The organism is Thiobacillus sp. SCUT-2 (genome assembly GCF_035621355.1).
Classification (GTDB): Bacteria; Pseudomonadota; Gammaproteobacteria; order Burkholderiales; family Thiobacillaceae; genus Thiobacillus; species Thiobacillus sedimenti.
The window spans coordinates 56,881-169,944 of sequence record NZ_CP141769.1; the positions used below are offsets into that span (position 1 = coordinate 56,881).

108 protein-coding genes, 1 tRNA gene and 1 other RNA gene (2 of these 110 cut by a window edge) are annotated in these 113,064 nt (G+C 68.6%); 68 read left to right on the plus strand and 42 right to left on the minus strand.

All coding sequences use genetic code 11. The features are described 5' to 3' along the window. Positions 1-1,065, minus strand: the beginning of a protein-coding gene (locus VA613_RS00260) for a phosphoketolase (RefSeq protein ID WP_324779864.1). 1,158 nt of this gene lie to the left of the window's left edge; the window shows 1,065 of its 2,223 coding nt (coding positions 1-1,065); its start codon is at positions 1,063-1,065; the stop codon falls past the left edge of the window. A gap of 107 nt (positions 1,066-1,172) precedes the next feature. Between VA613_RS00260 and VA613_RS00265 the strand changes: the two genes are divergently transcribed. The 4 genes from VA613_RS00265 (at position 1,173) to VA613_RS00280 (ending at position 4,042) form a co-directional block, all read left to right on the plus strand. Next, positions 1,173-1,937: an IclR family transcriptional regulator gene (locus VA613_RS00265; RefSeq protein WP_324779865.1), complete on the plus strand. Its 765-nt coding sequence runs from the start codon at positions 1,173-1,175 to the stop codon at positions 1,935-1,937. Positions 1,938-2,053: 116 nt separating this feature from the next. Continuing rightward, the gene (locus VA613_RS00270) at positions 2,054-3,079 is read left to right on the plus strand and encodes an AI-2E family transporter (RefSeq protein ID WP_324779866.1); all 1,026 of its coding nucleotides are present in this window, start codon (positions 2,054-2,056) and stop codon (positions 3,077-3,079) included. A 3-nt stretch (positions 3,080-3,082) separates the two neighbouring features. Continuing rightward, complete coding sequence (locus tag VA613_RS00275; protein ID WP_324779867.1) at positions 3,083-3,622, plus strand: glycine cleavage system protein R; 540 nt, start codon at positions 3,083-3,085, stop codon at positions 3,620-3,622. 60 nt (positions 3,623-3,682) lie between these two features. Further along, complete coding sequence (locus VA613_RS00280; protein WP_324779868.1) at positions 3,683-4,042, plus strand: sirohydrochlorin chelatase; 360 nt, start codon at positions 3,683-3,685, stop codon at positions 4,040-4,042. Here VA613_RS00280 and VA613_RS00285 read toward each other — a convergent pair whose 3' ends face one another. After that, entirely contained in the window at positions 4,043-5,008 is a 966-nt protein-coding gene (locus VA613_RS00285; RefSeq protein ID WP_324779869.1) for a hypothetical protein, read from the minus strand. 120 nt (positions 5,009-5,128) lie between these two features. On the opposite strand from VA613_RS00285, the gene VA613_RS00290 reads away from it, so the two are divergent. The 3 genes from VA613_RS00290 to VA613_RS00300 all read left to right on the plus strand — a co-directional run bounded on the left by VA613_RS00290 (position 5,129) and on the right by VA613_RS00300 (position 7,438). Further along, positions 5,129-5,707: a Tll0287-like domain-containing protein gene (locus VA613_RS00290; protein WP_324779870.1), complete on the plus strand. Its 579-nt coding sequence runs from the start codon at positions 5,129-5,131 to the stop codon at positions 5,705-5,707. 103 nt (positions 5,708-5,810) lie between these two features. Then, a complete protein-coding gene (locus VA613_RS00295) occupies positions 5,811-7,148 on the plus strand; it encodes an EAL and HDOD domain-containing protein (RefSeq protein ID WP_324779871.1) in 1,338 nt (445 codons plus the stop codon). Then, the gene (locus VA613_RS00300) at positions 7,118-7,438 is read left to right on the plus strand and encodes a GIY-YIG nuclease family protein (protein WP_324779872.1); all 321 of its coding nucleotides are present in this window, start codon (positions 7,118-7,120) and stop codon (positions 7,436-7,438) included. Before VA613_RS00295 ends, VA613_RS00300 begins: the two co-directional genes overlap by 31 nt. 3 nt (positions 7,439-7,441) lie before the next feature. Here the strand turns inward: VA613_RS00300 and rssA are convergent, their stop codons facing one another. After that, entirely contained in the window at positions 7,442-8,368 is a 927-nt protein-coding gene (gene rssA, locus VA613_RS00305; RefSeq protein ID WP_324779873.1) for a patatin-like phospholipase RssA, read from the minus strand. A gap of 7 nt (positions 8,369-8,375) precedes the next feature. Further along, positions 8,376-10,178, minus strand: a complete 1,803-nt coding sequence (locus VA613_RS00310; protein WP_324779874.1) for an adenosylcobalamin-dependent ribonucleoside-diphosphate reductase — start codon at positions 10,176-10,178, stop codon at positions 8,376-8,378. Positions 10,179-10,275: 97 nt separating this feature from the next. On the opposite strand from VA613_RS00310, the gene VA613_RS00315 reads away from it, so the two are divergent. The 5 genes from VA613_RS00315 to VA613_RS00335 are packed head-to-tail and all read left to right on the plus strand — an operon-like array spanning position 10,276 to position 15,190. Then, positions 10,276-11,250 carry a serine/threonine protein kinase gene (locus tag VA613_RS00315; protein ID WP_324779875.1) on the plus strand — a complete coding sequence of 325 codons (975 nt, stop codon included), beginning with the start codon at positions 10,276-10,278 and terminating at the stop codon, positions 11,248-11,250. 54 nt (positions 11,251-11,304) lie between these two features. Then, positions 11,305-13,071 carry an N-acetylglutaminylglutamine amidotransferase gene (locus tag VA613_RS00320; RefSeq protein ID WP_324779876.1) on the plus strand — a complete coding sequence of 589 codons (1,767 nt, stop codon included), beginning with the start codon at positions 11,305-11,307 and terminating at the stop codon, positions 13,069-13,071. Next, on the plus strand, positions 13,064-14,377 hold the full coding sequence (locus VA613_RS00325) for a lytic murein transglycosylase (protein WP_324779877.1): 1,314 nt from the start codon (positions 13,064-13,066) through the stop codon (positions 14,375-14,377). Before VA613_RS00320 ends, VA613_RS00325 begins: the two co-directional genes overlap by 8 nt. Positions 14,378-14,423: 46 nt before the next feature. Next, complete coding sequence (locus tag VA613_RS00330) at positions 14,424-14,825, plus strand: DUF2237 family protein (RefSeq protein ID WP_324779878.1); 402 nt, start codon at positions 14,424-14,426, stop codon at positions 14,823-14,825. After that, complete coding sequence (locus VA613_RS00335) at positions 14,822-15,190, plus strand: hypothetical protein (RefSeq protein WP_324779879.1); 369 nt, start codon at positions 14,822-14,824, stop codon at positions 15,188-15,190. Before VA613_RS00330 ends, VA613_RS00335 begins: the two co-directional genes overlap by 4 nt. Here VA613_RS00335 and VA613_RS00340 read toward each other — a convergent pair. From VA613_RS00340 to VA613_RS00350, 3 genes are all read right to left on the minus strand, one after another. Next, positions 15,180-16,070, minus strand: coding sequence for a DMT family transporter (locus VA613_RS00340; protein ID WP_324779880.1), 891 nt, complete (start codon positions 16,068-16,070; stop codon positions 15,180-15,182). The genes VA613_RS00335 and VA613_RS00340 overlap by 11 nt on opposite strands. Positions 16,071-16,082: 12 nt before the next feature. Then, complete coding sequence (rnk, locus tag VA613_RS00345) at positions 16,083-16,499, minus strand: nucleoside diphosphate kinase regulator (RefSeq protein ID WP_324779881.1); 417 nt, start codon at positions 16,497-16,499, stop codon at positions 16,083-16,085. A 106-nt stretch (positions 16,500-16,605) separates the two neighbouring features. Further along, the gene (locus tag VA613_RS00350; protein ID WP_324779882.1) at positions 16,606-17,244 is read right to left on the minus strand and encodes a HEAT repeat domain-containing protein; all 639 of its coding nucleotides are present in this window, start codon (positions 17,242-17,244) and stop codon (positions 16,606-16,608) included. A 30-nt stretch (positions 17,245-17,274) separates the two neighbouring features. Here VA613_RS00350 and VA613_RS00355 point away from each other — a divergent pair, with 30 nt between their 5' ends. Both VA613_RS00355 and VA613_RS00360 read left to right on the plus strand, forming a co-directional pair. After that, positions 17,275-17,925 (plus strand): MBL fold metallo-hydrolase, encoded by a 651-nt coding sequence (locus tag VA613_RS00355; protein ID WP_324779883.1) that lies wholly within the window; start codon positions 17,275-17,277, stop codon positions 17,923-17,925. A 25-nt stretch (positions 17,926-17,950) separates the two neighbouring features. Then, positions 17,951-18,430 (plus strand): rhodanese-like domain-containing protein, encoded by a 480-nt coding sequence (locus tag VA613_RS00360; RefSeq protein WP_324779884.1) that lies wholly within the window; start codon positions 17,951-17,953, stop codon positions 18,428-18,430. A gap of 11 nt (positions 18,431-18,441) precedes the next feature. Here the strand turns inward: VA613_RS00360 and VA613_RS00365 are convergent, their stop codons facing one another. From VA613_RS00365 to VA613_RS00390, 6 genes are all read right to left on the minus strand, one after another. Continuing rightward, a complete protein-coding gene (locus VA613_RS00365) occupies positions 18,442-19,335 on the minus strand; it encodes an arginase (protein WP_324779885.1) in 894 nt (297 codons plus the stop codon). Next, entirely contained in the window at positions 19,332-20,786 is a 1,455-nt protein-coding gene (locus VA613_RS00370; RefSeq protein WP_324779886.1) for an NAD-dependent succinate-semialdehyde dehydrogenase, read from the minus strand. Before VA613_RS00370 ends, VA613_RS00365 begins: the two co-directional genes overlap by 4 nt. 49 nt (positions 20,787-20,835) lie before the next feature. Beyond that, a complete protein-coding gene (locus VA613_RS00375; RefSeq protein ID WP_324779887.1) occupies positions 20,836-21,177 on the minus strand; it encodes a Rossmann-fold NAD(P)-binding domain-containing protein in 342 nt (113 codons plus the stop codon). Continuing rightward, positions 21,174-22,052 (minus strand): 2-hydroxy-3-oxopropionate reductase, encoded by an 879-nt coding sequence (locus VA613_RS00380; RefSeq protein ID WP_324779888.1) that lies wholly within the window; start codon positions 22,050-22,052, stop codon positions 21,174-21,176. The genes VA613_RS00375 and VA613_RS00380 overlap by 4 nt, the downstream gene beginning before the upstream one ends. Next, a complete protein-coding gene (locus VA613_RS00385; protein ID WP_324779889.1) occupies positions 22,049-23,005 on the minus strand; it encodes an AEC family transporter in 957 nt (318 codons plus the stop codon). The genes VA613_RS00380 and VA613_RS00385 overlap by 4 nt, the downstream gene beginning before the upstream one ends. An 82-nt stretch (positions 23,006-23,087) precedes the next feature. Further along, the gene (locus VA613_RS00390) at positions 23,088-24,059 is read right to left on the minus strand and encodes a D-alanyl-D-alanine carboxypeptidase family protein (protein WP_324779890.1); all 972 of its coding nucleotides are present in this window, start codon (positions 24,057-24,059) and stop codon (positions 23,088-23,090) included. Positions 24,060-24,334: 275 nt separating this feature from the next. On the opposite strand from VA613_RS00390, the gene VA613_RS00395 reads away from it, so the two are divergent. Further along, positions 24,335-26,215, plus strand: a complete 1,881-nt coding sequence (locus VA613_RS00395; protein ID WP_324779891.1) for a HAMP domain-containing sensor histidine kinase — start codon at positions 24,335-24,337, stop codon at positions 26,213-26,215. Positions 26,216-26,237: 22 nt separating this feature from the next. Then, on the plus strand, positions 26,238-28,445 hold the full coding sequence (locus VA613_RS00400) for an EAL domain-containing response regulator (protein WP_324779892.1): 2,208 nt from the start codon (positions 26,238-26,240) through the stop codon (positions 28,443-28,445). A 12-nt stretch (positions 28,446-28,457) separates the two neighbouring features. On the opposite strand, the gene VA613_RS00405 is transcribed toward VA613_RS00400, so the two are convergent. The 4 genes from VA613_RS00405 to VA613_RS00420 are packed head-to-tail and all read right to left on the minus strand — an operon-like array spanning position 28,458 to position 33,528. After that, positions 28,458-29,567: an ABC transporter permease gene (locus VA613_RS00405; RefSeq protein ID WP_324779893.1), complete on the minus strand. Its 1,110-nt coding sequence runs from the start codon at positions 29,565-29,567 to the stop codon at positions 28,458-28,460. Between the two features lie 13 nt (positions 29,568-29,580). Continuing rightward, positions 29,581-30,732 carry an ABC transporter permease gene (locus VA613_RS00410; protein ID WP_324779894.1) on the minus strand — a complete coding sequence of 384 codons (1,152 nt, stop codon included), beginning with the start codon at positions 30,730-30,732 and terminating at the stop codon, positions 29,581-29,583. Continuing rightward, on the minus strand, positions 30,729-32,489 hold the full coding sequence (locus tag VA613_RS00415) for an ATP-binding cassette domain-containing protein (RefSeq protein ID WP_324779895.1): 1,761 nt from the start codon (positions 32,487-32,489) through the stop codon (positions 30,729-30,731). The genes VA613_RS00410 and VA613_RS00415 overlap by 4 nt, the downstream gene beginning before the upstream one ends. A 7-nt stretch (positions 32,490-32,496) precedes the next feature. Further along, complete coding sequence (locus tag VA613_RS00420; protein ID WP_324779896.1) at positions 32,497-33,528, minus strand: efflux RND transporter periplasmic adaptor subunit; 1,032 nt, start codon at positions 33,526-33,528, stop codon at positions 32,497-32,499. 158 nt (positions 33,529-33,686) lie between these two features. Between VA613_RS00420 and VA613_RS00425 the strand changes: the two genes are divergently transcribed. From VA613_RS00425 to VA613_RS00495, 15 genes are all read left to right on the plus strand, one after another. Continuing rightward, on the plus strand, positions 33,687-34,679 hold the full coding sequence (locus tag VA613_RS00425) for an AAA family ATPase (RefSeq protein ID WP_324779897.1): 993 nt from the start codon (positions 33,687-33,689) through the stop codon (positions 34,677-34,679). After that, on the plus strand, positions 34,676-35,578 hold the full coding sequence (locus VA613_RS00430; RefSeq protein WP_324779898.1) for a DUF58 domain-containing protein: 903 nt from the start codon (positions 34,676-34,678) through the stop codon (positions 35,576-35,578). Before VA613_RS00425 ends, VA613_RS00430 begins: the two co-directional genes overlap by 4 nt. After that, the gene (locus VA613_RS00435) at positions 35,566-36,027 is read left to right on the plus strand and encodes a DUF4381 domain-containing protein (RefSeq protein WP_324779899.1); all 462 of its coding nucleotides are present in this window, start codon (positions 35,566-35,568) and stop codon (positions 36,025-36,027) included. Before VA613_RS00430 ends, VA613_RS00435 begins: the two co-directional genes overlap by 13 nt. Then, positions 36,024-36,995 (plus strand): VWA domain-containing protein, encoded by a 972-nt coding sequence (locus VA613_RS00440; RefSeq protein WP_324779900.1) that lies wholly within the window; start codon positions 36,024-36,026, stop codon positions 36,993-36,995. The genes VA613_RS00435 and VA613_RS00440 overlap by 4 nt, the downstream gene beginning before the upstream one ends. Then, positions 36,986-37,939, plus strand: coding sequence for a VWA domain-containing protein (locus VA613_RS00445; protein ID WP_324779901.1), 954 nt, complete (start codon positions 36,986-36,988; stop codon positions 37,937-37,939). Before VA613_RS00440 ends, VA613_RS00445 begins: the two co-directional genes overlap by 10 nt. Continuing rightward, positions 37,936-38,841, plus strand: a complete 906-nt coding sequence (locus tag VA613_RS00450; RefSeq protein WP_324779902.1) for a tetratricopeptide repeat protein — start codon at positions 37,936-37,938, stop codon at positions 38,839-38,841. Before VA613_RS00445 ends, VA613_RS00450 begins: the two co-directional genes overlap by 4 nt. Then, positions 38,838-40,604 carry a BatD family protein gene (locus tag VA613_RS00455; RefSeq protein WP_324779903.1) on the plus strand — a complete coding sequence of 589 codons (1,767 nt, stop codon included), beginning with the start codon at positions 38,838-38,840 and terminating at the stop codon, positions 40,602-40,604. Before VA613_RS00450 ends, VA613_RS00455 begins: the two co-directional genes overlap by 4 nt. 111 nt (positions 40,605-40,715) lie before the next feature. After that, positions 40,716-43,034 (plus strand): plasma-membrane proton-efflux P-type ATPase, encoded by a 2,319-nt coding sequence (locus VA613_RS00460; RefSeq protein ID WP_324779904.1) that lies wholly within the window; start codon positions 40,716-40,718, stop codon positions 43,032-43,034. A gap of 353 nt (positions 43,035-43,387) precedes the next feature. Then, positions 43,388-44,191, plus strand: coding sequence for a TIGR04255 family protein (locus VA613_RS00465; RefSeq protein ID WP_324779905.1), 804 nt, complete (start codon positions 43,388-43,390; stop codon positions 44,189-44,191). 128 nt (positions 44,192-44,319) lie between these two features. Further along, positions 44,320-44,652 (plus strand): hypothetical protein, encoded by a 333-nt coding sequence (locus tag VA613_RS00470; RefSeq protein ID WP_324779906.1) that lies wholly within the window; start codon positions 44,320-44,322, stop codon positions 44,650-44,652. A 160-nt stretch (positions 44,653-44,812) separates the two neighbouring features. Then, the gene (locus tag VA613_RS00475; protein ID WP_324779907.1) at positions 44,813-45,067 is read left to right on the plus strand and encodes a hypothetical protein; all 255 of its coding nucleotides are present in this window, start codon (positions 44,813-44,815) and stop codon (positions 45,065-45,067) included. 13 nt (positions 45,068-45,080) lie between these two features. Beyond that, entirely contained in the window at positions 45,081-45,785 is a 705-nt protein-coding gene (locus VA613_RS00480) for a hypothetical protein (RefSeq protein ID WP_324779908.1), read from the plus strand. Positions 45,786-45,927: 142 nt separating this feature from the next. Next, positions 45,928-47,247, plus strand: coding sequence for a replication initiation factor (locus VA613_RS00485; RefSeq protein WP_324779909.1), 1,320 nt, complete (start codon positions 45,928-45,930; stop codon positions 47,245-47,247). Beyond that, positions 47,247-47,597, plus strand: a complete 351-nt coding sequence (locus VA613_RS00490; RefSeq protein ID WP_324781266.1) for a hypothetical protein — start codon at positions 47,247-47,249, stop codon at positions 47,595-47,597. The genes VA613_RS00485 and VA613_RS00490 overlap by 1 nt, the downstream gene beginning before the upstream one ends. Further along, positions 47,516-48,517 carry a tyrosine-type recombinase/integrase gene (locus tag VA613_RS00495; protein ID WP_324781264.1) on the plus strand — a complete coding sequence of 334 codons (1,002 nt, stop codon included), beginning with the start codon at positions 47,516-47,518 and terminating at the stop codon, positions 48,515-48,517. The genes VA613_RS00490 and VA613_RS00495 overlap by 82 nt, the downstream gene beginning before the upstream one ends. Before the next feature lie 34 nt (positions 48,518-48,551). Here VA613_RS00495 and VA613_RS00500 read toward each other — a convergent pair. Further along, positions 48,552-48,627, minus strand: a tRNA-Phe gene (locus VA613_RS00500). A 168-nt stretch (positions 48,628-48,795) separates the two neighbouring features. Between VA613_RS00500 and VA613_RS00505 the strand changes: the two genes are divergently transcribed. The 3 genes from VA613_RS00505 (at position 48,796) to VA613_RS00515 (ending at position 53,180) form a co-directional block, all read left to right on the plus strand. Next, positions 48,796-50,688, plus strand: coding sequence for a DUF294 nucleotidyltransferase-like domain-containing protein (locus tag VA613_RS00505; RefSeq protein WP_324779910.1), 1,893 nt, complete (start codon positions 48,796-48,798; stop codon positions 50,686-50,688). A 147-nt stretch (positions 50,689-50,835) separates the two neighbouring features. Then, on the plus strand, positions 50,836-51,162 hold the full coding sequence (locus tag VA613_RS00510) for a DUF485 domain-containing protein (protein ID WP_324779911.1): 327 nt from the start codon (positions 50,836-50,838) through the stop codon (positions 51,160-51,162). After that, entirely contained in the window at positions 51,162-53,180 is a 2,019-nt protein-coding gene (locus tag VA613_RS00515; protein ID WP_324779912.1) for a solute symporter family protein, read from the plus strand. The genes VA613_RS00510 and VA613_RS00515 overlap by 1 nt, the downstream gene beginning before the upstream one ends. A gap of 75 nt (positions 53,181-53,255) precedes the next feature. On the opposite strand, the gene VA613_RS00520 is transcribed toward VA613_RS00515, so the two are convergent. Continuing rightward, entirely contained in the window at positions 53,256-53,945 is a 690-nt protein-coding gene (locus VA613_RS00520) for a 3'-5' exonuclease (RefSeq protein ID WP_324779913.1), read from the minus strand. A gap of 350 nt (positions 53,946-54,295) precedes the next feature. Between VA613_RS00520 and VA613_RS00525 the strand changes: the two genes are divergently transcribed. Then, positions 54,296-56,887: a PAS domain S-box protein gene (locus tag VA613_RS00525; protein ID WP_324779914.1), complete on the plus strand. Its 2,592-nt coding sequence runs from the start codon at positions 54,296-54,298 to the stop codon at positions 56,885-56,887. Positions 56,888-56,904: 17 nt separating this feature from the next. Here VA613_RS00525 and VA613_RS00530 read toward each other — a convergent pair whose 3' ends face one another. The 9 genes from VA613_RS00530 to groES all read right to left on the minus strand — a co-directional run bounded on the left by VA613_RS00530 (position 56,905) and on the right by groES (position 67,433). Further along, positions 56,905-58,122, minus strand: coding sequence for an MFS transporter (locus VA613_RS00530; RefSeq protein WP_324779915.1), 1,218 nt, complete (start codon positions 58,120-58,122; stop codon positions 56,905-56,907). Positions 58,123-58,257: 135 nt separating this feature from the next. Continuing rightward, a complete protein-coding gene (locus VA613_RS00535) occupies positions 58,258-58,479 on the minus strand; it encodes a GDCCVxC domain-containing (seleno)protein (protein ID WP_324779916.1) in 222 nt (73 codons plus the stop codon). 112 nt (positions 58,480-58,591) lie between these two features. Then, the gene (locus tag VA613_RS00540; protein WP_324779917.1) at positions 58,592-58,933 is read right to left on the minus strand and encodes a copper-binding protein; all 342 of its coding nucleotides are present in this window, start codon (positions 58,931-58,933) and stop codon (positions 58,592-58,594) included. Further along, positions 58,930-62,085 (minus strand): efflux RND transporter permease subunit, encoded by a 3,156-nt coding sequence (locus VA613_RS00545; protein WP_324779918.1) that lies wholly within the window; start codon positions 62,083-62,085, stop codon positions 58,930-58,932. Before VA613_RS00545 ends, VA613_RS00540 begins: the two co-directional genes overlap by 4 nt. After that, positions 62,082-63,569 carry an efflux RND transporter periplasmic adaptor subunit gene (locus tag VA613_RS00550; RefSeq protein ID WP_324779919.1) on the minus strand — a complete coding sequence of 496 codons (1,488 nt, stop codon included), beginning with the start codon at positions 63,567-63,569 and terminating at the stop codon, positions 62,082-62,084. Before VA613_RS00550 ends, VA613_RS00545 begins: the two co-directional genes overlap by 4 nt. Then, entirely contained in the window at positions 63,566-64,804 is a 1,239-nt protein-coding gene (locus VA613_RS00555; protein ID WP_324779920.1) for a TolC family protein, read from the minus strand. Before VA613_RS00555 ends, VA613_RS00550 begins: the two co-directional genes overlap by 4 nt. Before the next feature lie 102 nt (positions 64,805-64,906). Beyond that, positions 64,907-65,287, minus strand: coding sequence for a hypothetical protein (locus VA613_RS00560; protein ID WP_324779921.1), 381 nt, complete (start codon positions 65,285-65,287; stop codon positions 64,907-64,909). Positions 65,288-65,449: 162 nt separating this feature from the next. Further along, entirely contained in the window at positions 65,450-67,093 is a 1,644-nt protein-coding gene (gene groL, locus VA613_RS00565) for a chaperonin GroEL (protein ID WP_324779922.1), read from the minus strand. A 49-nt stretch (positions 67,094-67,142) separates the two neighbouring features. Beyond that, a complete protein-coding gene (groES, locus tag VA613_RS00570; protein ID WP_324779923.1) occupies positions 67,143-67,433 on the minus strand; it encodes a co-chaperone GroES in 291 nt (96 codons plus the stop codon). A gap of 395 nt (positions 67,434-67,828) precedes the next feature. Between groES and fic the strand changes: the two genes are divergently transcribed. The 5 genes from fic (at position 67,829) to VA613_RS00595 (ending at position 73,984) form a co-directional block, all read left to right on the plus strand. Beyond that, entirely contained in the window at positions 67,829-68,953 is a 1,125-nt protein-coding gene (gene fic, locus VA613_RS00575; protein ID WP_324779924.1) for a protein adenylyltransferase Fic, read from the plus strand. 601 nt (positions 68,954-69,554) lie between these two features. Further along, positions 69,555-70,901 (plus strand): adenosylmethionine--8-amino-7-oxononanoate transaminase, encoded by a 1,347-nt coding sequence (gene bioA / locus VA613_RS00580; RefSeq protein WP_324779925.1) that lies wholly within the window; start codon positions 69,555-69,557, stop codon positions 70,899-70,901. Positions 70,902-70,934: 33 nt separating this feature from the next. Beyond that, positions 70,935-71,414, plus strand: coding sequence for a hypothetical protein (locus VA613_RS00585; protein WP_324779926.1), 480 nt, complete (start codon positions 70,935-70,937; stop codon positions 71,412-71,414). Positions 71,415-71,486: 72 nt separating this feature from the next. Continuing rightward, on the plus strand, positions 71,487-72,923 hold the full coding sequence (locus VA613_RS00590) for an MBL fold metallo-hydrolase (RefSeq protein ID WP_324779927.1): 1,437 nt from the start codon (positions 71,487-71,489) through the stop codon (positions 72,921-72,923). A gap of 8 nt (positions 72,924-72,931) precedes the next feature. Further along, positions 72,932-73,984, plus strand: coding sequence for a phospholipase A (locus tag VA613_RS00595; RefSeq protein WP_324779928.1), 1,053 nt, complete (start codon positions 72,932-72,934; stop codon positions 73,982-73,984). A gap of 3 nt (positions 73,985-73,987) precedes the next feature. Here the strand turns inward: VA613_RS00595 and VA613_RS00600 are convergent, their stop codons facing one another. Beyond that, complete coding sequence (locus tag VA613_RS00600; RefSeq protein WP_324779929.1) at positions 73,988-74,800, minus strand: S1 family peptidase; 813 nt, start codon at positions 74,798-74,800, stop codon at positions 73,988-73,990. 98 nt (positions 74,801-74,898) lie between these two features. On the opposite strand from VA613_RS00600, the gene VA613_RS00605 reads away from it, so the two are divergent. Genes VA613_RS00605 through VA613_RS00625 form a run of 5 tightly spaced genes read left to right on the plus strand, consistent with a single transcriptional unit; the run spans position 74,899 to position 80,519 of the window. After that, positions 74,899-76,179: a nucleotide sugar dehydrogenase gene (locus VA613_RS00605; RefSeq protein ID WP_324779930.1), complete on the plus strand. Its 1,281-nt coding sequence runs from the start codon at positions 74,899-74,901 to the stop codon at positions 76,177-76,179. Next, positions 76,179-77,207 carry an SDR family oxidoreductase gene (locus VA613_RS00610; protein WP_324779931.1) on the plus strand — a complete coding sequence of 343 codons (1,029 nt, stop codon included), beginning with the start codon at positions 76,179-76,181 and terminating at the stop codon, positions 77,205-77,207. The genes VA613_RS00605 and VA613_RS00610 overlap by 1 nt, the downstream gene beginning before the upstream one ends. A gap of 12 nt (positions 77,208-77,219) precedes the next feature. After that, complete coding sequence (locus tag VA613_RS00615) at positions 77,220-78,836, plus strand: HDOD domain-containing protein (protein ID WP_324779932.1); 1,617 nt, start codon at positions 77,220-77,222, stop codon at positions 78,834-78,836. 41 nt (positions 78,837-78,877) lie between these two features. Next, positions 78,878-80,332, plus strand: a complete 1,455-nt coding sequence (gene dacB / locus VA613_RS00620; RefSeq protein WP_324779933.1) for a D-alanyl-D-alanine carboxypeptidase/D-alanyl-D-alanine endopeptidase — start codon at positions 78,878-78,880, stop codon at positions 80,330-80,332. After that, positions 80,319-80,519 (plus strand): hypothetical protein, encoded by a 201-nt coding sequence (locus VA613_RS00625; protein ID WP_324779934.1) that lies wholly within the window; start codon positions 80,319-80,321, stop codon positions 80,517-80,519. Before dacB ends, VA613_RS00625 begins: the two co-directional genes overlap by 14 nt. Before the next feature lie 15 nt (positions 80,520-80,534). Here the strand turns inward: VA613_RS00625 and VA613_RS00630 are convergent, their stop codons facing one another. From VA613_RS00630 to VA613_RS00660, 7 genes are all read right to left on the minus strand, one after another. Continuing rightward, positions 80,535-81,077 (minus strand): glycine zipper 2TM domain-containing protein, encoded by a 543-nt coding sequence (locus VA613_RS00630; RefSeq protein WP_324779935.1) that lies wholly within the window; start codon positions 81,075-81,077, stop codon positions 80,535-80,537. A gap of 85 nt (positions 81,078-81,162) precedes the next feature. Continuing rightward, complete coding sequence (locus tag VA613_RS00635) at positions 81,163-81,723, minus strand: bifunctional pyr operon transcriptional regulator/uracil phosphoribosyltransferase PyrR (protein ID WP_324779936.1); 561 nt, start codon at positions 81,721-81,723, stop codon at positions 81,163-81,165. A 7-nt stretch (positions 81,724-81,730) separates the two neighbouring features. Further along, positions 81,731-83,194, minus strand: a complete 1,464-nt coding sequence (gene ubiD, locus VA613_RS00640; protein WP_324779937.1) for a 4-hydroxy-3-polyprenylbenzoate decarboxylase — start codon at positions 83,192-83,194, stop codon at positions 81,731-81,733. A gap of 10 nt (positions 83,195-83,204) precedes the next feature. Continuing rightward, positions 83,205-83,684 carry a D-glycero-beta-D-manno-heptose 1-phosphate adenylyltransferase gene (rfaE2, locus tag VA613_RS00645; RefSeq protein ID WP_324779938.1) on the minus strand — a complete coding sequence of 160 codons (480 nt, stop codon included), beginning with the start codon at positions 83,682-83,684 and terminating at the stop codon, positions 83,205-83,207. Continuing rightward, on the minus strand, positions 83,684-84,256 hold the full coding sequence (locus tag VA613_RS00650; protein WP_324779939.1) for a BON domain-containing protein: 573 nt from the start codon (positions 84,254-84,256) through the stop codon (positions 83,684-83,686). Before VA613_RS00650 ends, rfaE2 begins: the two co-directional genes overlap by 1 nt. Then, a complete protein-coding gene (locus tag VA613_RS00655; RefSeq protein ID WP_324779940.1) occupies positions 84,253-84,846 on the minus strand; it encodes a phosphoheptose isomerase in 594 nt (197 codons plus the stop codon). The genes VA613_RS00650 and VA613_RS00655 overlap by 4 nt, the downstream gene beginning before the upstream one ends. 75 nt (positions 84,847-84,921) lie before the next feature. After that, positions 84,922-85,272, minus strand: coding sequence for a YraN family protein (locus VA613_RS00660; protein ID WP_324779941.1), 351 nt, complete (start codon positions 85,270-85,272; stop codon positions 84,922-84,924). A 16-nt stretch (positions 85,273-85,288) separates the two neighbouring features. Here VA613_RS00660 and rsmI point away from each other — a divergent pair, with 16 nt between their 5' ends. After that, entirely contained in the window at positions 85,289-86,146 is an 858-nt protein-coding gene (gene rsmI, locus VA613_RS00665) for a 16S rRNA (cytidine(1402)-2'-O)-methyltransferase (RefSeq protein WP_324779942.1), read from the plus strand. Next, positions 86,143-87,174, plus strand: coding sequence for a dihydroorotase (gene pyrC, locus VA613_RS00670; protein ID WP_324779943.1), 1,032 nt, complete (start codon positions 86,143-86,145; stop codon positions 87,172-87,174). The genes rsmI and pyrC overlap by 4 nt, the downstream gene beginning before the upstream one ends. A 96-nt stretch (positions 87,175-87,270) precedes the next feature. Here pyrC and VA613_RS00675 read toward each other — a convergent pair whose 3' ends face one another. Beyond that, positions 87,271-87,783: a DUF1269 domain-containing protein gene (locus VA613_RS00675; protein WP_324779944.1), complete on the minus strand. Its 513-nt coding sequence runs from the start codon at positions 87,781-87,783 to the stop codon at positions 87,271-87,273. Positions 87,784-87,878: 95 nt separating this feature from the next. Between VA613_RS00675 and rnpB the strand changes: the two genes are divergently transcribed. The 20 genes from rnpB (at position 87,879) to VA613_RS00775 (ending at position 107,601) form a co-directional block, all read left to right on the plus strand. Next, positions 87,879-88,167, plus strand: an RNA gene (gene rnpB / locus VA613_RS00680) — RNase P RNA component class A. Positions 88,168-88,421: 254 nt separating this feature from the next. Further along, positions 88,422-88,868 carry a division/cell wall cluster transcriptional repressor MraZ gene (gene mraZ / locus VA613_RS00685; protein WP_324779945.1) on the plus strand — a complete coding sequence of 149 codons (447 nt, stop codon included), beginning with the start codon at positions 88,422-88,424 and terminating at the stop codon, positions 88,866-88,868. Further along, positions 88,865-89,803 (plus strand): 16S rRNA (cytosine(1402)-N(4))-methyltransferase RsmH, encoded by a 939-nt coding sequence (gene rsmH / locus VA613_RS00690; RefSeq protein WP_324779946.1) that lies wholly within the window; start codon positions 88,865-88,867, stop codon positions 89,801-89,803. The genes mraZ and rsmH overlap by 4 nt, the downstream gene beginning before the upstream one ends. Continuing rightward, positions 89,800-90,078 carry a cell division protein FtsL gene (gene ftsL / locus VA613_RS00695; RefSeq protein ID WP_324779947.1) on the plus strand — a complete coding sequence of 93 codons (279 nt, stop codon included), beginning with the start codon at positions 89,800-89,802 and terminating at the stop codon, positions 90,076-90,078. The genes rsmH and ftsL overlap by 4 nt, the downstream gene beginning before the upstream one ends. Continuing rightward, positions 90,075-91,805 carry a peptidoglycan D,D-transpeptidase FtsI family protein gene (locus VA613_RS00700; RefSeq protein ID WP_324779948.1) on the plus strand — a complete coding sequence of 577 codons (1,731 nt, stop codon included), beginning with the start codon at positions 90,075-90,077 and terminating at the stop codon, positions 91,803-91,805. Before ftsL ends, VA613_RS00700 begins: the two co-directional genes overlap by 4 nt. Then, positions 91,805-93,313 carry a UDP-N-acetylmuramoyl-L-alanyl-D-glutamate--2,6-diaminopimelate ligase gene (locus tag VA613_RS00705; RefSeq protein WP_324779949.1) on the plus strand — a complete coding sequence of 503 codons (1,509 nt, stop codon included), beginning with the start codon at positions 91,805-91,807 and terminating at the stop codon, positions 93,311-93,313. The genes VA613_RS00700 and VA613_RS00705 overlap by 1 nt, the downstream gene beginning before the upstream one ends. An 8-nt stretch (positions 93,314-93,321) precedes the next feature. Further along, positions 93,322-94,701 carry a UDP-N-acetylmuramoyl-tripeptide--D-alanyl-D-alanine ligase gene (locus VA613_RS00710; RefSeq protein WP_407702873.1) on the plus strand — a complete coding sequence of 460 codons (1,380 nt, stop codon included), beginning with the start codon at positions 93,322-93,324 and terminating at the stop codon, positions 94,699-94,701. A 1-nt stretch (position 94,702) separates the two neighbouring features. After that, positions 94,703-95,788: a phospho-N-acetylmuramoyl-pentapeptide-transferase gene (gene mraY, locus VA613_RS00715; RefSeq protein ID WP_324779951.1), complete on the plus strand. Its 1,086-nt coding sequence runs from the start codon at positions 94,703-94,705 to the stop codon at positions 95,786-95,788. 8 nt (positions 95,789-95,796) lie between these two features. After that, complete coding sequence (locus VA613_RS00720) at positions 95,797-95,946, plus strand: hypothetical protein (protein ID WP_324779952.1); 150 nt, start codon at positions 95,797-95,799, stop codon at positions 95,944-95,946. Next, entirely contained in the window at positions 95,943-97,349 is a 1,407-nt protein-coding gene (gene murD, locus VA613_RS00725) for a UDP-N-acetylmuramoyl-L-alanine--D-glutamate ligase (protein WP_324779953.1), read from the plus strand. Before VA613_RS00720 ends, murD begins: the two co-directional genes overlap by 4 nt. After that, a complete protein-coding gene (gene ftsW / locus VA613_RS00730) occupies positions 97,349-98,506 on the plus strand; it encodes a putative lipid II flippase FtsW (RefSeq protein WP_324779954.1) in 1,158 nt (385 codons plus the stop codon). Before murD ends, ftsW begins: the two co-directional genes overlap by 1 nt. Before the next feature lie 223 nt (positions 98,507-98,729). Next, positions 98,730-99,806, plus strand: coding sequence for an undecaprenyldiphospho-muramoylpentapeptide beta-N-acetylglucosaminyltransferase (gene murG, locus VA613_RS00735; RefSeq protein WP_324779955.1), 1,077 nt, complete (start codon positions 98,730-98,732; stop codon positions 99,804-99,806). Continuing rightward, the gene (murC, locus tag VA613_RS00740; protein WP_324779956.1) at positions 99,803-101,221 is read left to right on the plus strand and encodes a UDP-N-acetylmuramate--L-alanine ligase; all 1,419 of its coding nucleotides are present in this window, start codon (positions 99,803-99,805) and stop codon (positions 101,219-101,221) included. Before murG ends, murC begins: the two co-directional genes overlap by 4 nt. Then, positions 101,211-102,185, plus strand: a complete 975-nt coding sequence (gene murB, locus VA613_RS00745) for a UDP-N-acetylmuramate dehydrogenase (protein WP_324779957.1) — start codon at positions 101,211-101,213, stop codon at positions 102,183-102,185. Before murC ends, murB begins: the two co-directional genes overlap by 11 nt. Beyond that, entirely contained in the window at positions 102,182-103,111 is a 930-nt protein-coding gene (locus VA613_RS00750; RefSeq protein WP_324779958.1) for a D-alanine--D-alanine ligase, read from the plus strand. Before murB ends, VA613_RS00750 begins: the two co-directional genes overlap by 4 nt. Further along, positions 103,108-103,872 carry a cell division protein FtsQ/DivIB gene (locus VA613_RS00755; RefSeq protein ID WP_324779959.1) on the plus strand — a complete coding sequence of 255 codons (765 nt, stop codon included), beginning with the start codon at positions 103,108-103,110 and terminating at the stop codon, positions 103,870-103,872. The genes VA613_RS00750 and VA613_RS00755 overlap by 4 nt, the downstream gene beginning before the upstream one ends. 12 nt (positions 103,873-103,884) lie before the next feature. Then, a complete protein-coding gene (gene ftsA / locus VA613_RS00760) occupies positions 103,885-105,120 on the plus strand; it encodes a cell division protein FtsA (RefSeq protein ID WP_324779960.1) in 1,236 nt (411 codons plus the stop codon). Between the two features lie 124 nt (positions 105,121-105,244). Continuing rightward, complete coding sequence (gene ftsZ / locus VA613_RS00765; protein ID WP_324779961.1) at positions 105,245-106,393, plus strand: cell division protein FtsZ; 1,149 nt, start codon at positions 105,245-105,247, stop codon at positions 106,391-106,393. Positions 106,394-106,507: 114 nt separating this feature from the next. Continuing rightward, positions 106,508-107,422 carry a UDP-3-O-acyl-N-acetylglucosamine deacetylase gene (lpxC, locus tag VA613_RS00770; RefSeq protein ID WP_324779962.1) on the plus strand — a complete coding sequence of 305 codons (915 nt, stop codon included), beginning with the start codon at positions 106,508-106,510 and terminating at the stop codon, positions 107,420-107,422. Next, positions 107,419-107,601: a hypothetical protein gene (locus tag VA613_RS00775; RefSeq protein ID WP_324779963.1), complete on the plus strand. Its 183-nt coding sequence runs from the start codon at positions 107,419-107,421 to the stop codon at positions 107,599-107,601. The genes lpxC and VA613_RS00775 overlap by 4 nt, the downstream gene beginning before the upstream one ends. Before the next feature lie 105 nt (positions 107,602-107,706). Here VA613_RS00775 and VA613_RS00780 read toward each other — a convergent pair whose 3' ends face one another. The 5 genes from VA613_RS00780 to VA613_RS00800 form a co-directional block, all read right to left on the minus strand. Further along, a complete protein-coding gene (locus VA613_RS00780; RefSeq protein ID WP_324779964.1) occupies positions 107,707-108,624 on the minus strand; it encodes a hypothetical protein in 918 nt (305 codons plus the stop codon). Between the two features lie 17 nt (positions 108,625-108,641). Beyond that, the gene (locus VA613_RS00785; protein WP_324779965.1) at positions 108,642-109,058 is read right to left on the minus strand and encodes a DUF3568 family protein; all 417 of its coding nucleotides are present in this window, start codon (positions 109,056-109,058) and stop codon (positions 108,642-108,644) included. Positions 109,059-109,291: 233 nt separating this feature from the next. Beyond that, on the minus strand, positions 109,292-110,254 hold the full coding sequence (locus tag VA613_RS00790) for a c-type cytochrome (RefSeq protein WP_324779966.1): 963 nt from the start codon (positions 110,252-110,254) through the stop codon (positions 109,292-109,294). After that, on the minus strand, positions 110,251-110,892 hold the full coding sequence (locus tag VA613_RS00795; protein WP_324779967.1) for a c-type cytochrome: 642 nt from the start codon (positions 110,890-110,892) through the stop codon (positions 110,251-110,253). Before VA613_RS00795 ends, VA613_RS00790 begins: the two co-directional genes overlap by 4 nt. A gap of 90 nt (positions 110,893-110,982) precedes the next feature. Next, complete coding sequence (locus tag VA613_RS00800; RefSeq protein WP_324779968.1) at positions 110,983-111,417, minus strand: DciA family protein; 435 nt, start codon at positions 111,415-111,417, stop codon at positions 110,983-110,985. Positions 111,418-111,541: 124 nt separating this feature from the next. Here VA613_RS00800 and secA point away from each other — a divergent pair, with 124 nt between their 5' ends. Further along, positions 111,542-113,064, plus strand: the 5' portion of a protein-coding gene (gene secA, locus VA613_RS00805; RefSeq protein WP_324779969.1) for a preprotein translocase subunit SecA. 1,195 nt of this gene lie beyond the right edge of the window; 1,523 of the gene's 2,718 nt are visible here — the first part of the coding sequence; its start codon is at positions 111,542-111,544; its stop codon lies off the right edge, out of view.

Below are 113,064 nucleotides of genomic sequence, written 5' to 3' on the forward strand. Positions count from 1 at the left end.
ATGGCGGAAGTTCTCGCGCACCAGGGTCCAGGCCTTGATCGGCAGCGCGCGGCGCACGAGGCCGCCTTTCACGTCGTCGGAGTCGAGCGTGTGGTGCGCGTAGAGGTTGTGCGACTTGGCGCCGGTGGCGTGCACGCCGGCACCCTTCAGCTGCTTGACGATCAGGCAGGCGCGGCGACCGGAGAGGGCGCTCCTGGCGGCGGCATCGGCGGCCGCGAGCACGGCGCCGGTGAAGGCCATGCGCGCTTTGAAGTCGAAGGTCGTGCTGTCCGCGTAGACCGGGGCGTCGGCACCGCCGAACTCGCGCGCGTCGATCAGGTGCACCTCGTCGAAGCCGTGGGCGCGCCAGTAGGCGACCATCTGCGCGTTGCTCCACAAGGACACCATGCTGTGGTGCTCCTGCGAATAGCCGTTCCACACCAGCACCGGCAGGTAGTTGGTGACGTCGGGGTACGCGGTCGCGAAGTGCTGGAACGCGCTCATGATGTAGGGCTCGCCGAGGCCGCCATCGCCGATGGTGACCGGGAACAGCTTGTCGCGATGCAAGTAAGCGCCCGCCAACGCGAAATGCTGGCCCTGGCCGAGCGGGCCGGCGGGCGCCAGCAGGCCGGGGATGGCACCGGAAAGGTGGCCCAAGAGGCCGTGGCGCTCGCGGAAGCGCGCGCGCATCTCGGCCACCGTGTGGATGCCCATGTCCTCGAGCGAGGTGTCGAGGAACATTGCCGAATAGAAGCCGGGCGCGTGGTGGCCGACTTCGGTCACCATGTTGCGGTGGCCCAGGAGATGCAGCGCGGCGACGGCGTCGGCGCTGGAGGCGAAGCCGCCCGGGTGGCCCGAGGACTTGCTGCCGGTGACCTGCAGCGTCAGGTAGCGCAGCGCGTCGGCGGCGAGCAGGGTCTGGTAGATCGATGCTTCGCCGCTCGCGTCGGGCAGCGCCGGCTGCCTGGGCCCGAGCAGCGGCGCCGCGCCGAGGCGGTCGATCTCGGGGAAGCTGTCGGCAAAATACTGGATGCCTTCGCAGAAGGCGGGCAGGGTCTCGGGAGTGGACTGCATCTGGGCGCTCATGGCGTGGCCTTTCACAATATGAAAATGTTTCACGTCATGTGAAACGATGAGCGCATTGAAGCAGTAAACTGCAAGCAATTTCACATTGCGCGATAAATTTTCATTCTATGAAAACCGTCAATTCCTCCATCCAGGTGCTCGACCGGGCGATGGCGCTCGTCGCCGTCATGGCGCGCTCGCCGGGCCCGGTGAGCCTGAGCCGGCTGGCCGGCGAAGCCGGGCTGCATACCGCCAGCGCGCACCGCATTCTCGGCGCGCTGATGGCGCATGGCCTGGTCGAGAAGACCGGCGCCGGGGCCTATGATCTGGGCGTGCGCTGGCTCGAAGTGGGCAATCGCTTGCGCGCGCGCCTGAACATCCGCCAGGTGGCGATGCCTTTCATGCAGCGCCTGGCCGAGCAAACGGGCGAGACGGTGAACCTCATCGTGCGTCGCGGCGACGAGGCCGTCTACGTCGAGCGCGTGACCGGCGGCCAGACGCTGATCCAGGTCGTCCAGGTGGTCGGCGCGCACGCCCCGCTGCACGTCACCGCGGTGGGCAAGATCTTTCTCGCCGAAGACAGCGCGAGCGGCGTGATGGGCTACGCCGAGCGCACCCGCCTGCCGGCGTACACCCCGAATACGCTGACCACGCTCGAGCGCCTCAACGCGGAACTCGCGACCATCCGCCGCGAGCAGCTTGCGTATGACCGCGAGGAGGCCGAACTGGGTGTCGCCTGCATCGGCGCCCCCGTCCGCGACGCCGAGGGCAAGCTCGTCGCCGGGCTGTCGATCTCGGCCCCGGCCGACCGCCACAAGCCGGGCTGGGCCGAGGCCCTGCGCGCGGCCGCCGACCAGACGGGTGCCGCCCTCGGCTACCCGGGCGGAACCTGAACGCGGGGTTGACGAGTCGCCGGGGGGGCCGGCCGAACCCCGGGAATCCTTGCCGCGTCGCCCCTGGCCGCGCCACGACGCTTGCGGAGCGGCGCGTTTATTGGCACTGTGCCGCCATGACGACTTCCCCCGGGCCCAGGGCCGCCACCCGCTACCAGATCGCCGCCTGGGTGATCATGGCGGCTGGCCTCCTGCTGGCCCTCGCCCTGCATCTCCTGCCCGCGCTGCTGGCGGGCCTGCTGGTGTCCCAACTGGTGCACCTGCTCGCCCCGCGCTTCGTCATCGGCCGCCTGGACCACGCCTGGGCCAAGATCCTCGTGGTCTCGCTCATCACGCTCATCGTCCTCGGCGCACTCAGCGGCTTCAGTGCCGCCATCATCCTTTACCTCCGCACCGAAGGCGGCCTGGCGGGCCTGCTGACCAAGATGGCGGAGATCGTCGAGAACTCGCGCGCCTTGCTGCCGTTGTGGGCCGCCGCGTGGCTGCCGCATGGGGACGTTTCGGCGACCCGCGACGTCCTCGTCGAGTGGCTGCGCACCCATGCCCTGGAGATCCGGCAGTTCAGCGGCGCCGCCGGAAAGGGCCTGCTTCATTTCATCATCGGCCTGATCATCGGCAGCTTCGTCGCCTTGCGCGAGGCCAGCGCGGGCGGCGCGCGCGCGCCCCTGGCCCAGGCCCTGGTCGAGCGGGCCAACCGCCTGGGCGACGCGTTTCGCCGCGTGGTCTTCGCGCAGGTGCGCATCTCCGCGCTCAACGCATTGCTGACGGCGGTCTACCTGATGGGCGTGCTGCAGGCCTTTGGCGTCCACCTGCCGTTCACCAAGACCATGATCGTCGTCACCTTCCTCGTCGGCCTGCTGCCCGTGCTGGGCAATCTCATTTCGAACACCATCATCGTCGTGATCTCGCTTTCGCAGTCGCTGGAGATCGCGTTCGCCTCGCTGGGCTTCCTGGTGCTCATCCACAAGCTCGAATATTTCGTGAATGCCCGTATCATCGGCGAGCAGATCCAGGCGCGCGCGTGGGAGCTGCTGATCGCCATGCTGGTCATGGAGGCGGCGTTCGGCGTGCCCGGCGTCATCGCCGCACCGATCTTCTACGCCTATATCAAGAAAGAATTGTCAGACCAGGAGCTCATCTAGAACATGTCGAACGACAGCGAATCCCTCGTCATCACCGCCAGCGGTGAAGACAAAATCGGCCTGGTGGAGGGCCTGACGCGCCGCATCGCGGACAGCGGCTGCAACATCGAGGAATCGCGCATGGCCGCCCTCGGCGGCCGCTTCGCGCTGCTGATGCGGGTGTCGGGCAGCTGGGACGCGCTGGCCAAGCTCGAGGCGCGCCTGCCGAGCGTCGGCGAGGAGCTGGGTCTGGCCATCATCCAGCAGCGCACCCGCCCGACGCGGGCCGCCAAGCCGCTGATTCCCTACATGGTCGACGTCACCGCACTCGATCAGCCGGGCATCGTCAACAGCCTGGCCAATTTCTTCGCGCGCCTGCACATCAACATCGAGGCGCTCGACACCGATACCTACCCGGCGCCCCATACCGGCGCGCCGATGTTTGCCGTCCACATGACGCTGGGCATCCCGGCGGACGCGCACATCGCCACGCTGCGCGGCGATTTTCTCGACTACTGCGACGACCAGAATCTCGACGCCACCTTCGAGCCGATGCGCAGCTGAAGAACCCTCATTTGCCCGCGCCGGCCGCCTCGTGCGGCGACCCGGCGAAAGGAATCCCGGATGCCCAGTCTGCTCATCATTGCCCACGGCAGCCGCCGCGCGGCCTCCAACGACGAAGTACGCGCCCTCGCCGACGCCGTGCGTGCCCAGCCTGGGCACGACTACGCGCACGTCGAAACGGCGTTTCTCGAGCTCGCCGAGCCGAGCATTCCGCAAGGCCTCGCGGCGCTGGCGCAGAACGGCGCGACCGAGATCGTCGCGTTTCCCTACTTCCTGGCGGCAGGAACCCATGTGGCGCAGGACATTCCCGAGGCCATCGCGGCGTTCACCGCCGCGCATCCCGGCGTCGCCGTGCGGCTCACCCCTCACCTGGGGGCGGCTGCAGCCCTGCCGCGCGCCATCCTCAGCGTCGCCGGCTGATCATTCGCCTTCGCTGACGCTGAGTTCGATGTAATACATCGGCACGACCTCGTCTTCCCGCCGCGCGGGAGGCTGGCTGCGCACCAGTGCCGCTTCGACGCGTGCGGCCTGCAGCGCGGGCCGGTCGATCACCGCCGGATAGAGGCGCCAATGCTTTTCGACCATTTCGGCCTGCTGGCACGCGCTCGCCTCCAGCGCGGCGCGCGTGCTCGCGTCGAGGTGCGGCAGCAGCAGCATCCAGGGTGCCTGCCAGGCGTGGTAGTCGTGCACCAGACGGGTGTGCGCCGCGTCCATGCCGGCGGTGGCGATGAACAGCGGCGGGAACGCCTCCGCCTCCAGCACCCGGCCGCGCAGGTGCTCGCCGCCCCGGAGCGTGTGCAGGCCCAGGCCGGAGCCGTCGTCGGAGCGGCGAAACCATTGCACGACGCCGCTGGCGAGACTGTTCACGTAGCGCGTGAGATAGAGGCCGGCAGACTCGGCCAGGCCGGTGATCGCCCCGCTCTGGAAACGTTCCTGCGCGGCGATGCCGGCGCGCCAGTCGAGCGGCGGCCGCGTGTCGGTTTCGCTGTCGTTGCGTACGCTGTGCAGGAGCGCCAGCGGCTGGTCGTCGCGGCCCAGCAGCCACAGTTCGAACGGATCACGAAAGCGGAAGGGCAGGTCGCGATGCACCCTGAGCAGATGCTCGTAGACGACCGCACCCATGTGTTCGAGCCGACGGAAGTCGTCCGACGGATAGAGCGGGCCGCGCTTGAGGCCCTTCTCGGCCGACCAGTGGCCATAGCGGATGTCCGATATCTGCGCGCGCTTGCCCGCGCGGCCGAGGCCGTCGAGCAGCGCGTCGTTGGCGACGTAGATGTCCCACTCGATGCCGTCGGTGGTGACGGCCTCGGCCGATTCGTATCGAATGACGTGCACCACGCCGCGGAACGGGTTGAGCAGGCGCTGGGCGTAACATTCGATCTGCATGTCATGCACTTTACATGACGCGCGATCCGATTCAAGGCAAGGCGCGGCGATCGGGCGGTGGCCACGCCTTCCGCGTTGGTGGCATAATTCGGACATTCGCATCTCTTTGGAGGAGCCACGATGAAAGCGACGGTCCTGTCCCTGTCCGCCCTGGCCCTGCTGGCCGGCTGCGCGAGCAGCCCCAGCGCCGAACAGCAGGCTGCGATGGCGGCCGATGCCCGCAAGGCAGCCGGCACCCTGATCCAGCAGCTGGGCGGCGAACTGAAGGCGGCGCTTGCCGAAAAAGGCCCCGACGGCGCGATCGGCGTCTGCAAGCTGCGCGCCCCCCGGATTGCAGCGGACGTTTCCAGGCAGTCGGGCTTCACGGTCAAGCGCGTCAGCCCGAAGAACCGCAATCCCGCGGGCGTGCCGGATGCCTGGGAAACTCAGGCGCAGGCCACCCTCGAGACGCGCCTGGCCGCGGGCGAGAAGCCCGAGACGCTGGAGACCTGGCAGGTCGTCCGCACCGCGACCGGCAAGCAGTTCCGCTACGCGAAGGCGCTTCCCGTCCAGCCGGTCTGCCTGACCTGCCATGGCGACCCGGCGAAGATGGCCGACGGGGTGAAGGCGCGCCTGGCGGCGGACTATCCGCTCGACAAGGCGACCGGCTACGCGCCGGGCATGCTGCGCGGCATCGTGTCGGTCAAGCGCGACCTGTAGGAATCCCTCCGACAAGAAATTCCCGGGCGGGCGGGCTTCAGACCCGCCCGATTCTGCCGTTTAATCACCCGAAGCGCCCAGGTATGTCGCGGAGGAATGAAGCGTGCTGAATCGTCTCGTCGGAATGTTCAACAAGGAGCAGGCTCCCGCGCCTGCCCCACGTGCCGCGGTGCCGGCCGAGCCGGTCTCCAGGCCGGCTGAAAAAGCCCCCTCGGTCATGCGCCGCGAGGCGATGCTGGGCCGCGACCAGAAGATCGCGGCCTACACCTTCATGCTGCGCCGCGCGACCGACGACGCGAGCGACGCGGGGCTGCCGGAAGTGCAGCGCCTCTACGACGACACCCTGCTCGGCAATCTTCAGCGCATGGACATTGCGCGTCTCCTCGGCCAGCGCCACGCCTTCGTGCCGATCGCACCCGCCAGCCTCGGGCACCCGTTGATCGACGGCTGGCCGGCCGCCGGCACGGTTTGGCTGCTCAGGCTCGACGCGCAGGCCCTCGCCGATGACGCCGTCCTGGCGCGCATGACCGAGCTGAAGGCGCGCGGCTTCCAGTTCGCCGTGCAGGCCGACGAAGTCATGCGGCCCGAGCGCCACCCGGTCCTGCAACTCGCCGACTACGTCGAAGTGGACGTGAGCAGCGAGGACATTCCCGCGGTCACCGCCCAGCTGGCCGCGGTTTCCAAGATCGCCGCAGGGAAGAAGTTTGTCGCGACCGACGTGCAGACGCTGGAAGCCTTCCACATGTGCCACAAGCTCCAGTTCGCCCTCTTCATGGGCCCCTTCATCACGCGCCACGAAACGCTCGCCAGTCCCACCATGGGCCCGTCGCGCGCCAAGGTGCTCGACTTGATGAACCGGGTGCGCACCGGCGCCGAGCAGCCTGAGCTCGCGGCGCAGTTCCGCCAGGACCCCGCCTTGTCGGTACGGCTGCTGCGCTACGTCAACTCGCCCGGCATGGGCCTGATGAACAAGATCGGCGGCATCGAGCAGGCGCTGATGGTGATGGGCCAGGACAAGCTGTACCGCTGGCTCACGCTGATCCTGTTCACCGGTGGCCAGGCGCAGGAGCTCGACCACGCATTGCTGGAGAACGCGCTGGTGCGCGGGCGCGTCGCCGAGCAGCTCGCAGGCCGAGCGCTGTTCGCCAAGGCGCGCGACGAGATTTTCGTCGCCGGCCTGTTCTCGCTGCTCGACGTGGTGATGCACATGCCGATGGAGCAGGTGCTGAAGCAGATCAGCCTGCCGGCCGAGATCACCGAGGCGCTCCTGCACCGACAGGGGCCGTACGCGCCCTACCTCGCGCTCGCGATCGCCTGCGAGCAGGACGACCAGAGCAGCATCGAGGCCCTGGCCAAGCAGATCGGCCGCGACGTGGCCGACATCAACGGCGTCCACATGGACGCGCTGCTGTGGGCGCAGCAGCTGTCGGGCGACGTCTGAACGGACCGCCTTCGGCCGGCCCGCCAGCCGGCTGGTGCGTCTACATCCTGCGCTGCGCCGACGGCACCCTCTATACCGGCATCACGACCGACGTCGCACGCCGCGTCGCCGAGCACAACGGTGACGGCGCGGGCGGCGCGCGCTACACGCGCGCGCGTCGCCCCGTCGAACTGGTCCATGTCGAAGCCGCCGCCGACCGCATCGCGGCCATGCGCCGCGAAGCGGCAATCAAGCGGCTCGACCGCGGCGCCAAGCTGGCGCTGTGCGGCATCGCGTCTCCCACGCGCTGAATCCTAGCGGCCGTTGTTGCCGTTCAGCCGCATCCGCAGCTGCGGCAGGGCGGCCGCGGCGGCGCGCCGGCCGGCCTCGATCGCCTGCGCGGCGCGGTGGAACTCCATCAGGCCGAGGTCGGCCAGCAGCGGCGTCACCAGCACGTCGGCCGGTTCGCCCGCCAGCCGGCTGCGGGTGATCAGCACCTGCATGATGTTGATGCTGGAGGCCAGCACGTCGAGCATGGCGGGCGGGCGCGGGCCGTGGTCCGGGGCGAAGCCGAGCTGCGACATGCCGTTCTGGATGCGCGTCATCACCGTCCCGGCGAGCGTGGCCGGCTCCGCGTCGGGCGGCGGGGACTTCGCCGGCTTCGGCTTGAGATGGCGCCCCAGCAGGTCGGCATTGAGGTCGACCGCGATCACGAGGTCGGCGCCCATCGCGCGGCACAGCGACACCGGCACCGGATTGACCAGCCCGCCGTCGACCAGCCAGCGGCCGTCGCGCTGCACCGGCGTGAACAGGCCCGGCAGCGCGATCGAGGCGCGCACGGCGTCGGTGACCTTGCCTTCGCGCAGCCATACCTCGCGCCCGCGCGCGAGATCGGTGGCGACGGCGCCGAAGGGCCGCGCCAGCGTCTCGATGTCGCGGTCGACGACATGTGCGCGGAAGAATTCGATCAGCTTTTCGCCCTTGATCAGGCCGCCGCCGAGCGAAAAATCGAGGAAGCCCATCACCGCCTGCAGCCTGAGGCTGCGCACCCATTGCTCCAGGCGGTCGAGTTCGCCGCCGACGCAGGCGGCGCCCACCAGCGCCCCGATCGAGGTCCCGCAGACGATGTCCGGCTCGACGCCGGCGTCGGCCAGCGCGCGGATCACGCCGATGTGGGCCCAGCCGCGCGCGGAGCCGCCGCCGAGGGCAAGTCCGATGCGCGGGCGGGGCGGCGCGCTCATCGAAGGCTCAGTCGGCCTCGCGCTCGATGCCGCAGCATTGCACGCGCTCGTCGGGCGGCGGTTCGCTGAGGATGGCGCCCGTGACCGGGTTGGGGCGGAATACCGTGCAGCCCTTCAGGCCAAGTGCATGGGCTTCGCGATAGAGTTCGGCGAAGCGCTCGAACGGCGTGTCGGCGGCGACGTTGATCGTCTTCGAGATCGCGTTGTCGACGCAGGGCTGCAGCGCGGCCTGCATCGCGAGGTGCGCGCGCGGATCGAGCGCACGCGCCTCGATGAAGGCGGGCGGCATGCCCTCGTGGCCCAGGGATTGCCACCGCAGCCAGGCGTAGTCGCGCACCGTGTGCGTGCGGTAGCGGCCGTCGGCCTGCAGCACGCGCCGCTCGGCTTCGGCGGCGAAGACGGGCTCGATGCCGCTCGAACAGTTGTTGGCCAGCAGGCTGATCGTGCCCGCCGGCGCGATCGCCAGCAGATGGCTGTTGCGGATGCCGTACGCGGCGATGGCGTCGCGGATGTTCGCCGGCAGGCGCGCGGCGAAGCCGCTGGCGAGGAAGGCGTCGCGCGCGAACGCGGGGAAGGCGCCCTTCTCGCGCGCCAGCTCGACCGATGCGAGGTAGGCGGCGTCGCGCACGGTCTGCATCGCGTCGGTCGCCAACGCGCGTGCGCCGGCGCTGTCGTAGGCGAGGCCGAGCAGCACCAGCGCGTCGGCCAGGCCCGTGATGCCCAGCCCGATCCGCCGCTTGCGGCGCGCTTCGTCGGCCTGCGCGGGCAGGGGGTAGCGTGACACGTCGATGACGTTGTCGAGGAAGCGCACCGCCAGCCGTGCCGCGTCGGCCAGCCCTTCGAGATCGAGGCGCGCGTCGGCGGCGAAGGGGGCGGTGACGAAGGCGGCGAGATTGAGCGAGCCGAGGTCGCAGGCGCCGTAGGGCGGCAGCGGAATCTCGCCGCAGGGGTTGGTCGCGGTCAGGTGCTCGACGTCGCCGAGCGTGTTGTCGCGGTTGATCGTGTCGACGAACAGCACGCCGGGCTCGGCGGTGTCGTAGGCCGCGCGCAGGATGCGCTGCCACAGCGCGCGGGCCTTCAGCGTGCGGACCACACGGCAGGGAACCGGCGCGCCGGTTCCGGTCCAGCGCCGCAGCACGGTGTCGGCGGCGGTTTCGCCGGCGTGCAGGGGAAACACCAGCGGCCACTCCGCGTCGTCCGCCACCGCCTGAATGAACGCGTCGCTGACCTGCACCGACAGGTTGAAGTGGCGCAGCACGGCCGGGTCGCGCTTGGCATCGACGAAGACCTCGATGTCGGGATGGTCGCAGCGCAGCGTCGCCATCATCGCGCCACGCCGCGCGCCGGTGGACAGCATGGTCGCGCACATCGCGTCCCAGATGTGCATGAACGACACCGGGCCGGAGGCGATGCTGCCGGTCGCCTGCGCCACGGTTCCCGCCGGCCGCAGCGTGGAGAAGTCATAGCCCACGCCGCCGCCGTGCTGCATCGTCAGCGCGCCTTCCTTCAGTGCCTCGAAGATGTGCTCGAGGTCGTCGGCGATCTCGCCCATGACGAAGCAGTTGAACAGCGTCACCCGGTGGCCGGTGCCGGCGCCGGCGAGGATGCGGCCGCCGGGCAGGAAGCGGAAGCCGTCGAGCAGCGCGGCGAAGCGCGCCACCCACGGCTCGCGATCGTTCGCTTCCGCCTGGGCGACCGCGTGCGCCACCCGCTGCCAGCTCGCCCGAATGTCGGCCTCGCCCGGCGCGCGGTAGCGCGTTTCCCAGATGTGGCGGGAGATGTCCATGCGGAAGGGGTCGGTCGTCGTCATGCCTGTGCGCGATGGGGCGAGGTTTGAGGCATTATCTCCCCCCTTGAGTGTTTGAGCACCTGAACCCTTCAGGGTAGCCGCCCCGCCTGTTTCGACCATGGATACGCCCCATCCCTATTCCGCGCTGACGCCGGACTGCGCGCTCGACGCGCTCGACAGCACCGGCCTCAGGGCCGACGGCCGCCTGCTGGCGCTCAACAGCTACGAGAATCGCGTCTACCAGATGGGCGTCGAGGACGCGGCGCCGGTCGTGGTCAAGTTCTACCGCCCCGGACGCTGGAGCGATGCGGCGATCCTCGAGGAACATGCCTTCACGGCGGAACTCGCCGAACGGGAGATTCCGGTCGTCGCGCCGCTCGCGCTGAACGGCGCCACGCTCCACCTGCACGCCGGCTACCGCTTCGCGGTCTACCCGAAGCAGGGCGGCCGCATGCCGGAGTTCGACCGCGCCGAGACGCTCGAGTGGATGGGCCGCTTCCTCGGGCGCATCCACGCGGTCGGTGCGATGGCGCGCTTCGCGCACCGGCCGACGCTCGATCTCGACAGCTTCGGCTATGCCTCGCGCGACGTCCTGCGCGACTGGCTGCCGGCGGACCTGAAGCCGGCGTGGGACAGCGTCGTCGACCACGCCCTGCAGAGCGTCGCGTACTGTTACGCACGTGCCGGCGCCGTGGCCGCGATCCGCCTGCACGGCGACTGCCACGCGGGCAACGTGCTGTGGACCGATGCCGGGCCGCACTTCGTCGATTTCGACGACGCCCGCATGGGACCTGCGGTGCAGGATCTGTGGATGCTGCTGTCCGGCGAGCGCGAGCAGCAGCAGGCACAACTGAACGAGATCCTCGCCGGCTACGAGGACTTCATGGAATTCGATCCGCGCGAACTCCATCTGGTCGAGGCGCTCAGAACCTTGAGGCTGATCCATCACGCGGCCTGGCTCGCGCGGCGCTGGGACGACCCGGCCTTCCCTGCCGCGTTTCCGTGGTTCAATACGCAGCAGTACTGGCAGGCGCGCATCCTCGAACTGCGCGAGCAGATCGCGCTGATGGACGAACCGCCGCTGGTGGCCTGAGACACAATTTCTTCCGGGGCGCGGCGAAGGCTCCGGCGAGCAAGGATCCGAGACATGTGCGGCATTGCAGGGGAATTCCGTTTCGACAACACGAGGCCGGACGCCGCGGCGATGGCGCGCATGCTGGCGAAGCTGGCGCGGCGCGGCCCCGACGCCGAAGGCCAGCACGCCGACGGCCCGGTGCGGCTGGGCCACCGGCGGCTGGCGATCATCGACCTGTCGCCGCGCTCGGCGCAGCCGATGGCCGACGCCGCGAGCGGCACCGCGCTGGTTTTCAACGGCACGATCTACAATTATCCGGAACTGCGCGCCGAGCTGATCGAGCGCGGCCACGTCTTCCACTCGGACGGCGACACCGAAGTCATCCTGCGCGCCTGGCTCGAATGGGGCGAGACCTGCGTCGAGCGCCTGCACGGCATGTTCGCGTTCGCCATCTGGGATCGCGAAAAGCTGTTCCTGGCGCGCGATCGCCTCGGGATCAAGCCGCTCTACTACAGCGAGACGCTCGGCTGCTTCCGCTTCGCCTCGACGCCGCAGGCGCTGATCGCGGCGGGCGGCGTCGACACCGGCATCGACGCCGTGGCGCTGCACCACCTGTTCACGCTGCATGCCGTGGTGCCGGCGCCGCGCACCATCCTCAACGGCATCCGCAAGCTCGCCCCCGGCACCACGCTGACGGTGAACGCGCGCGGCGAGCTCACGCACCGCAGGTACTGGTCGCTCAAGGCCCAGCGGCCGGCGGTCGCGAAGACCGAGGCCGAGTGGACCGAAGCGATCCACGCGAGTCTCCGCCAGGCGGTCAAGAAGCGCATCGAGATCGCCGACGTCAAGGTCGGCGTGCTGCTGTCCGGCGGCCTCGACTCGAGCCTGCTGGTCGCGCTGCTCGCCGAGCAGGGCGTGCCCGACCTGATGACCTTCACGGTCGGCTTCGAGGACCAGCCCGAGGAACGCGGCAACGAATTCGAGTATTCCGACCCGGTGGCGGCGATGTACCACACGCGCCACCACAAGTACCTGATCCCGAATGCCGAGGTCCTGCGGCGGCTGCCCGAGGCGGTCGACCAGATGAGCGAGCCGATGTTCGCGCAGGACGCGGTGGCCTTCTACCTGCTGTCGGAGCAGGTCAGCAAGACGGTCAAGGTGGTGCAGAGCGGCCAGGGCGCGGACGAGGTCTTCGGCGGCTATTTCTGGTACCCGCGCATGGCGGCGGAAACCGGGGGCAGCGCGCTGGAGCGCTTCCGCCGCCATTACTTCGACCGTGACCACGACGAGTTCCTGCAGCTGGCGACGCCGCCGTATCACGGCCCCGACTACACGGCGGAGACGGTCGCCGCCCATCTTGCGGAACCTTTCGCCGACGAATTCATCGATCAGGTATTGCGCATGGACACGACCATGCTGATCACCGACGATCCGGTGAAGCGCGTCGACAACATGACCATGGCGTGGGGACTGGAGGCGCGCGTGCCCTTCCTCGACCACCAGCTGGTCGAGCTGGCCGCGGCGATGCCGCCGGAACTGAAACTCGCATCGGAGGGCAAGCACGTGCTGAAGACCATCGCGCGCGGCCTGATTCCCGATGCGGTGATCGACCGCAAGAAGGGCTACTTTCCGATGCCGGCGCTCAAGTACGTTCGCGGAGACTTTCTCGATTTCATGCGGGACATCCTGAATTCGCAGGCCTGCCGCGCGCGCGGCGTCTACCAGCGCAGCTACGTCGACACGCTGCTCGATGCGCCCGAGCGGCATCACACCCGCATCCAGGGCAGCAAGCTGTGGCACCTGGCGCTGCTGGAGTACTGGCTGCAGAGGCATGCTTGATCGGTTTGGGCATCACGCTCGCCCCCTCCCCCTCTCGGGGAGCCTTGGGGAGAGGGCGGCCCGCCTCGTCGTCCTGCTGGCGGCACTGGCGGCGAGTCCCGCGCATGCGCAGGGCGACTTCGGCAGCTGGCTCGCCGGCTTCCGCCAGGAGGCCGCGGAACAGGGCATCTCGTCCGCCACGCTGGACGCCGCGCTCACCGGTGTGACGCCGGACGAGCGCGTGATCGCGCTGGACCGCCGCCAGCCCGAATTCCTGCAGACCTTTTCCGACTACCTGCGGCGGCGCGTCACCGACGCCTTCGTCGCGCAGGGGCAGGCGCTGCTGGCCGAGCACGCCGCGCTGCTGGATGCGGTCGAGCAGCAGTACGGCGTGCCGAAGACCGTGCTGGTGGCGTTCTGGGGGCTGGAAACGCGCTACGGCGCGGTACAGGGCGATCTCAACGTCCCGGCGAGCCTCGCCACGCTGGCCTGGGAAGGCCGCCGCAGCGGGTTCTTCCGCGGCGAGCTGCTCGACGCGCTGCGCATCATCGATGCCGGCCACGTCAGCGCACACGAGATGACCGGCTCGTGGGCCGGCGCGATGGGACAGATGCAGTTCATGCCGTCGACCTTCCGCGCCTATGCGGTCGATGGCGACGGCGACGGCCGCATCGACGTGTGGCATTCGCTGCCCGACGCGATGGATTCCGCGGCGCACTACCTTCAGCGTGCGGGCTGGCGCGCGCACGCGCCGGTGGCGATCGAGGTGCGGCTGCCGGAGGGGTTCGACTGGCGGCAGGCGCGGGTCTTTCATCGCCTGCAGGTTGCCGAGTGGACGGCGATGGGCGTGGCCGCCGCCGACGGGAGCGTCCTGCCGGAAGGGGCCGGGCGCGCCGGCATCGTGCTGCCACAGGGCTGGCAGGGGCCCGCCTTCATGGTGTTCGACAACTTCGACGTCGTGATGAAGTGGAACCGTTCGCAGAACTACGCGCTGACGGTCGCCCAGCTGGCGAGCCAGCTGGCAGGAGGCCACGCCGTGTTCGCGGGCGGGGGCGAGCCGGGCGCGCTCAGCGTCGCCGACTTCCGGTGGCTGCAGCAGGCGCTCGACGAGCTCGGCTACGATGCCGGCACGCCGGACGGCTTCCCCGGTCCGCGTACCCAGACCGCCGTTCGCCTCTACCAGGCGCTTCACCGGTTGCCGGTCGACGGCTACGCCGGGCCGAGCCTGCTGGCGCATGTCCGGCAGGCGCATGCCGAAGCGGCGGCGGCAGGCACGCTGGTTCTCGCGCCTCCGCCCACCTTCGCCGGCGAGGACGAGGCGCCCTGAGTCGGGTGTGCTATTTTTTCGGGGTTTCGAGACTGAGGAGGCAGGGGTGAGCGACGCGCGCAATGTTCTGGGCGGGCTGCTGCAGGTATGCAGCGTCGCGCCGCTGACCGGCTTCGTGCGCGACGGCCTCTGCCACACGGGGCCGCAGGACCTCGGCAGCCATACCGTCTGCGCGCAGATGACCGAGGCTTTCCTGGAGTATTCGCGGAGTCGCGGCAACGACCTCGTCACCCCCGTTCCCGAATATGGCTTTCCCGGCCTCAAGGCGGGCGACCGCTGGTGCGTGTGTGCCGCGCGCTGGCTCGAGGCTGCGGAGGACGGCGTCGCGCCGCCGGTGGTGCTGGACGCCACCCACGAGCGTGCCCTCAAGGTGATCGCGGTGGCCGATCTGGAATACCACGCCCTGCGTCATTCCGCTCATCCTGGCCCGGAAAGGCCCGAAGCATGAGCCTCGTCTGCTGGAAATGCGGCGCCAGCCTGGCGGGAATGCCGCTGCCGCTGTCGCGCCGCGACACCTGTCCCAGCTGCCGCGCCGACCTGCACGTCTGCAAGCTGTGCCGCCACTACGACGCGCATCGTGCCGGCCAGTGCCGCGAGCTCGCGGCCGACCGCGTCGCCGACAAGACGCGCGCCAACGACTGCGGCTGGTTCGTGCCGCGCCCCGAAGCCTATCGCGGCGGCGGTGCGGTGATGGCGCAGCCCGCCCGCAGCGCGCTCGACGCGCTGTTCTCGCAAGCGACCGGCGCCGAACCCGCCGAGGCGGACAAGCCCGCCAAGCCCCCGACGTCGCTCGACGACCTGTTCAGGAAGTAAGCGGCCGCCGCAGCTGCCGCAGCGCCTGCCACTCGTACAGCACCAGCCCCGCGCCGATCAGCGCGATGCCGGCCCAGCCGATCGCCGGGATGCGCTCGTGGTTCAGCGTCTGGCCGAGCAGCAGCGCCGACACCGGCGTGACCAGCATGATCAGCGCGATGCGCCCGGCGTCGAGGTGCTTGATGATGTAGTAATAGAGGGTGAAGCCCACCACCGAGCCGAGGATGCCGAGGTAGGCGATGGCCGCCATGGCGCGCAGCGTGGTGTCCGGCGGCAGCCGCGCGGCGTCGGCCAGCACCCAGGCCAGCACGAAGCATGGCACCGCCACGCCGAGCGAACCGGTGGTGATGGCGAGCGACGACACGCGCACGTTCAGCCGCTTGATCCACACCAGGCCGAGCGCCTGCAGCGCCATGCCGGCCACCGTCGCTAGCGTGCCGAGCGTGGCCTGGCGGTCGCCCGGCCACGGCTGGCCGAAGATCAGCCACAGCCCGGCCAGCGCCAGCACGAGGCCGCCGATCCGCAGCCGGTCGAGCGTGCGCTCGGCGAGCCACAAGGCGGCGAACACCCCGGTCACCAGCGGCGACAGGCCGAAGATCACCGAGATCAGGCCCGACGGGATGTGCAGCGCGCCCCAGTAGGTGAGCAGCATCGACGAGAACAGCGACAGCCCGCTGACCGCATACAGCCGGCGTGCCGCCGGGGTGAACGGGAAGGCGGTGCGGGTGGCGGCGAGCAGCGCGAGGCAGACCGCCAGCCCGATCAGCATGCGCGCCATCACCGCGAAGCTGAAACCGGCGCCCTGGGCGCTCCACTGGATGGCGAGCGGGGTGGTCGACCAGATCAGGATGACGCCGAGATAGGCGGCGGGGACGGACATCGCGGCAGCGGTTCAGAGCAGGGTGTCGCCGGCGCGCTCGGGCTGATAGGGAATGTCGACGATGCGCGCGCGCACCGTCTGGCCGTTCGGCGCCAGCCATTCGATCTGCTGGCCGACGGCGAGCCCCAGCACGGCGATGCCGGCCGGCGTCGTCACCGACAGCTGGCCGGGCGCGCCGGTCAAGTCGCGCGGATAGACCAGCGTGACCTCGACCTCGCGGCCGGCCGGCTCGACGACGAAGCGGACGCGCGAATTCATCGTCACCACGTCGGGCGGCATCGCCTCGGACAGCGCGACCTCGGCACGGTCGAGTTCGCCGCGCAGGGCGTCGAGTCCGGGCTGGTCGTCAGGCAGGCCGGCGAGCATGGCTTCGAGGCGCTCGAGGTCGCGCTCGGATACGGTGATGGCGGGTCGGGTCGTGATTTCCATGGCGGTCTCCTGCGGGAAGGCACACAAATGAAAACCGCCCGGGCCGAGGCCCGGGCGGTGTTGCCAAAGACTATAGCACCGAAGGCGGGGTGGGGCCAGCCCGGAGCTAGGCGGCGGACGCCAGGCTTTCCAGGCTCTCCGCCGCGATCTCGCGGACGTCGGCGTCTTCGTCGGCGAGACGTGCCTCCAGCCACGATTTCGCTGCGGCGTCGCCCGTGAGTCCGAGGTAGTGGCAGGCGTCGGCGCGCACCCGCGCGTCGGCGCGCTGCGACAGGTCGCCCAGGCGCGGCAGCAGCGCGCGCAGCGCGTCGCTGCCGGCGAAGGTTTCCAGCAGCACGCCCGCGCCGAGCCGTACATTGAGGCTGGCCTCGACGTTGTCGACGATCGGCAGCAGCGCGGCGAGCAGTGCCGGGTCGGCCTCGATCGCGGCCTGCGCGCGCGGCAGCTGGCCTTCCTTCAGGAGCAGGTGGAGCCAGTCGGCGATCCCTTCCTCGCTGTCGGCCTTGGCCGCCCAGTCGGCGAGCTCGGCCTTGCCGTGGACGCCGGCGAGCTCGATGCGGCCGAGCCGCAGCCAGGGCACCGAGCGCACGCCGAGCGCCTGCCCGACCTCCGGATGCTGTTCGAGGTTGACGGCTTCGAGGCGCCCGATCGTCCCCTGCTTCACCAGGTCGGCGAGCGTGGCGAGCATCGCCGGGCAGTGCGGGCAGTGGGTCGAGATCAGCAGGAGCGCATCGGGGGCGGACATGGGACGGCGGATTCGTCGGATAATCGGTGCATGGAATTTACCATCCTCCCCGTCACCCCGTATCAGCAGAACTGCTCGCTGGTGTGGGACGCGCACGGCCGTGCCGCGCTGATCGATCCGGGCGGCGAGGCCGAGCGCCTGCTGGCCGAGGTCGCGCGGCGCGGCCTCACGCTGGAAAAGCTCCTGCTGACCCACGGTCATCTCGACCACGTCGGCGCGGCGGCCGAACTGCGCGACGCGCTCCGCATTCCCATCATCGGGCCGCAGCGCGACGAGGCGTTCTGGCTCGACAGCCTGCCGCAGCAGGCCGAGCTGTTCGGCTTTCCGCCGGCGGAGGCGCTCGTGCCCGACCAGTGGCTGGAGGACGGCGACCGCGTCGACGTGGGCGCGATCCACTTCGACGTCCTGCACTGTCCGGGCCACACGCCCGGCCACGTCGTGTTCTATGCACCCGAGGCGCGGCTCGCCTTCGTCGGCGACGTGCTGTTCAAGGGCTCGATCGGCCGCACCGATTTTCCGCGCGGCAACCATGCGGCGCTGCTCGCCGCGATCCGCGAGAAGTTGTTACCGCTCGGCGACGACGTGCGTTTCGTGCCCGGGCACGGCGCGATGTCGACCTTCGGCCACGAGCGCCGCGCGAACCCTTTCGTCGGCATGGCGTCCGAAGAGGATTCCGCCTGAGTTTCCCTTCTGCAAGGAGCGCGCGATGAAGCCTTCCCGTCTGTCGCATACGCTGTTTTCCGTGCTGCTGCTGGCGGCCGCAGCGCAGGCGCAGGATCTTTCTGCGGTCGTCGTTCCGCCGCCGGGAGCCCCGCCGCTCACGCCGGCTGCGCGGGCACTGCTCGACGCCGCCAACGCGCGGGTGCCGCAACTCGACACCGCCGGCTTCCTCGCGCAATTGAAGGCGCATCCGGAAACCATAGTCATCGACGTGCGGACTCCGGCCGAGGTGGACGACTCCGGCCACATCGCGGCGCCGCACTTCCTCAACATCCCGCGCGGCCTGCTCGAGTTCAGGATCGAGACGGCCGTGCCGGACAAGCAGGCGCCCATCGTCGTGTACTGCGGGGTCAGCCAGCGCAGCGCGCTCGCCGCCGACACGCTGGCCCGCCTCGGCTATACGAACGTCCGCAATTACCGCGACGGCTTCGTCAACTGGAAGCGCGCCGGGCTGCCGATCGAGTAGCCGGGGGCCGCCTAGCTTCGCCGCGCAGGCGGCGCGATGGCGTCGAGCAGCGCGCCTGCGGCGTCGGCGGTGAGATGGCGGCGATCGCGGCGGGGGTTGTATTCGACGATCTCCATCGCGACGAAGGCCGCGTCGTTGCGCAAGCCAGCGAGCGCGGCGGCGAGTTCCGCGCGGCTGAGGCCGCCCGGAACCGGCGTGCCGACGCCCGGCTCCTCCGCCGGGTCGAGCGCGTCGAGATCGATGCTGACGCCGAAGCCCGCGGTGCCGCGCCGCACGATCGCGAGCGCCTCGGCGAATACTGTCGCGAGGCCACGCTCGCGCACTTCGTCCATGCCGAAGACGCGTACCCCGAGCCGGTGCAGCAGCGCCGCCTCGCCCGCCTCGAAGCTGCGCACGCCGATCAGGCACACGTGCTCGGGAAGCAGCTTGGCCTCGGCCCCCTCGATCGACGTGAGTGCCGCGTCGCCGTGGCCGAGCAGCGCGGCCAGCGGCATGCCGTGGATCTGCCCGCTCTCCGTGGTGGCGAAGGTGTGGCTGTCCATGTGCGCGTCGATCCACATCAGGCCGAGCGGTCCGCGCGTTGCGAGCATGCGGTGGACGCCGCTCCAGGTGCCGATCGCGCAGGAGTGGTCGCCGCCCACCACCAGCGGAAAGTGGCCGTCGCGCAGCGCCTGCTCGACGGCCGCGGCGAGCCGCGCGCCGAGCGCGGCGACCGCGTGCAGCGGCGTGTCTTCCGCTTCCCGCGGCACCCGCAGGATGGCGTCCCATTCGACGTGCTGCAGCGGCGTGTCGTGGAACACGCGGTAGCGGCGCAGCGCGTCAGGCCCCTCGGCGGTGGCCGGGTCGGGCGCGCCGGCGCCGCTGGCGGCGCCGATGACGACGATGTTGCGGGCAGCGCGGTTCACCCCAGCCCGCCGAGATTCACGTACTTCGTTTCCAGGTAGGCGTCGATGCCGCTGCGTCCCCCCTCGCGCCCGAGGCCAGACTGCTTCATGCCGCCGAAGGCCGCCTCGGCCGTCGAGATCAAGCTGGCGTTGATGCCGACCATGCCGTATTCGAGCCGCTCGGCGAGGCGCCAGGCGCGGCCGGCGTCGCGCGTGTAGGCGTAGGCGGCAAGCCCGTAGTCGGTGTCGTTGGCCTTGCGGATCGCGTCCGCCTCGTCGGCGAAGCGGATCAGCGGCGCGACCGGACCGAAGGTTTCGTCGCGGCACACCCGCATGCCGGTCGAGCAGCCGGCGAGCACCGTCGGCTGGAAGAATTGCCCGCCGAGTGTGTGGCGGGCGCCGCCGGCGAGCAGCGTCGCGCCGTGGGCGAGCGCGTCGGCGATGTGCGCCTCGACCTTTTCCAGAGCCGCCATGCTGATCAGCGGTCCGGTCTCGACGCCGGGCGTGAAGCCGTCTCCCACCTTCAGTCGCGACACGGCCGCGGCAAATCGCTCGGCGAAGGCATCGTGGATCGTGTCCTGCACGAACACCCGGTTGGCGCACACGCAGGTCTGCCCGCTGTTGCGGTACTTGCTCGCGAGCGCGCCCGCCACCGCGGCGTCGAGGTCGGCGTCGTCGAACACGATGAAGGGCGCGTTGCCGCCGAGTTCGAGCGCGACGCGCTTGAGCGTGCCGGCACTCTGCGCGAGCAGCTGCTTGCCCACTGCGGTCGAGCCGGTGAACGACACCTTGCGCACCTGCGGATGCGAAGTCAGCACGCCGCCGATCGTCGCGGCGTCGCCGGTGACGACGTTGAGCACGCCGGGCGGCAGGCCCGCGCGTTGTCCTAATTCAGCGAGCGCCAGCGCGGTGAACGGTGTCTGCGACGCGGGCTTGGCCACCACCGTGCAGCCGGCGGCGAGCGCGGCGCCGGCCTTGCGCGTCAGCATCGCGGCCGGGAAGTTCCACGGCGTGATCAGCGCCGCGACGCCGACGGGTTGCCTGAGCGTGAACATGCGCCGGTCCGCCCACGGCGACGGAATGATGTCGCCGTACACGCGGCGCGCCTCCTCGGCGAACCATTCGATGAAGCTCGCCGCATATTCGATCTCGCCGCGAGCTTCGGCGAGCGGCTTGCCCTGCTCGCTCACCATGATCACGGCGAGGTCGTCGCGGTGCGCGAGGATGAGGTCGAACCAGCGGCGCAGTGTCTGCGCACGGGCCTTCGCGGTCTGGTCGCGCCAGGCCGGGAAGGCGGCGTGGGCGGCTTCGACGGCGCGCTCGACATCGGCGACGGTGCAGCGCGGCGCATCGCCCAAAAGGGCGCTCGTCGCCGGGTTGTGGACGGCGAAGCGGGTGCCGTCGGAGGCGTTCCGCCAGCTGTCGTCGATCAGTGCCCGGGTCTTGAAGAGGGAAGGGTCGGCGAGCTTCATGGCGTGGACTGAACGGATCGTTCCCGCGCGGGCGCCCGGCCGGGCCGGGTCAGGCAACCAGCGTTTCGAGCAATGCGACCAGCGCGGATCCCGATGCGTTCCCCGGCGGCAAGGCGTACAGTGCGATCCCGCGTGTCCCGCACGCTTCCGCATCGATCGCCGCGGGCCCCGTCACCACGATCCGCTTCAGCTTGTGCAGCTGTCCGATCGCCGCGGCGTCGAGCGGACACGCATGCGTGATCGCGGTCGTCGCCCAGAACAGGCGCGGCACGACGTCGGCTGCCTCGGTCGCCGGATACTCGCTCCAGTTGTGGTCGAAGCACGGAATCGGCAGATCGTCCGCGCTGAAGGCGGCGCGGTCGAGGAAGACGACGCGTTCCTTCGCGCTCACTTGCCGTCGCCGGTCAGGCGTTCGAGCGCGCGCATGAGGGCGGACGAATCGAGCTCGCTGTCGCCGGCGCCCATCAGCGCGTTCATCTGCTGCGCGATCAGCGCCGCGCCGGGCAACGGGGTCGCGGTTTCCTGCGCGTTGTCCATGACGATGGCCATGTCCTTGTGGTGCAGCTTGACCTTGAAGCCGGGCTTGTAGTTGGAATCGAGCATGCGCTGGCCGTGCACCTCGAGGATGCGGCTGCCGGCGAAGCCGCCCATCAGCGCCTCGCGCATCTTCACCGGGTCGACGCCGTTGCGGCGCGCTAACAAAATTGCTTCTGCCACGCCCTCGAAGGTGAGGCCGACGACGATCTGGTTGCAGCACTTGACGACCTGGCCGGCGCCGTGGCCGCCGACGTGGACGATGTTCTTGCCGAGGATCTCGAACAGCGGGCGCACCTTCTCGTAGATCGGGGTCTCGCCGCCGACCATGATCGAGAGCGCGCCCTCGCGGGCGCCGGTTTCGCCGCCCGACACCGGCGCGTCGAGCATGTGGACGCCGCGCTCGGCGAGCGCGGCCGCGATGCGGCGGGTGGCGGCGGGCGAGACCGTGCTCATGTCGACGACGATGTGGCCGGGACGGGCCCCGTGCACCAGTCCGCGGTCGCCGAGGATGATCTGCTCGACGTCGGTGGTGTCGGAAACGACGGTGAAGGTGACGTCGGTTTCGGCGGCCACCTCGGCAGGCGTGCCCTTGCCGAGCGCGCCCATCACCAGCATCGGCTCGATGCGGTCGAAGCGGCGGCCGTAAACGGTGAGCTGATGGCCGGCCCGCAGCAGATTTTCCGCCATGGGACGACCCATGATGCCGCTGCCGATGAATCCGATCTTCATGATGCAAGTCCCTTCAACAACCAAAGCCAGAATGGCAGCGTAACCAATCCCGCCAGGGTTGACCAGCCCATGACCAGCCCCGCCAGGCGGGCGTCCAGGCCGAAGCGGTCGGCGAGCGCGATCACCATCACCATGGTCGGCATCGCGGCCTCCAGCACGCCGGCTTCGCCCAGCTCCGAAAGCGGGCCGGGCCATGCCAGCGCGACGCCGAGCCCCAGCAGGGGCATCAGCGCGAGCTTGATCGCGAGGGCGACGACCACGGCCTTTTGCGGGCGCAGATCGTGCCACGGAATCGTGAGGCCGAGCACGAACAGCATCAGCGGGATGGTCGGGCTGCCGGCCCAGCGCGCGGCCTCGACCAGCGGCGCCAGCGCCGCGCCGGAGAGGTTGACCGCGATGCCGGCGGCGAACCCCCACACCGGCGGCAGGCGCAGCCACATCCGCAGGAAGGAGGCGTGCTCGGTGTGGCGCCCGCAGTGGAAGGCGATCCAGACGCCGAGCGACCAGACCAGCGGCGTGGTCGCGAGCATGTCGGCGAAGAAGGGGTAGCGGCCGCCGCGTTCGCCGAACACCGTCGTGAGGAAGGGGTAGCCGAAGAACAGCACGTTGCCGAAACCCGATGCCAGCATGATGGCGCCGCGCTGAGGCCGCGACAGGCCGCGCCCGAGCGGCGTGGCGAACAGCGCCAGCGCGGCGAGACCGAGCCCTGCGAGGGTGGCGGTGCCGAGGATCAGCGGCAGCTGCAGCAGGTTGAAGTTGACGGTGGCCGACGCGCCGGCGGCGAAGAACAGCATGGGCGCGAAGAAGTTCAGCACCAGCCGGTTGATCTCGCCGCGCAGGCCGACGATCGAGATGCCGGACTGCCAGCGCGGCCAGATGCCGCCGGCGGCGATCAGCAGCGCCAGCGGCAGCAGCGTTTTAAGCAGCAGTTGCTGCGCGAGTTCGGACGACATGCGGGAGGCGGCGGACGGCAGGGGCGCCCATCATACCGCCGCATTGCCGCCGGCGCGCGAGGCGCCCCGGGGCGTCAGGGGGTCAGGTGCGGGATGCCGCGGTGTAGCGCGCGTCGTTGCCGCGCGGCGCGGGGGACTCTTCCAGCCAGTCCTTGATGCGCATGGCATCGCGCGCGCGGCTGTTGTTGCCGGTGGCGTCGAGCAGCACGATGATGACGTCGCGCTGGGCCACCTGGGCCTGCATCACCAGGCAGTGGCCGGCCTCGTTGATGAAGCCGGTCTTCGACAGCCCGATGTGCCAGCCGTCCATGCGCGTCAGGCGGTTCGTGTTGTTGAAGGCGACCGCGCGATAGAAGACCCGCGCCGGACGATGGTGCTTCTTCTTCAGCACCACCCGCTGCGTGCCCAGCGTGTACTGGCCGGTCGCGGTGATGTGGCGGATCTCCGGATAGTTCCTGTAGGCGTAGTTGGCGAGCCTGGCGAGATCGAGGGCGGTCGAGCGGTTGCTGCTGGACAGCCCCGTCGGCTCGACGTACACGGTGTCGCGCATGCCGAGCGCACGCGCGGTGCGGTTCATGGTGGCGACGAAGCGCTCGACGCCGCCGGGATAGGAACGGGCCAGCGCGTGGGCGGCGCGGTTGTCGGAGGCGATCAGCGCCAGGTGCAGCAGCTGCTCGCGGGTGTAGCGCGCGCCGATCGCCAGCCGCGAACCGGTTCCCTTGATGGTGTCGCGGTCGTCGCTGGTGATCGTGATGTGCTCGTCGAGCGGCAGGTCGGCGCTGATCACCAGCATGGCCGTCATCAGCTTGGTGATCGAGGCGATCGGCGTCTGCAGCGTGGCGTTCTTCTCGAGCAGCGGCTGGCCGCTCGCCTGGTCGAACACCAGCGCCGACTGCGCGCTGAGTTCGGGTAGCGGCGGCATGTCGCGCGCCCCATGCTCGGCGGGCTGCGACGGGGCGTTCTGGTCGCTCCAGCGCTCGGACGCCGAGCCGTCCAGCGCGGCCGCGCCGGTGTGCACGCACAGCAAGATCAATCCGGTCAGTACAGCTTTCATGTTCATTCGCGCCCTGCTCAAAAAATTACCGGGAATGCTAAAAAATAGCCGGGAATGTATCACCCTAGATGAAATACGGACACGCAGCGCAGAACTTGAAAACAACAGTTCGCGCGCGGCACCCGAATAATCTCCACCTCTGGATTGACGGTTTAACAGAATTAGTTATATATAGCAATGACATGGGAGAACTTTCAAATAATTTACTAAAGAAATCGGAGCTAACAGCGTGTGCCTGTGCCCCCGGGGTGGTGGCCGAAGCGCTGGAGCAGCTGATGCGTGGCGAGAGCGCCGAGGCGGAGCTTTCCGCCTGCCTGCGCCACGATCCCGTGCTCGCCCTGCGCGTGCGGCTGCTGGCCCCCGATTTCGCGGCCGAGCCGGAGCTGCTGCACGCCATGCTGATGGCGGTGCCGGTCGCGACGCAGCCTGGTTACCCGGCACGCTGGCGCCAGTCCGTCGCCGTCGCGTACCTGGCGCAGGCGCTGGCGGTGCGTTCCGGCGCGGCGGACGCCGAGGCGGCCTGGACCGCAGGCCTCTCCCACAATCTCGCGGAATACCTGGATGGCGGTGCCGGGCCGTCGGCGCAGGCCGCCGATTGGCTCGGTGCGCTCGACAGCGACGGCTGGCTCGCCGACGCGGTGCGCTATCACGCCGAGCCGCTGGCCCGCGGCCGCGCGGCGCATCCGCTGGTGCGCATCGTCCAGCTCGCCTACCAGTTGCTGACGCGGGCCGACGCGGTCGACAGCGTCGACGTACGCGCCGCCCTCGCGGCGCTGCAGCTGGGCGCGGGCGAAGCGGCGCAATTGCTGGCGGAAAGCCAGACGCAGGCGCGCCAGCAGGCCGCGCGCTTCGGCATCGTCGATGCGCCGACGGCGGCGTCGGGCGCCGGCTACGACCGCCTCGCACGGCTTTACGCGGGGCAGGCTGCGCAGGCCGCGCTGCACGGCTATTTCCGCCGCGCGCACGGCGCGCCCGACGAGGCGTACGCCCTGTTGCAGCGCGCGCTGCGGGCGCTCTTCGGCGTCGAGCGTGCCGGCGTGTTCGCGCCCGCGCCGGACGGCAGCCTGCGCATCACGCCTCTGCTGCCGGCGGTGGCCGGGCTTGCGGCGCTGGCGATCCCCCCCGACGACGGCCATTCCGCGCTGCCGCGCGCGCTGGCCCGCCATGCGTCGCAACAGTTCGAGCGCGGTGCGCCCGATGCCGCGCTCGCCGACGAACAGATCGCGCGGCTGCTCGGCGTGACGCGCTTCCTGTGCCAGCCGCTGGCCTTGCATGACGGTCGCACCGGCGTGCTGGTGGCGGGCGATCCGCTTCCCGACCTCGGGGTCTCGCCGCTGTGGCGTGGTGCCCTGAGCGAATGCGGCGAAGCCTTGCAGCCCGCTGCCGTCGTCGCCGTGGCGCTGCCGCCCGCGCCCGCCGAAACCCCGGCGCCGGCGGCGGACGACATTCCGCGCGACCGGGTGCGCCGCGCCGTGCACGAGGTCGCCAACCCGCTGACCATCATGCGCAACTACGTCAACCTCCTGTCCGAGCGGCTGGGCGCGGACTCGACGGTGCAGCGCGACCTCGGCATCATCGGCGACGAGATCGAGCGCGTCGCGCGCATCGTGCGCGGCATCACCGTGGCCGAGGAGGCCGTGACGCCGGCTCCGGCCCTCGAGCTGGTGTCGGTCAACAGCGTCGTCTCGGAGCTGGTCCGGATGGCGCTCGGGACGCTGTTCACGCCGAACAAGATCAACGTGCAGATCGATCTCAATCCCGACGTGCCGCCGGTGCCCTTGCACAAGGACCTGCTGAAGCAGGTGCTGTTCAACCTGGCGAAGAATGCCGTCGAGGCTATGCACGCCGGCGGTCATCTGAGGTTCATGACGCGCCAGATCATCGCCGACGGTCAGCGCCAGATCGAGATCGAGGTGGCGGACACCGGGCCCGGCCTGCCGCCGTCGGTGGCCTCGCATCTGTTCGAACCGGTCATCAGCGAGAAGGGCGGCGACCATGCCGGCCTCGGCCTGGCGATCAGCCGCGGCCTGGTCGAGCGCATGAACGGCCAGCTGAGCTGCACCAGCACGCCGCAGGGAACGCGCTTCGTGATCCGCGTCCCGACGCTGCAGAACGGCCAGGCTCCATCCACGAATACACGCTACGGGTCGATGTAACCCGCGCATTTAGGAGAACACCGTGTCCGACGATCCCACTGAATCCGATCCGCAGCGCAGCACGGTCAGCGCCTTTCCGGTACGCCCGCGCCTGCTGGTGGTCGACGACGAGCCCCTGATCCTGGAGGGTCTCGAGCGGCTGCTGACGTCCCGCGACTACGACGTGGTGACGGCCAACGGCGGCTGCGACGCGCTGATCGCGATCGGCAAGCAGCAGTTTGACGCCATCCTGCTCGACCTCGGCATGCCGGACCTCAACGGCAACGAAGTGCTGCGCTTCGTCGCCGACCGCAGCGCGGATACGCCGGTCATCGTCGTCTCCGGCGACAGCACCATCGACGCCGCGATCCGCGCGCTGCGCGGCGGCGCCGCCGACTTCGTGCGCAAGCCCTACGAGCCGGAGGAACTGCTGCGCCGCCTCGACAACACGCTGGCGCGTCGTCGCCTGGAGAAGGAGAACAACCACATCCTGCAGCGGCTGCAACAGTCGGAGAAATGGCACCGCTTCCTCGTCAACAGCTCGCCCGATTTCATCTATACGCTCGACTGCGAAGGCCGCTTCACCTTCGTCAACGACCGTGTCGAGAGCCTGCTCGGCTACCGCCGCGAGGAACTGCTCGGACAGCACTACAGCCTGGTGATCCACGAGGACGACCTGGTGCGCGCCGAGCACATCTTCAACGAGCGCCGCGCCGGCGACCGCAATGCGCGCAACATCGAGATCCGCCTCAAGTGCAACCCGGGCATGCGCCGCCCGCGCCTGATGAACGGCCGCTGCAAGTGCGTCGAGCTCACCGCGACCGGCATGTACGACGAGGAGGCCGGCCCGTTCGAGCGGCGCTTCATCGGCAGCTACGGCGTCGCCAAGGACATCACCGAGCGCAAGCAGGCCGAGGAGACCGTGCATTACCAGGCCTACCACGACCTGCTCACCGGGCTGCCCAACCGCGCGCTGTTCCGCGACCATCTGGGCCTCATGCTGGCGCAGGCCAAGCGCAACCAGAAGCCGCTCGCGGTGCTGAGCCTCGATCTCGACCACTTCAAGGTCATCAACGATTCGCTCGGCCACACCATCGGCGACGAGCTGCTGCTCGCCGTCGGTGCCCGCCTGCGCCAGTGCCTGCGCGAGGGCGACACGCTCGCGCGCCTGGGCGGCGACGAATTCGCCGTGCTGCTGCCGACCCTGGTTTCGCGCAGCGACGTCGAGCACATCTGCCGCAAGGTCATCCAGGTGCTGTCGAAGCCGGTCTACGTGAAGGGCCACGAGATCTACATTTCCGTGAGCATCGGCGCCTGCGTGTCGCCGGACGACGGCGACATGATCGACAGCCTGATCCGCCAGGCCGAGATCGCCATGTACCAGGCCAAGTCGCACGGCCGCAGCCGCCTGCAGTTCTGGGAGCCGGGCATGCAGGCGCCCTATTCCGAGCGCATGCAGATCGAGGCGGATCTCCGCCGCGCGCTGGCGCGCAACGAGTTCGTGCTGTTCTACCAGCCGCAGGTCGACACCGTGAGCGGCGAGGTCCGCGGCTTCGAGGCCCTGCTGCGCTGGTGGCATCCGCAGCGCGGCCTGCTCACGCCGGCCGACTTCATCCCGGTCGCCGAGGAGTCCGGCGTCATCGTGCCGATCGGCGACTGGGTGCTGCGCGAGGCCAGCGCCCAGCTGGCCGAATGGCGCAAGGCGGACCTGCCGGCCATGCGCCTGTCGGTCAACATCTCGGCGCGGCAGCTCGAGAGCCCCGATTTCGTCGACAGCGTCATGCGCGCGGTGCAGGTCTACGCGCTCGACGGCCGCCAGCTGGAGCTGGAGATCACCGAAAGCCTGCTGATGCGCGACTTCGAGGCCAACGCCATCAAGCTCGGGCGGCTGTCCGCCGCGGGCATCCGCCTCGCCATCGACGACTTCGGCACCGGCTACAGCTCCTTCAAGTACCTGTCGCGCTTCCCCATCCACACGCTGAAGATCGACCAGTCCTTCGTGCAGGATCTCGACCGCGAGGAGAACCTGTCCATCGTCAACGCGATGATCGCGATGGGGCGCGGCATGAATCTCACCGTCATCGCCGAAGGGGTCGAGACCGAATCCCAGCTCGCCCGGCTGCAGCAGATGCAGTGCCACGAGATCCAGGGCCATTACTGCAGCCCGCCGCTCTCGGGCCACGCTGCGACGGTCATGCTGGGCCAGCACGGCCCCGGCTTCGCCCACGGCGTGCAGCGCGCGGCGAGCTGAAGCGGCCCGCGCTCAATAGAGGCGGTGGCGGAACAGCCAGCTCGCGAGGCTCAGGGTCACCACGCCGATCGCCGCCATCGGCCATAGCTGGCCCGTCAGCACGTCGAAGCCCGCGCCTTCGAGGAAGACCTTGCGCAGGATCACCAGGAAATAGCGCAGCGGGTCGATCAGCGTGATCGCCTGGACCAGCGGCGGCATGTTGGCGATCGGCGTCGCGAATCCCGACAGGATCACCGCCGGCACCATGAACAGGAAGGCGCCGAGCAGGCCCTGCTGCTGGGTCACCGCCAGCGCGGAGATCAGCAGCCCGGCGCCGACGCCCGACAGCAGGAACAGGGCGAGCCCGCCGTAGAGCGCGGGCAGGCTGCCCAGCAGCGGCACCTTGAACCAGAGCGTCGCGATCAGCAGGATCACCGTGCCCTGCACCATGCCGATCAGGAAGCCCGGCAGTGCCTTGCCGAGCAGGATCTCGGCGGGCCGCAGCGGCGTCACCAGCAGCTGGTCGAAGGTCCCCTGTTCGCGCTCGCGCGCGACCGTCAGCGCCGTGACCAGCATGGTCACCACCAGCGTGAGCATGCCGACCAGGCCGGGGATGAAGAACCAGCGGCTTTCCAGGTTGGGGTTGAACCACGCGCGCGTCTCCAGGCGCGCCGGCGCCGCGGCCAGCCCGTGGGACGCCGCCCACTCGCGGTTGAACCGTTCGACGATGCTCCGGACGTCGCCCAGCACGATCATTGCCGTGTTCGAGTTGCGGCCGTCGACGATGACCTGCAGCGGCGCGCTGCCGTGCGACTGCAGGTCGGCACTGAAACGGGGGCCGAGATGGATCACCACCAGTACATCGCGGCGGTCCACGCGCGGCGCGATCTCGCCCGCCGCGTGCAGGGTGGCGACCCGGCGGAACGTCGGGGCGCCGTCGAAGGCCGCCACCAGCTCGCGCCCCGCCGCGCCGCTGTCCTCGTTGTAGAGCGCGTAGGGGACGTGCTTGAGATCGTAGGTGGCGGCGTAGCCGAACACCAGCAGCTGGATCATCGGCGGCACGATCAGCACCATGCGGCTGCGCGGATCCTTGAGCAGGGCGAGGAATTCCTTGTGGATCAGCGCGAGCAGGCGGATCAGCATGCGGTCGTCCCCTTCATTCGAGCCGCTTCCTGGACTTGCGCCAGGTGATGCCGAGGAAGATCGCGGCCATGGCCAGCAGCGCCAGGGCGTTGGGCAGCACCACCGCCCACACGTCGCCGGCGAGGAACAGCGTCTGCACGATCGAGACGAAGTAACGCGCGACCACGATGTGGGTGACGCCCTGCACCACCGCCGGCATGCTGTCGATGTCGAAGATGAAACCGGAGAGCAGGAAGGCGGGGAGGAAGGTGCCGATGATGGCGATCTGGCCGGCGACGAACTGGTTGCGCGCGACGGTCGAGATGGCGAGCCCCATTCCGAGCGCCGCCAGCAGGAACAGCGAGGCGCAGGTCCACAGGAGCCAGAACGAACCGCGCAGCGGCACGTCGAAGAGCGCCACCGCGAGGCCGACGGTCAGCAGCATGCCGCCGGTGCCGAGCACGAAGTAGGCGACGATCTTGCCCAGCAGCACCTCGCTCATGCTCGCCGGCGTCACCAGCAGCGCCTCGAGCGTGCCGCGCTCCCATTCGCGCGCCATCACCAGCGCGGTCAGCAGCGTGCCGATCAGCGTCATGATGATCGCCACCAGGCCGGGCACGAGGAAGTTGCGGCTGCGCACTTCGGGGTTGTACCAGATGCGCTGCACCAGCTCGACCGGCGCGGCGAACGCCTGTCCCGCGCTGGCGGCGCGCCGCGCCAGCCAGTTGCCCCAGGCGCCCTCGACGTAGCCCTGGGTGAGGCGGGCGGTGTTGGCGTCGACGCCGTTGACGATGAGCTGGATCGGGGCGCCGTCCGGCCGCCGCAGCCGCTCGGCGAAATCGGCGCGCAGGCGGACGATCGCGCGCACCTTGCCTTCGCGCAGCGCCTCTTCCGCATCGGCCAGCGTCAGTGCGCGCATCGGCGCGAAGTAGTGGCTGCTTTCGAGGCTCGCCAGGAAGTCCGCGGTGTCGGCCGAGGGTTGTTCCGCCACGAGCGCCACCGGCACGTGGTCGGCGTCGAGCGAAACGCCGTAGCCGAACAGCACCAGCAGGAAGATCGGCATGACGAAGGCGATCGCGATGCTGCTCGGGTCGCGCACGATCTGCAGGAACTCCTTGCGCACCAGCCCCTTCAGCCGCATCAGGCGGCCGCCGCGAGGGGCCGCCGTGCGCTGCGGCGCGCTCACGCAGCCTGCTCCGCTGCCGGGGCGGATTCGACCAGTCGCACGAAGGCATCCTCCATGCTCGGCGCGGGACATTCCGCCGTGCGCGCCGCGGCCTTCAGCGCGGCCGGCTCGTCCATCGCCAGGATGCGGCCGGCGGCCATGATGGCGACGCGGTCGCAGTACTCGGCCTCTTCCATGAAATGGGTCGTCACCATGATGGTCACGCCGGCGTGCGCGAGCGCGTTGATGCGCTGCCAGAATTCGCGCCGCGCCAGCGGGTCGACCCCGGAGGTCGGCTCGTCGAGGAACAGGATCTCCGGCGCGTGCATCAGCGCGCAGGCCATCGCCAGCCGCTGCTTGTGGCCGAGCGAGAGATCGGCGGACAGCCGATCCGCGTGGTCGCCCAGCTCGAATTCCCGCAGCGCCCAGTCGCGCCGCTGCGCGCGTTGCGCCGCGGCGAGTCCGTAGGCGCTGGCGAAGAAGTCGAGATTCTGCGCGACGCTGAGGTTGCCGTAGAGCGAGAATTTCTGCGACATGTAGCCGATGCGCGCGCGCGCCGCCGCCGCCGCGTGGCGCAGGTCCAGCCCCGCCACGCGAAGATGGCCGCCGCTGGCAGGGAGCAGGCCGCACAGCATGCGGAAGGTGGTCGACTTGCCGGCGCCGTTGGCGCCCAGAAGGCCGAAAATCTCGCCGCGCCGGACCTGGAAGCTCACGCCGTCGACCGCCCAGAAGCTGCCGAAGCGGCGGCGCAGGCCATCGACCTCGATGACCGGCGCGCCGTCTGCCCCGCGCTGGGCGGAACCCGCCAGCGGGGCGACGGCGAGCGCGGGCGCGGCCTCGCTCGCGCCTGGGCGCAGCAGGTCGATGAAGCCGTCCTCGAAGCGCGGCGCCACCGCCTCGATGCGTGCAGCCTCGAGGCCGGGAAGCGCGCCGAGTGCGGCGGCGTCCACGCCCGCCTGCGTCACGACGCGCACGTGATCGCCCTGGACCAGGGCGTCGACGACGCCCGTGTGGCCGGCGAGACGGGGCTGCAGGCCGCGCGGGCCCCCGCCCGGGGTGGAGACGGCCCAGGTGCGCCCGGCCATGCGGGCGCTGATCGCCTGCGGCGGCCCCTGGTCGAGGATGCGGCCTTCGCTCAGCAGGATCACCGCTTGGCAGCGCTCGGCCTCGTCGAGATAGGCGGTCGACAGCAGCACGCTCATCCCCTCTTCGCGGACGAGGCGGTCGACGATCGCCCACAACTCGCGCCGCGATACCGGATCGACGCCCACGGTGGGCTCGTCGAGCAGCAACAGGCGCGGCGCCCGCACCAGGGTGCAGGCGAGCCCCAGCTTCTGCTTCATGCCGCCCGACAGCTTGCCGGCCAGGCGCCGGTTGAACGGCCCCAGCCCGGTCATGTGCATGAGCTCGGCGTAGCGCGCCGCGCGCGCGGCCTTCGGCACGCCCTGCAGGTCGGCGTAGAGGTCGAGGTTCTCCTGCACGCTGAGATCCTCGTAGAGGCCGAAGCGCTGCGGCATGTAGCCGAGCGCCGCCTGCACCGCGAGCGAATCGCGGGTGGAATCGAGGCCGAGCGCACGAATGCGCCCGGCGTCGGGAACCAGCAGTCCGGCGGCGAGCCGCATCAGCGTGGTCTTGCCGGCGCCATCGGGGCCGATGAGGCCGGTGATCGCGCCGGGACGGATCGCGAAGCTCACGCCGGCGAGCGCCTCGGTGCGGCGGCCGCCGGCGGCGAAGGCCTTCGCCAGATCCGCGGCCTCGAGGATCGGGGCGTCGTCCATGCGGCGCCTAGCGCGCGTCGGCGCAGGGATCGGCGCCTTGTGCCGGGGCTGCCTGGTCGAGCGGGACGGTCACGGTCGCCGGCATGCCCAGGCGCAGCTCGCCCTGCCCCTCGCAGACGAACACGCGCGCCTGGTACACGAGGCTCGACCGGATCTCGCTCGTCTCGACCGATTTCGGCGTGAATTCGGCGCTCGGCGAGACGTAACCGACCCAGGCGCGGTAGCGCTTGCCGGGGTGGCTGTCGGTCTGCACCCACGCCCGCGCGCCGACCGGAACCCGGCCTAGCTGCGGCTCCGCGAGCCAGGTACGCACCCACACCGGGTCGGTCAGCGCCAGCGTGAACACCGGTTTCTGCGGCGACGCCATGTCGCCCGGCTCGAGGATGCGGTTCTCGATCACGCCGGCCGAGGGCGCGCGCAGCTCGCCTTCCTGCAGGTCGCGCCGCAGCACGCCGACGGCGGCCTCGTTGGCGGCCAGCGTCGCCTGGGCGGCCGCGACGTCCTCCTTGCGCGGGCCGAGCTCGGCCAGGTGCAGGGACGCCTCTGCCGCCTGCAGCTGGTCGCGCGCACGGTCGCGGGCAAAGCGCGCCGTGTCCGCCTGCTGCTGCGAGATGAAATGGCGCGCGACCAGATCGGTCTGGCGCCGCAACGTCGCCTCGGCATCGGCGAGGCCGACCTGCGCCGCGTCGCGCTGGGCGCGTGCCTGGCGGATCTCCTCCGGACGCGAACCGGCGCGGTAGCGGGCGACCACCTCGCGCTGGGCGGCCGTCTGGGCCTCGGCCTGCTTCAGCGCGAGCGCGAGGCGCTCGGTGTCGAGCACGGCGAGCAGCTGCCCGGCCTTCACGCGGTCGCCTTCCTGCACGAGGATGCGCGTGATGCGGCCGCTGGCGTTGAACGCCAGCTCGGCCTGGCGGATGTCGACGTTGCCGTGCAGGGTCAGCGCATGCTCCGGCGCCGCCCCGTTGTGGCGGAACCAGCCGACGCCGGCCGCCACCGCGACGGCGGCGACGATGAGGATGGGGATGCGCTTGTTCTTCATGTACGTCCTTTGACAGGCGTTCGTCCTTGGGTTCGCCCCGGCCATGATAGGGCAGTTCGGCGGCGCATGGCGCGTGCCCGGCCATCGTCCCGGGAACTTCGGGCGTGCGCCGCGTTTCTCTATCAGGCCATTCAACGAGTCGCATCGGAAGGACACGCGTGGACGCCGAAACCGCACTACCCCGCACCCCCGCGCGCGCCGCGTTCGCCGGCCTGCGCGCCTATCTCAACGACCAGATCCTCGGCCAGGCAGGACTGGTGGAGCGCCTGCTGGTCGCCTTGCTGGCCGACGGCCACCTGCTGGTCGAGGGGCCGCCGGGCCTGGCCAAGACCCGCGCCATCAAGGCGCTGGCCCACGGCCTCGAGGGCGATTTCCAGCGCCTGCAGTTCACGCCGGACATGCTGCCGGCCGACCTCACCGGCTCCGACATCTACCGGCCCGAGGACGGCGCCTTCCACTTCCAGCGCGGGCCGCTGTTCCACAACCTGATCCTCGCCGACGAGGTCAACCGCGCCCCCGCCAAGGTGCAGTCGGCGCTGCTCGAGGCGATGGCCGAGCGGCAGATCAGCGTCGGCGCCGCCACCTATCCGCTGCCGCGCCTGTTCCTCGTGATGGCGACGCAGAACCCGATCGAGCACGAGGGCACCTATCCGCTGCCGGAGGCACAGCTCGACCGCTTCATGCTGCACGTCCAGGTCGATTATCCCGACCGCGCCACCACGCTGCGCATCATGGAACTGGCCCGGCGCGAGGCGCGGGAGGCGCGCGAATTGCCGCTGCCGGCGAGCCGCCTGAGCCAGGACATGCTGTTCGCCGCGCGCCGCGAGGCGCTCGACCTCGCGCTGGCGCCGGCGGTGGCGGAATACATCGCCGCGCTGGTCGAGGCGACGCGCAGCCCGGAAAAGTACAGCGCCGGCCTTGCCGAGTGGCTGCGCTGGGGCGCCAGCCCGCGCGCGGCGATCGCCGTCGAGCGCGGCGCGCGCGCGCTGGCCTGGCTCGACGGCCGCGACTACGTCAGCCCCGACGACGTCCAGGCCATCGCGCCCGACGCGCTGCGCCACCGCCTGCTGCTCGACTACACGGCGCAGGCGCGCGGCGTCACCGCCCAGCAGTGCGTGGCCGAGCTGCTGCAGCAGGTGCCGGCGCCGTGATCCTGCCCGAGCTCGCCGAACTCGTCGCCCTGCGCGGCCCTGCGCACGGGCTCAGCCTGCACGCGCGGCGGCCCGCGCTGGCCAGGCTGCAGGGGGCGCACCGCAGCGCGCAGCGCGGCCGTGGCCTCGAGTTCGACGAGGTGCGGCCCTACGTCGCCGGCGACGACGTGCGCGCGATCGACTGGCGCGTCACCGCGCGGCGCGGGCGACCCCACACCAAGCTCTTCCGCGAGGAGCGCGAGCGCCCGGTGTGGCTGCTCGCCGATCTGCACGCCGGCCTCCATTTCGGCAGCCGCCGCCAGCTGAAGTCCGCGCTGCTGCTGCGCGCGGCGGCCTTGCTGGCCTGGGTGGCCGTGCTCGGCGGCGACCGCCTTGGCGCACTCGTCGCCAACGCCGAGGCGGAGCCGCGCATCCTGCCGCCGCGCGGCCGCGAGGCGGGCGTCTTGCCGGCGCTCGAGGCGCTGGTGGACATGCAGCCGCGCGCGCCCGGCGTGCCCCCGACCAACAGTCTCGCAGCCGCGCTCGTCGCGCTGCGGCCGCTGGTCCAGCCGGGCAGCCTGGTGCTGGTGCTGAGCGACTTCAGCGCGCTGGACGACCGCGCAGAGGCGGAGCTGGCTGCGCTGGCGGCGCACGGCGACTGCCGGCTGCTCGCGCTGACCGACGCGCTCGAACGCAGCGGCCTGCCCGCCGGACGTTATCGCGCCGGCGTACCGGGCCGCGTCGGCTGGCTCGACGGCGAGCGCAGCCGGCGCGCCTGGCAGGCGCAATGGACGGCGCGGCAGCAGCGGCTCGATGCGCTCGCGGTGCGCCTCAGCGTGCCGCTGACACGGCTCGATACCGCGGACGCGGTGGCCGAGGCGCTGCCGCCGCTGCTGCGGGATGCGGCATGGGCGGCCTGAACGCCGACTGGCTCACCCAGCTGGCGCCGCCGCATGCGCCGCCGGCACCGGGGTGGTGGCCGCCCGCGCCGGGATGGTGGGGCGTCGCGCTGCTGCTGGTGCTGGCGGTCGCGATTCCGCTCCTCCGCTGGCGGCGCCCTGCGGCGCGCCTGCGCCGGGCCGCGCTGCGCGAACTCAAGCAGCTCGAAGCCGCGTCAGACGACGACGTTCGCCTCGCGGGTGCGCTCGAACAGCTGATGCGGCGCTACGCCGTTGCCGCCTATGGCCGGGAGGCCGTCGCGCGCCTGAGCGGCGCCGCCTGGCTCGCCTTCGTTGCCGAGCATGGCGGCAAGGAACTCGCCGGGCCGCCCGGAGCGGCGCTGCTGCGCGCGGCCTACGGCAGTCCGGCGGCGGCCGACCGCGCGCGCTGGCTCAAGGGCGCCCGCGGCTTCCTGGGAGCGCGCCGATGATCCATGTCGCCTGGCCGTGGATGCTGCTCGCGCTGCCGCTGCCCTGGCTCGCGGCACGCCGCTTGCCCCCCGCGCAGCCGCAGGACGGCGCGCTGTTCCTGCCGTTCGCCGCCGGCGTGACCGAGGGCGCGCTGCCGACCGGGCATGCGTGGCCGCGGTCGCGCCGGCTCCTGTTGGCCCTCGTCTGGCTGCTGCTCGTGCTCGCCGCCATCCGCCCGCAATGGCTGGGCGATCCGCTGCCGGTCGCCGCGACCGGCCGGCGCCTGCTGCTGGCGGTCGACGTCTCGGGCTCGATGGCGAGCCAGGACATGGCCGGCGGCGCGACGCGCCTGCAGGTCGTGCAGAAGGTGGCAGGCGATTTCATCCGCCGCCGCCACGGCGACCAGGTGGGCCTGATCCTGTTCGGCACCCGCCCCTACCTGCAGGCGCCGCTTACCCCCGACCTCGCCACCGTCGACCGCTTCCTCGACGAGGCGATGGTCGGCATCGCCGGCACCCAGACGGCGATCGGCGACGCCATCGGCCTCGCGATCAAGCGGCTGCAGGCGGACCGCAGCCAGACCGGCCGCAAGGGCGATACCGTGCTGATCCTGCTGACCGACGGCAGCAGCAATGCCGGCGCGATGCCGCCGGCCGAGGCGGCGCGGATGGCGGCGCGGGCGGGCCTGCGCATCTACACGATCGGCGTCGGCTCGGATGCGCAGGCAGGCTTCTTCGGGCTCGGCGGCGGCGACAGCGATCTCGACGAGGACACGCTCAAGTTCATCGCGAAGACGACGGGCGGCGAATACTTCCGCGCGACCGACGCCGATGCGCTCGAACAGGTCTACGCGCGCATCGATCAGCTCGAGCCCAGCGCCGCCCGCGAGCAGTGGTATCGCCCGCGCGACGAGTGGTTCGTCTGGCCGCTCGGCCTCGCGCTGCTGCTGAGCGTGCCGGCCGTGGCGTGGAGCGGACGATGGCGCTGATGCAGGACTTCCACTTCCTGCGGCCGGCCTGGCTGCTGGCCCTTCCCCTGCTGTGGGGGCTGGCGTTCTGGCTGGCGCGGCGGCACGGCCGCGACGGCGCGTGGGCGCACGTCATCGATGCCGAACTGCTGCCGGCGCTGCGCCTCGATGGCGGCGGCAAGCCGGGGCGCTCGCCGTGGTCCTGGCTCGTGCTGGCGTGGACGCTGGCGACATTGGCGCTGGCCGGCCCCAGCTGGGAACGCACGCCCTCGCCGGCGTTTCGCGGCAATGCGGCCTGGGTGGTGGTGCTCGATCTGTCGCCGTCGATGAGCGCCACCGACGTGGCGCCGAATCGGATCACGCGTGCCCGCTACGCGGTCGACGACCTTCTCGACGGCGCGCGCGATGCCCGCGTCGGCCTCGTCGTGTTCAGCGATGAAGCGTATACGGTGACCCCGCTGACCGACGACGTTGCCACGGTGCGCGCGCTGCTGCCGCCGCTGGCGCCCGACATCATGCCGACCGCCGGCGACCGGCTCGCCCCCGCGCTGGATCGCGCCGGACGCCTGTTGGCCGGCGCCGCGACTGCGGCCGGCCAGGTCGTGGTGCTCACCGACGGCTTCGCCGACCCGGCTGCCGCCTTCGCCGCGGCCGGCAGGCTGCGGGCGCAGGGCGTCGCGGTGAATGTCGTCGGTATCGGCGGACCGGGCCTCGTGCGCGCAGCGAATTCCGCACCGCTCGACGTCGACCGCCTGCGGCAGCTTGCGGCCCGCGGCGGTGGCCGCTACACGGGCCTGGCCGGCGTGCCGGCACTGATCGGCGACCTCCAGGCGAGCGCCGGCCATGCGGGCATGACCCGGGCCCGGCAGGACGTCCGCGTCGCGCACTGGCTCGACGGCGGCGTGTGGCTGCTGCCGGTGCTGCTGCTGGCGGCGGCGATGCTCGCGCGGCGGGGGTGGCTGTGAGGCGCTTGTTCCTGCTTGCGGGATTGCTGGCGTGGGGCACGGCGGCGCACGCGAGCCCGGCCTGGGACACGCTCTGGCATACCGACGAGCAGCGCGGCCAGCAGCTGCTGCGCGAAGGCCGGCCGGCGGATGCGGCACGCCTGTTCCGGGACCCGCGGCGCAGGGCCTACGCGGAACTGCAGGCCGGCAATTTCGCGCGCGCGGCGCAGGATCTCGCCGGCTTCGACGACAGCGACAGCCAGTACAACCGCGGCAATGCACTGGCGCGCGCGGGGCACCTGCAGGAGGCGATCGCCGCCTACGATGCCGCGCTGGCGCGCGATCCGCGCAACCGCGACGCGCGCCACAACCGCGACGTGGTTGCGCGCGCGCTGCGGCAGCAGAAGCCGTCCCCCGCGCCGCAGCAGGAAAAACAGGGCGGATCAGCTCACGCTGAACAGTCCGGCCAATCCGGGCAGTCGGGGCAGTCGGGGCAGAACAACGGTACCGCGCAGAACAGCGGCGCCGCGAAGAGCCAGCCCGGCCAGGCGCAGAGTCAGGCCGCCGCTTCGCAACTGGCCCAGCCGCAGCAAGCTCAGCAGCAGGCCCGAGGCTCCGAAGCACAGCCGGCAGGACGTGGCCGATCGCAGGCGGGGGCGCAGGCTGCGGCCGGCCAGCCGGGCGGCGACCTGAAGCGCGCGCAGCAGGCGGCGAGCGAAGCCGCGCAGGCCCGCAGCGACGCCGAAGCTGCGCTCGGCCAGCGCCAGCCCGGGCAAACCACCGCCCCGGCCGACGAACCGCTCAGCGAACGCCAGCTGGCCGAGGCCCAATGGCTGCGCCGCATCCCCGACGATCCGGGCGGGTTGCTGCGGCGCAAGTTCCTGATCGAACACATGATCCGACAGCAAGGAACGCAACGATGAATCCCCCGTGCCGCCTGCTCGCCGTCCTCTCCCTGTGGGCCTTGAGCGTGACCGCGTCGGCGGCGGTCACCGCCTGGCTCGACCGGAACCAGGTGCCCGCCGGCGAAGCCGTCCAACTCACGCTGCGCCACGACGGCGAGACCGGCCGGCAGCCCGATCTCGGCCCATTGCGGCAGGACTTCGAGGTGCTCGGGCGCAGTACCGGCTCCAGCATCCAGATCAACAACGGCAACCTGTCGGCGCAGACGGAGATCGTGCTGACGCTGATGCCGAAGCGCAGCGGCACGCTGCAGGTTCCGTCGCTGCGGTGGGACGGCCAGACGACGCCTGCGCTGGCGCTGGCCGTCGGCGGCAACGCGACCGGCAATGCGCAGGGCGGCGCGCCTGCCGGCGCCGTGCAACATGTCTTTTTGACGACGACGCTGGACCAGAAGCAGCCCTATGTGCAGGCCGCGGTCAGGCTGACCGTGCGCCTCTATACCGACGAGCCGCTCTACCAGGCGAGCCTCGAACTGCAGCCGAGCAACGACGTCCTCGTGCAGCAACTCGGAAAGGACCGGCAGAGCCAGACCACGCGCGACGGCCTGCCCTTCCAGGTGGTCGAGCGCACCTACCTCCTGTTCCCGCAGCGCAGCGGCCGCATCCGCCTCGACGGGCCGGTGCTCAACGCCGCGGTGCAAGGCGCCAACGGCAACGATCCGTTCGGCATGAATGGCGTCTTCGGCAATGTGTTCGGCCGCAATCCGTTCGGCAACATGATGGGCGCGACCCGCCCGCTCCGGATCGCCGGCGACCCGATCGTGCTCGACGTGCGCCCGCGTCCCGCCAGCGGCAAAGGCCACGACTGGCTGCCCGCGCAGAAGGTGACGCTGACCGAGACGTGGCAGCCCGACCAGGGGCCGGTGCGCGTCGGCGATCCGATCACGCGCCACCTTCACCTGAGCGCACTCGGCCTCACCGCCTCGCAGCTGCCCGACCTCAGCGTCATCATGCCGGTGCCGGACGGCCTGCGCGCCTACCCCGACCAGGCCAAGCTCGACACCGGCGTGCAGGGCGACGGCGTCGTCGGCACGCGCGACCAGGACATCGCACTGATCGCCAGCCGTTCCGGCCGCTACACGCTTCCCGCGCTGCGCGTGTCCTGGTGGGACACCACCCGCAACCTGCAGCGCGAAGTCGTGCTGCCGGCGCACACCCTCGACGTCCTGCCGGCCGCCGGCGGCCTGTCCGCTGCGACCGTGCCGCCGAGCCAGAACGCGAACATGCCGCCGTCCGCAGGCGCGTCGGTGTCGATCCAGCCTCCGCCCGCCCCTGCGGACGGCGCGCGCTGGCGCTGGCTGAGCCTGGTCCTGGGCGTGCTGTGGCTGGGCACGCTGGCCGCCTGGCGGATCAGCCGCAGGCGGGCGCGCAACGCTGCTCCCGCAGCGCCCGCTGCCGCCCGTGCGGCGCGCGGCGTCGCAACGGCAGAAGCTCGCAAGGCCTTCCGGCAGGCCTGCGACGCCTGCGACCCGCAGGCCGCGCGGCGCGCGCTCCTCGCGTGGGCGCGCGCCGCCTGGCCCGACGCGCCGCCCTTGGGGCTGCAGGGGCTGGCGCAGCGCCTCGGCGATGCCGAACTGAGCGGACTTTTGAAGGAACTCGACCGCGTCTGCTACGCGGGCGGGACGTGGCAGGGTGCCGCGCTGGCCGAGGCGCTCAAGTCGCTGCCTGAGCCCGATACGACGACGCCCGGCACGGCGCCGGCGCTGGCGGGGCTGTATCCCTGAAGGCTTCGCCCGGCCCGAATTTCCGATGGGCGCCTAGAGTTGAAAGGCCGGCCGCGCGGCGTGCCCTGTCGCCGGCGGTCTTGAGTGGAGAAGGAACTGTCCCCGTCTGACATGGCCGCCCCGTCCGGTCTGAGCACTGCCGAGGCCCAGCGGCGCCTCGCCGAACATGGTCCCAACGCCGTCCCCGAGGCGCGCCGCCACCCGCTGCGCGCGTTCCTCGGAAAGCTGTGGGCGCCGGTTCCGTGGATGCTGGAGATCGCGATCGTGCTCCAGCTGATGCTCGGCAAGCCCGACGAGGCGGCCGTCATCGCGCTGCTTCTCGTCGTCAACGCCGTGCTGAGCTACGCGCAGGAAAGCCGGGCCAATCAGGCGCTGGCCCTGCTCAAGCAACGGCTGGCGATCCAGGCGCGGGTGCGGCGCGACGAACGCTGGCAGCGGGTTCCGGCCGAGGCGCTGGTGCCGGGCGACGTGATCCACCTGCGCATGGGGGATCTCGCGCCGGCGGACCTGCGCCTGATCGACGGAAAGGTGCAGCTGGACCAGGCGGCGCTGACGGGCGAATCGCTTCCGGTCGAGGCCGGAAGCGGCGCGTCGGTCTATGCCGGCAGCGTGATCAAGCGCGGCGAGGCGACCGGCGAGGTGACCGCCACCGGCACGCGCACCTACTTCGGCCATACCGCCGACCTGGTCCGCACCGCCAGGACCGTCAGCCACCTCGGAAGCACGATTTTCACGATCGTGCGATACCTGGTGGCGCTGGATGTCCTGCTCGTCGCGGCGCTGATCGCCTACGCGCTGGCGACCGGTCTGCCGCTCGCCGACGTCGCGCCGTTTGCGCTCATCCTGCTGGTCGCCTCGGTCCCGGTCGCCCTGCCGGCGACCTTCACCGTCGCGACCGCGCTCGGTGCCCGCGCGCTGGCCGAGCGGGGCGTGCTGGTGACGCGGCTCTCCGCGATCGAGGAAGCCGCTGCCATGGACGTCCTGGCGACCGACAAGACCGGCACCCTCACCGCCAACCGCCTCGGCGTCGCGGCGCTGAGCCCCCATGCGCCGTATGGGGAAGAGGAGGTGTTGCGCCTCGCCGCGCTGGCCTGCGACGAGGCGACGCAGGATCCCATCGATCTCGCCATCCTCGACGCGGCCCGCGGCCGCGCCCTGCTCGCGACGCTGCCGACGAAGACGCGCTTCGTGCCCTTCGACCCGCAGACCAAGCGCGCCGAGGCCGTCTATCCGGCAGAGGGCGGCGAGCGCCGGGCGATCAAGGGGGCGGCGCGCACGGTTGCGGCGCTCTGCGTCGGCGCGCCGGACGTGCATGCGGAGGTCGAGCGCCTGGCAGACAGCGGCTACCGGGTGCTCGGCATCGCCGATGGCGTGGGCGACCGTCTCGAGTTCGTCGGGCTGGTGGCGATGCAGGACCCGCCACGACCGGACGCGCGGCAGCTGGTCGAGAATCTGCAGGCGCTCGGCGTGCGCGTCCTGATGGTGACCGGTGACGGGCTGGCGACCGCGCGTGCGGTGGCCGCCGAGGTCGGTCTCGGCACGCGCGCCTGCGGCGCGGAAGTCCTGCGCAGCGAAGCCGACCGCGGTGTTCCCGACTGCGATGTCTTTGCGCGCGTCCTCCCCGAGGACAAGTTCCGCCTGGTGCAGGCGCTCCAGCGGGCCGGCCATGTCGCCGGCATGACCGGCGACGGCGTCAACGACGCGCCGGCGCTGAAGCAGGCCGAGATGGGGACGGCGGTCGCCAGCGCGACCGATGTCGCCAAGGCGTCAGCGAGCCTCGTCCTGACCCGGCCCGGGCTCGGCGACGTTGTGGCCGCGGTCGAGACGAGCCGCCGCATCCACCAGCGCATGCTGACCTACACGCTGAACAAGATCATCAAGACGCTCGAGATCGCGGTGTTCCTGAGCCTGGGGCTGATGCTCACGGGCGTCTTCGTCGTCACGCCGCTGCTGATCGTCCTGCTGCTGTTCACCAACGACTTTGCGACCATGGCGATCGCCACCGACCACGCGTCGTTCTCGCAGAAGCCCGACCGCTGGCACGTGCGTACGCTGATGGTGGCAGGCGGCGCCATCGCGGCCTGCCTCCTCGCACTGTCGTTCAGCGTGTTCTTCGCCGCCCGCGCGTGGCTCGGGCTGACGTTGCCGCAGCTGCAGACGCTGATGTTCCTGATGCTGGTGTTCTCGGGACAGGGCACCGTCTATCTGGTGCGCGAGCGGCGTCATTTCTGGCAATCGGCGCCCAGCCGCTGGCTGGTTCTCGTTTCGCTGCTGGATATCGCGCTGGTAGGCGGGTTCGCGACCCGGGGCATCTTGATGGCGGCCGTGCCCTTTGCACTCGTGGCGGGCCTGCTGCTTCTCGTGTCGGCGTATCTGGTTCTGGTGGATTTCCTGAAGATCCGGGTGTTCAGGCGGCTCGGCGTGAAATAGCGAGCCTCTGCCATTCAGTCCGGGGCAATCCGCTGGGTGCCGCAATCGATACGGAGGCGGGATGGCATAAAAGCGTCAGAAACCGCCCGGGCGAGGCGCGGGCTGAAGACGTAAGTGCTTGATCGGGAAGTGGTGGCCAGGGGCAGAATCGAACTGCCGACACGCGGATTTTCAATTGTATTAACTCTTTGTTTTTATTGAACTGGTGCCCGCCCATGCTCGTAAACACCCGCCGGGACCAGGTCCGTGCTGTCACGGTCTTGGAGTTATCTCTGCTGTTATAATTATTTCAGTACGGCGGTCGCGAAGCCGCCAAATATATAGATAAGAGACAGGTAGATAAGAGACTTTTCGTGGCCTACACAACCTCACGGCCTGATGGCCTGCCGGACTTTAGAGATCCGCCCTTAAACGAGGTTGTTCTCGGCGTACAGTTTTCGCCGGTCAAGGGGTATCAGCAAATATACGCGGGGGAAGTTCGGAACCTCTTTAAGTCCGAGTATCCTCAGGTCCAAGAGCAGCCACCCCTACCGCCCGAGTTCGAAGCATTCGGGCTGTCGTCGCCTTCCGCAAAAATCAATCTTGTGACGGGTGCCACCCACGACCGATTCTGGTTCCTAACGCCCTTGGGGGACGAGCTGATCCAGTTTCAACAAGATCGTCTCCTTCACAATTGGAGGAAGGTGGGTGACGAAACGAACCCTTACCCGCGGTTTGAAGCAATGCTGGATCGCTTCCGGAGCGAACTTGAGAGACTTCAAGCGTATATGGGCGGGTTTTCTGCGCCCGCGCTTGCGATAAATCAATGTGAGATTTCTTACATCAATCACATTGATGTGGATTCCTCTCGTTCCGATGATTGGCTCCGCTATGTTTCGTTTGCGACCGAGCCAGATGACTTCTCGCTGAATTTTCGGGAGGTTATTCGGGACAGCGAGGGGCGGCCTTGTGCCCGATTTAGCTGTGAGGCTGTAACGGGGATGAAATCTGGAAGCCGGCGAACCATCGTGCTGACCTTAACGGTGCGCGGTGCACCAAAGGGCCCAGAAATCGATTCGGCGCTGGACTTTATTACCAGCGGTCGGAAAGTCATTGTTTCAAGGTTTGCCGACGTCACCACCGATGTCGCACATAAAAAATGGGGGCGTGTTAAATGATTGGCACAGGAGCTAGTAAGGTTTCTTACCTGCCGGAGAGGGGGAGCCCCCCCAGACGGCTGCTGGTTGACGCTAACTTTTTCGCGTGGCGGGATGCCGCGATAGCGCGTCTGCAGGAGCTGGTTCGCTTGGAACCCGGCTGGGATGGATATCGCGCTCTGCCGGTAAGTCTGGAAAATGCTGTCTTTGCGCTCCAAATGCTTGGGGCTTTGTGCGAGGCGGATACCCCCCCACCTCAGATTGTTCCCGGCTTTGAGGGGGACCTACAGATCGAGTGGCATACGCTTAAGGGGGACGTTGAGTTGCATGTGAAAGCGCCGAACGATGTTCATGCGTGGCGTCTGCTTTGCGACGGTGATGTCGAAGACGAACTCAACCTGCGGAATGATTTTCTTATGGCCGCCCAATGGGTGAGGGAAATCACGGAGCCTCCGATTGCCTTTGCAGCCACCGCCGCGTGATCAGAATGGCGAGGTCGAGCCACATGACCACGACGGAATAAATCCACAGGACGGCGTAATCCGGCGTATTTCTCCCCAACAACTGATCTTCGACGAGAAGTTGGGAGCCATGAGGATTTCTTCAGCTGCTTTTAATCCTTCCTCTGGCGTTAACGGAGGTATGTCCGTCGATCTGCAGGCCCAGATAGAGGAAGCCGGATTGTCCGCCGTGGACTATGTCACTACTCCGCCTTGGTTGGGCTCTGTACGGTTTGAGGCCGGCGTGCTTCGCGCAGAAGGTTATCAAGTCGGATTTGATCCTTTGGATGACAACCCGCATCACGGCGAAGTCTGGGGTAGTTTCAGCAAATCGCGCCAACGACGCCTGAAGCAACTGTGCACCTGGTTTGTCTCCATAGAGGGTGCCTCGATTTAGGGGGCTTGGCGTCATGGCTTTGCTTAACGACCAGCTGAGCGTCTGGGAGATCGGTTTTAGATGGGCAGGACATGATCCTGAAGGCCTCTGGGTCCGTCTTCCCCTTGCCGTGCGTGACAATTTTCGCGTGCTCTTGAGCGCGGTCCTTGAGGCGCACCTAGCCAGTGATTCCTTATCGCTCGAAAAATATGACGGGGACAACCGAGAAGAGGCTTCTCTTCATATCCGTTACTGGTTAGATGAGGTTTACGCCTGTATCAGCGGAAAGAGGTTCGATCGACGGTTGCTTAAACATGCGTTCATCGGAAGGTTCGACTTCCTGGATTGGTGTGAAAGACGCGGCGCCCCTCCACCCGAATTCTGGTTCCCACCGGGCTGGCGCGTTAGCTACAAATGGCCATCCGATGATGGTGTGGAGGAAGAAGGGGGCCAATCCGTTTCCGGTTCCTCTGAGTTAGATGACAAAGTGACTCCTAAGGGACTCCGCCCTGGCCAGCGCGCCTGCATCGCCGCACAGCAGATCGCTTCCGCGATCTGGAAAGACGAGCCCACGCGCACTATCGCCTCCATGTGTAAGGATGAACTCATCTTGAAATATGGTGGTGGCGCCCACTACGAAGAAGACACTGTTAGAAGCTGGGTGAGAGCGGTAGCTCCGCCAGAGGTCAGCCAAAGAAGGGGGCGCCCTCCCAAGAAAACCCCCGTCGAAGACGACTGACACGGATTCCGGTAAGCAAGTGCGGGCGCGGTAGAAAAATCCTCGCCTCGCTTTAGCTCCATTTTTATCCGTCTACACCTAATTTTTTTGTCCGTCAGCGGCGACCATTCTGCGAGCTCCCTCAACCGCAAAGGAGCTTCAAATGGAAACCTGCAGTCAGCTGCATCCCTCGAACCAGAAACAGTCCGACGACGCGTGTGGGTCGGACCGCGCTTGCGCGGCCGACCAACGCGCGGAGTTGGATAAGGATGCGACGCCTAGTAACACAGCATCCAATAACTGCAATTGTGAGGAGATAGGGTTTATTCCATTGCGCTGGGGCGTAGACAGTCTCTATCTCTCTTACCCCGGCATGCTGGCCGATTCGGTCACCCGGAAGCTGGAAGCCCTTAAAAAAACCGCCCAATCCGAAGCCGAAGCCGAACAAGCCAAGGCGCAATACTGCGTCGGCGATCACGTCTTCGAGGTCAAAGACAAGGGCGCGGGCATGTTCCCCTTCGTCCTGCGGGATAACGCCTTTCGCATCTCGCTCTCACGTCCCAAGGGCGGAGCATTGCCGATGGCCTATGTCCAGGTGTCGAGCCAGCTGCTCGCGGCCTTCTCGCCCCAGCGAGCGGAAGCCATGTTGAGCGATGTTCTCCTGCAATTGGGTGACATCGAACCGGCCAAGGTGAGCCGCGTCGATTTGTACGTCGATTTCGTAAGCTGCGTGGACATGGAAAGCTGGAACCGCCATGCGTGGGTGACCCGCGCTCACAAGGTCGGCACCCATGCCGTGAAGGGGGAATTCTCCGGCTGGTCCATCGGCCTCGGCGGGGTCATGTCTGCGCGCCTGTATAACAAGACCCTCGAAATCGAGAGCAGCGGCAAGGAGTATCTGAAAGAACTCTGGCTCCGGGCGGGCTGGGATGGCATCTCGCCCGTTTGGCGTCTTGAGTTCGAGTTCCATCGCGAGGTGCTAACGCAAAAGGGCGTATCCGGTCTGCGTGAAACGCTGCGCCACCTGGGTGGTCTCTGGGCCTATGCTACCGACGAATGGCTGCGGCTGACGCTTCCCAACGAGGACGACGCCACCCGCTCCCGCTGGCCGATACATCCTTTGTGGGCCTGTCTCGCCTCCGTCGATTGGGGCGGCGATGGTGGCCCCCTGCTGGATCGGTTTTCCTCGGTCAGCGCACCCAACGAAAAGCAGGTGGTATCGCGCCTGCTCTCGTCCATCACCACCCTGATGGCCCTGAATGGCGATACCTGCCTGGACACGGCTTGGGACGGCCTGCGCCTCCGGCTGGACAATCACCTCCACAACCTCAGCATGTGGGAGGGCGTACACCCTAGGCAGTACGTCGAGGAAAAGGTCCGGATAAAGGCGCGGCGCTTTAATTCCATCCTCAATCGTGAGGATGAAGCGCCGGACTACGACGAAGAGGCACGCCAGTACCTCAGGGCGTCACGGGGCGGGTAATGAGAGAGGAAGCCGCCCTGCCCTTGCCCGCTGCGCGTTGCTTGAACAAGGAACAAGCTGCGGACTATCTCGGCATAGGGGTGACCCTGCTCTCTGAGCTGGGTGTCCCCTTCATCAAGCTGGGTCGCCGCTGTCTGTACGACAAGCTTGACCTGGATACCTGGCTGGATGAGTATAAATCCCGCGAGCAAGGGCGGGCCGGAAAGGAGAAAACCTTATGGCCCGTGAAACTGGAGTCTACCGGCGAGCGGATTCTAGCTACTGGTGGATTAACGCAACCCTCCCGAACGGCAAGCGAGTACGTCAAAGCTCTGGGACTGAAAGCCGAGAGGAAGCCGAAGCGCTGCTAGCGAAACTTAAGCTGGAAGCCTTCCGCGAACACCATTTCGGCATCAAGCGGCCCCGGACTTGGCAGGAAGCTGTCGTGCGGTATCTCGAAGTCAAAGCCTCCTTGCGGAGCATTCGGGATGTAAGGCAGATCTGCCGGGGGCTTCACCCCTATTTGGGCGATCTGACCTTGGACCAGATTAACGGCGACGTGATTTGGTCCATTGTTCAGGGCGAACTCAAGAAGGGCAACCTCCCGGCAACCGTGAATCGGTACCTAGCTACCTTGCGCAGCCTCTTGAGGATGGCGCGGGATGAATGGCAGTGGATCGATAGCATCCCGAAAGTCCGCATGTTGGGCGGCGAGGTCGAGCGTGACCGCTGGCTGACGCGGGAAGAGGCGGATCGACTGATTCGTTTCTGCCCGGATCATCTGGCGGCTGTTGTGCGCTTTGCCTTGGCTACGGGGTGCCGCGCGCGGGAGATATTGGGCTTGGAATGGATCCGGGTGGATTTGCCCCGCAAAACTGCCTGGATTAACCAGACCAAGAATGGAACGCCGCGAGGCGTGCCGTTGAACCGTGATGCCGCAACCGTGCTGCGGGAGCAGATTGGCAAGCATTCCCAGTTCTGTTTTACCTATCGGGGTGAGCCGATTAAGCGGAACGTATCAAACCACGCTTGGTTCACTGCGTTGAGTAAGGCGGGGCTGGAGGATTTCCGTTTTCACGACCTGCGTCATACCTGGGCCTCCTGGCACAGGCAGTCGGGGACTAGCTGCGACGAGTTGAAAGACTTGGGCGGCTGGAAAACTCGCAGCATGGTGGACCGATACGCGAAGTTTGCGACGGAGCACCTGGCGGCCGCTGCGTCGCGGATTGAATCAGCCGCAAAGGACGGCGTGATCGAATTGTCACGATTCAGTCACGGTGCCGCCAAATGAAAACGGCCCCCATCGCTGGGAGCCGCTAGAAATCTGGTGGCCAGGGGCAGAATCGAACTGCCGACACGCGGATTTTCAATCCGCTGCTCTACCAACTGAGCTACCTGGCCGGTGGAATTGCTTCGACTTTTCCCGCCCGTTGCAGGCGGAAAGCGCGCAATTAAACCCTGAGCCGTGCGCCAAGTCAACTGGCGGGCCCGGGTGGAGGCGCCGGAAGGCCGCTGGCGCGGCCGAAACACGGGCCGACAGGCCGGGCCCGGATCCTCTAAGATGGCGGCATGGTCCAACCGCTTTCCTCTGTCACCAGCCTCGCGCGTGCGACCGTCGAAGCGTTGCGCCAACACCTGCCGTTTTCCGGCATGGCCGAGGCTGATCTGGTCTGGCTGGTGGAGCGCCTTGCGGTCGTCTATCACGCGCAGGGGGCGACGCTGCTCGACGCCGGCGGTCCGCCGCCCGACGCGCTGTTCATCATCAAGCAGGGTGTGGTGGAGGGCGTTGCACCCGGCGCGGACGCGACGCGCCTGCTGCAGCTCACGAGCGGCGAGATGTTTCCGCTCGGTGCGCTGCTGACCGGCCGCGCGGCGGTGAACCGCTACGTCGCGGCCAGCGATACCTTCTGCTACCGCCTGGCCGCTGCGGACTTTCAGGCCCTGCTCGGACGCAGCCGCGCGTTCAGCGACTTTTGCACGCGCCGCATCGCCAATCTGCTGCAAGAGTCCCAGCGCGCCGTCCAGGCCGAGTACGCGCTGGCGCTCGACGACGAGACCCGCTTCTCGCGCCCGGTGCGCAGCCTCGTCCAGCGCGCGCCGGTGACCGCGCTTCGCGACACCCCGCTGGACGAGGCGCTGGCGGCAATGGACGCGGCCCATGTCGGCTCGGTCGCGGTGGTCGACGCCGATGACCGCCCGGTCGGCATCCTGACGCTGAAGGATGTGCTGCGGCGCGTGACGCTGGCGAAGATGCCGCTCGGCGAAACGGTCGCGAGCGTAATGACGCCTGCCCCTGCCACGCTGGAGGCCGCCGCCCCGGTCGCCGACGCCCTGCTGGTGATGGCGCGGCAGGGCGTGCACCACCTGCCGCTGGTCGAGGCCGGACGGCTCGTCGGGGTCATTTCCGAGAAGGACGTCTTCACGCTGCGGCGGCTGTCGATGGAAGGCATCACCGGTGCGATCGCGCGCACCGAGAATGCGGCGCTGCTGCCGCCCTTGGCCCAGGACATCGGCGCGCTTGCCCGCAACCTGCTGGCCCAGGGCATGAATGCCGAAAGCCTGACCGCGATCCTGTCCAGCCTCAACGACAAGCTGAGCCAGCGCGTGATCGAGCTGGAGGCGCGCGCCGCCGGGCTGCCCGACGTCGAATGGTGCTGGCTCGCGCTCGGCTCGGAGGGGCGCATGGAGCAGACGCTGGCGACCGACCAGGACAACGCGCTGATCTTCCGCGCTGCCACGGCCGACCAGCGCGCCGCGCTGCTCGCGTTCGCCGAACGGGTCAACCACCGCCTCGCCGCGTGCGGCTTTCCGCTCTGCAAGGGCGGCATCATGGCGAGCAATCCGAAGTGGTGCCAGAGCGTCGACGGCTGGCGCGCCACCTTCGCCGACTGGATCCACCGCGGCGATGCGCCGGCGCTGCTGCATGCCAGCGTGTTCTTCGACTTCCGGCCGCTGTACGGCGCATCGGCGCTGAGTGAGGAGCTGCGATCCTGGCTCAACACGGCCGCGCGCGACAACCGTCCGTTCCTCCGCCACATGGCCCAGAACGCGCTCGCCAACCGGCCCCCGCTCGGGCTCGTGCGGGACTTCGTGGTCGCCTCCGGCGGCGCGCAGCCGCACACGCTGGATCTCAAGGTCAACGGCATCACGCCCTTCGTCGACGCGGCGCGCATTTTCGCGCTGTACGCCGGCGTGGGCGCCTCCGGCACCGTGGCGCGGCTGCGCGGGGCTGCCCGCGCGTGGAACCTGGCGACGGACGAGGTCGAGGCTTGGATCGCCGGCTTCCATTTCATCCAGCTGCTGCGCCTGCGCCACCAGCACGAGGCGCAGACCCGAAGCGAGTCGGTCGACAACCGCATCGATCCCGAGCGGCTCAACGCGCTCGACCGTCGCATCCTCAAGGAAGCCTTCCGCCAGGCCCGCAAGCTGCAGGCCGTGATGGGGCGTTATTTCGAATTCTGAGGACGTGGCAGGTGTGCACTAGGTCATTTTTACCAGTCGCCTTCTGTTCACTTGGCTTTTGGGCTAAGGTTCGCTGGTTCCGTGCCCGAGGGGACACTGGGTGCGGAGCGTAATAACAACTCTCGACCATGTTTCAAGGAGGCTTCCATGGCAAGTCCGCAACCGGATTGGGCCGCGATCGACCGGGATCCGCGGTTCCAGGCGCTCCACAAGAAGAAATCATCCTTCCTGTGGGGTTTGATGGTGTTTTCCATCGTCTTCTATTTTCTGCTTCCTTTCGGGGCCGCCTATTTCCAGGACCTGTTCAAGGTCAAGGTATGGGGCCCGCTCAACGTGGGCCTGCTGTTCGCGCTCTCCGAGTTCGTCGTGGCCTGGGTGATCGCAGCGGTGTACGCCAAGCGCGCCAACCGGGAGTTCGACGCCATGGCGGCCGAAATCGCCCGTGACGCCCACAACATCAAGGGGAGCAAATAATGACGGGACGCTTCAAACCCTATCTTGCCGGCGCCGCGGCGCTCTTCGCCTCCGGGCTCGCCCATGCAGGCGAAGGCGCGGTCGCCGACGAATGGAAGTGGCTGACCTTCGCGGTCTTCGGCGGCATCATCGCGCTGACCATGTACATCACCTGGTGGGCCGCCAAGCGCGTGCACACCACCAGTGAGTTCTATGCCGCCGGACGTTCCGTTTCCGGCTTCCAGAACGGCTGGGCGATCGCGGGCGACTACCTGTCGGCCGCGTCCTTCCTCGGCATCGCCGGCCTCATCGCGCTGTACGGCTACGACGGCTTCATGTACTCGGTCGGCTTCCTGGTCGCCTACATCACCGTGCTGCTGGTCATCGCCGAGCCCTGCCGCAACATCGGCAAGTACACGCTCGGCGACATCCTGGCGTTCCGCAACAACCCCAAGGCCGCGAAGACCATCGCCGCGGTCTCGACCATCACCGTGTCGATCTTCTACCTGACCGCGCAGATGGTCGGTGGCGGCGTGCTGATCAAGACGCTGATCGGCATCGACTATGAAGTGTCGGTGATCGGCGTCGGCGTGCTGATGCTGGCCTACGTGGTGTTCGGCGGCATGGTCGCGACGACCTGGGTGCAAATCGTCAAGGCGATCCTGCTGGTGGTCGCTTCGCTGGTGATGGTCGCGCTGGTGTGGGCGCCCTACGGCTTCTCGCTGCCCGGCTTCCTGGACCACGCGGTCCACGACGAGGGCATCCAGAAGCAGGTCGCCAAGCTGCTCGGCACCGCCGCGGCAAACATGACGCCGGAGGAACTGGGCCAGCGCTTCCTCGAGCCCGGCCTGTTCCTGAAGAACCCGATCGACCAGATCTCGCTGGGCATGGCGCTGGTGCTGGGCACGGCGGGCCTGCCGCACATCCTGATGCGCTTCTTCACCGTGCCGAACGCACAGGAAGCGCGCAAGTCGGTGGTGTGGGCGATGGTCATCATCGGCGGCTTCTACGTCCTGACCCTGTTCCTGGGCCTGGGCGCGGCGCTCAACGTCGGTCCCGCCAACATCGTCGCGCTCGACAAGGGCGGCAACATGGCCGCGCCGATCCTCGCCCAGTACCTGGGTGGGGGCGCCGATTCGATGATGGGCAACTTCTTCCTCGCCTTCGTCGCCGCGGTGGCCTTCGCCACCATCGTCGCGGTGGTCGCGGGCCTGGTGCTGGCTTCCGCCTCGGCGATGGCGCACGACATCTACGTCGGCGTGATCCGCGGCGACCATGCCACGCCCGATGAGCAGGTGAAGGCGGCGCGCGTCGCCTCCGTCATCGTCGGCGTCGTGGCCATCGTCATCGGCATCGCGGCCAAGGGCCAGAACGTCGCCCACCTGGTCGGCATGGCCTTCGCGGTGGCGGCGTCGGGCAACCTGCCCGCCGTCCTGCTGACGCTGTACTGGAGGCGCTGCAACACCGGCGGCGTGGTGCTCGGTATGCTGGTCGGCTCGTTCTCCGCGATCGCCCTGGTGATGGTCTCGCCCAACCTGACGTATCCGCAGGCGGTGATCAAGGAAGCCAAGGCCGTGCTCGAAGGTACCCCGGCCAAGGATGCGGTGCCGGCCAAGGCCAGCGAAGGCTTCGTCTGCGAACTCTTCGCGGTGTGCCAGAACGCCGAGGCCGCCAAGCCGGCCGCCGAGGCGAAGCCCGGCGCGATCGAGAACCTCGCCAAGCTGAACGAAAAGATCGCGGCGTTGAGCGACCCGGCGGAGCTGGACAAGGCCAAGAAGGAAGCCGGCAAGCTCGAGAAGGACATCAAGAAGGCGCAGGACGACCTGAAGAAGTTCGAAGGCCAGACCACCAACCTGGTCGGCATCGAGAAGCCCTTCTTCCGCCTGAAGAACCCCGGCATCATCTCGATTCCGCTGGGCTTCCTGATGGTGATCCTCGGCTCCCTGCTGTTCCGCGACAAGCGCGCGGAAGACATGTGGGACGAGCTCTACGTGCGCCAGAACACCGGCATCCACGCCGAGGGCGCAACCGCCCACTGACGTCGCCTTCGACGGCGTACCGTCAAGCCCCCGGGTTCCGGCCCGGGGGCTTTTTATTTGGAGGCGGTGCCTGCGCTAGACGGGGGCGGATTTGAGCCAGCGGGCCTGACGGCAAAAACGCAGCAGCTGCCGGAGCTGGGTCAGGCCCCGGGCGTGCGCCAGCGGCAGCAGCGCCAGCCATAGCTGCGCGGTGGCGTAGGCGTCGGCGAGCGCACCGTGGCGCTGGTAGACCGGGATGCCGAAGTGCGCGAGCCAGTCGTCCAGCGGCCGGTTGAATCCCGGGCCGGTGGGCAGCAGCAGCGGCGCGAGCAGCGCGAGGTCGAGCCATACGGCGGAATCCTTCAGTCCCAGCCAGGCCATGCTCGCACGCTCCAGCGCAACGCGGTCGAACGCCGCGTGGTACGCGAGCCGTGGGCGGCCGCCGGCGAATGCCAGCCAGTCGAGCAGCGCTGCGGCGGGCTCGGCGCCGGCGAGCTGTTCGCCGGTGGTGATGCCGTGCACGAGGATGTTGTCGCCGGTGGTCGCCTCGTGCTGCCGCAACCGCAGCTCGCACGCGGGCGTCACGGCGATGGCGCCGCCGGTCACCCTGACCGCGCCGATGGCGAGCAGCGGGTCGACGCGCGGATTGAGGCCGCCGGTTTCGACGTCGACCACGATCCAGTCCTCGTTCAGGCCCTGCTCGCGAACCGGGCGTGCCGTGACTTCCTGCAGGCGCGCCGCGAGTGTCGTGTCCAGGGCGGGGCGGGGACGGAAACGCCAGATCACGAGCGGCAGCCCTGACGTGTGGATATCTTGGCGGGTGTGCTCAGCCTGGCCAGGCGCCAACCCTGCTTATGCGGTCGCGCCGACACATGGCGCGAACCGGCGCAGATGGTCGATGGCTGCCTGAATCAGCGAATTGGCGGCATCCGGCATCGGCTCCCCTTCGGCATGTTCTATTTGCCGGTCATTATCGTCAGGGGCCGGCGCATTCCGCAAGGCGGCCACTGCAGCTTGCAGGAGGGGCGTGAAACCTGCTCGCCGCGGCCGTGACGCGTGGGCCGGTGTGCAAGGATGGCGCCATCCGCGCTATTCTAAAAATAGCGGAAAACTTTTCCTTCCAATAAAGAACGAGCATGACGAGCGATGCATCGGCAACGGGCCACCCTGGCCCGAACGGCCCGGGCACGGCCGGCCCGGACGAGATGGAGGCCCTGATCGGGTTCCAGGGTTCCCTCCTCGAGGACATCGCGCTGGGACATGACGATCCGGACATGATCGATCGCATCTGCCGTTTCGGCGAGCGCCTCGTGCCCGGTTCGGTCGCCACGGTCATGCTGCTCGACGACACCGGCGTGCTCAATGTGCACGCCGCCCCGAATGCGAGCCCCGGTCTGACCGACTACCTCGAAGGACTGCGCCCCGGCCCGGAGGCCGGCTCCTGCGGCAATGCGGTCTATCGGCGGGAGCCGGTCTTCGTTGCGGACACGCTCACCGACCCGAGATGGCGCGGGCTGCGGCATCTGGCGGAGGCGTCCGGGCTGCAGTCCTGCTGGTCGATCCCGATCCACGCGCGCGACAGCAAGGTGATCGGAACCTTCGCCCTGTCCGGTTTCGAAAAGCGGATGCCATCCGCGTTCCAGCAGCGGCTGATGGAAATCGCCGCCTCCCTGATCGGCATCGTGCTGGCGCGGCGCAAGCAGACCGATGCCCTGAAGCGGAGCGAGGAACGCTTCAGGCGCCTGTTCGAGGCGGGAACGGATTCCAAGTTTCTGCTTTCCCGCGACGGGCGGATCCTCGACCTCAACCGGATCGCCCACAAGCGTCTCGGCTACGCGAAGGACGAAATGCTGGGGCGGCATGCGGCCGAGTTCGTCGCGCCGGAGCATACGGAGGCGGTTGCGCAGCGGATCGCGCGCGTGAGCCGCGAGGGACAGGCGACTTACGGGTCGGCGCAGGTATGCAAGGACGGCTCGGTGATCCAGGTCGAGATCAGCACCATCCGGCTCGAGCTCGACGGCCAGGAGACCTACTACAGCATCGTTCGCGACGTCACCGAGCGCAGCCGCATCGAGACGGCGCTGCACGAAAGCGAGAAGCGCTTCCGGGATCTCGTGGAGACGACCACCGACTGGATCTGGGAGACGGACGCTGCGCTGCGCTACGTGTACGTAAGCCCGGGCGTGCGCACCATGCTCGGCTACGCGCCGGAAGCGCTGCTCGGCAAGACGCCGTTCGACCTTATGCCGGAGGAGGAGATTCACGCGAAGGACGCCCTCGTCCGCGAGATCGTCGCGGCGAAGGCGCCGCTCGACCAGGTCCAGTCGAACCGGCTGCACCGCGACGGGCACGCCGTCATCGTCGAAACCAGCGGGCTGCCGCTCATCGACGGCGCGGGAAGGCTCACCGGCTACCGCGGCGTGACGCGCGACATCACGCGGCGCAAGCAGATGGAGCGCGAGCTGCGGGACAGCGAGGCGAATCTGCGGGCCATCCTCGAGCATGCGCCGATCGGTCTGGCCATCGTCTCGATGGAAGGGCGCTTCCTCGAAGTCAACCGCTCGCTGTGCGAGATCGTCGGGTACGACAAGGACGAACTCGAGCGGATGACGTTCCAGCAGATCACGCACCCGGACGATCTGGCGTCGGATCTCGACAACGTGACGCGCCTGCTGGATGGCGAGATTCCGTTCTACAAGATGGAAAAGCGCTATGTCCGCAAGGACGGCGGCATCGTGTGGATCCAGCTCACCGGTTCGGTGCTACGCGATGCGGCGGGCGCGCCCCGGCATTTCATCGCACAGATCGAGGACATCTCGGACCGCAAGGCGTCGGAGCAGCGGCTGCGGCAGGCACTGGAACTGGCCGACAGCGTCATCCATGCGATTCCCGACCTGCTGTTCGAGGTCGACGAGAGAGGCACCTACCTCAACATCTGGGCGCAAACGCCGGAGCTGCTCGCGGCGCCCAAGACGGCCCTGCTCGGGCGCACGCTGGACGAAGTCCTGCCCCCGGATTCCGCTGCCGTGGCAGCCGCCTCGCTGCGTGAAGCTGATGAAAAGGGGCGCTCGTTCGGCATGGTGATGCCGCTGCCGCTGCCCGAGGGCATGAAATGGTTCGAGCTGTCGGTGGCGAAAAAGCAGGGCGGGGACACGCCGGACAAGCGTTTCATCGTGCTGTCGCGCGACATCACGGAACGCGTGGGGGCCCAGGAACAGCTCAGGCAGCTCGCCTATTACGACACGCTCACGGATCTGCCCAACCGCCGCTTTCTACTCGAAAAGCTCGACTGGGCCCTGACCCAGGCCAAGCGCCACCGCCGATCGCTCGCGGTCATGTTTCTCGACCTCGACCGCTTCAAGCAGGTCAACGACCGTCTCGGCCATGACTTCGGCGATCGCCTGCTGCAGGTCGTGGCGACAAGGCTGGGCGCCGCCGTGCGGCGCGGCGACATCGTGGCGCGCCCCGGCGGCGACGAGTTCATCATCGTGCTGACCGAAATCGGCCACCCGGACGACGCCGTGCGCGTGGCCCGGAAGATCGTCGGGGCCCTCGCCGTGCCGGTTGAAATCGGCCCTCACCGGATCGAGATCGGAACCAGCATCGGGATCGCAATCTATCCGGTCGGCGGAGAAGACGATGCGCGCGAGCTGATGAAAAAGGCGGACGGCGCGATGTACGTCGCAAAGCAGGCGGGAGGCAACCGCTACCATCTCGTCGGCGGCTGACGCGGAACGCCCCGCGCTCAGGCGTCGCGGGCGATCTGGTGCGGGGCGGGGCGGTGCGCGAGCCCTGCGACGACGGTCAGGGCGCCGAAGACGGCGAGCGTGGGGCGGATGCCGATGGCGTGCGCGAGGCTGCCCATCGCCAGGCTGCCGAGCGGCGCGATGCCGAGAAAGGCGACCGAGAAAATGGCCATCACGCGTCCGCGCATGTCGTCGCGCACCCAGCTTTGCAGCAGCGTGTTGCTTCCGGCCGCGACCAGCACCACGGAGAATCCGAGCACCATCAGCAGCGGATAGGCGAGGAAGCTCGTCCGGTTCAGCGCGAACAGCAGGAGTGCGACGCCGGCCAGGCTGACTGCGTGCGCCACCCGCCGCGCGAGGCCGTCGATCGAGACGTGCGACGCGAGAAACACGCTCGCCAGCAGGGCGCCCGCGCCGACACTGCTGACGAGGAGACCGAAAGTCCGCGCGTCACCGCCGAGAATCGTGCGGGCATAGAGTGGCAGCATCACCACGTAAGGGGCGACCAGCAGGCTGACCGCCGCGACCCGCTGCAGGAAGAGCCGGATGTCGCGATGGCTGAACGCGTAGGCGAGCCCCTCGCGCAGGGCGTGCAGGGCCGGCTTCGACGCGCCGCCGCCCGGACGCGTATGCAGCGCGGCCAGCGCGACCAGCACGGCGAGGTAGGAGGCGGCGTTGAGCAGGAAGCACACCGCCTCGCCCGCGCGCGCCACGATCAGTCCGGCGAGCGCGGGGCCGACGAAGCGCGTGGAATTCATCATGAAGGAGTTCAGCGCGATGGCGTTGGGCAGCAAGGCGCGGTCGCCGACGAGGTGCACGACCAGCGACTGCCGTGCGGGAATGTCGACCGCATTGATGCAGCCGAGCACGAAGGCAAGGCCCAGCAGCAGCGCCGGGGTCGCCCAGCCCTGCCAGGCCAGCACGGCGAGTGCCAGGGCCTGCAGCATGGCCAGCGCCTGCGTCGTCATCATGAGCCGGCGCCGGTCGGTGCGGTCCGACCACACGCCACCGAGCGGCGCGAACAGCAGGATCGGGATCTGGCTGGCGAAGCCGAGCAGGCCCAGTACCAGTGCCGAGTTGGTCAGCTTGTAGGCGAGCCAGGCCATCGCGATCTGCTGCATCCAGGTGCCGGCGACGGAGATCAGCTGGCCGGCAAAATAGATGCGGAAATCGCGGGCGCGCAGCGCGCGCAGGGGGTGAGGCAGGGCGGCAGGCATCGTCGGGAACGTCGGCGCGGATCGAGCTGCGATGATGGCATCGATCAGACGGACGGGCCAGTCGTGTTCCGGGGCCTTCGTTCTGGACGCGTCGGCCTCGCCGGCCAATGACGCGGCCGCATTCGGGATGCCCGATCAGCACCCGCAGCAACTGCCCTTGCCGGCTATCTGGATCGGCGGGCACGGCACCGTGCCGTAGGAACAGAAGACGCAGCAGTCCCCCGGCTTGGGTCTCAGCACCGTGTGACATTGCGCGCACTCGTAGAACCACTGGCAGGCGTCGGTGGGCATCGTCTCGGTCCGGGCGTGGCCGCACACCGGGCAGGTCAGCGTCGATTGCAGGATGACGTCGTTCAACTTGGCTGCTTCCTTCATGGTTGAGGCATCACCGGCGCCCCTCGCCGCATGCCGCGGGCGAATCGACGCCACAGGACTTTCTCGACCGCTGCGTCGGGCTTTCCGTGGCCCATCAATGGGCCGGCTCGATCTTCGTGATCGTGGCGTCCATTCCCGACACGACGAATTCAAAGTTCACCCGCTGCCCGGCCCTGACCGTCTCCGCCTGGCCGCGGCTGATTCTGAAGGGCATGGTCATGGGCGGCCAGTTGAGGCTCTTGACGGCCCCGTGGGCGAGGGTGATCTTGCCGGCCTTGGCGTCGACCTTCTTCACGACGCCGACGGCCTGGTGCGAGGCGCCGGGCTTGGCCTGCTGGCCGCCCATGTCCATGCCCGGCATGACCGAATCGGCGCATGCAGCACCGGCGCCCAGGGACAGGATGATTGCGAGCGTGAGCGGGAGGGTCTTCTTCATGATGCTTCCTTTGATTTCAGGTTGGAGGAGGAGTTCATCGGACGCCCGCGCATGAGCAGGTAGGCGGCGGGGATCACGAACATCGACAGCAGCGGCGCGGTGATCATGCCGCCCACCATGGGCGCGGCGATGCGGCTCATGATCTCGCTGCCGGTGCCGCTTCCAAGCAGGATGGGCAGCAGGCCGGCGATGATGACCGCCAGCGTCATGGCCTTGGGACGCACGCGCAGCACGGCGCCTTCGCGGATGGCGTCGATCAGCGCGGGCCGGCTCTCCTCGCCGGCGTCGAGCCGTTTCTGCCACGCCTGTTTCAGGTAGACCAGCATGATCACGCCGAACTCCGCCGACACCCCGGCCAGCGCGATGAAGCCGACGCCGGTGGCGACCGAGAGGTTGAATCCCATCCAGTACAGGAACCACACCCCGCCGGTCAGTGCGAACGGCAGCGTCGCCATGATCAGCAGGGCTTCGTCGAGGCGTGCGAACGTGAGGTAGAGCAGCACGAAGATGATCAGCAGCGTCGCCGGCACGACCAGCTTCAGCCGCGCGTTGGCCCGCTCGAGGAATTCGAACTGGCCGGAATACGCGAGGCTCATGCCGGGCTCGAGCCTGACCTCGCGCGCGACGGCGCGGCGCAGGTCCGCCACCACCGACGCGAGATCGCGCCCGCGCACGTCCACGTAGACCCAGCCGCTGGGGCGCGCGTTCTCGCTCTTGAGCATCGGCGGGCCGTCGGTCACGACGACCCGTGCGACCATGCCCAGCGTGATCTGGGCGCCCGCCGGCGTGACGATGGGCAGTTGCGTGACGCGCTGCACGGTGTCGCGCCATTCGCGCGGGTAGCGCAGGTTGATCGGAAAGCGTGCCAGCCCCTCGACGGTCTCCCCGACGTTTTCGCCGCCGATGAGGCCACTCACCACCTCCTGCACGTCGGCGATGTTGAGCCCGTAGCGTGCAGCCGCGGCGCGGTCGATGTCGACGTCGAGGTAGCGTCCCCCGGTCAGCCGTTCGGCGAGCGCCGACGACACCCCGGGAACCGTGCGCGCCACGCGCTCGACCTGCCGGGCGACGCGGTCGATCTCGGCCAGGTTCGTGCCGGCGATCTTGACGCCGATCGGACTCTTGATGCCGGTGGCCAGCATGTCGATGCGGTTGCGGATCGGCGGAATCCAGATGTTGGAGAGGCCGGGCACCCTGACGGTGCGGTCCAGTTCCTCGACGAGCTTTTCCGGCGTCATGCCGGGGCGCCACTGGTCGCGCGGCTTGAACTGGATCGTGGTCTCGAACATCTCGAGCGGGGCGGGGTCGGTGGCGGTCTCGGCGCGGCCGGCCTTGCCGAACACGCGCGCCACTTCGGGCACGCTCTTGATCAGGCGGTCGGTCTGCTGCAGCAGTTCGCTCGCCTTCTGCGCCGACAGCCCCGGGAGCGCGCTCGGCATGTAGAGCAGGTCGCCCTCGTCGAGCGGCGGCAGGAACTCGCCGCCGAGGCGGCTCGCGGGCCACGCTGCCGTGAGGAATACCAGTGCGGCGGCGAGCAGGGTCAGCTTCGGCCGCGCGAGCACGGCGTCGAGCATCGGGCGGTAGAGACGGATCAGCAGGCGGCTCAGGGGGTTGCGCGATTCTTCCGGCAGCCTGCCGCGTATCCAGTAGCCCATCAGGATCGGCACCAGCGTGACCGAGAGGCCGGCCGCCGCCGCCATGGCGTAGGTCTTGGTGAAGGCGAGCGGTCCGAACAGCCGGCCCTCCTGCGCCTGCAGCGTGAACACCGGGATGAAGGACAGCGTGATGACGAGCAGCGAGAAGAACAGCGCCGGCCCCACCTCGATCGCGGCCTCGGTCACGACGCGCCAGTGGGCCTCGCCGGCCAGGACCTCGCCGGGATGGGCGCGGTGCCACGCCTCGATCTTCTTGTGCGCGTTCTCGATCATCACCACGGCCGCGTCGACCATCGCGCCGATTGCGATCGCGATGCCGCCCAGCGACATGATGTTGGCGTTGATGGCCTGATAGTGCAGCAGGGCGAAAGCGACCAGCACGCCGAGCGGCAGCGACACGATGGCGACCATCGACGAGCGCAGGTGCCACAGGAAGGCGACACAGACCAGCGCGACGACGATGAATTCCTCGATGAGCTTGTGGCTGAGGTTCTCCACCGCCCGGTCGATCAGTTGGCTGCGATCGTAGGTCGGCACGATCTCGACGCCCTGCGGCAGGCTTCCCCGCAACGTGTCGAGCTTGGCGTGCACCGCCGCGAGCGTTGCGCGCGCGTTCTTGCCGGAGCGCAGGATGACGACGCCGCCGACCGTCTCGCCCTGGCCGTCGAGCTCGGCGATGCCGCGCCGCATTTCCGGCCCGAGCTGGATCCGGGCGACATCGCCGAGCGTGACCGGCACGCCGCCGACGAGCTTGAGCGGGATTGCGCGGAAATCGTCGAGCGACGCGAGGTAGCCGTTTGCACGCACCATGAGCTCCGCTTCGCCCAGTTCGAGCACGCCGCCGCCCGTTTCCTGGTTGGCTGCCTGGATCGCTTCGCGCACCATGGCCTGCGTGATGCCGAGGCTCGCGAGCTTCACCGGATCCAGCACGACCTGGTACTGCCTGACCATGCCGCCCACGGTGGCGACCTCGGCGACGTTGGGCAGCGTCTTCAGCTCGTACTTCAGGAACCAGTCCTGCAGGGCGCGCAGCTGGGACAGATCGTGCCGGCCGGTGCGGTCGACCAGTGCGTATTCGTAGATCCAGCCGACCCCGGTGGCGTCCGGGCCCAGGCTCGACCTCGCCGCGGCGGGCAGGCGGCCCTGCACCTGGTTGAGGTACTCCAGCACCCGCGAGCGCGCCCAGTAGAGGTCGGTGCCGTCCTCGAACAGCACGTAGACGAAGCTGTCGCCGAAGAAGGAAAAGCCGCGCACGGTCTTCACCCCGGGCACCGACAGCATCGTCGTGGTCAGCGGATAGGTGACCTGGTTCTCGACGATGCGCGGCGCCTGGCCGGGGTAGCTGGTGCGGATGATGACCTGCACGTCGGACAGGTCCGGCAGCGCGTCGACCGGCGTCGTCTTGACTGCCCACACGCCCCAGGCGGTCGCGAACAGCGCCGCCAGCAGCACCAGGAGGCGGTTGGCGACCGACCAGCGGATGAGCTTCGCGATCATGGCCGGGCTCCCGCCTTGTCCAGGCGCTCGACGACAAGGCCCTCGTCCGTCTGGCGGACGAAGACCGTGACGTGGTCGCCGGCCTTCAGGCCCTTGGTCAGATCCGGTCGGGCGAGCGGGAAGACCATCGTCATGCCCGGCATCGACAGCGTCTTGAACGGCCCATGGGTCAGGGTGACTTCGCCGGCGCCGATCTCGTCGATCTTCGCCTCGGCGGGATGCAGGACGACGCCCGCCGGCGCAGCGGCTGCTTCGCGCCCGGCGCGGGCCATGAGGCCGCTGAGGCTGGCTTCGGAGTCGATCAGGAACTGGCCGCTGGCGACGATCTTCTGACCGTCCTCCAATCCGGAAGCGATGACCGTGCGGTCGCCGACTTCGGGACCGAGGGTGACTTCGACCGGCGCGAAGCGCCCGTTCCCGTCCGCCACCATGACCAGTGCGCGCTTGCCGGTGCGGATGACCGCCTCGGTCGGCACGGCGAGCGCGTTGCCTTGCAGATCCGACACCAGCCGCACCTGGGCCGAGAGCCCGGGGCGCAGGCGGCCGTCCGGGTTCGGCAGTTCGATCCGCACCTGCAGGCTGCGCGCCGCGTCGTTGAGCGCGGGCAGGATCGCGCTGACGCGGCCGCCGATGGGTTTGCCTGGGAAGCCGGCCAGCTGGACCTCGGCACGGACGCCGGGACGCACCCAGGCCGCGTAGGCCTCCGGCACCGCGACGTCGAGCCAGACCGTACCTAACCCGTTCACGCGCGCGAGTGTCTGCCCGGCGGCGACCGTCATGCCGGCGCGCACGTCGAGCGACTGCAGCAGGCCACCGCGCGGCAGGCCCACCGTGTACCCCGGCTGCGGCACGCCGCGCTGCTCGACGCGGCGGATCAGGTCGTCCGGCATGCCCAGGAGGTGCAGCCGGTCGCGTGCCGCCGCCAGCAGCGCGGCGTCGCCCGCCGAGCGGATCGCCAGCAGCTCGTGCTGCGCCGCGGCCCATTCCGGCACCAGCAGGGTGACCAGCGGCTGCCCGGGCCGGACCACGTCGCCGGGCGCCAGCGGCCACACGCGCTCGACGAAGCCGCCGGTGCGGGCTTGCACGATGGCGACGTCGCGTTCGTCGAAGCCGATCAGCCCGCTCGCGTCGATCCGCGTGGACAGCGGCAGGCGCTCGACGCTCGCCAGGCGCACGCCGAGGTTCTGGACGACGGCCGGGTCGATCCTGACGCCGCCGTCGCCCGTCGTCTCGTCGGCGTACTTGGGCAGCAGCGCCATGTCCATGAAGGGCGACTTCCCCGGTTTGTCGAAATGCTGCTGCGGCACCATCGGGTCGTACCAGTACAGCACCCGGCGCCCGTCCGGCGCCGCTGCCGGCGCGGACGCGGCAGTCGGCTTGCCTGCGGCGGCCCGCTGGGCCCACCACCAGCCGCCGCCCGCCCCCAGCCCCAGCAACATGCCGGCAACGACGCCGGCGCCCAGTACCTTGATCATCGGCTTCATTCGTGGTCCCCCGTGTGCGGGTCGGCATCGTCGCCGTAGGCGTAGTGCAAACGCGCGGCGACCTGAAGTTGCTCGCCTTCCAGGGCGATGGACTTGAGCTCGGTGTCGATGCGTTCGCGGCGTGCGGCGATCAGCCCGGTCAGGCTGCCCTTGCCGCCGCGCCACGCGGCCATCGCGAGGTCGACCTTCTCCTGCGCCAGCGGCAGCAGGACGTTGTGCTGGCGATTGACGGCGGCGGTGAGCCGCTGGTAATCCGCGAAGTCGCTCGCCAGCATCGCGGCATGCTCGCGCAGGGCGGCGGCGCGCTCCGCATCGAGGCGCGCGCGTTCGGCACGCGCGGCGGCGATCTTCGGGTCCTGGCGCGCGCCGGGGAAGACCGGCAGGTCGAAACTGACCTGGACCGACATCATGTCGCCGTACTGCTGGGCGCGGCGCTGGTAGTCCATCTCCAGCGCCCAATCGGGCCGCTTCGCCGCCTGCGCCTCGGCGATGTCGGCGTCGAGCACGCGTGCCCGGGAATCGAACGCCAGCAGTTCCGGGTGGCGATGCAGGCGGTGTTCCAGGAGATTGTGTGCGATCGGCCATTCGGGCACGCCGCCCTCGAGGGGGGCGTCGGCCGCAGCGCCGATCCAGCGCCGCAGCGATGCGATCGCCTGCTCCTGGCGGGCGCGCAATTCGTCGCGCCGCTCGTCGATCAGGGCGGCCTCCTGCCGGGGGGCGACGATGTCCGTCGCCGAGCCCTTGCCGCCGGCGAGTTCGGCGCGGACCGCGGCCGCGAACAGCCGGTTTTCCGCTGCGAGGTCATCGATGCACGCCAGCTGGCGCTCGACGCTCTGGCGAGCGATCCAGGCATCCGCGACCGCACGCAGCACCGTCAGCCGCACGATGCGGGCCTCGGCCTCGCTCAGGGCGACCTGGCCCTGCGCCGCGGCGACGCGCGCTTCGCGCTTGGCGGCGTTGGGAAACGCCTGCATGAGACCGACGCGCTGCATGGTCATGGCGTCGCGGGTCAGGCTGTAGCGGTCGGCGCCCTCGATCGGCAGGTTGTTGATGCCCAGCACGAGCTTGGGGTCGGGCAGGGCGCCGGCAGGAACCCGCAGGGATCGGGCCGCGGCGACGCCTTCCTCGCTGGCCTTCAGCTGGGGAGCATGCGTTTCGGCGAGGCGCAGCGCCTCGTCGAACGTCAGCGCGTGGCCGGGCGAACTCAGGCCGGCAAGCAGCATGGTCAATGCCATGTGCCCGCACGTGAAGCAACGGGTAAACGTAAACACGATGGTCTTCCTTCGGTTGAACAAGACAGCGTGCCGAGAAGGCACGCGCTCGACGACCGGGAAGCGCTAAATGCGGAAGACCTGGTACTGGATGCGAAGGGGTGGAGATGCGTCAGCCAGCCAGCCCGGGCGGACGGGGCGGGCGCGAGCAGCGGGCGGTACCGAGAGGCCGACCGGGGAGGCGGGCGCCGCGCTCGTCAGGACCAGCGGCGGAATGTCGAGCGAGGGCCGATGGTCGGCCTGCACGGAGGGCGCGTGATGCGCCTTGCAGAGCGGCGGCGATTTGGCGTCCATGCCGTCGGCGCAGTCGGCCGGCATGCCGGCCGACTGCGGGGCGGCGACGGGCAAGTCCAGCGGGCAGGCGTACGCTGCGACCGCGAGCTGGCTCCATACCAGGATCGCGGTGCACAGGAAGGCGATCAGGCGCCGTGTCTGCTTCCGTAACATGGGACGGAGCGTAGGAGCAATGTGGCGGCGAGTCAATGGTGCGGATGGCGGCTTTGCCGCGGCGGAGTCGGGTGTTCGCGCCAATAACTTGCCGCGCGCGGCCATGAAAAAGCCCCGCATGAAGCGGGGCTTTTTCTGGCTACAGGGAGCCGTGGTGGCGATTTACATCATGCCCATGCCGCCCATGTCGCCCATGCCGCCGCCCATCGGGGCTGCAGCCGCCTTGTCTTCCGGCAGGTCGGCGACCATGCAGTCGGTGGTCAGCATCAGGCCGGCGATCGACGCGGCGTTCTGCAGCGCGGTGCGGGTGACCTTGGTCGGGTCGAGCACGCCCATCGCGACCATGTCGCCGTATTCGCCGGAGCCGGCGTTGTAGCCGAAGTTGCCCGAGCCTTCCAGCACCTTGTTGACGACGACCGAGGACTCTTCGCCGCAGTTCTTGACGATCTGGCGCAGCGGCTCCTCGATCGCGCGCAGCACGATCTTCACGCCGGCGTCCTGGTCGTGGTTGTCGCCCTTGATCGCGGCGGCCGCGGACTTGGCGCGCAGCAGCGCGACGCCGCCGCCGGGAACGATGCCCTCTTCAACGGCGGCACGGGTGGCGTGCAGCGCGTCTTCGACGCGGGCCTTCTTCTCCTTCATCTCGACTTCGGTCGCCGCGCCGACCTTGATCACGGCCACGCCGCCGGCCAGCTTGGCCTTGCGTTCCTGCAGCTTCTCCTTGTCGTAGTCGCTGGTGGCTTCCTCGACCTGCTTGTTGATCTGGGCGATGCGCGCCTTGATCGCGTCAGCGGAACCGGCGCCGTCGATGATGGTGGAGTTCTCCTTGCCGACTTCGATGCGCTTGGCGCGGCCGAGGTCCTGCAGGGTGGCCTTCTCGAGCGAGAGGCCGACTTCCTCGGCGATCACGGTGCCGCCGGTCAGGATGGCCATGTCTTCCAGCATCGCCTTGCGGCGGTCGCCGAAGCCGGGGGCCTTGACCGCGCAGGTCTTGAGGATGCCGCGGATGTTGTTGACCACCAGGGTGGCGAGCGCTTCGCCGTCGACGTCTTCGGCGACGATCATCAGCGGCTTGCCGGCCTTGGCGACCTGTTCCAGCACCGGCAGCAGGTCGCGGATGTTGGAGATCTTCTTGTCGAACAGCAGGATGAACGGATCTTCGAGGACCGCCATCTGCTTGTCGGGGTTGTTGATGAAGTAGGGGCTGAGGTAGCCGCGGTCGAACTGCATGCCCTCGACCACGTCGAGCTCGTTCTCGAGGCCCGAGCTGTCTTCCACGGTGATCACGCCTTCCTTGCCGACCTTGTCCATCGCGGCGGCGATGATGTCGCCGATCGAGGCGTCGGAGTTGGCGGAAATGGAGCCGACCTGGGCGATTTCCTTGCTGCTGGTGCAGGGCACGGAAATCTTCTTCAGTTCGCCCGTGATGGCGACGACAGCCTTGTCGATGCCGCGCTTGAGGTCCATCGGGTTCATGCCGGCGGCGACGAACTTCATGCCTTCGTTGACGATGGCCTGGGCCAGCACGGTCGCGGTGGTGGTGCCGTCACCGGCGACGTCGGAGGTCTTCGAGGCGACTTCCTTCACCATCTGCGCGCCCATGTTCTCGAGCTTGTCCTTCAGTTCGATCTCCTTGGCGACCGACACGCCGTCCTTGGTCACGGTGGGGGCGCCGAAGGAACGGTCGAGCACCACGTTGCGGCCCTTCGGGCCCAGGGTCACCTTGACGGCGTCAGCCAGGATGTTGACGCCAGCCACCATGCGGTGACGCGCGGAATCGCCAAAACGTACGTCTTTTGCAGCCATTCTTAAACTCCTAAATTTGAATTCGGTTGGATTCTTGCGGGGGGGCGGCTTACTTCTCGATCACGCCCATGATGTCTTCTTCGCGCATCACCAGCAGTTCCTCGCCTTCGACCTTGACGGTCTGGCCGGCGTACTTGCCGAACAGCACGCGGTCGCCGACTTTCACGTCCATCGCGATCAGCTTGCCCTGGTCGTCTTTCTTGCCGGCGCCGACGGCGACGACTTCACCCTGGTCGGGTTTCTCGGTCGCGGTGTCGGGGATCACGATCCCGGAAGCGGTCTTGCGCTCTTCTTCCATGCGCTTGACAATCACACGGTCGTGCAGAGGACGGATTTTCATTGCAAAGTCTCCATTGCGGTACGTTGATAACCGGCAGCCGGGCTGCCCGATAAATAAGGAGGCGGCGAAGGTGTTGTTAGCACTCGCCGCCATCGAGTGCTAATGGTAGGGGCGGAAGGTTTCAATTTCAAGTCCATGGACGATTGTCGGTCGCCATTAGAGTTGATAGGTTTGCCACCAAAGTCGACACTCCCGTCGATAAAGCCAGGGCATGCATCGCATGCTAATCCCCTTCGGCTTTGACGGGGTTCTCGCGCACAACCCTCAGTCGAGCCTGTTCGCGCGATCGACACGTCGGCATAATGTGTCGATGAAAACGGAAAATATCGACACATTTTCTTGACGTGTCGAAGCCGCGTACATAGAGTTCGGTTGTGTCGAAGTTTTCAGCAAAGATGAACATGAACAACGCGAGCTGGAGGCCGGACCGCCCATACAACGACTTGCCGCTCCTGCCCCCCGCGGTCGAGCTGGAGACCCGTGCCGTGCTGAAGCAATGCATCACGGCCCGCGCGGCACTGGCCGAACTGAAGCAGGCGGCGGAGCTCATTCCCAACCAGGCCATGCTGATCAGCACCTTGCCATTGCTGGAGGCGCGCGCCAGTTCGGAGATCGAAAACATCGTGACGACCACGGACGAGCTGTTCCGGCATGTTGGACACGAGGCACAAGCCAATTCGGCCACCAAGGAGGCGTTGCGCTACAGCCGCTCGCTGTTTGATGGCTTCACGGCGCTCAAGCAAACCCAGCTCAGCACGCGCACGGCCGAGCAGATCTGCACCGCGATCAAGGGCGTGGAGATGTCGGTCCGCCGTACGCCCGGCACGACGCTGAAGAACGATGCGAACGGTGAAACGATCTATACGCCACCCGAGGGCGAGACGCGCCTGCGCGATCTGCTGGCGAACTGGGAGCGCTATCTGCACGAGGAAACCGACGTCGATCCGCTGATCCGCATGGCCGTGGGGCATTACCAGTTCGAGGCGATCCACCCGTTCAACGACGGCAATGGGCGTACCGGACGTGTCCTGAATAGCCTGTTCCTGATCCAGGAGAATCTGCTGACCTTGCCCATCCTCTACTTGAGCCGCTACATCATTCAGAACAAGGCCGATTACTACCGGCTGCTCTTGCAGGTGACGCGCGAGCAGGCATGGGAAGCCTGGTTGCTCTACATCCTAAGAGGGGTGGAAGAAACGGCGAATTGGACGACGGGGAAGATTGGGGCAATTCGCTCCTTGTCGGATCAAACTACGGAGTATGTGCGCGCGAGCCTGCCCAAGGTATATAGCCACGAACTGGTGAGCCTGTTGTTCAGACTGCCGTATTGCCGCATCAGCAACTTGACCGAGGCTGGCATCGCCAAACGCCAGACGGCTTCGCTATATCTCAAGCAGTTGGTGGAAGTTGGCGTGCTGAGCGAAGTGAACGCGGGCAAGGAAAAGCTGTTCATTCATCCGAGGCTCATGCAGTTGCTTACGCGCGACAGCAATCAATTTACGCCGTACTCGGCCATCTAATGCGAAACCCCCACCCGAACTTGCGTTCGGGTGGGGTGGTTGGGTTATGCGGCCTGCTTCATCAGCAAGCCATTGACGCCTGTACCTTCCGGCGCCGGTTTGACGATGGGGTCGATCCCCCTGGCCACCAATCCCATCCTCAGCTTCTCGGACTGACTTGCGCCACTCGATCCGCCCTCAAAGACGATCTGTGCCCGGCCTTCACCCGGATGGGGGAAGTCATCCGAGTTCCACGCCGTTGCGCCTGGCAGGCCACAAGTTGGCGAGCACCTTCCGCCGGAATCAATCCCTGAAAATGTTCGTGAACGGCTTCGTGAAGTTGCGCCGTTCTCGCTAGCAGTACGGCAAGCTTTTCGGTCATGGGGCCATCGTAAGCAGCGTGACCCACAGGATCTCGCACTCATGGAGCGTCGACCGCACGAAGCCACCGAAACCGAACGGCAGCGCGGTCGGCTAGAATTGGGTGCTCCTTACTGGCACTATCGTCTTTAATCTCGAAAACCACGACGACTATCGGAATTGGCGTCAATTTCTCGGATTTTGGGAATGGCGATAGTCATCCGGATCCCTTGAAAGACGGGCAAGTGGACTATCGAATCTAATGGCGACCGACAACGATCTCCTGAGCCGCACCCGTGCCGCCGTCTGGCACCCCTGCACCCAGATGAAGGAGCTGGAAGCCATCCCCCCGTTGCCCGTCGCGCGCGGCGAAGGCCCCTGGCTCATCGACACGGACGGCAGGCGCTACCTCGATGCCATTTCGAGCTGGTGGGTCAATCTCTTCGGCCACTGCAACCCGCGCATCAACGCCGCGATCACCGACCAGCTCGGGCGGATCGAGCACGTGATGCTGGCCGGCGCGACGCACGCGCCCGTGGTGGAGCTGTCCGAGCGGCTGGCGAAACTGACCGGGTTGGGTCATGCCTTCTATGGCTCGGATGGCGCCTCGGCCACCGAGATCGCCCTGAAAATGAGCGCTCACTTCTGGCGCAGCCAGGGCCAGACGCAGAAAAATGGCTTCATCAGCCTGAAGAACGGCTATCACGGCGAAACCGTCGGCGCGCTCTCGGTGACCGACATCCCGCTGTTCAAGACGACCTACGCGCCGCTGCTGCGCCCTAGCGTGCAGGTGCCGACGCCCGACGCGCGGCTCGCCGAGCCGGGCGAATCCGCCGAAGCCTTCGCGCTGCGGTGCGCCGACGCCCTCGAGGCGTATTTGGCGGAACACGCCGCCACGACCGCGGCCTTCATCGTCGAGCCCTTGGTGCAGGGCGCGGCCGGCATGGCGATGTACCACCCGGCCTATCTCCAACGTGCGCGCGAACTGTGCGACCGCTACGCCGTGCATCTGATCGCCGACGAGATCGCGATGGGCTTCGGCCGCACCGGCACCCTGTTCGCGTTCGAGCAGGCGCCGCCGCTCGCGCTCGCGGGAGCGGGCATCAAAACGGTCCGCCCCGACTTCATCTGCCTGTCGAAGGGCATAACCGGCGGCTATCTGCCGCTGTCGGCGGTGCTGACGACCGACGAGGTCTACGCCGCGTTCTACGGCGACGACACCGCGCGCGGCTTCCTGCATTCGCACTCCTACACCGGCAACCCGCTCGCCTGCCGTGCGGCGCTGGCGGTGCTCGACATCTTCGAGCAGGACGACGTGCTCGCCGCCAACCGTGCGAAGGCGGCCGAATTCACGGCCGTCCTGGCGGAGGTGTCCGCTCACCCCCGTGTGCGGCACTTCCGCCACTTGGGGATGATCTGGGCGTTCGACGTCGCCGACGCCGCGCCCGGGTTCGCCGCCCGCTTCCACCACGCGGCGCTGGCGCGCGGCGTGTTCATCCGGCCGATCGGCCGCAGCGTCTACGTCATGCCGCCCTACGTCACGCAGGCCGACGAGATGCGCGGGTTGGCGCAGGCCGTGCAGGCCTGCCTCGACGATCCGGCGATCTGATCCGTGTTCGCAACCCCGCCTGGAGACAACACCATGTGCCTCATCCGCCTTCTGCCCGCCCTGTCGCTCGCCTTCGGGACCGCCCTCGCGCACGCCGACGCGATGGACGGCATGCCGCACCCGGCGCCCGCGGCCGACGGCCGCGCCATCCTGCAGCTGGACGCCGCCGAGCGCGCCGCGATCCTCGAGGAAATGCGGCTGTTTCTCGATGGCGTGCAGAAGATGACCGGCGCGCTCGGTCGCCAGGACATGGATGCCGCGGCGGCGGCGGCGCGCGGCATGGGGATGCGCATGACGCACGACGTGCCGCCCGCGCTGCGTGCCAAGCTGCCGCTGGAATTCAGGCAGCTGGGCTTCTCGGTGCACCGTGACTTCGACCAGATCGCGCTCGACGCCGAGTCGCTGAAGGACGTCAGCCACAGCCTCGGCCAGTTGTCGGCTACGCTGCAGAAATGCGTCGCCTGTCACGCGGCCTACCAGATACCCACGACTGCGGCAGGCCTCGATCGCTGAGCGATTCCGGATCTCGCCTGCCGACGGGCCCCGGCAAGACTGAAAAACCAAGATGGAGGAAGCACGCCCGACATGAAACTGACCTTTCTCGGTGCAGCACGCGAGGTGACCGGTTCGAGCTATCTGGTGGAGGCCGACGGCCTGCGCTTCCTCGTCGACTGCGGCATGTTCCAGGGCGGGCGGGAGACGCGCGCGAAGAACTGCCGCGCGTTCAGCTTCGACCCGCGCACGATCGACTTCGTCATCCTCACGCATGCCCACATCGATCATTCGGGACTGCTGCCGCGGCTGGTCGCGCTCGGCTTCAAGGGCGCGATCCACGCCACCCGTGCCACCTGCGACCTGCTGGCGGTGATGCTGCCGGATTCCGCGCATATCCAGGAAAAGGAGGCGGAATACGAGAACCTCAACCGCTTCCGCCAGGGCATGGCGCGGCGCGGGGAATGCGAAGGTCGCGTCGCGGGTGCGCGCGACACGGCGCCGCTCTACACGGTGGCGCAGGCGCAGGCGTCGCTCAAGCGCCTCAATCCGGTCGACTACGACCTCGAGATCGCGCCGCATCCGCAGGTGCGCTTCACCCTGCGCGACGCCGGCCACATCCTCGGCTCGGCGATCGCCGAGGTGTGGGTGGGCGAAGGCGTACGCCGGCGCAAGATCGTGTTCTCCGGCGACCTCGGCCAGCCGGCGCGCCCCTTGCTGCGCGACCCCACGCCCATCCGCGACGCCGACTACCTGCTCGTCGAATCGACCTACGGCGACCGCAACCACAAGAGCATGGAAGCGACGCAGGACGAGCTGGTCGAGGCGGTCACCGACACGCTCGAACGCAAGGGCGGCAACGTCATCGTTCCGGCCTTCGCCGTCGGGCGCACCCAGGACATGCTGTACCTGCTGGCCGACCTGACGCGGCAGGCGCGCCTGCCCAAGCTCGCGGTCTACGTCGACTCGCCGATGGCCACTGCGGCTACCGAGATCACCTACCGGCACATGGAACTGCTCGACGCCGAAACGCACGCCCTGATGGGCCGGCACGGCGGCGCGCAGTATTTCCGCAAGCTCGAGTTCGTCGAGGACGTCGAGGAATCGAAGGCGCTCGACCGCATCAAGGGCGGCGCGGTCATCATCTCGGCGAGCGGCATGTGCGAAGCGGGCCGGATCAAGTTCCACCTGCGCACCAACCTGCCGCGCCGCGAGTCGACCGTGCTCATCACCGGCTTCCAGGCGGCGGGCACCTTCGGCCGCCGCCTGGTCGACGGCGCCAGGCGCGTGCGCCTGCTCGGCGAGGACATCCCCGTCCGCGCCGATCTCTATACGCTCGGCGGGCTGTCGGCCCATGCCGACCGCAGCGCCCTGCTCGCCTGGCTCGGCCATTTCCGCAGCGCGCCCCGGCGGGTCTTCGTGGTGCACGGCGAGGATGTCGTCGCGAACGGCTTCGCCGCGGACCTGCAGACGCAATTCGGCTGGAACGCCGTGGCGCCGAGCGCAGGCCAGAGCGTGCTGCTCGACTAGGCCCGCGCGTGCAGACAGTCGGCGGTCGCCTGCTGCTTGCCGGGCTGCTCGCGAGCCTGGCGGGGCCGGTGCGGGCTGCGCCCTCGCTGGCCGACTGGGAGGCGTGCAGCGCCATTCCGGCGGACGCGGAGCGCCTTGCCTGTTACGACCGCGTGTCCGGCCGCTCGCAGCCCGAGGCGCCGCCGCCGGCCGTGGCCCGGCCCGAACCCGTGCCTGCGCCGCCTGAGGCGGAACGCGCTGCGGCCGAGCCTGAGCTGCTGTCCGCGCTGTCGCGGCAGTGGGAATTGGACGACGCGGCCAAGCAGGGCGCCTTCCTGTTCCGCCCGCACCACGCCAACTACTTCCTGCCGCTGAAATACAGCCGCGCGCCCAACAACACGCCCTTCCAGGGGACGTTCACGCAGCCCGACCTGGGGCTCGACGCGGTCGAGACCGAACTGCAGCTGAGCTTCAAGATCAAGGCCATGCAGGGTGTGTTCGGCCACGACAACGTCGACCTCTGGTTCGGCTACACCGCGACCTCGTTCTGGCAGGCCTACAACCGCAGCATCTCGTCGCCGTTCCGCGAAACCAACTACGAGCCGGAAGCGATGCTGGTGTTCCGCACCAACTATGCACTCGGCGGCTGGCGCGGGCGCTTGATCAACCTGGGGTTCGCGCACCAGTCGAATGGCCGCGGCGCCGCGCTGTCGCGCAGCTGGAACCGCGTCTACGCGCAGTTCGGCTTCGAGCGGGGAAATCTCTCCCTGCTGGTGCGCCCGTGGTATCGCATTCCCGAAAGCGCCGCCACCGACGACAACCCCGACATCCAGAAGTACATGGGCCATGGCGACCTGCAGCTGGTCTACCGCAAGGGGGAAAACGCCTACTCGCTGCTGCTGCGCAACAACCTCAGGTCGCCGGGCAACCGCGGCGCGCTGAAGCTCGACTGGAGCTTCCCGCTCTACGGCCGCCTGAAGGGTTACCTGCAGTACTTCAACGGCTACGGCGAATCGCTGATCGACTACAACTTCCGCCAGCAGTCGCTCGGCGTCGGCGTCAGCCTGACCGAGGGCATGTAGGCGTCAGGGCGCGTTCGGCACCGCCTCTTCCAGCAGGCGATGCACGTACTTGACCGGGATCGCATAGGTGAGCCCGCTCGGCGCCGACAGCGCGGCGTCGCGCGTGCCCTTGACGTAGACCGAATTGACCACGCCCAGCACCTCGCCGGTGTCGGGATGCCACACCGGACTGCCGCTGTTGCCGGGGTAGGCGACGGCGTCGAGCTCGAATACTTCGTACGCCACCCCCGCCTGCTTGATTGCGTGAGGCGTCAGTTGCGAGGCCGCGGCGACCGGATTGAAGATGGGGATGATGGCGGCAAGCCCGGCGCGATGCGTCGATGCGTTGAGCCCGAGGATCGCGCCGATCGGGTAGCCGGTGAAATAGAGCTGCCAGCCTTCGCGCGCATGATCGGAGTCGCCCAGCTTCAGCGGCGGCAGCGGGTCGCCGGCGACGCGGAGCACCGCGAGGTCGTGGGCCTTGTCGGTGGCGACCAGCGTCGCGGAGCGCACCGAAATCTGCCGGCCGCGGCCGATGAAGACCGCGTAGCGCTCCATCTTTTCGCTGTCGAGCGGCTTGCTGAAAATGTGCGCGCACGACACGACGTAGTGGCCGTCGAGTACCGCAAAGCCCGTCCCCTGCAGGCTGGCTGGCGGGCGGCCCGTGGGCATGATGGTGCCGACGCCGACCACGCCGGGCTTCACCAGCGGCAGCGTGTCGGCGACGTCGGCACGCGCCGTCATCGCCGTCGAGGCGGCAAGCAGGGCCAGCGCCAGCCGCCACGCGGACCGCGCGCCGCCACGCGGCACCGGACTGGTATGCGGCTTGCTGGCCAAACGGGCGCAGCGCCGCCCGATCGGCCCGGGCAGCGGCGTGCAAATTCGATACAATCCGGGCGGCAGCAAAGACTTTCTATCCATAGGGGAATCCAAGCATGAGCGTTGTTGCGGTTGTCGGGCTGGGCTACGTGGGTCTGCCGCTGGCGGTGGAATTCGGCAAGAAGACGACCACCATCGGCTATGACCTCTCGGTTGAAAAAATCGAGCACTACCGTCGATTCTGCGACCCCACCGGCGAAGTATCAACGGATGACCTCAAGGCCGCCACCCAGCTGGCCGTGACGACCGATCCTGCCGAGCTGGCCAAGGCCGATTACATCATCGTAGCCGTCCCGACGCCGGTCGACGAGGCGCATATTCCCGATTTCTCCCCGCTGGTCGGCTCTTCGACCACGGTCGGCCGCCACATGAAGAAAGGCGCCACGGTCGTCTACGAGTCGACGGTCTACCCCGGCGCGACCGAGGAGGTCTGCATCCCGATCCTGGAGAAGGAATCCGGGATGAAGTGGAAGCAGGATTTCCACGTCGGCTACTCGCCCGAGCGCGTGAATCCGGGCGACAAGGAACGCACGATCACGAAGATCATGAAAGTGGTGTCGGGCGACGACGCCGCGACGCTCGAACGGGTGGCCGCGCTCTACGGTTCGGTCATCACCGCCGGCGTGCACCGCGCCAGCAGCATCAAGGTCGCCGAGGCCGCCAAGGTCATCGAGAACACCCAGCGCGACCTCAACATCGCGCTGATGAACGAGCTCGCGCTGATCTTCCACCGCCTCGGCATCGACACGCTGGAAGTGCTCAAGGCCGCCGGCACCAAGTGGAACTTCCTGCCCTTCCGCCCGGGCCTCGTCGGCGGCCACTGCATCGGCGTCGACCCCTACTATCTCACCCACAAGGCCGGCATGCTCGGCTACCACCCGCAGGTCATCCTCGCCGGCCGCCGCATCAACGACGGCATGGGCGCCTACGTGGCGCAGGAAACGGTGAAGAAGATGATCGCCAACGGCGTGCCGGTGAAGGGCGCGAGGGTCAACGTGCTCGGCCTCACCTTCAAGGAAAACTGCCCGGATCTCCGCAACTCCAAGGTCGTCGACGTCATCCGCGAACTGCAGAGCTTCGGCTGCGACGTCCACGTGCACGATCCGCTCGGCGAGCCGCGCGAGGCCGAGCATGAATACGGCATCCGCCTGACGCGGTGGGAAGAGCTGCCGCAATGCGACGCGCTGGTGGCGGCGGTCTCGCACGCGAGCTACCTCGACAAGCCGTTCGCCGAGCTCGCCGCCAGCCTGAAGCAGGGCGGCGTCTTCACCGACGTCAAGTCGGCCTACGATCCGTCCGCCGTGAAGGCCGCGGGCTTCGCGCTCTGGAGGCTCTGATGACGGCGTTTGCGGCGCTGAAGGAAAACCTGGCGGCGGAACCCCGGACCTGGCTCGTCACCGGTGCCGCCGGTTTCATCGGCAGCAACCTCGTCGAGGCGCTGCTGCAGCTCGACCAGCGCGTTGTCGGGCTGGACAACTTCGCCACCGGGCACGAGAAGAACCTGGCCCAGGTGCAGGCCAGCGTCGGACCCGAGCGCTGGGCGAATTTCGCGTTCAAGCGCGGCGACATCCGCGACCTCATCACCTGCCACGCTGCGTGCAAGGACGTCGACTACGTCCTGCACCAGGCCGCGCTGGGATCGGTGCCGCGCTCGATCGAGGACCCGCTGACGACCCACGCCGCCAACAACACCGGCTTCCTCAACATGCTCGTCGCCGCGCGCGACGCCACGGTCAAACGCTTCGTCTACGCGGCGTCCTCGTCGACCTACGGCGATCACCCGGGGCTGCCCAAGGTCGAGGACGTGATCGGCAAGCCGCTCTCGCCGTATGCCGTCACCAAGCTCGTCAACGAGCTCTATGCCGACGTGTTCGGCCGCTGCTACGGCATGGAATCGATCGGCCTCCGGTACTTCAACATCTTCGGCCGGCGCCAGGATCCCAACGGCGCCTATGCCGCCGTGGTGCCGAAGTGGGTGTCGAGCATGATCCGCAACGAACCCGTCTACATCAACGGCGACGGCGAGACCAGCCGCGATTTCTGCTACATCGACAACGTCATCCAGGCCAACCTGCTCGCGGCCACGAGCACGCATGCCGAGGCGGCGAACCAGGTCTACAACGTCGCCGTCGGCGACCGCACCACGCTCAACCAGCTGTTCGAGATCATCCGCGGGCTGCTGGCACCGCGCTATCCGCACCTCGCCGGCTTCAAGCCCGTCTACCGCGACTTCCGCGCCGGCGACGTGCGCCACTCGCTGGCGGACATCGGCAAGGCGCGCACGCGGCTCGGGTACGAACCGACGCACCGGATCGCCGAGGGGCTGGCGGAGGCGATGGACTGGTATGTACGCGATCTCGGCTGAGGCAGCGGGGCGATGACGCGCGACGAATTGGCCGAAGCCGGAGGCGCCGCACGCCCGAACGCGCTCGACGTGCTCCTGCGGCAGATGAAGGCGGAGAGCGATTTCCCCGCGCTCTCGGAGGCCATCGGCGACATCAATCGGATCGCCTCGTCCGATCGCGAGGGTGTCAACGAGCTTTCCAATCACATCCTCAAGGACTTTGCGCTCACCAACAAGCTGCTCAAGCTCGCCAACGTCGCTTTCTACAACCAGGTCGGCGGCGGCTCGATCAGCACGATCTCGCGCGCCGTCGTCGTGCTCGGGTTCGACGCCGTGCGCTCGATCGCGCTGAGCCTGATCCTGTTCGACAACCTGGAAAACAAGGCGCACGCCCAGCTGCTCAAGGAGGAATTCGTCAAGGTCCTGTACGCCGGCATGCTGGCGCGCGAGATGGCCGCCAGCGCTCAGGTGAAGGATGTCGAGGAGGCCTTCATCGGCGCCATGCTGCACAAGCTGGGCCGCATGCTGGCGATGTTCTACTTTCCGGCGGAAATGGCCGACATCGCCCAGCGCGTCGAGGCCGAAGGCCAGAGCGAGTCGCGGGTGGCGCTCGAGGTCCTCGGCGTGTCGTTCGAGAACCTCGGCATCGGCATCGCGCGCAGCTGGGGCTTTCCCGATCGGCTTGTGCAGAGCATGAAGACGCTGCCGGACGGGCGGCTCCGCAAGAGCGCAAGCGACGTCGACCGCCTGCGTGCCCTGGCGGGGTTTTCCAACGAGCTGTGCGAAATCATCCTGCAGACGCCCGACGCGGACCGCCGACAGGCCCTGCAAAAGCTGACCGCGCGCTTCGGCGACACCGTTCCCGTGACGGTGGAGCACTTGTCCGGCGTCATGGAGCGCTCGATGCAGGACATCGCCCAGTTTGCGGTGGTGGTGAACGTCAACCTGAAGCAGAGCGACTTCGCGCGCCGCGCTTCGAAGTGGGCGGGCATGACGATGGCGCCCGCGGAGGAGGCGGCGAGCCATGCTCAGGCGGAGTCAGGCACCCTGGCCGCGCTCGACGACAGCGTGCTGCACGAGCATGCGCCGGTACTCGAGGCCGAAGCCGGCGCCAGCGTCCAGCGCAGTTCCGAGGAGATCCAGTCGATCCTGGCGTCGGGCCTGCAGGACGTCAGCAACTCGCTGATCGACGACGCCGTGTCGATCAACGACATCCTGCGCATGATCCTCGAGGCGATGTACACGGCGATGGGCTTCGAGCACGCGGTGCTGTGCATCAAGGACGCGCGCCGCAACGCGATGAGCGGCAAGTTCGGCTTCGGCGAGGACGTGCAGTCGCTGGTGCGGGTGTTCGACTTCTCGCTGGCGGGCCAGCCCGATGTCTTCCTCGTCGCGCTGCAGAACAACGCCGACATCCTCATTTCCGACATCGACGACCCCAAGATCGCGACGCGGATTCCGGCGTGGTACCGCAAGCAGATTCCAGCGCGCACCTTCGTGCTGTTTCCCCTCAGCGTCAAGGGCAGGACGGTCGGCCTGATCTACGCCGACCGCGCGCAAGCCGGCGGCATCACCATTCCGGAGAAGGAACTGTCGCTGCTCAAGTCGCTGCGCAACCAGGCGGTGCTGGCGATCCGGCAATCGCTGTAGCGGCCGCACGGGGCCGCTACAGCTTTCGGCATAATGGCGGCATGTTCTCGGCCTCCGCCTGCTTCCGTTTTCTCGCCGGCCTCGCACTCGCGCTGTTCGCCGCGTCGGCGCAGGCCGTGGCGCTTCCCGGGGCCTTCACCGATGCGCTCCGGCAGGCGGGCATTCCGCTCGACCACGTCGCCGTCGTGGTGCAGCCCGTCGATGGCGGCGCACCATTGCTGAGCCACAATGCCGAGGCCGCCCTCAATCCGGCATCGGTGATGAAGCTCGTCACGAGCTTCGCGGCGCTGGACCTGCTGGGGCCCGACTTCGGGTGGACGACCGACGTGTGGGCGGACGGCCCGCTGGCGGACGGCGTCCTGCACGGGAACCTCGTCATCAAGGGGCACGGCGACCCGGGCCTCACGCTGGAACGCATGTGGCTGCTGCAGCGTGACTTGCGCGCGCGCGGGATCCGCCGCATCGAGGGCGCTCTCGTCCTCGACCCGAGCGCGTTCGAACTGCCCGAGGCCGACCCCGGCGCATTCGACGGCGAACCGCTGGCGCTGTACAACGCGACACCGGGCGCGCTGGTCGCCAACTACAACGCCACGACGCTGCGCCTGAAGCCGGACGGGCAGCAGGTCGGGGTCGCCCCGGACATCGCCCTGCCGGGCGTCGAGCTGGTCTCGCAGCTGGCCATCGACGAGCGCGCGCCGTGCAACGGCTGGAAGGAGGCGATCGAGCCGACGGCGCCGCCCGATGGACGGCCTGGCGTCGTGCTCAGCGGGCCCTATCCGCGCAGTTGCGGAGAGCAGACGATCGCGCTGAATCTGTTCGGACCTGCCGCGACGTTCGATCGCATCTTTCGCGGGCTGTGGGCGGAAGGCGGCGGCACGCTGACCGGCGCCACCGTGGAAGGCGGCGCACCGGACGGCCCGCCGCTGCTGCAGTTCGCGTCGGAGCCGCTGACCGTCGCGCTCACCCGCATGAACAAATACTCCAACAACCTGATGGCGCGCAACCTGTTCCTCACGCTGGGTGCGGCGGCCTACGGTCCGCCGGCGACGCCCGACAAGGGCGCCCGTGCGGTGCGCGCCGCCCTGGGCCGGCATGGCATCCCCACGCGCAAGCTGGTGCTCGAGAACGGCTCCGGGCTGTCGCGCATCGAGCGCATCAGCGCGGACGCGTTGAACCGCGTGCTGCTCGCCGCTTATCGCAGCGCGTGGTTCGCCGAATTCGAATCGGCGCTGCCGGTCGCCGCCCTAGACGGCACCCTGAAGCGCCGTTTCAACGGCAGCGCGCTCGCCGGCACCGCGCATCTCAAGACCGGCACGCTGCGCGACGTCAGTGCGCTGGCAGGCTACGTGGACGGCGCGGATGGCCGGCGCGTGAGTTTCGTGATGCTGGTCAACCACGCCAATGCGCGCCGCAGCGAGCCTGCGCAGCGCGCGCTGCTGGAGTGGATCGAGGCCGGCGGGCGGCAGGCAGGCGGCGGGGCGGATGGAATTCGATAAGGTGCCGGAGTGGGCGGCGTGGCTGGCGCAGGACGCCGACGGCACCTGGTGGGCCTACGAGGCCGAGCCCAACAAGCAGGACCGCGGCTGGTACGAGAACGAGGTCGGCCGCATCCAGCGGCTCGGACAGACGGCGCCGCCGCCGGACTGGGAGGCAACGCTCAGGCGCTGGCCGCCGCGCTGCTGAGCGATGCGTGCCCGATCAGGACTCGGCCGGTGCCGCCAGCTGCAGCTTCCCATCCTTCACGGGAATGCGGGTACCGGGCCGATGATCCATGCGCACCTGGCCTTCCTCCTTGCCCAGCCGGTAGCGCACGTCGTAGCCGATCGTCCGCGTATGCTTGTCGTAGACCGTCTTGCAGCGCGTCTCGGTACGGTTGACGGTGTCCTTCTGCTGCATGTTCTTCTGCACCTGGTTGCCGGCGTAACCGCCCGCCGCCGCACCGGCGATCGTCGCCAGGTCGCGCCCGCTGCCGCCGCCGATCTGGTGGCCGAGCAGGCCGCCCGCCACCGCGCCGATCGCGGTGCCGGCAATGCGGTTGGTGTCCTTCACCGGCGCCTGTTCGGTGACGACGACGTCATGGCACTCGCGCCGCGGCATCTTGCTGGTCTCGACGACCGGCTTCACGGCGAGAACGTCGGCGAATTTCGGCGCCGGATGCATGGCCTTGTAGCCGGCGAAGCCCCCCACCGCAGTCACGGCCACGGCGCCGGCAACGATGCCCGTCAGCATGGACTTGTTCATGATGGATCTCCCGAAAATTGAACTGGACGGCATGAAGTGCCTATCGAAGGATAGGATTTCCCGCCGCGAGTTCCCGGGGCGGGGACTAATCGGGCTGCAGCAGGTCGATGCGGAAGCTTGCCTCGTAGGGCGGGACGTTGCACTCGATGATGTCCGACGGCGCGACGTCGAGGCGCACGCCGACGATGTCGGTCCGCACCGGCAGCCGCGCGACGCCGCGGTCGACCAGCACGACCGTGCGGATCTCCGCCGGCTGCCTGCCGGCGAGGTATTGCACCGCGCGCAGCAGCGAATGCCCGCGGTACATGACATCGTCGACCACCAGCACGGTATGGTCGGCGAGATCGATCGCCGCGTGCGCGGGGTTCTCGGTGAGGCGGGTATCGGGATGCAGCAGCGTGAGGTCGTCGGCGTAGCGCTTGATCTGGAGGTCGAGGCGCACGCAGTCGGCCAGCCCCCACTGCGCCTGCAGGCGCGCATGAAGCCGGTCGGCGAGCGGCGCGCCGCGGCGCAGGATGCCGACGATTGCGACGCGGGTGCGCCCGGTCAGGAGCCCGGCGGCGCGGCGCGCCATGTCGTCGACGATGAGCTCCAGCTGCTCGGGGGCATAGAGGCAGGTGCGGCGGCCGGCGGGCTTCTCGCTCATGCTTCGCCTACAGCCCGAGGTCGTTCCACATCGCGTCGACACGCGCCTTGACCGCCGCGTCCATCATGATCGGGGTGCCCCATTCGCGCGTCGTCTCGCCGGGCCACTTGTTGGTGGCGTCGATGCCCATCTTGCTGCCGAGCCCCGACACCGGGCTGGCGAAGTCGAGGTAGTCGATCGGCGTGTTTTCGACCAGCAGCGTGTCGCGCGCGGGGTCGACGCGGGTGGTCAGCGCCCACATGACTTCCTTCCAGTCGCGCACGTCGACGTCGTCGTCGGTGACGAGGATGAACTTGGTGTACATGAACTGGCGCAGGAAGCTCCATACGCCGAACATCACCCGCTTGGCGTGGCCGGGGTAGGCCTTCTTCATCGACACCACCGCCATGCGGTACGAGCAGCCCTCGGGCGGCAGGTAGAAGTCGGTGATCTCGGGGAACTGCTTCTGCAGCAAGGGCACGAACACCTCGTTCAGCGCCACGCCGAGGATCGCCGGCTCGTCGGGTGGTTTGCCGGTGTAGGTGCTGTGGTAGATCGGGTCGCGCCGCATCGTGATGCGCTCGACCGTGAAGACCGGGAAGGTCTCCTGCTCGTTGTAGTAGCCGGTGTGGTCGCCGTACGGGCCCTCGAGCGCGGTCTCGTTCGGATGGATCACGCCCTCGAGCACGATCTCGGCGGACGCCGGCACCTGCAGGGTGTTGCCGAGGCATTGCGTCACCTCGGTCTTGGCGCCGCGCAACAGCCCGGCGAACTGGTATTCGGACAGCGTGTCCGGCACCGGCGTCACCGCGCCGAGGATGGTCGCCGGGTCGGCGCCCAGCGCGACCGCGACCGGGAAGGGCTCGCCCGGATGCGCGAGGCTGTGCTCGCGGAAATCGAGCGCGCCGCCGCGATGCGCGAGCCAGCGCATGATGAGCTTGTTGCGGCCGATGACCTGCTGCCGGTAGATGCCGAGGTTCTGCCGCTTCTTGTGCGGGCCGCGCGTGACGGTGAGGCCCCAGGTGACGAGCGGGGCGACGTCGCCCGGCCAGCAGTGCTGGATCGGCAGGCGCGCGAGGTCGACGTCGGCGCCCTCCCACACGACTTCCTGGCACGGCGCGCCCTTCACTTCCTTCGGCGCCATGTTGAGCACCTGCTTCAGCACCGGCCACTTCTCCCAGGCGTCGCGCAGGCCCTTCGGCGGCTCGGGCTCCTTCAGGTAGGCGAGCAGCTTGCCGACCTCGCGCAGGCGGGCCGGGTCCTCCTCTCCCATGCCGAGCGCGACGCGCTTCACCGTGCCGAACAGGTTGGCCAGCACCGGAACGCTGTGCCCCTTCGGCTTCTCGAACAGCAGCGCCGGCCCGCCGGCGCGCAGCACCCGGTCGGCGATCTCGGTCATTTCCAGATGCGGGTCGACTTCGACGCCGATGCGCTTCAGTTCCCCCCTCTTTTCGAGTTGCGCGATGAAGTCGCGCAGGTCGCGGTAGATCATGTGTGGCCGGTCAGGAACGGATGCGCTGGAGCAGCGCGGTGGTCGACGTGTGGTGGCGGAACGGAATCGAATGCACGCTGCCACCCCAGCCGGTCACTTCCGCCGCGCCGACGATGTTTTCGACCGCCCAGTCGCCGCCCTTCACCAGCACGTCGGGCCGGATCGCGAGGATCAGGTCGAGCGGCGTGTCGGCGTCGAACCAGGTCACCAGCGACACCGCCTCGAGCGCGGCGAGCAGCGCCATGCGATCCTGCAAGGGGTTGACCGGACGGTCGTCGCCCTTGCCCTGGCGCTTCACCGAGGCGTCCGAATTCACCGCGACGATGAGCGAGGCGCCGAGCGCGCGCGCCTCGGCGAGGTAGGTCACATGGCCGCGGTGCAGGATGTCGAAGCAGCCGTTGGTGAACACCCGCGGGCGTGGCAGTTGCGCCAGCCGGCCGGGCAGGTCGGCCGGCTCGCAAAGCTTGCGCTCGAAGGCCGGTTGCGCCATCAGTCGAGGTATTCGAACAGGGTGACGACCTTGGTCACGCCCGACGTGGTGCGGGCCACTTCCGTCGCGGCCTCGGCCTCGGATTTCGAGACCAGGCCCATCAGGTAGACCACGCCGGCTTCGGTGACGACCTTGACCTTGGTCGCGGGCACGCGGTCGTCGCGCAGCATGCGCGTCTTGACCTGTCCGGTGATCGAGACGTCGTTCGCCCGCGACGTCAGCGACGTGACACCCGACAGCGTCAGCTCGTTGAACACCGAGCGCACGTCGGGGATTCCCTTGATGACTTCGGCAGCGCGTGCCCGCGTGGCTTCGTCCGGCACCTGCCCGGTGAGCAGCACCTGGCGGTTGTAGCTGGTCGCGGAAATGTGTTCGTTCTGCAGCGGGAACGCGTCGCGCAGGCGTGCCAGCGCGCGCACTTCGATCTCCTGGTCGCTGACGTAGACGCCGGCGGTGCGGCGGTCGACCGCGACGGCGGTGCCCGCCGCGGCGCCGCCGACGGCGACGGCTGCACAACCCGCCAGTTGCGAAAGGGTCACGCCGATCAGCGCGGCATAGGTCAGTTTGCTCATTCCTCGACTCCTAGTAAAACGCTGTCCACCGCATCGCACAGGCAATGGATGGTCAGCAGGTGGACTTCCTGAATGCGCGCCGTCGATTCGGCCGGCACGCAGAGGAAGACGTCGCCATCCTGCATTTGTTCCGCGAGGCCGCCGCCGCTGCGCCCCGTCAGGGCGACGACGTGCATGCTCCGGGCGCGGGCGGCGGCGGCCGCCTGCAGCACGCTGGGCGAGTTGCCGCTGGTCGAGATCGCCAGCAGGACATCGCCGGGGTGGCCCAGCGCCTTCACCTGGCGGGCGAAGACCTGCTCGTAGGCATAGTCGTTGGCGATCGAGGTCAGCGTCGATGTATCGGTGGTGAGCGCGATGGCGGCGAGGCCGGGGCGCTCCTGCTCGAAGCGGTTGATCATCTCGGACGCAAAGTGCTGTGCATCCGCCGCCGAACCGCCGTTGCCGCAGGCGAGGATCTTGCCGCCCTGCGCGAGGCAATGGACGAGGAGCCGCGCCGCCGCCTCGATCGCCGGAGCGAGCGCATCGGCCGCATCCAGCTTGGTCTGCGCCGACGCCTTGAAATGGCCGAGGATTCTGTCGTGTAGGGGCATGGCTAGCTCGGGTGCTGCATGAATTCGCGTGATGCGCGCGCGGCCGCGTGCAATGGATGGAGCATTCTGGCCGGATTATCCCATATCGTCGAACGCGTTCCGGATCCACTCGGGCGGCGCCTCGCCGGCCAGGGCGACGACGTCGAAGCGGCACGGCGGCAGCGTCTTGAGCGCGGACAGGTACTGGCGCGCGGCGGCCGCGAGCTTCCGCTGCTTGGCGGCCGTCACGCTGGCGGCGGCTCCGCCGAAGTCGCTGCGGGTGCGCAGCCGGACCTCGACGAACACCAGCGTCGCGCCATCCTGCATCACCAGATCGATCTCGCCGAAGCGGCAGCGCCAGTTGCGCGCCACGAGCCTGAGCCCGTGCGCCTGCAGGAAGGACGCCGCGCGCGTTTCCGCCGTCTGGCCGAGCAGGGCTTTCAACATCTGCGACAATGCGGGGATGAACGAAAGCACGCATCATACCCCGCTGTTTCCTGCGCTCTATGTCGTCGCCACGCCGATCGGCAATCTCGGCGACATCACCCTGCGCGCGCTCGATATCCTGCAGCGCGTCGATCGGATCGCGGCTGAAGACACGCGGGTGTCCGGCCAGCTGCTGGCGCACTTCAACATTTCCAGGCCGCTGATGTCGGTGCGCGAGCACAACGAGCGCGAAGCGGCGGAGGGCGTGATCGCGCGGATCGTGGCGGGCGATGCGATCGCCTACGTGTCCGACGCCGGGACGCCCGCGATTTCCGATCCCGGCGCGCGCCTCGTCGCGGCGGTGCGCGCGGCGGGCCTGCGGGTGGTGCCGATCCCCGGCGTCTCGGCGGTCACGGCCGCGCTGTCCGTGGCCGGCATCGAGTCGGGCGACTGGCTGTTTCATGGCTTCCCGCCGCCCAAGGCGGGCGCGCGGCGCGCGCAGCTGCAGGCGCTCGCAAGGCTGCCGTGCGCGCTGGTGTTCTACGAGGCGCCGCACCGCATCGAGGAGACGCTGGCCGACATGGCGGCGGTATTCGACGATGCGCGGCAGGTGACGCTCGCGCGCGAGCTGACCAAGCGGTTCGAGACCATCGTCACGCTCCCGCTCGGCGAGGCGCCCGCCTGGCTCGCGGCGGACCCCAACCATGTGCGCGGCGAATTCGTCGTCGTCGTGCACGCGCCGGCGGCCGCAACGGCAGCGAGCGACGCGGAAGCGCTGCGCGTGCTCGAAATCCTCGCCGCCGACCTGCCGCCGCCGCTCGCCGCCAAGCTCGCGGCTAAAATTACCGGCCGGACCAAGGCCGAGCTGTACCAGATGACGCTCGCACGCAAATGACCGATACCCTGACGATCACCCGCCCCGACGACTGGCATATCCATTTCCGCGACGGCGCCGCGATGCACAGCGTCGTTCCCGACACCGCGCGCGTGTTCGGCCGCGCGATCGCGATGCCGAACCTGAAGCCGCCCGTCGTCGCCGTGGCCGATGCCGCCGCGTATCGCGAGCGGCTGCTGACCGCCGCCGCAGGCACGGCATTCGAGCCGTTGATGACGCTCTATCTCACCGACAACACGTCGCCCGACGAGATCCGCCGCGCCAAGGCGAGCGGTTTCGTCCACGCGGTGAAGTACTACCCGGCCGGCGCGACGACCAACTCCGACTCGGGCGTGACCGAGCTCGGCAAGGCCTACGGGGCGATCGCGGCGATGGAGGAGGCCGGGCTGCCCCTGCTGCTGCATGGCGAAGTGGTCGATCCCGACATCGACGTGTTCGATCGCGAGGCCGTGTTCATCGAGCGCCATCTGGTGCGGCTGCTGAAGGATTTTCCGCGGCTGAAGCTCGTGCTCGAGCACATCACGACGCGGCAGGCCGCGGAATTCGTCGCGGCCGCGCCCGCCCAGGTCGCGGCGACGATCACGGCGCACCATCTGCTGTACAACCGCAACGCGATGTTCCGCGGCGGCATCCGTCCCCACATGTACTGTCTGCCGGTGCTGAAGCGCGAGGCGCATCGCCAGGCGCTGGTGGCGGCGGCCATCTCGGGCAGCCCGAAGTTCTTTCTCGGCACCGACTCGGCGCCGCATGCGGTCGGGGCCAAGGAGAGCGCCTGCGGCTGCGCCGGCATCTATTCGGCGCATGCCGCGATCGAACTCTACGCCGAGGCGTTCGAGGACGCCGGCGCGCTCGAACGGCTCGAGGCCTTCGCGAGCTTCCATGGCGCCGATTTCTACGGCGTGCCGCGTCATGGCGACACGATCACCCTGCGCCGCGAGAACTGGATCGCGCCGGCGCGGCTCGCGCTGGGCGACAATGAACTCGTGCCGCTGCGGGCGGGCGAAGCGATCCGCTGGCGGGTGGCCTGACAAAAGAAAACGCGGCAGGCCAGGGGGAGTCTGCCGCGGCGGAAGCGAGGGGGAGCTTCCTAATCGCGCAGCGTTGCACTGCGCGGGAGGAGGGGGTCAGGGGAAGGCCGGGATGGTCGGCTCGACTCCGGAGTTCGTGGCTTCGGGATGATGCGCGGCGACGCGGCGGCGGATTTCGTCGACGCGGCCTGCCGGGGCATCGACCATCATCAGCACGTGCCCCGCGGCGATGGCGGACTCGAAGGCGCGCAGCCGCGAATTGGGGAGCGCGCTCGCGACCATGCTCGCCACCCAGGCGCCGAAGGCAGCGCCGATCAGGGCCGTGAGCAGGATGGTGACGAGTTGCAGGTCGACGCCGGCGGGCGGAAAGAAGACCGCGACGAGGCCCGCGAGAATGCCGATGCCGCCGCCGACGGCGAGCCCCGTCTCGGCACCGTGGACGAAGTCGGTCTTCTGCAGGATCGAGGCCTCGTGCAGGCCGGCGAGCGGGATGTCGTCCTTGGCCAGCGCGTGAATGTGTGCGTCCTCGATGCGGGCGAGCAGGAGTTCGTCGCGAATCCGGCGGGCGCTCGCCACGTTCGGTACTGTGAAATACAGTCGCCTTCTCATGATGGGGCTCCTGGTGGGGTCGAGTCCGACCCGAGTATCTTGGATTAGCAAATCGGCGCAGGCAGTCAAGTGAAAGTTTTATAATGGCAAGTGGAAGAGCGGGTCAGGCAACCGCTGCCGCGCAAGCGGGAGAGGAAAGTCCGGGCTCCACAGAGCAGGATGCCGGCTAACGGCCGGACGCCGCGAGGCGAGGAACAGGGCCACAGAGACGAGCGTATTAAGTTACGGTGAAACGCGGTAACCTCCATCCGGAGCAACACCAAATAGGCAGACGATGACGCGGCTCGCCGAGTCTGCGGGTAGGTGGCTTGAACCGGCCAGCAATGGCCGGTCTAGAGGAATGGTTGCCCACGACAGAACCCGGCTTATCGGCCCGCTCTTCCACTTTTCATTCAATTCAATAAGTTAGCCGATTTTCCTAAAAGCCTGGCCAGAAAACGCGGCTAAGCATCGGTTTTTCCAGAAACTTATCCACAACCCGTATCCACCCCTAAGTCATTGAGATGTAGGGGTTTTTTTGCGTCTGCCGTCTTGACCCCCCCAAAACTATCCCCTATAGTGGGGCGAAGTGGTGATTGGTGGGAAGTTGTGGGAGAATGCGCCCGTCCGATCACGATCAATTTCAATACGGGGAGAGCATGTTTCGCGGGGTCGCAACGGTCAGCCTGGATAGCAAGAGCCGGCTCGTGGTGCCGGCGCGCTATCGCGACGCCCTGCTGGTGAACGGCGGCGGTCGGGTGGTCGTCACCGCCGACCCGAGCCAGTGCCTGCTGCTCTATCCCCTGCCCGAATGGGAGCCGATCGAGAAGAAGCTCAACGGCCTCTCCGATTTCAATCCCCGTACCCGCAGCCTCAAACAACTGCTCGTCGGCTACGCGCACGACATGGAGATGGACAGCGCCGGCCGCGTGCTGCTGCCGCCGATGCTGCGCAAGTTCGCCGAACTGGACAAGAACGTCGTGCTGGTGGGGCAGGGTAGCAAGGTGGAGTTGTGGAACGAGGTGCGCTGGGAGGCCCAGGTGGCGCAAGCCCTGACCTTCAGCGACGACGCGCTGCCGCCTGAACTGGAGGGGTTCACGTTGTGAGTGAGCCCGCCCATGTGCCCGTATTGGCACACGAGGCGGTGACGGCGCTGGCGATCAGGCCCGACGGCATCTACGTGGATGCCACCTTCGGGCGGGGCGGACACAGCCGGCTGATCCTGGCCGGGCTGGGCCCCACCGGGCGCCTCATCGCGCTGGACCGCGATCCGCATGCCATCGAGGCCGGCGCCGCGCTGCGCGACCCGCGCCTGACGCTGGTGCACAGCGCGTTCTCGCGTCTCGGCGCCGTGCTCGACACGCTCGACGTGGCGCGGGTCGACGGCGTGCTGCTGGACATCGGCGTGTCATCGCCGCAGCTCGACGACGCGACGCGCGGGTTCAGCTTCCGTTTCGATGCGCCGCTCGACATGCGCATGGATCCGGGCAGCGGCATGTCGGCGGCGGACTGGCTGGCAACGGCCGAAGAGGGGGAGATCAGTGAAGTCATCCGCACCTACGGGGAAGAGCGGTTTGCTAAATCGATTGCGCGCGCGCTTGTTGCGGCACGGCAAAAGGAAGCCATCCGCAGTACGGGGCGGCTGGCGGACCTCATCGCCGCCGCGGTCAAGAAGCGCGAGCCGGGGCAGCACCCGGCGACCCGCAGTTTCCAGGCTATACGGATTTATCTCAACCGCGAGCTTGAAGAGCTGAGCGCCGTGCTGCCGCAATGCGTGGACAGGCTGCAACCGGGCGGGCGCCTGGCGGTGATCAGCTTCCATTCGCTGGAGGATCGCATCGTCAAGCGCTTCATGCGTGACGAGGCGAGGGGCGAGCAGGCGCCGGCGCGCCTGCCGATCCCGGCAGCCATGCTGAAGCCGGGCCGGCTGAGGCTGGTCGGGCGCGCGCAGCACGCGAGCGACGCCGAAGTGGCGGCGAATCCGCGCGCGCGCAGCGCCGTGCTGCGGGTCGCCGAGCGCGTGGGCGAGGCCGCCGCATGAATCGCCTCGACATCGTGCTCGCGCTGGTGCTGGTGGCGTGTGCGCTCGGCGTGGTGCAGGCCCAGAACCGCGCGCGCACCTATTTCGCGGAACTGGAACGGCTGAAGAAAGAGGCGCGTGGCTTGGACGAGCAGTGGGGGCAGTTGCAGCTGGAGCAGGGCACCTGGGCCAACCCGGCGCGCATCGACACGATCGCGCGCCGCCAGCTCGGGCTGATCGCGCCGCCGCATGACCGCGTGCGCATCGAAACGCTGCCGAGCGTGTCCGCGCCATGAACTATCACTCGCGCAGACTCCTCAAGCTGAATCTGGCGCCCTGGCGCATGGCGACGGTGGGCGGGCTGCTGCTCGCGGGCTTGGCGGTCGTCGCGGGCCGTGCGTTCTATCTGCAGGGCCTGCATACCGATTACCTGCAGGGCAAGGGTGACGCCGTCTCCAACCGCAACCTGACGCTGCCGGCGCATCGCGGGCAGATCACGGATCGCTACGGCCAGCTCCTCGCGATCAGCACGCCGGTCGAGTCGCTCTGGGCGCGCCCCGCCGAAGTTCGCATGAGCGATGCACAGCATGCGCACCTGGCCCGGCTGCTCGCCATGCCGCGCCCCGAACTCGACGCGCTGCTGGGTCGCAGGACGCGCGGCGAGGTCGCCGTCCGTCGTCCGGTGACGCCCGAGCAGGCCGCGGACATCGCCGCCATGGGCATTCCGGGCTTGTCGCTGCAGCGCGAGTTCCGCCGCTACTATCCCGCCGGCGAAGTGGCCGCGCAGGTGGTGGGCTTCACCAACGTCGACGACAAGGGCCAGGAGGGCGTCGAGCGCGCCTATCAGGATTGGCTCGCCGGTCGCGCGGGCGAGCGCCAGATCCTGCGCGACCGCCACGGTAACACCATTCGCGATCTGGCGCCGATCAAGACGGCGCAGATGGGCGGCAACCTGACGCTGTCGCTCGACCTGCGCATCCAGTACCTGGCGCATCGCGAGCTCGCCGCGGCAATCGAAAAGCACAAGGCCAAGGGCGGCAGCATCGTGGTTCTCGACGCCAAGACCGGCGAGATCCTTGCGCTGGCGAACCAGCCGACCTTCAATCCGAACAACCGTGCGAACTTCCGCCCGGACGTGATGCGCAACCGCGCGGTGATCGACACCTTCGAGCCGGGCTCGACCGTCAAGCCCTTCGTGGCGGCGGCGGTGCTCGAGCGGGGGCTCTTCCGACCCGACAGCGTGATCGAGACGCCGGACAATTTCCGGGTGGGGCCGAAGCTGGTGCGCGACGAGCATCACCACGACCACCTGACGGTGACCCAGATCATCCAGATCTCGAGCAACATCGGCGCGGCGAAGATGGCGATGACGCTGACGCCGCAACAGCACTGGGAGGTGCTGCACCGCGCCGGCTTCGGCGAGCTGCCGGGCTCGGGCTTCCCGGGCGAGACCGCCGGACGGCTGCGCGACCCCGCGACCTGGAAGCCCGTCGAGCAGGCGACGATGGCCTACGGCTACGGCCTGTCGGTCAGCCTGCTGCAGCTGGCCCGCGCCTACATGGCATTCGCCAACGACGGCGAGGTCATGCCGCTGTCCTTCCTCAAGCGCGAGCCGCAGGAAATCGTCGGCGAGCGCGTGTTCTCCCCGGCCGTGGCGCGGGAGGTGCGCGCCATGATGGAAGCGGTCACGCAGGACGGGGGCACCGGCACCCTGACCCGCGTGCCCGGCTATCGCGTGGCGGGCAAGACCGGTACCGCGCACAAGCTGGTCAACGGCCATTACGCGTCGGACCGCTACCTGGCGTCGTTCGTCGGCATGGCGCCGGCCTCGAATCCGCGTCTCATCGTCGCGGTGGCGATCGACGAGCCGTCGGATGGCGTGTACTACGGCGGCAGCGTCGCCGGCCCCGTGTTCGCCCAGGTGATGGCCGCGTGCCTGCGCCTGCTGGGCCTGCCGCCCGACGCGCCGGAGACGGAGACGAAACTGACCGAGAATGCTTCGGCCGCGAAGGGGGGGGCGTGATGGCAAAGACCCAGCGGACACCTGTCGCCCCTGCCCACGGAATCCACGAATCGGTGCCGCATATCCTGGAACGGCTGGGCGTGGCGGCGGCCGAGCTGACCAGCGACAGCCGCAAGGCCATGCCGGGCACGGTGTTCGCAGCCTATCCGGGCGAAGCGCGCGACGGGCGCGACTTCATCGCCCAGGCGGTAGCGCAGCGCGCCGACGGCGTGCTGTGGGAGGCCGACCACTACCAGTGGGATCCGGCGCTCGGCGTGCCGAATGCCGGCGTGGTAGGGCTGAGGACGCGCATCGGCGAAATCGCCGCCCACGTCTACGGCGAGCCCTCGCGCGCGATGCACATGGTCGGCGTCACCGGCACCAACGGCAAGACCTCGGTCGCCCACTGGATCGCGCAGGCCTTCACGCGGCTGGGACGCAAGACTGCGGTGATCGGAACCGTCGGCAACGGTTTCCCCCCGGTCGGCGACAAGCCCGGCGCGCTCACGCCTGCCCTCAACACGACGCCCGATGCGATCGAACTGCAGCAGCGCCTGGCGCTTTACCGCCGCGACGGCGCGGTTGCCTGCGCGATGGAGGTCTCCTCGCACGGACTGGCGCAGGGCCGCGTCAACGGCACCCGCTTCAACGTGGCCGTGTTGACCAATCTGTCGCGCGATCATCTCGACTATCACGGCGACATGGAGCGCTACGCCGACACGAAGGCGCGCCTGTTCGCGTGGCCCGGCCTGGAATGGGCCGTTCTGAACGTCGACGACGCGTTCGGCCGCCAGCTCGAAAGCGAGACGCGGCCGGCGCGGGTTGCGGGCTACGGATTCCATCGCGGCGCCGTGGTCGCGCAGTCCCTGCGCCTGTCGCAGGCGGGGCTGACGCTCGACGTGCAGACGGACTGGGGGCGCGCGGAATTCGCGGTGCCCCTGCTCGGACGCTTCAATGCCGCCAATGTGCTGGCGGTCCTGACGACGCTGCTGGTATCCGGCGTGGCGCTGGACGATGCCTGCCAGGCCCTTCCGCATATCCAGCCGCCGCCGGGCCGCATGCAGACACTCGGCGGCGACGCCCATCCGCTCGTCGTGGTGGACTATGCGCATACGCCCGACGCCCTGGAAAAGGTGCTTGCGACCCTGCGCGAAATCGTCGCCAGCGGACGCCTGATCTGCGTGTTCGGCTGCGGCGGCAATCGGGACCGCGGCAAGCGTCCCCTGATGGGGCAGGCGGCCGCCCAGGGCGCCGACGAAGTCTGGGTCACCAGCGACAACCCGCGCAACGAAGATCCGCGCGGGATCATCGACGACATTCTCGCCGGCGTCGGCGCCCGAGCGGACGCCAGGCCTCACGTCGAGCCGGACCGCGCGCGTGCCATCTTCGAGGCCATCGGCGGCGCCCGCCAGGGTGACGTCGTGCTGATCGCCGGCAAGGGGCACGAGGACTACCAGGAGAGCGGCGGCGAGCGGCTGCCGTTCTCCGACGTCGCGGTCGCGCGCAAGGCACTGGAGGCCTGGGCATGAGCGCGCAGATGATGCGTCTTTCGGAAGCCGCCGCGATGCTCGGCCTTGCGCATGCCGGGGGCGACGCGGACGTGCTCCGCGTCTGCACCGACAGCCGCAGCATCCGGCCGGGCGATCTCTTCATCGCGCTGCGCGGCGAAAAATTCGACGGCGGCACGTTTGCGGCCGACGCGCTCCGGCAGGGCGCGGTCGGCGTCGTGCTCGACCATGCCCAGGCGCCCGCCATCGCGCAGGCACTGCGCGTCGACGATACGCGGCTGGCGCTGGGGCAGCTGGCCGCCGCGTGGCGTCGACGCTTCGCGTTGCCCATCGTGGCGATCACCGGCAGCAACGGCAAGACGACCGTCAAGGAAATGCTGGGGGCGATCCTGCGTGCCGAAGCGGGGAACGAGGCCGCGGTGCTGCAGACCGAGGGCAACCTCAACAACGACATCGGCCTGCCGCTGATGCTGCTGCGGCTGCGCGAGTCGCACGCGTTCGCGGTGCTGGAGATGGGCATGAACCACGCCGGCGAGATCGACTACCTGACGCGCCTCGCGCGCCCCGACGTCGCGGTGGTGAACAATGCCCTGTCGGCGCACATCGGCTTTCTCGGATCGGTCGAGAACATCGCGCGTGCCAAGGGGGAGATCTTCAACGGCCTGTCCGATGCCGGCATCGCCGTATTCAATGCCGACGATGCGCACGCGCACCTGTGGCGGGATGCGAATGCACGCCGCAGCGTGATCGACTTCGGCCTCGTGCATCCCGCCGCGGTGCGCGGGCAATATCGTCCCCTCGACTTCGGCTCCGCCCTCACGCTGGTGCTCCCCGGTGCGACGCTCGACATCACGCTGCAGGTCCCCGGCGAGCACAACGTCATGAACGCGCTGGCCGCCGCGGCGGCCGCGTTCGCGCTCGACGTCAGCCACCGCAGCATCGTGACGGGACTGTCCGGCTTCACCGGCGTCAAGGGTCGCCTGCAACGGAAACCCGGGCTGCATGGCGCGATCTTCATCGACGACACCTACAACGCCAACCCGGATTCGGTGAAGGCCGCGCTGGCGGTGCTCGCGCAGCAGCCCGGCAAGAAGCTGCTCGTGCTGGGCGACATGGGGGAACTGGGCAGCGACGCGGCGGACATGCATGGCGACATCGGGCGCGCCGCACGCGCGGCCCGGGTGGACCGGCTGCTCGCGCTGGGCGAGCTTACCCAGCACACCGTCGCGGCCTTCGGTGCCGGCGCCATGCACTTCGAGCGGATCGAGGAACTGCTCGCCGAACTCGAGAACGACCTGACGCCCGACACGACCGTGCTGGTGAAGGGCTCGCGCTTCATGCAGATGGAGCGCGTGGTCAGAAGCTTTACGGAAGCTGCCGGCGACGTCGCCGGAGCGAAGGGACACTGACATGCTGCTTTGGCTGTTTCAACATCTGGGCCAGGACGTCCGCGCCTTCAATGTCTTCGGCTACCTGACGCTGCGCGCGGTGCTGGCGACGCTGACTGCGCTCACGATCTCCTTCATCGTCGGGCCGGCGGTGATCCGCAAGCTCACCGCGCTGAAGATCGGACAGTCGGTGCGCACCGACGGCCCGCAATCGCATCTGGTCAAGGCGGGGACGCCGACGATGGGCGGCGCGCTGATCCTGGTGTCGGTCGCCATCACCACGCTGTTGTGGGCCGACCTGGCCAACGATTACGTCTGGGTGGCGCTGCTGACCCTTCTTGGTACGGGCGTCATCGGCTGGGTCGACGACTGGCGCAAGGTCGTGGAAAAGAACTCGCGCGGGCTGCCCTCGCGCTGGAAATACTTCTGGCAGTCGGTGATCGGCCTCGCGGTCGCGGCCTATCTGTGGCAGACCGCCAGCCTGCCCGCCCATACCGAGCTCATCATCCCCTTCCTCAAGCAGGCCACCGTGCCGCTGTCTGCCGTCGGCTTCATCGCCCTCACCTACTTCGTGATCGTCGGCTCGAGCAACGCCGTCAACCTCACCGACGGCCTCGACGGACTGGCCATCCTGCCGACGGTCATGATCGCATCCGCCCTGGCCATCTTCGCCTACGTCGCGGGCAATGCGGTGTTCTCGAAGTACCTCGGGCTGCCCCACGTGCCGGGCGCCGGCGAGCTGGCGGTGTTCTGCTCCGCCATCGCCGGCGCGGGCCTGGCGTTCCTGTGGTTCAACGCCTACCCCGCGGAAGTCTTCATGGGCGACGTCGGCGCGCTGGCACTCGGCGCCGCGCTCGGGGTCGTCGCGGTCATCGTCCGCCAGGAAATCATCCTCTTCATCATGTCGGGCGTGTTCGTGGTGGAGACCCTGTCGGTGATGGTCCAGGTCGCCTCGTTCAAGCTCACCGGCAAGCGGGTGTTCCGCATGGCGCCGATCCACCATCACTTCGAACTGAAGGGATGGAAGGAGAACCAGGTCGTCGTGCGTTTCTGGATCATCAGCATGATGCTGGTGTTGATCGGCCTTTCGAGCCTGAAACTGCGATGAGCGCAACCATGATGAAACGCACAGCGGGAAGGTTGGGGGGAGACTCACGTGTCGGCGCAGCCGGCACGTTAGGGCGACACCAGAACCTGCCCGTGCGTTTCTGGATCATCAGCATGATGCTGGTGCTGATCGGCCTTTCGAGCCTGAAGCTCAGATGAACTACGACAGCCTGAATCTTTCCGGCAAGCAGGTTCTGGTACTCGGCCTGGGCGATACCGGGCTGTCGTGCGCGCGCTGGCTGGCGGCGCGCGGTGCGCGGGTGAGCGTCGCCGACACGCGCGCGACGCCTCCGCATGCGGCACGGCTTGCCGAACTGCTCCCGCAGGTCGCGCTGCACACCGGCCCGTTCGACGGCGCCCGCTTGCAGGCGGCCGACATGCTCGTGGTCAGCCCGGGCATCCCGCTCGCCGACCCGGCCGTCGCGCGCGCACTCGCCGCGGGGGTCGAAGCCGTCGGCGACGTCGAGCTGTTCGCGCGTGCGCTCAATGCGCTCAATGCCCGGCGGGAGCATCCGATGCGGGTGATCGCGATCACCGGCAGCAACGGCAAGAGCACCGTCACGGCGATGTGCGGCGACATGTGCCGGATGGCCGGCCTGACCACCTGCGTCGCGGGAAACATCGGCCTGCCGGTGCTCGACGCGCTGCTGGAAATCGAGCAGGGACGTGCGCCCGCGCCGCAGGCCTGGGTGCTCGAGCTGTCGAGCTTCCAGCTCGAGACGACGCGCAGCCTCAATGCCGATGCGGCGACCGTGCTGAACGTGTCGGAAGACCACATGGACCGTTATCCCGACATGGACGCCTATGCCGCGGCCAAGGCGCGCATCTTCAGCGGGACCGGCGTGCAGGTGCTCAACCGCGACGACGCGCGCACGCTGGCGATGGCGCTGCCGGGGCGGCACGTGGTGAGTTTCGGCCTCGACCGTTGCCCGCAGAACGAGAACTTCGGCCTGTGCGAGGACGAGCTGTGCCTGGGCGGCGACATGCTGATGCCGCTGTCCGCCCTGCCGGTCGCCGGCCTGCACAACGCCGCCAACGCCCTCGCCGCGCTCGCACTGACCCGCGCGCTGGGGCTGCCGATGGAGGCGCTGCTGCGCGGGCTCGTGCACTTCAAGGGCTTGCCGCACCGGGTCGAGAAGGTCCTCGAGATCGACGGTGTCACCTACTACGACGATTCCAAGGGCACCAATGTCGGTGCCACGGAGGCCGCGCTCTACGGCATGGGCAGCCGCAAGGCCGTCGTCATCCTCGGCGGCGACGGCAAGGGACAGGACTTCAGTCCGCTCAAGGCGGCGGTGCAGGCGAACGCGCGCGCCGTGCTGCTGATCGGCCGTGATGCGCCGCTCATCGAGTCCGCGATCGCGGGCAGCGGCGTGGACAGCCTGCGCGTTGCCAGCCTCGACGAGGCCGTCGGGCAGGCGCACCGCCTCGCCCGGCCCGGAGACGCGGTGCTGCTGTCGCCGGCCTGTGCCAGCTTCGACATGTTCCGCAACTACGCGCACCGCGCCGAAGTCTTCATCGCGGCGGTGCGCAGGCTCGCCGCGGAAAGGGCGGGGACCTGATGCTCTACACCGCCCGCGTCCCCAAGCCCAGCGCCGAGCTAGACTTCGGCCTGCTGTGGCTCGCCATCGCGCTGCTGGCGACGGGCCTGGTCATGGTCTATTCGGCGTCGATCGCGATTGCCGAGGCGGCCCGCTACACCGGCCACAACGGCGAGTACTACCTGATCCGCCAGGGCATTTTCATCGCGGGCGGCGTCGCGGTCGGCGTCGCCGCCTTCCGCGTTCCGATGCGGGTGTGGCAGCAGGCCGCCCCCTACCTGTTTCTCGTCGGCCTGATGCTGCTGGTCGTGGTGCTGGTGCCCCACCTCGGACGCGAGGTCAACGGCAGCCGGCGCTGGATTCCGCTGGGATTCGCCAACCTGCAGCCCTCGGAACTGATGAAGTTTCTTGCGGTGCTCTACGCGGCCGACTACACGACGCGCAAGGCCGCCTTCATGCACGACTTCAAGAAGGGCTTCCTGCCGATGGCGGCGGTGATGCTGGTAGTCGGTGCGTTGCTGCTCCGGGAGCCGGATTTCGGCGCCTTCGTCGTCATCATCTCCATCGCGATGGGCATCCTGTTCCTCGGCGGCCTCAACGGGCGGGTCTTCATCGGCCTGGTGGGCGTGCTGCTGGTCGGCTTCGTCCTGCTGATCCTGACTTCGCCCTACCGCCTGCAGCGCGTGCTGGGTTTCATGGACCCCTTCGCCGATCCGTACGGAAAGGGCTACCAGCTGTCCCACGCGCTGATCGCATTCGGGCGCGGCGAATGGCTCGGCCTCGGGCTGGGTGGCAGCATCGAGAAGCTGTTCTACCTGCCCGAGGCCCACACCGACTTCCTGATGGCCGTGATCGCCGAGGAATTCGGCTTCGTCGGCGTGCTGGCCGTGACGGCGCTGTTCGCCTGGTTCATCGTCAAGGCCTTCCTGATCGGGCATCGCGCCGCCCAGCTCGAGCGCAACTTCTGCTCGCTGGTCGCCCAGGGCATCGGCATCTGGATCGGCGTGCAGGCGCTCATCAACATGGGCGTGAACGTCGGCCTGCTGCCGACCAAGGGCCTCACGCTGCCCTTCCTGTCGTTCGGCGGCAGCGGCATCGTCGCCAACTGCCTGGCGGTCGCCCTGCTGCTGCGCATCGACTGGGAGCATCGGCAAATGATGCGGGGGAAGACGTTCTGATGATGGACTGGAACCGCATCATCCGCCCTCTCCCGAGCCCTCTCCCGCTTGCGGGCGAGGGGCCGAAGGTGCGTTGCGCGCGCCCAAACCGATTCGCGATGCGGGGGAAGACGTTCTGATGCTTGACGCCCTCGCCATGCAGGCACCCTCTGCTCTCCCCAAGCCTCTCCCCCGGGCGGAGAGGGGGCGAACGCCGAGTCCAAATCGACTCAACCGTACCCTCATGGTCATGGCCGGCGGCACGGGCGGCCATGTCTACCCGGCGCTCGCGGTCGCGGACGCCCTGCGCGCGCGCGGCTGGGACGTGTTCTGGCTGGGCACGCGTGCCGGCCTGGAGGCGCGCGTCGTGCCGGCCGCCGGCATCGACATGGTGTGGGTCAGCATGGGCGGCGTGCGCGGCAAGGGCGCCCTGCGCAAGCTGCTGCTGCCGATGGTGCTGCTGGTCGCGTTCTGGCAGAGCCTGCGCGCCATCCTGAGGCGGCGCCCCGACGTCGTCCTCGGCATGGGCGGCTACACCGCTTTCCCCGGCGGCATGATGGCGAGCCTGCTCGACCGGCCGCTGGTTATCCACGAGCAGAACTCGATCGGCGGCCTCACCAACCGGGTGCTCGCCTGTCTGGCCGATCGCGTGCTGACCGCGTTCCCCAAGGTGTTCACCCATCCGCACGACAAGCCCATCCCCTGCCGCAAGGTCGCGGCCGAATGGGTCGGCAATCCGGTCCGCGACGACATCGCGGCACTCGCCGCCGAACCGCGCACCGGCAGGAGCGGTCCGTTGCGCCTGCTGGTCGTCGGCGGCAGTCTCGGCGCCCAGGCGTTGAACGAGCGGGTACCGCAGGCCCTCGCCCTGTTGCCGGCCGACAAGCGCCCCCATGTGGTTCACCAGTCCGGCCGCCAGCATCTCGATACGCTGCGCGCGAATTACGCCGCCGCCGGCGTCGAGGCCGAGGTGCGCGACTACATCGAGGACATGGCGGCGGCCTATCGCGACTGCGACTTCGCCATTTGCCGTGCCGGGGCGATGACCGTGGCCGAACTCGCGTGCGCGGGCGTGCCGGCGGTGCTGGTTCCCTTCCCGTTCGCGGTCGACGACCACCAGACCGGCAACGCCGCGTTCCTGGCCGACGCGGGGGCTGCCTGGCTGGTGCAGCAGAAGGACCTCAGCGCGGAAAAGCTGGCAGACCTCATCGGCGGCCTCGACCGCGCCGCCCTGGCGACGATGTCGGCCCGCGCGCTGCAATTGTCCAGGCCCGACGCGACCCGGCAGGTCGCGGATATCTGCGAGGCCCTGGCGAAATGAAGCATGCTGTCAAACATATTCACTTCGTCGGCATCGGCGGCGTCGGCATGAGCGGGATCGCCGAGGTGCTGCTCAACCTGGGCTACGCCGTGTCCGGGTCCGACCTTGCCGACAACGCCGTGACGCAGCGGCTGGCGCGGCTCGGGGCGCGCATCCATCGCGGCCACGCGGCAGAGAATATCGCCGGGGCCGACGCGGTCGTCACCTCGACGGCGGTGCAGGACGCCAACCCCGAGGTCGTCGCGGCGCGCGAGAAGAAGATCCCGATCGTGCCGCGTGCGCTGATGCTGGCCGAGCTGATGCGCCTGCAGCGCGGCATTGCGATCGCCGGCACCCACGGCAAGACCACGACGACCAGCCTCGTCGCCAGCATTCTCGGCGAGGCCGGCATGGACCCCACCTACGTCATCGGCGGCAAGCTCACCGCCGCCGGCACCAATGCGCGGCTCGGCAAGGGAGACTTCCTGGTCGCCGAGGCGGACGAATCGGACGCCTCCTTCCTTTACCTGACGCCGGTCATCGCCATCGTCACCAACATCGACGCCGACCACATGGACACCTATGCCCATGACTTCGAGCGCCTGAAGACTGCGTTCGTCGATTTCTGCCAGCGCCTGCCCTTCTACGGCATGGCGGTGCTGTGCATCGACGACCCGCACGTACGAGAGATCTTGCCGCGCATCACCAAGCCGATCACGACCTACGGCTTCGACGAGTCCGCCCAGGTGCGGGCGGTGAATCCCCGGTTCGAGCACGGGCAGATGCATTTCACCGTCAAGCGCGAAGGCATGTCCGACCTCGATGTCGTGCTCAACCATCCGGGCATGCACAACGTCCTGAACGCGCTCGCGGCGATCGCGGTGGCGACCGAAGTCGGCGCGAGCGATGCGGCCATCGTCAAGGCGCTGGCCGAGTTCCACGGCGTCGGCCGTCGTTTCCAGCGCTACGGCGAGCAGCCGACGAAGGACGGCGGACACTGCACGCTGATCGACGATTACGGCCACCACCCGGTCGAGATGGCTGCCACCCTGGCGGCGGCGCGCGGCGCCTTCCCGGGGCGGCGCCTGATGCTGGTGTTCCAGCCGCACCGCTACACGCGCACGCGCGACTGCTTCGAGGACTTCGTCAAGGTGCTTTCGGAAACCGATGCGCTGGTGCTGACCGAAGTCTATCCCGCCGGCGAGATGCCGATCGTGGCCGCCGACGGCCGCGCGCTGGCCCGTGCGGTGCGGGTGGCGGGAAAGGTCGAGCCGGTGTTTGTCGAAAACGTGGCCGACGTGCCGGCGGCAGTGCGCGACCTCGCGCAGGCCGGCGATGTCGTGCTGGTGATGGGCGCGGGAAGCATCGGACACGTCGCGCCCGCTCTGGCCGCGACGGAAGGCCGGGGCGCCGGGAGAAGCGACGATGCGGCATGACTACCGCATGAGCGAGATCGACGTCGCGGGCGGCGGCGGACCGGTGCTGCGCGGCCGCTTCCTCTACAACGAGCCGATGAAGACGCACGTGTCGTGGCGCGCCGGGGGAGCGGCACAGCGCGTCTATATTCCGGCCGATCTCGAGGACCTGACCTGGCTCGTCCGGTCGATTCCCGCCCATGACGACATCCACATGGTCGGTCTGGGGAGCAATTTGCTGGTCCGCGACGGCGGCGTGTCCGGCGTGGTGATCCTGCTGCATGGCGTGCTGACGCGGATCGCCATCGAAAGCCGTACCCACGGCCTGCCCCCGGCGCCGCCCGACGTCGACACGGCGCTGGTCTATGCCCAGGCCGGCGTCGCCTCGCCCAAGCTGGCGCGCTTCGCTGCCAACCATGATCTCGTCGGCGGCGAGTTCTGGGCGGGCATTCCCGGCACCGTGGGCGGTGCGATCGCGATGAACGCGGGCTGCTACGGCAGCGAAACCTGGGACAAGCTGGTGCAGGTGCAGACGCTCGACCGCAACGGCCAGTTGAACGAGCGCCTGCCCGACGAATACGTCACCGGCTACCGGCACGTGGCGCTGAAGCTGCCGCATCCGGAATGGTTCATCGGCGGCTGGTTCCGCCTCGAGCGCGGCGACGGCGCCGCCTCGCGCGAAACGATCAAGGCCTTGCTCAAGAAGCGCATCGCCACCCAGCCGCTGAGCCAGCCGAACGCCGGGTCGGTGTTCCGCAACCCGCCGGGCGACCACGCCGCCCGGCTGATCGAGGCCTGCGGGCTGAAGGGCTTCCGCATCGGCGACGCACAGGTGTCGGAGAAGCACGCGAATTTCATCGTCAACCTCGGGCAGGCGACGGCGACCGACATCGAGCGCCTGATCGAGCATGTCGAGGACACCGTGGAGGCGCGCACCAACGTGCGGCTGATCCGCGAAGTCAGGATCATTGGAGAACGGCAGTGAGTGCAATCGAATCGGCGAAGAAATTCGGCAAGGTCGCCGTCATGCTGGGGGGCACCTCGGCCGAGCGGCCCGTTTCCCTCAACAGCGGCGCTGCGGTGCTGGCTGCGCTGACCCGGCAGGGCATCGACGCACACGCCTTCGACCCCGCCACCCGCAATCTGGGCGACCTCATCACCGGCGAATTCGACCGCGTCTTCATCGCGCTGCACGGGCGCTATGGCGAGGACGGCTGCATGCAGGGCGCGCTCGAACTGCTCAACATCCCCTACACCGGCAGCGGCGTGATGGCCTCCGCCATCGGCATGGACAAGTGGCGCACCAAGCTGCTGTGGCGCGCCGCCGGCCTGCCCACCGCGGACTGGGAGATCCTGACCGCCGACAGCGATTTCGCCGCGGTCGAGAAGAAGCTCGGCCTGCCGATCTTCGTCAAGCCGGCGCGCGAGGGTTCGAGCATCGGCATGAGCAAGGTGGCCGAACCGGGCACGCTGAAGGCTGCGTTCGAAACCGCTGTCGAGCACGACGCGCTGGTGCTGGCGGAAAAATTCATCGATGGCGCCGAGTTCACCGTCGGCATCCTCGGCGACACGGCGCTGCCGCTGATCCGCCTCGAGCCCGCCCAGGACAAGGCCTTCTACGATTTCGAGGCCAAGTACCTGCGCAACGATACCCGCTATCACTGCCCTGCAGGCCTGCCCGAGGCGCAGGAAATGGCGCTCAGGAAGCTCGCGCTCGATGCCTTCCGCCTGCTCGGCGGACGCGGCTGGGGACGCGTGGACGTGATGACGGACCGCGCCGGCAACCCCTACCTGCTCGAAGCGAACACCTCACCCGGCATGACCGACCACAGCCTGGTGCCGATGGCGGCGCGTGTCGCGGGAATGGACTTCGACACGCTGTGCCTGAAGATTCTGGAGCAGACGCTGTGACGTCTTCGGAAATCGCCGCCCATCCGCTGTCGCAGGTCGCGCGCGTGCTGACCTGGGGCTCGCTCGGGCTGCTGGCCTACGGCGGCGTCAGCTGGCTCGCGGCGCAACCGTGGTTTGCGCTCCGTACCATCGAGGTGCGGACGCCGGTGGCGCATGTCACCGAGGCGCAGATCCGCCTGGTCGCCGAGCGGCAGGTGCGCGGCACCTTCTTCACGGTCGATCTCGAGCGGGTGCGCAACAGCCTCGAGAAACTGCCCTGGGTGCGCGAAGCGCGGGTCGAGCGCCGCTGGCCCGACGCGCTCGTCGTGTCGCTCACCGAATACGTGCCGCTTGCGCGCTGGAACGACGATGCGCTGGTGAACGCCGCGGGCGAGGTGTTCGTGGCGGCCGTGTCGACCCGGCTGTCGCGGCTCGCCGGGCCGGAGGGCAGCAGTGCCGAGGTGGTGGAGGCCTTCCGCCGCTACCAGGCGGCGCTCGCGCCGCTCGGGATGACGATCGCCGAATTGCGGCTGTCGCCGCGCCGGGCCTGGCGCATCCATCTCGACAACGGCATGGTGCTCGCGCTCGGCCGCGCGCAGACCGATGTGCGCCTCGCGCGCTTCGTCAGCCTGTATCCGCGCCTGTTCGGCGCCCGGCCCGGGAAGGCCGGCCAGCCGCCCGCGACGCCGCCTGCGCCGCTGATGGTCGACCTGCGCTACACCGACGGCTTTGCCGTGCGCATGCCGCGCGGCGTGATCCCCTTCAAACCGAGTGAAACATGAGTGCTACGCAAGATGAGTAAGCCAAGAGATCCCAAGAATCTGGTCGTCGGCCTCGATATCGGCACGTCCAAGATCGTCTGCATCGTCGCCGAGATCAACGACGAGGGCGTGCTGGACATCATCGGCATGGGGACGCATCCGTCGCGTGGCCTGCGCCGCGGCGTGGTGGTCAATATCGAGGCGACCGTCAACGCCATCCAGCGCGCGCTCGAGGAGGCCGAGCTGATGGCGGACTGCAAGATCCGCGAGGTGTACACGGGCATCGCCGGCAGCCACATCAAGAGCTTCAACTCGCACGGCATGTTCGCCATCAAGGACAAGGAAATCTCCCAGATGGACGTCGACCGCGTGGTGGAGACCGCGCGCGCGGTCAACATCCCGACCGACCAGCAGATCCTGCACACCATCCCGCAGGAGTTCATCGTCGACGGCCAGGAGGACGTGCGCGACCCGCTCGGCATGAGCGCGGTGCGCCTTGAAGTGAAGGTGCACATCGTGACCGGCGCGGTGTCGGCGGCGCAGAACATCATCAAATGCGTGCGCCGCTGCGGGCTCGAGGTCGGCGACCTCGTGCTGCAGCCACTCGCCTCGGCGATGGCGGTGCTGACCGAGGACGAGAAGGAGCTCGGCGTGTGCCTCGTCGACATCGGCGGCGGCACCACCGACATCGCCGTGTTCACCGGCGGCGCGATTCGCCACACCGCGGTGATTCCGGTCGCCGGCGACCAGGTCAACAACGACATCGCGGTGGCGCTGCGCACCCCGCCGAAGGAGGCCGAAGACATCAAGATCCAGTACGGCTGCGCGCTGCGCCAGCTGGCCGACGCGCGCGACATGATCGAGGTGCCCGGCATCGGCGACCGCCCGCCGCGCACGCTCTCCAGGCAGACGCTGGCCGAATTCATCGAGCCGCGCATGGAGGAGCTGTATTCGCTGGTGCAGGCCGAGCTGCGGCGCAGCGGCTTCGAGGAACTGCTGTCGTCCGGCATCGTCATCACCGGGGGGTCCGCCGCGATGCAGGGCATGGTCGAACTCGGCGAGGAAGTCTTCCACATGCCCGTGCGGCTGGGCTGGCCGCGTTACGAAGGCGGGCTGGCGGAGGTGATGCACAACCCGCGCTACGCCACCTGCATGGGCCTCCTGATGGCGGGCCTCGAGGCGCGCGGGCGCGACGCCCCGAAGCTTTCGGGCGGCAACTTCAAGGACATCTTCGATCGCATGAAGAGCTGGTTCAAGGGGAATTTCTGACGTCGCCCGGGCGGCGTCGAAACAGGATTTGGTGGTTGTGCCGGGGCGCGTGAAACGCATCGCGGCAGACACGCCAAAGATTTTTGAGTGTGTTTTTTTGATTGGGCAAAAAGAGGAGAGCAACATGTTTGAACTGATGGATGTGGACACCCAGGATGCAGTGATCAAGGTGATCGGCGTGGGCGGCTGCGGCGGCAACGCGGTCGATCACATGATCGCGTCGGGCCTCAACGGCGTGGAGTTCATCGCCGTCAACACCGACGCGCAGGCGCTGAAGCGCAACCAGGCGAAGATCCAGCTGCAGCTGGGCAACAACATCACCAAGGGCCTGGGCGCCGGCGCCAACCCCGAGGTCGGCCGCGAAGCCGCCCTCGAGGACCGCGAGCGCATCGCCGAGCTGATCGACGGCGCGGACATGCTCTTCATCACCGCCGGCATGGGCGGCGGTACCGGCACCGGCGCGGCGCCGGTGGTCGCCGAAGTCGCCAAGGAGCTCGGCATCCTCACCGTCGCGGTCGTGACCAAGCCCTTCATGTTCGAAGGCAAGCGCGTGCGCGCCGCCAACGCCGGCATCGAGGCGCTTGCGCGCCACGTCGACTCGCTCATCATCATCCCCAACGAGAAGCTGATGCAGGTGCTCGGTGACGACGTCTCCATGCTCGACGCCTTCAAGGCCGCCAACAACGTGCTCCACGGCGCCGTCGGCGGCATCGCCGAAGTCATCAACTGCCCGGGTCTCGTCAACGTCGACTTCGCCGACGTGCGCACCGTGATGAGCGAGATGGGCATGGCGATGATGGGCTCGGCGCAGGCCAGCGGCGAGAACCGCGCGCGCATCGCCGCCGAACAGGCCGTCGCCAGCCCGCTGCTGGAAGACGTCAACCTCGCCGGCGCGCGCGGCGTGCTGGTCAACATCACGGCTTCTTCCAGCGTGAAGATGCGCGAGATCCACGAGGTCATGAACACCATCAAGGGCTTCACCGCCGAGGAAGCCACCGTCATCGTCGGCCAGGTGCTCGACGATTCGATGGAGGACGGCCTGCGCGTCACGATGGTCGCCACCGGGCTGGGCAATCCCGTCGCGCGCCAGCAGCCGAAGCCGATGCAGATCATCCGCACCGGCACCGACGACGCGCCGATGATGATGGGCGGCACCAGCGAGGAGCTGCCCAGCGTGATGACCAGCCGGCGGTCCCGTACCATCCAGGCGATGACCGACTCGGGCATCGACACCCTGGACATCCCGGCGTTCCTGCGCCGCCAGGCTGACTGAGGGGGCTGCGGTGCCGCCGTCCGACGGCACCGCGGGAACCTTGGCGTGCGGAATCCGGTCCCATTCGGACCGCCCGCATGCCTGCCTGTCCGCGCGACCGGTTAAAATGCCTGCATGATCAAGCAACGCACTCTCAAGACGCCCGTCAAGGCGACGGGCGTCGGCCTGCATTCCGGCGTCAAGGTCGAGATGACCCTGCGCCCGGCAGGTCCCGATACCGGCATCGTGTTTCGGCGCATGGATCTCGATCCGCCCGCCGAGCTCAAGGCCGATCCCTATCTCGTCACCGACACGCGGTTGTGCTCGATGCTGGAGTCGGGCCCCGCCAAGGTGTCGACCGTCGAGCACCTGATGTCCGCGCTCGCGGGCCTCGGCATCGACAACCTGCTGGTCGACCTCACCGGCCCCGAGATCCCGATCATGGACGGCTCCTCGGCGCCGTTCGTGTTCCTGCTGCAGTCCGCCGGCATCGTCGAGCAGGACGCGGCGAAGCGCTACGTGCGCATCACCCACCCGATCGAAGTCCGCGACGGCGACAAGTGGGCGCGCTTCGTGCCGCACAACGGCTTCAAGGTCGAGTTCACGATCGACTTCAAGCATCCGGTCTTCGAGAAGAGCGGCAAGACGGTCAGCATCGACTTCGCCGACACCGCCTACACGAAGGAGGTCGCTCGCGCCCGCACCTTCGGCTTCATGCACGAGGTCGAGTACCTGCGCAACCAGGGCCTCGCGCTCGGCGGCTCGCTCGACAACGCCATCGTGATGGACGAGTACCGCGTGCTCAACCAGGACGGCCTGCGCTACGACGACGAGTTCGTCAAGCACAAGGTACTCGACGCCATCGGCGACCTCTACCTCCTCGGCTACCCGATCATCGGCGCCTTCCAGGCCTACAAGTCGGGCCACGCGCTCAACAACGTCCTGCTGCGCGAACTGCTGCAGCATCGGGAGTCATGGGAATTCGTCAGCTTCGAACACGAAGAGGACGTTCCGCCCGCTTTCGTCCGCCTGCATCCCCTCGCGGCATGATCGTCGCGCGCCTGCTGGTCGTCGCCCTGCTCGTCGCGGTGGCGGCGCTCGGACTGGCGTGGCTGTTCACCGGAGACCACCGCTACCTGCGCCTGCTCGGGCGGGTGCTGCGGTTCACGGTTGTCGTCGCGCTGGCTGGGGCATTGCTGCTGGTGCTCGAGCGCGTGGTGCTGCGCTAGAAGCGCCGGGCCGAAAGCGCATCAATGAAAAAGGGCGCCGCAGTTGCGGCGCCCCTTGCCGGGCAGGCCCCATGCCCCCGATTCCGTGCGCGGGAGGCCGGGGAATCAGTTCTTCCCGGCGCGCCCCGGGTCCATCGGCTTGTTGCCGCCCGCCATCGAAACGTGCGGGCCGTTCGCGGAGGCCATGCCGCCATCGCCGGATGCACCGACCACGCTGCGGCCCTGACCCCTGCCGCCGGTCTCGCCGACCCCTTCGATACTTCCGCCTGCCGCCGTGACCATGCCGGCGGTGGCGGACTTGCCGCCGCTGGGGATATAGCCGTTGGATCGCGCCCCGGTCGCGGAGGTCGGCTTGGGGGAACTGGGGATATAACCGTTCGCGTGCGTATGCGACGAGGTGGCGCTCGCCGTGTGGCCCGAGCGGGCGCCCGATGTCGTTCCCGTCGTAGTCGTGCGTGAGGATTGGGTCAGGCCGGCGCCCTTGCCCATGATCTGGCCGACCGTCAAACCATATTTCTGCGCGATCTGGCCCCATCCCATGCCCTCGGCGCGCAAGGTGAGAATGCCGTCGACCTGGGTGCCGTCGATGCTGCCGCCGAGCAGAACGGCCGACAACTGGTCGGAGGTCGGTTGGGTGATGCCGAACGAGCTGAGCTCCGCCTGCGCCAGGCGCAGGGTGATGCGGACGTTGCCGTAGCCCATGGTCCCGGTTGGTGGATCGATCGTGCTGCCCGCCGCGCCGTTGGTGCCGTCGAGGCTGAAGGCCGTGCCCTGGCGCAGCCCGGTGACGACGGCGCCGGCCTGGTCGGTGCCGCCGAGGAACGTGGCGAACTCGTTGGCCAGCTTGCTTTCGGTCGTCGTCGAAGTGCCGACGGTCGTGCCGGCGCCGCTCGTCGTCGTCGTGGTCGCTGTGGTCGTCGTTGCGGTCGTGCCGGATTCGTCGGCGTGGGCCGCGGGCCCGATCGCGGCAAGACAGCACGCCAGCATTGCGGACTGCAAGGGTGAAAGCGTGCGGAATGTCATCGTCTGTCTCCTTCTTTTTAGCCTCTGGAAAGAACCCGTTCGGTTTGCAGCATGATCTCCTGGGCTGTCGCGCTGTCTTTCAGCAGCCCGTTGTTCGCGACGACGCGCATGCGCGTCGTGCGCGGCGTGAGCGGCTCCAGCCGCACCTCGATCTCGCGATCCCTGGCGGTGGCATTGATGACGCGTTCCCCGTCGGTGTTGGTGGAACGCGAGAGGACCTTCACGCCCATGTCCTGCATCGCGACGACGCTGCCGTGTTCGACGGTTTTCATCGGTGCGGTGAAGGTCTTGTAGACGATGCCGCCGAGCGTGTGCGAAATGGCCATGCTGCCGCCGATCGAGGCGGCCGTCAGCGAGATGGGATCGCAGCCGGTGAGGCCGGTGGCGAGCAGCACCAGTGCGACCGCCCGGCGAAGCGGGTAAAGGCATTGCATTCGGGCTTCCAGCACCAGGCGAGGCGAAACGTGTATCGGCCGGGACGCACGCCGTGCGGGGGTCAAGGGGTTCATCGTTCGTCTGCCACCTGTTTCTCTGATGCGTGCCGAATTCCGTTCTGTTTGCGAGCAGGCGAAAAGATGCCTATTTCGGCATTACGGCATCTCGTCGGAAAAGTTGAGGATTCGACGGCGAGGGTGGTGCGCCCGCGCCAGCCGCCTGAATGGACAGGCTACTTTCCGCTCTTCGCCCGCTTCTTCAGGGACGCGGCGAGCTCCTCGGGCGTGCGCCCGTAGAGGCAGTCCTCGTCGTGATGCGCGTCGCGTGTCTTCGCCACGCTGTCCTTGAAGCGCGGATCCTGCGGCCGGTCGTGGCTGTCCATGAAGAGGGCGACGTCCCAGGCTTCCTGGTCGCTCAGCGTGCCGCCGAGGCCATAGGGCATGTTGGCCTTGATGAAGCCGGCGGCGGTGTCGACGCGGTGCATGCCGGCGCCCCAGTTGAACGAATCCTTGCCCCACAGGGGCGGGAACGCGTATTCGCCGTTGACCTGCGTCCCCTCGCCGTCGGCACCGTGGCAGATCGCGCAGTTGCTCCGGTATACCTCGCGTCCCCGCGCGAGATCCGGTGCGCGGGGCGGCGTTGCCACCTTGACGTAGCCCTGGCCGGGCAGCCGGGTCCCGGTCGGTGCGCCCTGGGCGAGCCAGAACGCGTAGGTGACCAGCGCGGTCATCTCCTTGCTGTCGGCCGCCGGCGGCTTGCCGTTCATGCTGTAGCGGAAGCACCCCTGGAGGCGGCTCTGGAAGGTGTCGACCTGCCCGGTCTTCTTGCGGTACGCAGGATAGACGACGTAGGCGGCCCACAGCGGCGCGGAATCCGCCTTGCGGCCGTCGTCGAGATGGCAGTTGGCGCAGTTCAGCCCGTTGCCGACATAGTCGCGGGCGTACTGCTGCGTGTGGACGAAGATGTCCCGCCCCAGCCGCACCGTCCGGCCGAATTCGTCGTCGGGGATCGCATTCGCGGGTGGCGGGGTGAAGCGGGACGGCGCGGGCCTGGCAGGCGTGCGCGCGACCTTCCGCGGCGTCGCTTTTCCGTGCGCGGCAGGATCTTTTCCCGGTGGCGCCGTCGGCCCGTCGGAAGCGTGCGCAACGCCGCCCAGGGCGAAGGTGCACAGCAGGTAGCCAGCGAGTCGATTCATTTCGTGCCCTCCTGCGGGCCAAGCGTGGCCAGGTATGCGGCGACCGCGCGAACGTCGTCGGCCGTCAGATGCCGCGCCACCGTCCGCATCAGCTTCTGCGGATCGTTGGCGCGCGTGCCGGCCTGCCAGGCCTTCAGCTGGGCCTCGGTGTAGGGCGCGTTCTGTCCCGCGATCGGCGGAAAGTGCGGCGGCACGCCGGTCCCGTCGGTCGCATGGCACTTGAAGCAGGGAGGGATCTGGCGGCCCCAGTCGCCGCTGTTGGCGAGATCCTTGCCGCGTGCGACCAACGCTGCATCGGCCGCGACCGCCGCCGGCTTCGGGCGCGGCAAGTCCGCGAAATAGCGCGCCGCCGCGTCCACGTCCTCCGCCTGCAGCGCCGCCGCGATCGGAGACATCACCGCGTTGCGGCGGGTTCCGGCCTTGAAATCGGCGAGCTGCTTGGCGATGTATGCCGCAGGCAGCCGGGCCAGCGCCGGGTAGCCGGCCTGGGCATTGCCGCCGCCCTCTTCGCCATGGCAGATCGCGCAGGCGATCGCGGCACCCTTGCCCTGGGTGACGATTGCCGGCGGGGCCGCCAGCACGGCCGAGGCGGTCCATGCCAGGGTTCCCGCCAGGCCAAGCTTGCTCAGTGAATGCATGAATGCGCTCCGGAAACGGTTCAACGGGGCGAGCCGCACGCTTCCCGTCTGCCGGCTCGCGTTCAAGTATAGGCGCTTGGCCGCCGGGCCTCAGCGCGGGGGCCGGTGATGCCGCAGCAGGCGGGCCAGCGCGTCCTTCAGGGGGCCGTCCTCGATCGCCGCGTTCAGATGGGCGAGCTCGTCCAGTGCGGCGGGCGGCAGGCCGTGCTTTTCCGCCGGCGCGGGATGGCGGGGCAGCAAGGCGGGGTTGACGCTGACGCGCACCGCTGCCGCGACGATCCCCTGTTTGCCGAGGCCGGCGAGCAAGGCGTCGGTCTGGTGGCGCAGCCGGCTGGCGACCGCTCCGCTGTCGCAGGCGAGGCTCAGCGTGCCGTTCTCCAGCTGCATGGCGCGCACGTGGCCGGCCAGCGCCGCAGGCAGGGAACGCTCCAGCGCGGCCTGGGTCTTCATGAGGGCGCGGGCGCGCGCGGCGAGACCGGTCGGAAGCTGGCTCGCCAGCAGGTCCGAGAGGCTGGACGCGCTCACGGGCGCCCCGCGCAGACGCCGGCGGCAGGCCCCGAGGCCGTGCGGAGCGCGCCACGGGAAGCCCGCAGCGCTATGTTAAGATTCAACGGTTTGCCGCGTCCTGCGGGCATATTTCGGATTCCCCATGCTGCAATCCCTGTTCAAGAAAGTCTTCGGCAGCCGCAACGACCGGCTGGTCAAACAATACCTGCAAAAGGTGCGGGCGATCAACGCGCTGGAGCCGGCGATCGAGAAGCTCTCCGACGCCGAGCTGAGCGGCAAGACCGTCGAATTCCGCGCCCGGCTCGAAAAGGGCGAGACGCTCGACGCGCTCCTGCCCGAGGCCTTCGCGGTGGTGCGCGAGGCGTCGAAGCGGGTCCTCGGCATGCGCCACTTCGACGTGCAGATGGTCGGCGGCATGGTGCTGCACGACGGCAAGATCGCGGAGATGCGCACCGGCGAAGGCAAGACCCTGATGGCGACGCTGCCGGCCTATCTGAATGCCCTGCCGGGCAGGGGCGTGCACGTGGTGACGGTGAACGACTACCTGGCCAGCCGCGACGCCGAGGCTATGGGCCGGCTGTACGGTTTCCTCGGCCTCTCCACCGGCGTCAACCTCTCGCAGATGCCGCACGACGCCAAACAGGCGGCGTACGCGGCCGACATCACCTACGGCACCAACAACGAGTACGGCTTCGACTATCTGCGCGACAACATGGTCTACCAGCTGGAGGAGAAGGTGCAGCGGCCGCTCGCGTTCTGCATCATCGACGAGGTCGACTCCATCCTGATCGACGAGGCGCGCACGCCGCTGATCATCTCGGGCCAGTCGGAGGAGAACACTGCGCTGTACCAGCAGGTGAACCTGGTGCCGCCGCGGCTTGTGCGGCAGAAGGACGAGGAGTCCGAGGGCGACTATTCGGTCGACGAGAAATCGCGCCAGGTGCTGCTGTCCGAGTCCGGCCACGAGAAGGTCGAGGCCATCCTCACCGAGATGGGCCTGCTGCCCGAAGGCGGCAGCCTCTACGACGCCTCCAACATCATGCTGATGCACCACGTGTACGCCGCCCTGCGCGCGCACGCGCTGTTCTTCAAGGACCAGCACTACGTGGTGCAGAACGGCGAAGTCATCATCGTCGACGAGTTCACCGGCCGCCTGATGAGCGGACGGCGCTGGTCGGAGGGCCTGCACCAGGCGGTCGAGGCGAAGGAGGGCGTGGCGATCCAGAAGGAGAACCAGACGCTCGCGTCGATCACCTTCCAGAACTATTTCCGCATGTACCAGAAGCTCTCGGGCATGACCGGCACGGCGGATACCGAGGCGTTCGAATTCCAGAGCATCTACGGCCTCGAGACCGTGGTCATTCCGACGCACCGGCCGATGATCCGCAAGGACGAGCACGACCAGGTCTACCGCACCGCGCGCGAGCGCGACCAGGCGGTGATCAACGACATCCGCGCGCGCAACGCCAACGGCCAGCCGGTGCTGGTCGGCACCACCTCGATCGAGGCCAACGAACATCTTTCTGCCGAGCTGAGCAAGGCCGGGCTGCCGCACAACGTGCTGAACGCGAAGCAGCACGCGCGCGAAGCCGAGGTCATCGCGCAGGCCGGCATGCCGGGTGGCATCACCATCGCCACCAACATGGCGGGCCGCGGCACCGACAT

Coding starts and splice junctions, on each gene's coding strand:
- VA613_RS00265 (WP_324779865.1), top strand. CDS start 1,173: ATGAAAACCGTCAATTCCTCCATCCAGGTGCTCGACCGGGCGATGGCG.
- VA613_RS00270 (WP_324779866.1), top strand. CDS start 2,054: ATGACGACTTCCCCCGGGCCCAGGGCCGCCACCCGCTACCAGATCGCC.
- VA613_RS00275 (WP_324779867.1), top strand. CDS start 3,083: ATGTCGAACGACAGCGAATCCCTCGTCATCACCGCCAGCGGTGAAGAC.
- VA613_RS00280 (WP_324779868.1), top strand. CDS start 3,683: ATGCCCAGTCTGCTCATCATTGCCCACGGCAGCCGCCGCGCGGCCTCC.
- VA613_RS00285 (WP_324779869.1), bottom strand. CDS start 5,008: ATGCAGATCGAATGTTACGCCCAGCGCCTGCTCAACCCGTTCCGCGGC.
- VA613_RS00290 (WP_324779870.1), top strand. CDS start 5,129: ATGAAAGCGACGGTCCTGTCCCTGTCCGCCCTGGCCCTGCTGGCCGGC.
- rssA (WP_324779873.1), bottom strand. CDS start 8,368: ATGAGCGCGCCGCCCCGCCCGCGCATCGGACTTGCCCTCGGCGGCGGC.
- VA613_RS00310 (WP_324779874.1), bottom strand. CDS start 10,178: ATGACGACGACCGACCCCTTCCGCATGGACATCTCCCGCCACATCTGG.
- VA613_RS00315 (WP_324779875.1), top strand. CDS start 10,276: ATGGATACGCCCCATCCCTATTCCGCGCTGACGCCGGACTGCGCGCTC.
- VA613_RS00320 (WP_324779876.1), top strand. CDS start 11,305: ATGTGCGGCATTGCAGGGGAATTCCGTTTCGACAACACGAGGCCGGAC.
- VA613_RS00325 (WP_324779877.1), top strand. CDS start 13,064: ATGCTTGATCGGTTTGGGCATCACGCTCGCCCCCTCCCCCTCTCGGGG.
- VA613_RS00335 (WP_324779879.1), top strand. CDS start 14,822: ATGAGCCTCGTCTGCTGGAAATGCGGCGCCAGCCTGGCGGGAATGCCG.
- VA613_RS00340 (WP_324779880.1), bottom strand. CDS start 16,070: ATGTCCGTCCCCGCCGCCTATCTCGGCGTCATCCTGATCTGGTCGACC.
- rnk (WP_324779881.1), bottom strand. CDS start 16,499: ATGGAAATCACGACCCGACCCGCCATCACCGTATCCGAGCGCGACCTC.
- VA613_RS00350 (WP_324779882.1), bottom strand. CDS start 17,244: ATGTCCGCCCCCGATGCGCTCCTGCTGATCTCGACCCACTGCCCGCAC.
- VA613_RS00355 (WP_324779883.1), top strand. CDS start 17,275: ATGGAATTTACCATCCTCCCCGTCACCCCGTATCAGCAGAACTGCTCG.
- VA613_RS00360 (WP_324779884.1), top strand. CDS start 17,951: ATGAAGCCTTCCCGTCTGTCGCATACGCTGTTTTCCGTGCTGCTGCTG.
- VA613_RS00370 (WP_324779886.1), bottom strand. CDS start 20,786: ATGAAGCTCGCCGACCCTTCCCTCTTCAAGACCCGGGCACTGATCGAC.
- VA613_RS00380 (WP_324779888.1), bottom strand. CDS start 22,052: ATGAAGATCGGATTCATCGGCAGCGGCATCATGGGTCGTCCCATGGCG.
- VA613_RS00385 (WP_324779889.1), bottom strand. CDS start 23,005: ATGTCGTCCGAACTCGCGCAGCAACTGCTGCTTAAAACGCTGCTGCCG.
- VA613_RS00390 (WP_324779890.1), bottom strand. CDS start 24,059: ATGAAAGCTGTACTGACCGGATTGATCTTGCTGTGCGTGCACACCGGC.
- VA613_RS00395 (WP_324779891.1), top strand. CDS start 24,335: ATGCGTGGCGAGAGCGCCGAGGCGGAGCTTTCCGCCTGCCTGCGCCAC.
- VA613_RS00405 (WP_324779893.1), bottom strand. CDS start 29,567: ATGCTGATCCGCCTGCTCGCGCTGATCCACAAGGAATTCCTCGCCCTG.
- VA613_RS00415 (WP_324779895.1), bottom strand. CDS start 32,489: ATGGACGACGCCCCGATCCTCGAGGCCGCGGATCTGGCGAAGGCCTTC.
- VA613_RS00420 (WP_324779896.1), bottom strand. CDS start 33,528: ATGAAGAACAAGCGCATCCCCATCCTCATCGTCGCCGCCGTCGCGGTG.
- VA613_RS00435 (WP_324779899.1), top strand. CDS start 35,566: ATGGGCGGCCTGAACGCCGACTGGCTCACCCAGCTGGCGCCGCCGCAT.
- VA613_RS00440 (WP_324779900.1), top strand. CDS start 36,024: ATGATCCATGTCGCCTGGCCGTGGATGCTGCTCGCGCTGCCGCTGCCC.
- VA613_RS00445 (WP_324779901.1), top strand. CDS start 36,986: ATGGCGCTGATGCAGGACTTCCACTTCCTGCGGCCGGCCTGGCTGCTG.
- VA613_RS00455 (WP_324779903.1), top strand. CDS start 38,838: ATGAATCCCCCGTGCCGCCTGCTCGCCGTCCTCTCCCTGTGGGCCTTG.
- VA613_RS00460 (WP_324779904.1), top strand. CDS start 40,716: ATGGCCGCCCCGTCCGGTCTGAGCACTGCCGAGGCCCAGCGGCGCCTC.
- VA613_RS00475 (WP_324779907.1), top strand. CDS start 44,813: ATGTCCGTCGATCTGCAGGCCCAGATAGAGGAAGCCGGATTGTCCGCC.
- VA613_RS00480 (WP_324779908.1), top strand. CDS start 45,081: ATGGCTTTGCTTAACGACCAGCTGAGCGTCTGGGAGATCGGTTTTAGA.
- VA613_RS00485 (WP_324779909.1), top strand. CDS start 45,928: ATGGAAACCTGCAGTCAGCTGCATCCCTCGAACCAGAAACAGTCCGAC.
- VA613_RS00490 (WP_324781266.1), top strand. CDS start 47,247: ATGAGAGAGGAAGCCGCCCTGCCCTTGCCCGCTGCGCGTTGCTTGAAC.
- VA613_RS00505 (WP_324779910.1), top strand. CDS start 48,796: ATGGTCCAACCGCTTTCCTCTGTCACCAGCCTCGCGCGTGCGACCGTC.
- VA613_RS00510 (WP_324779911.1), top strand. CDS start 50,836: ATGGCAAGTCCGCAACCGGATTGGGCCGCGATCGACCGGGATCCGCGG.
- VA613_RS00515 (WP_324779912.1), top strand. CDS start 51,162: ATGACGGGACGCTTCAAACCCTATCTTGCCGGCGCCGCGGCGCTCTTC.
- VA613_RS00525 (WP_324779914.1), top strand. CDS start 54,296: ATGACGAGCGATGCATCGGCAACGGGCCACCCTGGCCCGAACGGCCCG.
- VA613_RS00530 (WP_324779915.1), bottom strand. CDS start 58,122: ATGCCTGCCGCCCTGCCTCACCCCCTGCGCGCGCTGCGCGCCCGCGAT.
- VA613_RS00540 (WP_324779917.1), bottom strand. CDS start 58,933: ATGAAGAAGACCCTCCCGCTCACGCTCGCAATCATCCTGTCCCTGGGC.
- VA613_RS00545 (WP_324779918.1), bottom strand. CDS start 62,085: ATGATCGCGAAGCTCATCCGCTGGTCGGTCGCCAACCGCCTCCTGGTG.
- VA613_RS00550 (WP_324779919.1), bottom strand. CDS start 63,569: ATGAAGCCGATGATCAAGGTACTGGGCGCCGGCGTCGTTGCCGGCATG.
- VA613_RS00555 (WP_324779920.1), bottom strand. CDS start 64,804: ATGGCATTGACCATGCTGCTTGCCGGCCTGAGTTCGCCCGGCCACGCG.
- VA613_RS00560 (WP_324779921.1), bottom strand. CDS start 65,287: ATGTTACGGAAGCAGACACGGCGCCTGATCGCCTTCCTGTGCACCGCG.
- groL (WP_324779922.1), bottom strand. CDS start 67,093: ATGGCTGCAAAAGACGTACGTTTTGGCGATTCCGCGCGTCACCGCATG.
- groES (WP_324779923.1), bottom strand. CDS start 67,433: ATGAAAATCCGTCCTCTGCACGACCGTGTGATTGTCAAGCGCATGGAA.
- fic (WP_324779924.1), top strand. CDS start 67,829: ATGAACATGAACAACGCGAGCTGGAGGCCGGACCGCCCATACAACGAC.
- bioA (WP_324779925.1), top strand. CDS start 69,555: ATGGCGACCGACAACGATCTCCTGAGCCGCACCCGTGCCGCCGTCTGG.
- VA613_RS00585 (WP_324779926.1), top strand. CDS start 70,935: ATGTGCCTCATCCGCCTTCTGCCCGCCCTGTCGCTCGCCTTCGGGACC.
- VA613_RS00590 (WP_324779927.1), top strand. CDS start 71,487: ATGAAACTGACCTTTCTCGGTGCAGCACGCGAGGTGACCGGTTCGAGC.
- VA613_RS00605 (WP_324779930.1), top strand. CDS start 74,899: ATGAGCGTTGTTGCGGTTGTCGGGCTGGGCTACGTGGGTCTGCCGCTG.
- VA613_RS00610 (WP_324779931.1), top strand. CDS start 76,179: ATGACGGCGTTTGCGGCGCTGAAGGAAAACCTGGCGGCGGAACCCCGG.
- VA613_RS00615 (WP_324779932.1), top strand. CDS start 77,220: ATGACGCGCGACGAATTGGCCGAAGCCGGAGGCGCCGCACGCCCGAAC.
- dacB (WP_324779933.1), top strand. CDS start 78,878: ATGTTCTCGGCCTCCGCCTGCTTCCGTTTTCTCGCCGGCCTCGCACTC.
- VA613_RS00625 (WP_324779934.1), top strand. CDS start 80,319: ATGGAATTCGATAAGGTGCCGGAGTGGGCGGCGTGGCTGGCGCAGGAC.
- VA613_RS00630 (WP_324779935.1), bottom strand. CDS start 81,077: ATGAACAAGTCCATGCTGACGGGCATCGTTGCCGGCGCCGTGGCCGTG.
- VA613_RS00635 (WP_324779936.1), bottom strand. CDS start 81,723: ATGAGCGAGAAGCCCGCCGGCCGCCGCACCTGCCTCTATGCCCCCGAG.
- ubiD (WP_324779937.1), bottom strand. CDS start 83,194: ATGATCTACCGCGACCTGCGCGACTTCATCGCGCAACTCGAAAAGAGG.
- rfaE2 (WP_324779938.1), bottom strand. CDS start 83,684: ATGGCGCAACCGGCCTTCGAGCGCAAGCTTTGCGAGCCGGCCGACCTG.
- VA613_RS00650 (WP_324779939.1), bottom strand. CDS start 84,256: ATGAGCAAACTGACCTATGCCGCGCTGATCGGCGTGACCCTTTCGCAA.
- VA613_RS00655 (WP_324779940.1), bottom strand. CDS start 84,846: ATGCCCCTACACGACAGAATCCTCGGCCATTTCAAGGCGTCGGCGCAG.
- VA613_RS00660 (WP_324779941.1), bottom strand. CDS start 85,272: ATGTTGAAAGCCCTGCTCGGCCAGACGGCGGAAACGCGCGCGGCGTCC.
- rsmI (WP_324779942.1), top strand. CDS start 85,289: ATGAACGAAAGCACGCATCATACCCCGCTGTTTCCTGCGCTCTATGTC.
- pyrC (WP_324779943.1), top strand. CDS start 86,143: ATGACCGATACCCTGACGATCACCCGCCCCGACGACTGGCATATCCAT.
- VA613_RS00675 (WP_324779944.1), bottom strand. CDS start 87,783: ATGAGAAGGCGACTGTATTTCACAGTACCGAACGTGGCGAGCGCCCGC.
- mraZ (WP_324779945.1), top strand. CDS start 88,422: ATGTTTCGCGGGGTCGCAACGGTCAGCCTGGATAGCAAGAGCCGGCTC.
- ftsL (WP_324779947.1), top strand. CDS start 89,800: ATGAATCGCCTCGACATCGTGCTCGCGCTGGTGCTGGTGGCGTGTGCG.
- VA613_RS00700 (WP_324779948.1), top strand. CDS start 90,075: ATGAACTATCACTCGCGCAGACTCCTCAAGCTGAATCTGGCGCCCTGG.
- VA613_RS00705 (WP_324779949.1), top strand. CDS start 91,805: ATGGCAAAGACCCAGCGGACACCTGTCGCCCCTGCCCACGGAATCCAC.
- VA613_RS00710 (WP_407702873.1), top strand. CDS start 93,322: ATGATGCGTCTTTCGGAAGCCGCCGCGATGCTCGGCCTTGCGCATGCC.
- mraY (WP_324779951.1), top strand. CDS start 94,703: ATGCTGCTTTGGCTGTTTCAACATCTGGGCCAGGACGTCCGCGCCTTC.
- VA613_RS00720 (WP_324779952.1), top strand. CDS start 95,797: ATGATGAAACGCACAGCGGGAAGGTTGGGGGGAGACTCACGTGTCGGC.
- murD (WP_324779953.1), top strand. CDS start 95,943: ATGAACTACGACAGCCTGAATCTTTCCGGCAAGCAGGTTCTGGTACTC.
- ftsW (WP_324779954.1), top strand. CDS start 97,349: ATGCTCTACACCGCCCGCGTCCCCAAGCCCAGCGCCGAGCTAGACTTC.
- murG (WP_324779955.1), top strand. CDS start 98,730: ATGGTCATGGCCGGCGGCACGGGCGGCCATGTCTACCCGGCGCTCGCG.
- murC (WP_324779956.1), top strand. CDS start 99,803: ATGAAGCATGCTGTCAAACATATTCACTTCGTCGGCATCGGCGGCGTC.
- murB (WP_324779957.1), top strand. CDS start 101,211: ATGCGGCATGACTACCGCATGAGCGAGATCGACGTCGCGGGCGGCGGC.
- ftsA (WP_324779960.1), top strand. CDS start 103,885: ATGAGTAAGCCAAGAGATCCCAAGAATCTGGTCGTCGGCCTCGATATC.
- ftsZ (WP_324779961.1), top strand. CDS start 105,245: ATGTTTGAACTGATGGATGTGGACACCCAGGATGCAGTGATCAAGGTG.
- lpxC (WP_324779962.1), top strand. CDS start 106,508: ATGATCAAGCAACGCACTCTCAAGACGCCCGTCAAGGCGACGGGCGTC.
- VA613_RS00775 (WP_324779963.1), top strand. CDS start 107,419: ATGATCGTCGCGCGCCTGCTGGTCGTCGCCCTGCTCGTCGCGGTGGCG.
- VA613_RS00780 (WP_324779964.1), bottom strand. CDS start 108,624: ATGACATTCCGCACGCTTTCACCCTTGCAGTCCGCAATGCTGGCGTGC.
- VA613_RS00785 (WP_324779965.1), bottom strand. CDS start 109,058: ATGCAATGCCTTTACCCGCTTCGCCGGGCGGTCGCACTGGTGCTGCTC.
- VA613_RS00790 (WP_324779966.1), bottom strand. CDS start 110,254: ATGAATCGACTCGCTGGCTACCTGCTGTGCACCTTCGCCCTGGGCGGC.
- VA613_RS00795 (WP_324779967.1), bottom strand. CDS start 110,892: ATGCATTCACTGAGCAAGCTTGGCCTGGCGGGAACCCTGGCATGGACC.